This is a genomic window from Allobosea sp. GW823-FHT01F03 (genome assembly GCF_058798075.1).
Window position 1 is genome coordinate 57,672 of record NZ_CM179505.1, and the last position, 112,334, is coordinate 170,005.

The window sequence follows — 112,334 nt, forward strand, 5'->3', positions numbered from 1 at the left end:
AGCGCGCAGGCCCGCTCGGCGCCGGCGCGCTCCTTGCCCTCATTCTCGACGACGATCACCGCGAACGGCCCGGCGCCGCGCTGCGCCGCCAGCGAGCGCAAGGTGCGCTCCAGCATGTCGGGCCGCCGGAAGGTCGGGACGCAGACCACGGTCTCGACATGGGCCAGGATCTCGGGCGCCGACTGCGCCACGATCTCGAAGCTTTCGGAGGCGCCGAAACCTGGCCTCTCCGCCAGTGCCTGCTGTGTCATGCGATCGTCCTCGCCCCGGCAGGAAACCGGTGAACAACTCCCGGGACTTCCATTGTCGTCACAGCATCGCAGCCGATTCGCTTAAGGTTCCGTATGCATGGCACCGCCGTGCCCGGCCTCCGCGATCACATGCCGTTGAGGTTACCGCCCGAGCAGGCTTGACCCGGCGGCCGGCCTGCGCCCTGTTCTCGGCCACGATCCCAGGATGCGGAACACCGTGCGCCTTGCCTTCCTCACCACGCTGATCCCCGTCGCCCGGCCCGATACCGGCTTCGAGATCGCCAATGCCGCCATCCTCGATGCGCTGCGCGCCGCCGGCCATGAGGTCACCGCCTTCGGCTTCTTGCGGCCCGGCGAGGTGCCGGCGGACCCCGAAGGGGCGGTGGTGATCGACGCGGTCGATGTCGAGAACGCCGTCGTCTCGAAAGCGCGCAAGCTGCAATGGCTGGGCAGCGCGCTCGGCGCCGCGCTGCCGGTCGCCTGCGCCAAGCTCAGGCTGGCGGGGCGCGGACGCTTCGTCGAGGCGGTCAGGGCGCGCGGCCCGTTCGACGCCATCGTGCTGAACTCCGTAATGCTGCCCGGCGCCTTTCCCGAGCTGACCGGGCTCGGCCCCTGCGTGCTGGTCGAGCACAATATCGAGCATGTCTCGGCGCAGCAGAACGCCGATCACGCCCGCAGCCCGCTGATGCGGGCGCTGTTCGCGCGCGAGGCGCATCTGCTCGAAAAGATCGAGCGCCGGCTCTGGCAGGAGGCGCGCTTCGTCTGGACCTTGGCCGAGGAGGACCGCGCCACGCTCGGTCCGGAGATGGCCGGGAAATCGGCGGTGCTGCCGCTGGTCTCGGGAGCCGAGGTCGAGCCCTTGAGCATCCAGCCGGTCGCGGCGGCCCATGATATCGGCCTGGTCGGCACCTGGACCTGGGTACCGAACTTCACCGGGCTCGACTGGTTCCTGCGCGAGGTCTGCCCGCTGCTGCCGCGCGATTTCGAGATCGCGGTCGCCGGACGCCTGCCAGCCGACATGCCGCCCGTGCCGGAGCAGGTGAAGCTGGTCGGACGCGTGCCGGATGCGCGCGAATTCCTGCTCTCCTGCCGGACCCTGGCCCTGGCGAGCCGGGCCGGCACCGGCGTGCAGCTCAAGACGATCGAGGCGATGCAGCTCGGCGCCCCAGCCGCAGCGACGCCGCTCTCCTGCCGCGGCTTCACCGAGATCCCCGCGAATTTCCGGATCGCTGACGAGCCGCGGGCCTTCGCCGCAGCGCTGATCGATCTGGTCGGCGCGGCGCGGGCCGGAACCAGCTTGCGTCTCGACGGCGCCGCCTTCATGGCGCGCCAGCGCGCGGCGCTGTCCTCGGCCTTGGAGCGCGGGCTCGCGGCTGCGGCCAACTAAAGATCGTTCAGCCTTGCCGGCCTAGCCTTCATCGCGCTCCCGATAGAGCGCCTCGTAGTCACGGCCGCCATGAAAGATGTTGACGATCTCGACCCTGTCGCCAGCGAGGCGATAGGCGACCACGGTCCGCTTCTCGAACGGGAAGGTCCTCAAGCCTGGCCAGAGGTCGTCGCGCGAGCGCCCTGCATGCGCCATCGAACCGATCTTCTCGCAGAATGCGACGATCCGCGCCACGAAGGCTGCTGCGGTGGCGGACGCCCCACCGGCATCGACGATCCACGCGTGGATCTCGGCAAGGTCGGCCACGGCATGTGGCCGAAAGACGACTTCAACCGGCTCCATTTCACGGCGCGTCCCGCTGGCCTAGCTGAGCTTCGCCAACTGGCTCCGCACCTCCTCGACGCTCAGGCTCGGCCGAGGATCCTCGATGGAGTTTCGCACGCGCGCCTTGATCGCCGCGATCCGCTCAGCCTGTTCTTCGCGGCTGCGTTGCCAGAGCCGGACGGCATCGCGCAGGGCTTCGCTGGTGGAAGCGTACTCGCCCGCGGCCACGCTGGCCCGGATCTCGCGCAGCATCTCCGGCGTCATGGTGACGCTGATCTTCTCGGCAGCTTCCATGTCGACCTCCGTCGTCGCGCCGAAGGTAGCATAAAATCCGATCGCAGGCAGCGTCTCAGGCTTTCGGCTTCCTGCCCCCGAGCATGCCGAAAAGGGGCCCGGCGCCGATCATCACCAGGAAGACCCGGATGATGTGGTGGGCGGCGACGAAGGCGACCTCCGTGTGCAAAGCGAGTGCGATCAGGCTCATCTCGGCGAGCCCGCCCGGCGAATAGGCCAGGATCAGCGGAACCGGCTGGTAGCGCGAGATATGGGCGACCGCGAAGGCGAAGGCCAGCGTCAGCGCAAGCAGGATCAGCGTCGAGCCGGCCGAGATCACGAGGATACGCAGGATCGCCTGCGGCGGCGTCCCGACGAAGCGGCAGCCGATGGTGACGCCGAGGACGAGCTGCGCGAGGTTGACGATCTCGAAGGGCGGCACCGAGTCGCTGAGGCCCGCGACATGCACCGCCGCCGAGACCAGCATCGGCCCGAGCAGCTGCTTCGCCGGCAGGCGCAGGGCATGGGCGAGCATGACGCCGAGAACGCCGCAGGCGATCAGCCAGAACCAGCCGAGCGCCGAGGTCTGCATCATCGAGGGGCCGGAGGTGCGGTTGATGCCGAGCGAGACGCCCTCGAGCCATTGCACGATGAAGGGCAGCGTCATCACCACGAGCAGGATGCGGGCGGAGTGGATCAGCGCGATGGTGCGCGCATCGCCGCCCTTCTCCTCGCCGGTGATCACCATCTCGACGAGGCCGCCGGGCATGCCGGCGAAGAAGGCGGTGACCGGGTCGTAGCCGGCGACGCGGCGGAAATAGCCGACGCAGAAGAAGGCGCAGGCCGCCATGAAGAGCACGAGCCCGGCGAGCGTCGGCAGCCAGTTCGGTAATTGCGCGATCAGATCGGGCCGGAAGCCGGAGCCGAGCATGACGCCGATCACCGCCGACATCGGCGGGCGGATCACCGGCGGAGCCGCGACCGGCGCGCGCGAGATCGCGGCGGCGGTGCAGAACACCATCGAGCCGAGCATCCAGGGCAGGGGCAGGCGCAGATAGGAAAACAGCCAGCCGCCGAGAATACCGAGCGAAAGAGCGAGCAGGAAGCGCCGCCAGGGAAAGCGCCGCGGCGACAATTCGCGCACGCCGTTCGCCATGTCGGCCAGCAGTTCCCGCATCGTCCCGAGTCACCTTGTCCGATCGCCGCCCGAATGCGCGATCCGCGCTGCTATACGCCACAATGGCGGCGCAGGCAGCCGCCCAGCCGAATGACGCCCCTGCCCTGAAGGCGGAGCGGCCGGACGCCAGAACAACCCTGCCATGTGCGCAAGCCCCCTCCTCCGAAACCAGCAAATCGGCGAGAGTTCCCGAACTGGACCAATCATAGGCCGCTGGCGCTGAGCCCGGCTCCGGGCTGCGATGAGCGACGACCGTCTTTCGGATCAGGAGGCCCGCGGCAGCGAGAGCGCCGGGATCGGCGAGCCTGCGCCGCCAGCATCCGAGGAAGACGGCTGTCCGGGCGGCAGCGCCGCTTTCCCCGACATTACGCTGTCACCAGACCCCGCCGGCATCACCCCAGCCGACCCCGGCTGGCTGGCGGCACGCCGCTCACGCATCGGCCTGTGGTGGCGCGGCGCCAGCCCGAACCTGCGCGGCTCGGTCTATATGATCTCGGCGCTGCTGGTCTATGCGGTGATGGTCGGGCTGTTCAAGCATCTCGGTAGCGCGATCCCGCTGGTCGAGACGCTGATGATCCGCCAGCTGATCATGAGCCTCGTGATCCTCGCCGTCGTCGGCCGGGCGCTGCCTTCGATGCTGCGCACCCGTCATCCCGGCCTGCAGATCTTCCGCGGGGTGGTGACGCTGGCCTCGATGCTCTGCGGCTTCAGCGCGCTGATCCACATCCCGCTGGCGCAGGCGACCTCGATCAGTTTCAGCCAGGTGCTGTTCGTCACCATCGCGGCGGTGCTGGTACTCAAGGAGAAGGTCGACAGCCGGCGCTGGGCCGCGACGATCATCGGCTTCGTCGGCATCCTGATCATGCTGAATCCCTCGACCGAAGGGCTGAACTTCTGGGCGCTGATGGCGGTCGGCGGGGCAGTGTTCGGCGCCTGCATCACGGTCAGCGTGCGCCTGCTCGGCACGTCGGAGCGCACCGAGACCATCCTGATCTATCAGGGGCTGGTATTGATCGTCGCCCTGGCCTGGCCGGCCTGGGCCTATTGGGTCTGGCCGAGCGCCGAGCAATGGCTCGCGCTCGTGCTGCTCAGCCTGTTCGGCACCGCCGGGCAATGGCTGATCACCAAGGCCTACCAGGTCGGCGAGGCGGCGGCGCTCGCCCCGCTCGATTTCAGCCGGCTGCTGCTGGCGAGCTTCACCGGCTTCGTCTTCTTCGCCGAGATCCCCTCGCTCTCGACCTTCATCGGCTCGGCCATCGTCATCGGCGCGACGCTGTACACGATCCGCCGCAATGCCCGCAGCCGGGCCGAAGCCGGGCTCGCGCCCCCCGCCTGACAATCGCCCCGCCGCCGAACGAGGCCATGCCATGACCCATCACCAGCTCGATTCCAGCCTCGCCACCTGCCATTGGGGCTATTTCGACGCGAAGCTGAAGCCGGTCCTGGAGATCGAGAGCGGCGACAGCGTCACCATCCGCACCTTGACCGGTGGGCCCGCCCATTTGCCGGAAGGCAATGCGACGATCCCGCCGGAGATTCACGAGATCCATGAAAAGGCCGAGCGCATGGTGCCCGGCCACATCCTCACCGGGCCGATCGCGGTGAAGGGCGCGCGGCCCGGCCAGGTGCTGGAGGTGCAGATCCGGAGCGTGAAGCCGCGCACCGATTTCGGCTACACCATGTTCCGCCCGCTCGGCGGCACGCTGCCGGACGAGTTCGATTACCACGCCTTCCGCTACATCCATCTCGATCGCGAGCGGAACGTCGCGAACCTGCCCTGGGGCATGGAATTGCCACTTGCGCCGTTCTTCGGCGTGATGGGCACCGCGCCGCCGGCGCATTGGGGGCGGGTGACCTCGCTGATCCCGCGCGCCTTCGGCGGCAATATAGACAACAAGGAACTCGTCGCCGGCGCGACGCTCTACCTGCCCGTCTTCGTCGAGGGCGCGCTGTTCTCCTGCGGTGACGGCCATGGCGCGCAGGGCGACGGCGAAGTCTGCATCACCGCGATCGAGACGGCGCTGGAAGGCACTTTCGAATTCCACTTACGCGAGGACCTGTCCTTCGCCATGCCCCGGGCGGAAACCCGGACCCACCACATCACCATGGGCATCGATCCCGATCTCGACATCTGCGCGAAAGACGCGCTGCGCGAGATGATCGGCCTGATCACCGAGCGAACGAAGCTCTCGCGCGAAGAGGCCTATATGCTGTGCAGCCTCGCCGCCGATCTGCGCGTCACCCAGACCGTCAACGGCAACAAGGGCATCCACTGCATGCTGCCGAAGACGCTGGTCGCGTAGCCCCGATCGCGCCCTCCGGTCATCCCGGACGGTCGCCGGGGACGACGTCGCGATTGCTGAAAGAGCGCTACAGCATCGGCAGCGAGCGCCGCCTGCCACGCGGAAAGGCTGCATCGATCCCGGCGATATCGGCCTCGTCCAGCCGCAGCGACAGCGCCCCGGCATTGTCCTCGGCATGAGCGGCCCTCGCCGCCTTCGGGATCGCGAACACCTGAGGGCGCCGGGTCAGGAAGGCGAGCGCCACCTGGCGCGGGCTCGCGCCATGCTTCGCTGCGATCTGCGCCAGCACCCGCCCCTGCGTCGAGCCGGGCTCCGGGAAATCATCCTGTCCGAACGGACTGTAGGCGGTGACCGCGACGCCGTGCTTCTCGCACCAGGGGATGACGGCGTGCTCGATCGCCCGCTCGCGCAGATGGTAGAGCACCTGATTGCAGGTGACGCGGCCTGGCCCGACCAGGTTCAGCGTCTCGTCGAGGTCGTCGGTGTCGAAATTGCTGACGCCCCAGGAGCGAATCTTTCCCTCCTCGCGCAGCGCCTCGAAGGCGGCGAAGGTCTCTTCCAGCGGGTATGAGCCGCGCCAGTGCAGCAGGTAGCAATCGAGCCGGTCGGTGCCGAGCCGCTGCAGCGAGCGCTCGCAGGCGGCGCGCGTGCCGGCCCGCGAAGCATTGTGCGGCAGCACCTTGGAGACCAGGAAGACCTCGTCGCGCCGGCCCGAGATCGCCTCGCCGACGATCTCCTCGGAACGCCCATCGCCATACATCTCGGCGGTGTCGATATGCGTCAGCCCGAGATCGAGACCGCGCCGCAGCGCCGCGACCGCCGCCTTGCGCTCGGAGAGCTCGATGTTCCAACTGCCCTGGCCGATCACGGAAACCAGCTGGCCGCCCTGTCCGAAAGCTCTCTCCATAGGCCCGGCTCCCTTCGATCGCCGGGCATCCTATCGGACACACTCTGGCGATCTCATTCCTTGTTGAAGCATCGGATTCGCCCGAAAAATGGGTTCCACTTTTCGGCCCGATGCTCTGGGCTCAGCGAACCTCGATCGCGAAGCGGCCATGGCGGACCTCGCCATCGGCATAACGCACCTTGACCTCGAAGCCGTCGCGCCCGCGGTAATCCGGCCGCGAGGTGTATTCGAAGGCGAGCGAGTTGCCGACCCGCCCGTCGCAATGAGCATAGGGGCCGGGGCCGTAGACCGCCTCGGCCTTGCGCGTCGCCATCCTGACCTTGCCATGCTCGGGGTCACGGGTCAGCACGGCGGTCGGCCGCTTCACCTGCCGGCACCTTTTGTCCATGGTCATGTAGGTCTGCTGCAGGAAGGTCGGCTCGCCGGCACGGACCCGGTCGACGCTTTCGGCGGCCTGGCCCGCCTCGCCGCCGGAGGTCACGCAGCCACCGAGCATGCTGCACAGAAGGACGATGCCGAGGGTGGTCAATCCGGCAACTGGCATGGTTCTCCTCGGCGCAGCTGGCAGGCGGAACAGGACGATAGAGCCGTTCGCCCCGGCCTCAAACCGGCGGCGTACCATTGGCCTGGAGCACCTCGCCGGCGAGATAGAGCGAACCGCAGATCAGGATGCGTGGCGGCACCGGCCAGTGGCGCGCGGCGATCTCGCGCAGCGCCTGCTCGACCGAGCCGGAGGCCTCCGCCTTGAGCCCGGCGGCGCGGGCGAGCTCCGCCACCTCTTCGGCCGGGCGGGCGGCGAGCTGGTTCTGCATCGGCACGGCGAAGAGCGCGTGCGCCAGCCCCTTGAAATGGCCGAGCGTGGCGCGGCCATCCTTGGTCGAGAGCAGGCCGGTGATCATCACCAGCGGCGCCGGGTTCTTCTCCTCGAGATCGGCCATGGCCTGGGCGAGCACGCGGCCGCCATCGGGATTATGGCCGCCATCGAGCCAGAGCTCGGCACCGGCGGGCACGAGTTCGGCGAGGCGCCCCCGCGACAGCCTTTGCAACCGTGCCGGCCATTCGGCCTCGGTCATGCCGCGCTCGAAAGCGGCGACCGGCAGACCGCCATAGCCGGCGGCGCGCAGCGCCGCGATCGCCGTGCCGGCATTGATGTGCTGGTGGCGCCCGGTAAGGCGCGGCAGGGGCAGATCGAGCAGGCCGTCGCCATCCTCATAGACCAGCCGCCCGCCATCCTCGTGGACGTTGAAATCCTGTGCGCCGATCAGGATCTTCGCAGCGCCGGCGCGCTCGGCGGCGGCCTCCAGCACGGCGGTCGGCTCCGGGCCCTGCGGCGCGATCACGGCCGGGGCGCCGCGCTTGAAGATGCCGGCCTTCTCGCCGGCGATCTTGGCGACGGTATCGCCGAGATATTCGGAATGGTCGAGCGAGACCGGGGTGACCACGGTGCAGGCCGGATGGTCGATGACGTTTGTGGTGTCGTAGCGCCCGCCGAGCCCGACCTCGAGCAGCACGACATCGGCCTTGTGCTCGGAAAACAGCAGCAATGCCGCCGAGGTGGTGATCTCGAAGAAGGTGATGGAATCGCCGGCATTGGCGCGCTCGCAGCGTTCCAGCGCCTCGACCAGCACGCCCTCATCGACGAAGCGGCCGCCACCCGGCCGGCCGAGCCTTATGCGCTCATGGAAACGCACCAGATGCGGCGAGGTGTAGACGTGGACGCTGAGGCCGGCGGCCTCGAGGATCGCCCGCATGAAGGCGATGGTCGAGCCCTTGCCATTGGTACCGGCGACATGGATCACCGGCGGCAGCTTCTTCTGGGGATCGCCGAGGCGCTCGAGCAGGCGCAGGATGCGGCCGAGCGAAAGATCGATCAGCTTGGGGTGGAGCGCCAGGAAGCGCGCCAGCAGCAGGTCGGATGTGCTCATGCGGGTCCGGCCCCCCGGCCGGCGAAAGCATCGCGCCGGTGCGGAGCGGCGGCCGGCGATCCCCGATGCGTCGTGCGAGAGTTCAGTTGGCCTCGAGCGGAAGCGGCTCGGCCTCCGCCTCGGCGTTCGCGTCCGGGGCAGGCTGCCGGGTCAGCAGCCGGCCCAGCCGTGCCAGCGTCGCCGGCAGCTCGTGGCGGTGCACGACCATGTCGACCATGCCGTGATCCTTGAGATATTCCGAGCGCTGGAAGCCCTCGGGCAGCTTCTCGCGGATGGTCTGCTCGATCACGCGCGGACCGGCGAAGCCGATCAGCGCACCCGGCTCGGCGATATGGACGTCGCCGAGCATGGCATAGGAGGCGGTGACACCACCGGTGGTCGGGTTGGTCAGGACGACGAAATAGGGCAGGCCGGCCTTGCGCAGGCGCCGGACCGCGACCGTGCTGCGCGGCAGCTGCATCAGCGAGAGGATGCCTTCCTGCATGCGCGCCCCGCCCGAAGCCGCGAACACGACATAGGGCGTCTTCTTTTCGAGCGCTGTCTCGGCGCCCTTGATGAAGGCTTCACCCGCCGCCATGCCGAGCGAGCCGCCCATGAAGTGGAAGTCCTGCACCGCGATGGTCATCGGCAGCCCCTGGACGCGGCCATAGCCGACCTTGAAGGCGTCGCTCGCACCGGTCTTGGCCCGGGCATCCTTGAGCCGGTCGACATAGCGCTTCTCGTCGCGGAACTTGAGCGGGTCGACGGCGGCCTCGGGCAGCGCCACATCGAGCCATTTGCCCTCGTCGAAGGTCAGGCGCAGCCGATCGGGCGCCTTGACGCGCAGATGATGTTCCGAGCCGGGAATGACGAAGCCATTGGCCTCGACATCCTTGTGGAAGACCATCTGCCCGGAATCCGGGCACTTGATCCAGAGGTTCTCCGGGCTCTCGCGCTTGAACAGCGTCTTGATGCGCGGGCGAACGACTTCGGAAATCCAGTTCATCGGACCATCCTCGAATTCAGCGGGAGCAGCCGGCTCAGGCTCAGGCTGCGGCCCGGCATGATGCCGAAAAATGCGAAGCGATTTTCGGCATCATGCTCTCGATAAGAGTTAGAGAGACGGATTCACGTCTCAGGCCGAAACAGCCTGAGACGATCCGGCTCTCGCGACCGAACGGACGCCGTCGGCAAGCTCGGCGACCAGCGAGGTGACAGCCGAAACCGTCTTTTCCGTGGCCTTGCCCTCGCCATCGAGCGAAAGCCTGACGCGCTCGACCAGGGCCGAGCCGACGACGACGCCATCGGCGCCGCGCGCGATCGCAGCCGCATCGGCGGCGGTCTTGACGCCGAAGCCGACGGCGACCGGCAGCCTGGTGTGCTGCTTGATCCGACCGACCGCATCGCCGACCGCGTCGTAATTGGCGATGGTGCCGCCGGTGACGCCGGTCATCGAGACATAATAGACGAAGCCCGAAGTGTTCTGCAGCACGCGCGGCAGGCGCTTGTCGTCGGTGGTCGGCGTCGCCAGGCGGATGAAGCTCAGCCCGGCGGCGAGCGCCGGCAGGCAGAGCTCGGCATCCTCTTCCGGCGGCAGGTCGACGACGATCAGCCCGTCGACGCCGGCAGCGCGCGCATCGGCCAGGAAGCGCTCGACGCCATAAGCCCAGATCGGGTTGTAATAGCCCATCAGCACGATCGGCGTGTCGTTTCCGGCCTTGCGGAAGCCCTCGACCATCGCCAGCGTCTTCTTCAGCGTCTGGCCGCCCTTGAGCGCGCGCTGCCCGGCGAGTTGGACCGGGATGCCGTCCGCCATCGGATCGGTGAAGGGCACGCCGAGCTCGATGATGTCGGCGCCTGCCGCGGGCAGGGCGTGCAGGATCGCGTTCGCCGTGTCGAAATCCGGGTCGCCGGCCGTGACGAAAGTCACGAGCGCGGCCCGGCCTTCCTTGGCGCAGGCGGAAAAGCGGTTCTCGATACGGGTCTGGCCAGTCTGTGTCATGCGGCTGCGGTTAGCATGGCCGGGCCCGGCTGGCGAGAGGGCGCAGGCTCAGCCCTGCTCTGCAAGGGCGGTGCGCCAGCTGCCGAAATACTTCAGGCCGGTGTCGCACATCAGGCTGACGATCGTCGCGCCTTCGCCGAGCCGCTCGGCGAGCCGCAACGAGGCGAGCACGTTCGCGCCGGTCGAGAGCCCGGCGAACAGCCCCTCCTCGCGGGCGAGCCGCAGCGCCATCGCCCGCGCTTCCTGCGTCGAGACACGCTCGACCGCATCGGACATGCCCGCCTGCCAGAGCGGCACGACGAAGCCGGCACCGATGCCGTCGATCTTGTGCGCTCCGGGGGCGCCGCCCGAAAGCACCGGCGATTCCGCCGGCTCGACCGCGACCACCCTGATCCCCATGTCATGGCGTCGCAGCCCTGCCCCGAGGCCGCGCAGCGAGGCGGCGGTGCCGACGCTCTGAACGAAACCGTCGATCCTGCCCTCGGCCTGGTTCCAGATTTCGTCCGCCATCGCATCATAGGCGGAAAGCTGATCGCGGTTCTTCATCTGGTCGGTCCAGAAGGCGCCGGTCTCCTCCGCGATCACACCGGCGGCGGCGATCATGTCGCGGGTGAGCTTTTCGGTCATGCCCCCGCCCTCGCTGGCGATGACCGTCAGCTTCGCCCCGAGGATCGCCATGTGGTCGAGCTTTTCACGGGCGAAGGCGTCGGAGGTGACGATGTGGAGGGGGTGACGCTTCACCGCGCAGACCAGAGCGAGCGAAACCCCGGTGCTCCCGCCGGTATATTCGACCACCGCACCGCCCGGCTTCAGCCGCCCGTCGGATTCGGCCGCCTCGATCATGGCGAGCGCCATCCGGTCCTTCATGCTGCCGGTCGGGTTCTCGCTTTCGAGCTTCAGCAGGATGCGCGCGCCATTGGCGGCCGCGATCCGGCGCAGCGGGATGAGCGCCGTCTTGCCGATGCGGTCGAGAATGATCGGCTGGGTCACGTGACGCTCCTTGCATGAGGCATGTTGCATGAGGCATGCCCTTGTCGCCCGAAAGCGCCGCCCCGTCAGGTCCGGAATCCGGACCTCGCAAAGGCGAGCTTCGCGACGCGCGGCGCCTCCGGGTGAGGGCTGAGGGCAAGAGGGCCGTCGATACTGCCTTCAGCCGAGCCTCGCCCCGCGCTCCTCGAGCAGCGCACGCAGCACCGAGCGATGGCAATGCGCCTCGACCTCGCAATAGCAACCGACCGAGAAATCGCTGCCATGCGACAAGGTCGCCAGCAGGTCGAGCGCGTGGCGCGGCGCCGGTTCGGCCATTTCGGCCCTGAAGGCGCGGGTGAAGCCGGCCCAGTCCTTCTCGGTTTCGGCCGACTTGGCCTGCGCCATCAGCTCGGGCGTCGGCGACAGGACCGGGAACCAGACGTCGAACCAGTTCTCGCTGGCATAGCGCTCCTTCGGCACGCCGCGCGGCACGCGCCGGACCGTACCGATGCGCGTGCCTTCTCCGGCAGCGCGCGGCGTTCCCAGCCGAACGATACGGACAGTCATGGGCTCGTCCTTTCGGTGTCCCGCGCCGGGCGGATCCCGGCGAAGGCATAGAGCTGAAACCAATCGGGAAAGGCTGCCGCCAGCGGGCGCGGGCCTGCGATCGACAGGCCGAGCCGCCGGCTCTCCGCGAAGCCGACATCGCCGCGCCACCAGGCGACCAGCGCCGAGAGCGGTCCACGGACGCAGAGTACTTCGGGGAAGCCGGGATTCTGGCTGCAGAGCGAGGCCTCGCCCGGCCGCAGCAGCAGGAAGCGCGGCCCATGGCCGGCGATCTCGAAGCGGACGACCAGCGGCTCAGGCGGCAGGGTCTCGAAGCGGACCCGCCTTTGCATGTCGACCAGAACGGGCCCCAGGTCGAGATCCTCGCCTTCTGCGTGACGCGGCAGCCAGCGCTGGCCCCAGGCCCCCATCGCCCTGACGAGTTCGGCGAGCTCCAGGCCAGCCTGCGTCAGCACGTATTCTGGGCCCTGCCCGTCATCCCGGCGCGAAAGCGCGCCGGACAGCACGAGCGCCTGCAGACGTTCTGCGAGCATGGTCTTCGAAATGCGTGGAATGCCGCGCCGGATCTCGCCGAAGCGGCTGCTGCCGCACAGGATCTCGCGCACCACGAGCAAGGTCCAGCGCCCGCCCAGAGCCTCATGCGCGCGCGCCATCGAACAGAACTGGCCATAGCTCGTCATGCGCCGAGCCTAGCATGAAGGCGGAACCGAGGCGGTACGGAATGCGGACCGCCTCGGCCAGCTCGCCCGCCACGGGCGGGAAGGCAAAAAGCGTCGAGAATTACTGCTTTTCGATGCGCCAGACCGTGCGCAGCGTCGCGCTCACGGTGATCTCGCCGGGCTCGACCGCCATCGGCGCGCCACCCGCGGCGGCCATGCGATAGGCCCGCATCTCGCCCATCGGACGGGACGGCGACTCGGCCTCGGCTTCGACGATCGAGACGAGTTCGCCGACCTTGACGCCGAGCTTTTCGGCATAGAGCGAGGCGCGGGCCCGCGCCGCCTCGGCGGCCTTCTGACGCGCCGCGTCCTTGGCGGTGTCCTCGTTGGCGAGGCCGAACATGATCCCCGACATCTCGTTGGCGCCGGCGGCGGCAAGCGCATCGATCAGCGGACCGGCCTTGGTGATGTCACGCACGATGACGGTGAGCCCGGTGCGGGCCTCGTAGCCGTCGATCTTCGGCGCGCGCGGCTGCGGCGAGGAGGAAGCGGAAGGCTGGGTCATGCGGGGAATCAGCATGACCTGCGAGGTCCTGACGTCGCCGCCGGCGATGCCGGCCGCCTTCACCGCTTCGACCAGCTTCGCCAGCGCCGGGGTGTTCTTCGCCAGCGCCTCGGCGGCGGTCTTGCCTTCGCTGACGATGCCGGCCTGGATCGTGGCGAGATCCGGCTTCACCCTGACCTCCCCCTCGGTGCGGATGACGATGCCTTCCGCCGGTGCAAGCGGGCCGGGGCTCTGAGCCTGAACGGGAGCGGCGAGCGCCGCGAGCGCGGCGATGAGCAGGGCCTTCTTGGTCTTAGACATGATCGTCCTTCACTGGCTTGGTCCGCAGAAGCGGTGCCGCTTCTGCGCCCCGACCATGCGCAAGCCAATGGGGCAGCATCAGGACGACCCAGGGCATTTTCGCGCTTCTCCGAATCGCGGAATGCTCTAGCTCTTTGTTTTATCGCATTTTCTTCATGCGAACCGGTGTCCACTTCGCTCGAAAATACTCAGGTCACCGCGCCGCCAGAATCTCCGCCACCTGCGGGATATCCTTGTCCCCACGGCCGGAGAGATTGACCACCATCAGATGATCTTTCGGCTTTTGCGGCGCGAGCTCGGCGACCTTGGCGAGGGCATGGGCCGATTCCAGCGCCGGGATGATGCCCTCGAGCTTGGAGATCAGCTGGAAGGCTGCGAGCGCCTCCTCGTCCGTCGCCGAGAGATAGGTGGCGCGGCCGACATCATGCAGCCAGGAATGCTCCGGGCCGATGCCGGGATAGTCGAGCCCGGCCGAGATCGAATGGGCGTCGTTGATCTGCCCGTCCTCGTTCATCAGCAGATAGGTGCGGTTGCCGTGCAGCACGCCGGGGCGCCCGCCGGTAAGCGAAGCCGCATGCAGCCCGGAAGCGATGCCGTGGCCGGCCGCCTCGACGCCATAGATCTCGACGCTCTTATCGTCGAGGAACGGATGGAACAGGCCCATCGCATTCGAGCCGCCGCCGATGCAGGCGACGAGCGAATCCGGCAGGCGGCCTTCCAGCTCCTGCATCTGCTCGCGCGTCTCCTTGCCGATGATCGACTGGAAGTCGCGCACCATCGCGGGATAGGGATGCGGGCCGGCGACGGTGCCGATGCAGTAGAAGGTCGTCGCGACATTGGTGACCCAGTCGCGCAGGGCCTCGTTCATCGCGTCCTTGAGCGTCTTGGTGCCGGATTCGACCGGCACCACGGTGGCGCCCAGCATCTGCATGCGGAAGACGTTCGGCGCCTGCCGGGCAACGTCGACCGCACCCATATAGACGATGCATTCGAGGCCGTAGCGGGCGCAGAGCGTCGCGGTGGCGACGCCGTGCTGGCCGGCGCCGGTCTCGGCGATGATGCGCTTCTTGCCCATGCGGCGGGCCAGCAGGATCTGGCCGAGCACATTGTTCACCTTGTGCGAGCCGGTGTGGTTCAGCTCCTCGCGCTTCAGATAGATCTTGGCGCCACCCGACAGGCCGGAGGCCGTCGCCAAACTACGAAAGTGCTCCGTCAGGCGCTCGGCGAAATAGAGCGGCGAGGGGCGACCGACATAGTGCTTCAGCCCGTCGGCGGTCTCGGCATGATAGGCCGGATCGGCCTTGGCGGCGATGTAGGCCGCCTCCAGCTCGAGGATCAGCGGCATCAGCGTCTCGGCGACGAAGCGGCCGCCGAACTGGCCGAAGCGGCCGTTCTCGTCCGGGCCGTTCCGGAAGCTGTTGCGTGCGTGCGGCGCGTTCATGCCTGGCCTGCCTTCTTCAAGATATCGTCGCTCAGTGTCTTGGCCGCCATGCGGGCGGCCCTGACGAATTCCGCGATCCGGTCGACGTCCTTGACGCCCGGCGCGCTTTCGACCCCGGAGGAGACGTCGACGCCGGACGGCTTCGCGATGCGGATCGCCTCCGCGACATTCGCCGGATCGAGCCCGCCCGATAGCATGAAGCGGAAAGCCGGGTCGAGGCCGGCGAGCAGCGTCCAGTCGAAGGGCCGGCCATGGCCGCCGGGATAGGTCGCGTCCTTGGGCGGCTTGGCGTCGAGCAGGATCATGTCGGCGCTGTCGGCATAGGCCGCGATTCGGTCGAGATCCGCCGCGCCGGCGATGCCGAGCGCCTTCAACGCGGGCAGCCCGGTCGCGGCCTTGATCGCCCTCACGGCTTCCGGCGTCTCGCTGCCGTGGAGCTGCAGCCAGTCGGGCCGCACGAGCTGCGCGAGCTCGATCGCCCTGGCGGGCTCGAGATCGACCGTCAGCGCCACGATCTCGGCCTTGCCGCGGGCCTGCCCCGCGAGCCGCGAGGCCTGGTCCGGCATCACGAAGCGCGGGCTTCGCGGATGGAAGACGAGGCCGATCATATCGGCGCCCGCGGCGAGCGCCGCCTCGAGCGTCTCAGGCGTGGAGAGCCCGCAGATCTTGATCGGGAAGCTGGGTTCGGGGCGCGTCATCGGGGCGCTGTAGCACGATTGCGCATAATCCCGCATCCTTGCCGTTGCTGTCGCCGGCCGAGACTTGCGAACTCTTCTTGCAGACTCTTGTCGCAGGCGCTTGCCGTCACGCTCCCGCCGCCGCACTTGTGACATGATGCCGGTCGAGAGCGATCGGCACGAAGCGGGGCGAAAGCGGGCGAGGCATGGGGCGGCGCGGATTTGCGGTTCTGGCGGGGCTGCTGCTGACGGCCGGGCTCGTGGCGCTCGGGGTCTATCTCTGGAGCCAGCCGAAGACGCTGAAGCTCGCCGTCGGGCCGCTCGGCTCCGACGATGCGCGCATGGCCGCGGCCTTCGTCCAGGGCCTCAGCCGCGAGAAGAAGCCGGTCCGCCTGCGCCTCGTCCTGACCGAAGGCTCGGCCGAGAGCGCCCGGAAGATCGATGCCGGCGAGGTCGACCTCGCCATCGTCCGGCCCGACATCGCCCTGCCGGCCAAGGCCGACACCGCCCTGATCACGCGCCGCTCCTTCCCCTTCTTCATCACCGCCAGGGAACTCGCCATCGACCGCGTCGCCGGCCTGCGCGGCAAGCGCATCGGCGTGATCCGCAATCCCGCCGAGAATATCGACCTCCTGAAGCTGGTGCTGTCGCAATATGGCGTCCAGCCCGAAGAGGTCGAGATTGTCGGGTTGGCCCGCGACATGGTGATCGGCGCCGCCCGCGAGGGGCGGATCGACGCCTTCTTCGCCGTCGGCGCGATCAGCGCCCGCACGGCCAACGAAGCCGCCCAGCGCCTGCGCGCCGCCTTCGGCGATGAACCCGGCATCATCCCGATCCGCGAAGCCGACGCGCTCGCGGCCCGCAACCGGGCGGTCGAGGCCGGCGAGATCGTCCGCGGCGCGCTCGGCGGCGATCCGCCGCTGCCGGCGGAAAACCTGCCGACGATCTCGATCACTTCGCGCCTGATGGCGGCGCAGTCGCTCGACGACAGCCGCGTCGCCGATCTGGTCAGCGCGATCCTGTCGCTGCGGGTCGCGCTCGCCGGAGAGTTGCCGGCGATCCAGGGGCTCGAAACCCCGGCGACCGACAAGGACGCGCCGCTCGCGGTCCATAGTGGCGCCGCCGCCTTCATCGATGGCGAGCAGGAGACCTTCTTCGAGCTCTATGGCGACTGGTTCTATCTCGGCGTCATGGCGCTCTCGTTGCTCGGCTCCGGCGCCGCCGGCCTGCTCGGCGTCGAGAGCGCGGCACGCCGCAAGCGAGCCATGGCCGGGCTCGGCGAGATGGTCGAGCTGCTCGGCGCGATCCGCGTCGCCCCCAATGAGGCGGCCCTCGCCCGGCTCGAGCGTCAGGCCGATGCGGTGCTCGCCGAAGTGCTGGCGAGCTATTCGCGGGGCGACATCGACGCCGGCGGCGTCAGCGCCTACCGGCTCGCCATGGACCAGCTCGGCCGGGCCGTCGCCGAGCGCAGGCTGGCCCATGGCGAGCCGCCATCGGCCAGTTGAGTCCTCCCCCGACAGGAAAGCGCCACCATGCCCCCAATTCTCTCCCGGCGCGCCGGGCTCGCCCTGGCGCTTTCGCTGCCGCTCGCCCTGCCCGTCGCCGGCGGGCCGTGGCCCGGCATCGCGGCCGCGCAGGCCCAGATGCGCGGCGGCGAGAACTGGCCGGCGGTGAAATGCGAACGCTATCGCAAGGCCTATGACGAGGCGATCCGCCGCTTCGGCAGCAAGGGGCTCGGCCCGGACTTCCTCGTCCGCCACGATGCCTTCATGGAATCCGGCTGCCAGACGCCGCCCGATGTCTGCCCGCGCAGCGCCGAGGAGCTCAACCTCGCCAACATCATGGTGATGGCCGGGATGAATGCCGGCCTGTCCAGCACCTTCATGCCCTTCGCCTGCCGGAAATGAGTCGGCAACCCGCAGGGTGCGTGGCGGGACTTCGCGGCTTGCCGGTTGCCCAAACGGCGCCAAGCGTCTATGTGCAGCGCAACTAACCCCATTGTCCATTCACGCTCAGGCTGCGCCGGCCGGGAAATCCCAGTCGGCTCGCGGTCGTCAACCGAGGCCGCTTTCCGCATGTCCATGCGCAACATCGCCATCATCGCCCACGTCGACCACGGCAAGACCACGCTGGTCGACAAGCTGCTGCAGCAGTCCGGCGCCTTCCGCGAGAACCAGCGCGTCGCCGAGCGGGTGATGGATTCCAACGACATCGAGAAGGAGCGCGGGATCACCATCCTGGCCAAGGCCACCTCGGTGGTCTGGAAGGACACCCGCATCAACATCGTCGACACCCCCGGCCACGCCGATTTCGGCGGCGAGGTCGAGCGCATCCTCAACATGGTCGATTCCGCGATCGTGCTGGTCGACGCCGCCGAAGGCCCGATGCCGCAGACCAAGTTCGTGGTCTCCAAGGCGCTGAAGCTCGGCCTCCGCCCGATCGTCGCGATCAACAAGGTCGACAAGCCCGACGCCCGCGTCCAGGAAGTGATCAACGAGGTCTTCGACCTGTTCGCCGCGCTCGACGCCAATGACGAGCAGCTCGATTTCCCGATCCTCTACGGGTCGGGCAAGCAGGGCTGGATGGCGCATTCGCCGGAAGGCCCGCAGGATCAGGGCCTCGCCCCGATGTACGACCTGATCCTGAAGCACGTGCCGGCGCCGAAGGTCGAGGAAGGCCCGTTCCGGATGCTCGGCACGCTGCTCGAGGCCAACCCCTATCTCGGCCGCATCATCACCGGCCGCGTCACCTCGGGCACGGCCAAGCCGAACCAGACGATCAAGGTGCTTTCGGGCGACGGCACGACCGTCGAGACCGGGCGCATCTCGAAGATCCTCGCCTTCCGCGGCCTCGAGCGCCAGCCGATCGAGGAAGCCGTCGCCGGCGACATCGTCTCGATCGCGGGCCTGGTGAAGGGCACCGTCGCCGACACCTTCTGCGATCCCAGCGTCGAGACGCCGATCGCCGCCCAGCCGATCGACCCGCCGACCGTCTCGATGACCTTCGCCGTCAACGATTCCCCGCTCGCCGGCACGGAGGGCGACAAGGTCACCAGCCGCATGATCCGCGACCGGCTGTTCAAGGAGGCCGAGGGCAATGTCGCGCTCAAGGTCGAGGAATCCGGCGACAAGGACTCGTTCATCGTCTCGGGCCGCGGCGAATTGCTGCTCGCCATCCTGATCGAGACCATGCGCCGCGAGGGCTTCGAACTCGGCGTCTCGCGTCCGCGCGTCGTGCTGGAGCGTGACGAGAACGGACAATTGCTCGAGCCGGTCGAGGAAGTCGTCATCGACGTCGACGAGGAGCATTCGGGCGTCGTCGTGCAGAAGATGAGCGAGCGCAAGGCCGACATGCTGGAGATGCGGCCCTCGGGCGGCAACCGGCTGCGCCTCGTCTTCCACGCCCCGACCCGCGGCCTGATCGGCTATCAGGGCGAGCTGCTCACCGATACGCGCGGCACGGCGATCATGAACCGGCTGTTCCATGCCTATCTGCCCTATAAGGGCGAGATCCCCGGCCGCCGCAACGGCGTGCTGATCGCCATGGAGACCGGCGAGGCCGTGGCCTATGCGCTGTGGAACCTCGAGGATCGCGGCCCGATGATGATCGAGCCGGGCTGGAAAGTCTATCAGGGCATGATCGTCGGCGAACACACCCGCGAGAACGATCTCGAGGTCAACGTGCTCAAGGGCAAGAAGCTGACCAATATCCGCACCACCTCGAAGGACGAAGCGGTGCGCCTGACCCCGCCGATCCGGATGACGCTGGAGCGTTCGCTGGCCTGGATCGACGAGGACGAGCTCGTCGAGGTGACGCCGAAGTCGATCCGCCTGCGCAAGGCGATCCTCGACCCGAACGAGCGCAAGCGTTCGCAGAAGCAGAAGGCCGAAGTGGCCTGACGGGCTCGCGCCCATATGACAGCATCGGCGGCCCGGGCACTCGTCCGGGCCGCTTTTTTTTGGCCCGGGCTCCGGCTTGTGCGTAAACGGTTCTACAACAGCGTTCTCGCGCCGCCGGAACCGGGCCGGCGCGCGGTTTCGGGAGGCCTGCTTGTCGAGCGTCTGGAAGTATATCCTGCGGCACCGCATCAGCATCCAGGATCTGGGCATGGTCCTGGCCGTCGTGCTCGTGCTCACCTACGTCGCCTATGCGGTCGACATCTTCGTGACGCAGGGCGGCGCAGCGACGGAGCAGAGGGCGATCGAGCTCGACGAGGCGCTGCTGATCGGCGCCGTTCTGGCGGTGGGTCTGCTGATCTTCGCGATGCGCCGCTATCGCGAGCAGAAGCGCGAGATGGCCCGGCGCATCGCGGCCGAGGGCCGGGCGCGCGCGCTCGCCTATCAGGATCCGCTCACCGGGCTGGCGAACCGCCGGCAGTTCGAGGAGGCGCTGGCGAGGGCGGCCGCCTCGCCGCCGGCACAGGGGCAGGTGCACGCGGTCTATCTGCTCGACCTCAACGGCTTCAAGCAGATCAACGACACCTATGGCCACGGCACCGGAGACGAGCTGTTGCTGATCGTGGCGGAACGCCTGCTGCGCTCGGTCCGCGAGGGCGACCTGGTGGCGCGTCTCGGCGGCGACGAGTTCGTGCTGCTGGCGCAGCACCTGATGGGACTGGAATCCAGCGCCAATATCGCGCTGCGCGTCATCGACAACCTGGCCGAGCCGATCGTGATCGGCAGGGTCGAGCACCGCGTCGCGACCGGCATCGGCATCGCCTTCCTGCCGGACGACGCGCAGACGGCGCCCGAGGTGCTGCGCAAGGCCGACCTCGCCCTCTATCGCGCCAAGGGCGAACGCCGCTCCGCCTTCCGCTTCTTCGAGGAAGACATGGACCGGCTGGTGCGCCAGCGGCAGCAGATCGAACGGGAACTGCGCGAGGCGCTGCAGCAGGACCAGATCCGGCCACGCTTCCGCCCGTCGATCGATCTCGCCAGCGGCAGGGTGACCGGGTTCGAAGCGGTGCCGAGCTGGGTGGTTGCGGGCAGCGAGCGTTTCGCACCCGAGCGCTTCCTGCCGGTCGCCGAGGAAACCGGGCTGATCCACCAGCTTGCCGGGCGCGTCCTCGCCATCGCCTGCCAGGCTGCGCGCGAATGGCCCGACGACATCGTCCTTTCGGTCGACATCCTGCCGGCCCAGCTCAAGAACCGCACATTGAGCGACAATGTCCTTGCGGCGATCCGGACCGCGGGGCTGCCGCCATCGCGACTGGAGGTCGACATCTCGGAAAGCGCGATCGTGCATGACCTGCATGCCGCGAAAGCGGCCCTGGGCGCGCTGCGGCAGGCAGGCGTGCGGGTCGCGCTCGACAATTTCGGCACGGGCTACTCGAACCTCTACCACATCCGGGAATTCGGCTTCGACAAGGTGAAGATCGACCGTCGCCTGATCTCCAACATGCAGGACAAGGAGGCGGCGAGCATGGTGCGGGCGCTCGCCGGCTTGGGGCAAGGCCTCGGCGTGGTGGTGAGCGCTGGTGGGATCTCGGGTGCGGCGGGCGATGCTGCGCTGCTTGCGTCCGGCATCCGGGAAGGGCAGAGCGCCTCGCCATTGCTGTCGGCCGACGCCGCGCGCGTGCTGGCGCAGCAGGAGCCGTCTCCGGCCAGCGCGCTGTGACCGGTGCCGTCATCCTCGCTTTCCGGCCGAGGTCCGGCCGATCGCCAGATCCGCCGTCGCGCTGGATGGCCGCGCGCCACATTGGCGGCGCGCGGGATTATCGACATGGCTCGACCGGGCGAGACCCGGCTGACCGGGCCGCCGTCGTGCAGGCTCAGTGGCTCATCAGCAGCGGCCGCGAGCTGGACTTCAGCAGCGACTGGGTGACGCCGCCGAGAATCCATTCGCGCAGCCGCGAATGCTTGTAGGCGCCGCAGACGATCAGATCGGCGTCGAACTCCGCGGCGGCCATGCGGATCGCCTCGGCGACGTCCTGGCCGGCCGACAGGGCGACATTGCGGACACTGACGGCGGCGCCGTGCCGCGACAGATGCGGCGCCAATTCCGCCCCGGCGACGTATTTCGACAGGTCCTTCTCGCCGGTGACCGAGAGGATCTCGACCTCCGCCCCGGCCAGGAAGGGGCGAACCTCCGCCACCGTCCGGGCAGCGGTCGCGCTGCCGTCCCAGGCGATGAGGATACGGCCGCAGGCGAAGCGCTCGACCTCGGGCGGCACGATGATCACCGGCCGGCCCGAGTCGAACAGGGCGGCTTCGATCAGGCCGCGATCGCGCTCGGCGGCATCCTTCTCGAGGTCGAGCACGCTGAGATCATGGACACGGGCCTGACCGGCCAGGCGCCCGCCGAGCTCGGCATAGACCAGTTCCGGCGTCTCGACCGTGCTGGTCACGCCGGCGAGGCCGGCGCTGGTGCGGGCGAGTTCCGCGAAACGCTTCGCCAGCGAGGTGATACGGCGGTTCTCGGCGGCAACGAACGCCGTCCCGAAATCCCCGATCAGCGTGCCGGGGACATTGTAGCGCATCGCCGCCGCCTGGACGGTCAGATGCGCGCCGGCCTGCTGCGCGAGCGAAAGAGCATAGCCGAGCGCCGCCTCGCGCTCGCCCTCGCCTTCTTCCGTATAGGCGGTGAAGACGCTCTTGATCATCGGGGCCATGGGATCTCCGGCTGTATCAGGGTTTGGTAGGCCTATTCTAGCCGCGCATTTTGCCGCTGCTTTGCGTTCGGTCAATCGCGACCGCATCGACGGATCGCCGCGGCCTGCGCCGACGCCACGCCCGGCCCGCATTGATCGCTCTTGCCGCCCGGCCCCGGCTCTGGTCCTCTGTGCCCGACTTTCGGAGGAGAGGAACCGCCATGCTTACCCGCAATCTCGGCCGCTCGGGCCTGCGTGTCTCGCTCGTCGGGCTCGGCTGCAACAATTTCGGCGGGCGGATCGACCTTGAAGCGACGCGCAAGGTCGTCGATGCCGCCATCGAACACGGCATCACCCTGTTCGACACCGCCGACATCTACGGCAATCGCGGCGGCTCCGAGGCCGCTCTCGGCGAGGTGCTCGGCGCCCGCCGCAAGCAGATCGTGCTCGCGACCAAGTTCGGTATGAACATGGATGAGGAGGGCCTCAAGAAGGGCGGCTCACGCGCCTACATCATGAATGCCGTCGAGGATTCACTGCGCCGGCTCAGGACCGACTGGATCGACCTCTACCAGATTCACCGTCCCGATCCGCTGACGCCGATCGACGAGACCCTGCGCACGCTCGAAGACCTGATCCGCCAGGGCAAGGTGCGCTATATCGGCTGCTCGAACCTGCCGAGCTGGCAGGTCGCCGACGCCCATTGGACCGCGAAGACCCATGGTATCGAGGGCTTCGCCTCCTGCCAGGACGAGTACAGCCTGCTGGTGCGCGGCGCCGAGAAGGAGCTGATCCCGGCCGCCCGTCATTTCGGCATGGGCCTCCTGCCCTATTTCCCGCTCGCCAACGGCCTGCTCACCGGCAAGTACAGGCGCAACCAGCCGATGCCGGAAGGTGCCCGCATGACCCGTGAGGCCCAGCGCGCCGGCGAGGTGCTGACCGAGGAGAACTGGCGCAAGACCGAGAAACTCGCCGCCTTCTGCGAGAAGCACGGCAAGACCCTGGTCGAGCTCGCCTTCTCCTGGCTCGCCGCGCAGCCGGTGGTCTCCAGCGTGATCGCCGGCGCGACCCGGCCCGAGCAGATCGCCGCCAATGTGAAGGCGGCCGAATGGAAGCTCTCGGCCGAAGAGCTGGCGGAGATCGACCAGATCACCGCCTGACGGCGGAGGAGCTCGCAGACGCGCGAGACCGCCTCAAAGCCGCCCAACCGGACGGCTAGCCGTCAATCCGGCCCATGGCTCGGCTCCCGGCCGCGCGGGGAAGCGGTTGTCAAATCGGTGCGCCTGGGCTTCCCTTGCGCGGCCTCTTCATGGAGTCCCCTGCTCTCGTGTCCCGCATCGCCTCCTGCCTGGCGCTCGCCCTCTTGCTGCTCGCCTTGCCGGCAGCGGCGCAGGACAAGCCTGCGCCGGCCCCGGAGCCGATGCGGATCGTCCCGGTACGCAGCGCCGAACCGGGCTGCGAGCCGCATTGCCGCGAATGGCTCGCCGCCCAGGGCGCGATCACCAATGGCACGCTGGAAGAGCTGCGCCGCGCCCTCGCCGGGCTCGGCGGCCGCAAGCTGCCGATCCTGATCTATTCGACCGGCGGCACGGTCGAGGTCGCGATCGCCATGGGCGAGCTGATCCGCCAGCAAGGGCTCGACATCGCGGTGGCGCGGACCGTGCTGAGCCAGCGCGGTCCGGCACTGGGCACCATCGACGAGCGCAGCCCGCTCTGCTCCTCGGCCTGCACCTTCGTCCTCGCCGGCGGCGTCAGACGGATCATCCCGCCGCAATCGCGCATCGGCGTGCATCAGCAGACCATCGTCGAGACCGAGACGACGACGGTGCGCGACTACCAGATCGTGCGCCGTCGCGAGGGCGACCGCATCATCGAGACACGCGAGCTGGTCAAGGAGACCAAGGAACAGCGCACGGTCAAGCAGGAGCAGGCGACCGGCGAGATCGACGCCAAGATCGCCCGCCATCTCGATGCGATGGGGCTCGACCGCTCCTTCCTGAAACTGACCGTGTCGACCCCGGCCGACACGATGCGCTATCTGCGCCCCGAAGAGATGCGCTCGACCACGATCGCGACGCAGATCGCACCGGCGACCGCGGTCTTCGCCGAGCAGCGTTCGGATGCCGCGCCCGGCCCGGCCGATCGCCGGATCGCCTCGGCGATCCTCGGCAATATCGGCTTCGGCCAGCATCGCGGCCGGGAGATCAGGCTGGAGCTCGCGGTCCGCGAGGGCAGCCGGCCCGGCGATGTCGGCCTGCGGATGCGGTTGCTCTCCGGCAATGCCCCGATCGCGACGCGGCTGCGCACCGTCACGATCGGCCTGCCCGACAGCGCGCCGATCGTCGCCAGCAACGAGGACAGCGCGCAGCCGGAAGGGCCGATGACCACCGAGATTTCGCGCGAGCGCCTCTGCCGCCTCGGCGATCTCGAGCAGATCGTGCTGCGGATCGACCCGCGCGAGGAGGACGCCTCGGCCAAGAGCTGGATTCAGACCGGCTCCGCCGCGGAGCTGTTGCTGGCGCCGGCGCTGCGCAACGCGATCTGCTGAGCTGGACGTCAAGCCAGCAAGCTCGGACCAATAAGCCGCGATCATTGGCCCTGCGTCCAACTTGCACGCGCAAAAGACGCCGCCGATAGTCAGCTGGTCGCTGGCAGCATGACGGGGCTTCATCGTGTCGTTCATCGCGCAACCGGTCGTCGCCCTGTTCGTTTCGCTGGCGCTCGGCCATCTCATCGGCAAGATCAGGATCGGCTCGGTGGAGATCGGCGGCGTCTGCGGCACGCTGTTCGTCGCGCTGGCGATCGGGCAGCTCGGCGTCACCATCAGCCCCGACCTGAAGAACGTCGCCTTCGCGCTGTTCATCTTCGCGCTCGGCTTCACGGCCGGGCCGCAATTCTTCAACAATATCCGCGGAGGCTGGCGCTACGGCATCCTGTCCTTCGTCGAGGTCGTCACGGTGCTGCTGCTGCTGGCAGCGGCAATCCTGGCGTTCGGCCTCGATGCCGGCACGGCCTCCGGGCTCTTCGCCGGCTCGGCCACAGAATCCGCCGTGCTCGGCACCGCCTCGGAGGCGATGACGCGCCTTGCCCTGCCTGCCGCCGAAATCGAGCGCCTGCAGGGCAATATGGCGACCGCCTACAGCATCACCTATCTGTTCGGCCTCGTCGCCATCGTCGTCTTCACCACGCAGATCGGCCCGCTCCTGCTCGGGATCAATGTGCGCGAGGCCTCGGCTGCGCTTGCCCGCGAGCTCGGCGCCGATGACGATACCGCGAAGGAGAACGGCGTGCCGGAGATCGTCTCGCGCGGTTTCCGCGCCGGCGCGATCGGCGGAAGCAGCGTCGGCGCCTTCGAGAACAGCGTCAATGGGGTCGTCACCATCACGCAGGTCGGGCGCGGCGGCAGCTTCGACAAGGCGACCACCGATACGATGCTGGAAGCAGACGACATCGTGCTGGTGGTCGGCCGGCGGCGCGCCGTGATCGCGATCAGCGAGCGGCTCGGAGCCGAGGTGCCAATGCCGCCCGGCGCCAATGCTCCGCTGGTCGAGCGCGAGGTGGTTCTGACCCGGCAAGAAGTCCGCGGCCGCAGGATCCGCGACCTGCGCCGGCTTGCCAGTGCCGAATTGCGGCGCGGCGTCTTCATCTCGCGGATCCGCCGGCTCGGCCAGAACATCCCCGCCTTGCCGGGCACCATCCTGGAACAGGGCGACATCCTGACCCTGTACGGTACGGAGGATGCGATCGCCCGCGCCGGCCCGGAACTCGGCCATCTGCTCTCGCCCAGCGCGGCGACCGATTTCGTCATGCTCGGGCTCGGCATCGTCGCCGGGCTCCTGCTCGGCGAGCTCAGCCTGAAGATCGGGGCGCTCGACCTCACCCTCGGCACGGGCGGCGGGGCGCTGGTCTCCGGCCTGGTCTTCGGCTGGCTGCACATGCACCGGCCGCAGAGCGGCGCGATCCCGTCCGAGGCCGCCGCCTTCATGAAGGATTTCGGGCTGGCGACCTTCATCGCCGCGGTCGGGCTTTCGGTCGGGCCGGACGCCTTCGCCCTGCTCAAGCAATACGGGCTCGTCCTGCCGGTGCTCTCCGTCCTGGTCTCGGCCCTGCCGGCGGTGGCCTCGCTCTATATCGGCCATTATCTGCTCAGGATCGAGGGGCCGATCCTGCTCGGCGCCATTGCCGGCCAGCATTGCAGCACGCCCTCGATCAGCGCCCTGGTCTCGCTCGCCGGCAACTCGATCCCGGTGATCGGCTACACCGTGACCTATGCGATCTCGAACGTGCTGCTACCGCTGATGGGGCCTGTCGTGGTCGCCATGGCCGGGCTGATCGGCTGAGCAGCCCGGCGACGGCTTTGCGGCGCGCTCAGCGCCTCGTTTGGCGCCTCACTTGGCGGCGAGCAGTTCCTTGACCTCGATCAGCACCAGCTCGTTGTCGTCGGCCTTCTTCGGGTCGCGCGACGAGGAGAAGGGCAGGTTGTTGTCGTTGCCGACGACGATGATGCCCTTGGCGAGATCGACCACGTCGACATTCTCGATGGTGAAGAAGGGGAAGGGCAGCACGCCGTCGATGGCGCCCAGCTTCGCCTTCTTGTCGGGATCGGCAATCTTCATCAGGTCGACATGGCCGATCTTGCGCACGGCCTTGCCGACATTGGCGTCGTTCATCTCGATCTTGACGATGCGCTTGAACTTGGCGAGGTCGTGGAAGCAGTCCGGGCCCTTCTGGCCGGCAGCGCAGGCCTTGTCGGCGGTGCCTTCGCCGTTATCCCTTTCGATGATCAGCGCTGTAGTGCTGTCGATCATGTTGAAGTCGCCGATGGCGAGGCCCTTCTGCTCGAGCGGGAAGAACCAGGACCGGCCGGTCCACTTCTCGTTCTGCACGTCGAATTCGAGGATGCGCAGCACTTCCTTGCCGTCGAGCTCCTCATTGCCCTTGGTCTCGGCGTTCCAGAGCGGGCCTTCGAGCAGCGGATAGAGGAAACGACCATCCGGCGACTGCGCCATGCCCTCATAGCCCTTGGAGCGGCGGACATTGAACGCGACCGGCAGGTTCGGGGCAGCCGGCGTGGTGACGGCGAAATGGTCGGGCGAGCGGGCCGGCTTGCCGTCGATGAGCGTCTCGAACACCGCCTCGACCTTGCCGCTCTGGTCGACGCGGATGAGATAGGGGCCGAACTCCTCGGCGATCCAGATCTTGTCGCCGATCGGCTGGATCGATTCCGGATCGAAATCGGCGCCGGTCAGGTAGCGCTTCTCGGTGCCCTCATTGGCGATGCGGAACGGCACCTTCTTGTCGGAGTCGTGCAGGAAGGTGGTGGCGCTGCGCTCGATCTTGCCGCCCTCGAAATCGGCCTTGAGGCGGTGGAAGAACAGCATCGCGTCCGGTGAGTTCGCCTTGGCGCCGAAGCCGTTATCGGTCAGCACCAGGAACTCGCCATTGCCCAGCGAGCGGATGCCGGAGAAGCCCTGCACCGGCTGGCCGGCGAAGGGGGTGGAGAGGCCGGTCGGGCGTCCGCCCGAGGTGCCCATCACCGAGCCGACCTGCTCGACGCGCTTGCCGGGCGTGACGAACTTGCCGGAGACCTTGAGATCGGCCGGCGCATCGGCCGGGGCCGGGATGATGGTGTTGGCCGGCAGCAGGGCATGGCCGACCAGCTTGGCCGGGAACTCCTTCGAGCCTCCCTGGGACGCATCCTGAGCGCCGGCGAGCATGGTGGACGAGAGAAGCAGGACGGCAGCGAGGCGCAGACGCATGGAGGACTCCGGGTTGGGAAGAGCGGAAGGCCCCCGCTTCGCGCCCGGAGTTTGCAGCCGCGCGACAGCGGCGTGACGCTGGCGCGACAGTTTTTGAGCATTTCCCTGAAACACGGAAATGCTCGATCTCTTTTCAGATCGCATTTTCTTCACGCGAACCGGTGTCCACTTCGCTCGAAAATGCTCTAGCCCTGCGCCGCGAAACGGCGGCCGAAGCGCCTGCCGCCATCGGCCGTCGAGACTTCGCCGACCCGCGCCAGCGAAACGAGGACGGCGCGAATGGCCGGGCGGACCTTGAGCCCCTGCCGGAACTGCATGGCGATCGCCTCGGCATCGAGCGGCGCACCGCCCCTGGCCAGGACGGCGAGCACGGCAGCGACCCGCTCGACCGGCTGGGTTGGAAAGGCAGGCAGGCCGGCCGCGGCGGTAGGCAGCGACAAGAGTTCGGCCGCCTCGACCTGCTCGCCCATGCCGCCGCCTTCCCCGAAGCGCGGACGCTGATAGTCGGGCCGTAGCCAGCGCACCGTGCCGCGCGCCTCCTCGCTCCAGCGCTCACGGTTGAGGGCGACCAGGCGGGAAAGCACGTCCTCCGCACCGGCATCGACCGGCCAGCCATAGGCCGCGGCGACAGCGGCATCGATGGCGTCGTGATGCTCCCCGAGGATCAGGACGAGACCGCGGTCGCGGAGATTCTCCTCGCCGGGCGTCAGCGGCAAACCCGCCCGGATCTTGTCATGGACATTGTAGAGCCCGGTCAGCGTCAGCCCGGGATGCGCCGCCAGCACCTGCTTGCGCAAGGCGTCGAGCGCCTCGGTCGGCTCGCGGATCACCTGCTTCTGGCTCTCCGTGGCGTCGGGGAAGGGAAAAGGGTCGAAGCAGCGCGATTTGGAATAGCGCGGCCGGTCCTCCAAGGTCCCGCCTTGCTGCAGGCTCCAGATCGCGTGGAAGTGCGAGGACAGCACGCCGAGATGGAAGGCGTCGGAGAGCGCGACCGCGATGACCATGTTGTCCGGCAGGATCGCCTGGTCGAGGAACTGGAAGACGCGATGCTTGGCGGTTTCGACCGTTGCGATGTAGCGCTGCAGGCTGGAAAGCGCCGGGCGCAGTTCCTGACGCGGCTTTCCGAATTGCCACCACTTGGCCAGATAGCTCTTTGCATCGGCAGTCGGCGAGCGCGCGAACTGCGCTTGCCGGTCCCGTTCGACGGTCAGGCGAAGGTGCTGGTAGACCTCCGGGAAGCGCTCGCGGACCTCGCCGGCATCGAGCCCGAGCAGGTCGACGACCAGGGCGCCCCGCGGGCGGGCGGTGAGATCGCGCCCGTTCCGATAGGGCCGGATATGGGCTTCGAGCCCGGGCCGCCGGCCGAGGCCGAGCGCCTGCGCCGCGTCCGGCGAGACGATGAAGCCCGCCCCGTGCAGCTTGACGCCAGGCGAGCACAGGGCCTCGTTTGCAAGCAATGGCCGGGCCTGCGAGGCGTCGGCACCGATGGTGAGGTCGGCATTGATCCGGCCCGCCCGCTCGGCAAAGCCGATCTGCGGCTGATCGCTGTCGAGGCCCGTCTCGGAGGTGACTTCGAGCAGGCGCCCCTCATGCCTGCCGGCCACGGCCACCGTCATGGCGATGCGCACCGCCGCGGCGTCCTTGCCGGCCTTGGTCCAGGGATGGTCGGCGACCGCCAGCAGCAGCGAGACCGGGCTCCGCGCATCGAGATGCCGCTCGACCGTGCGGCGCTGGAAGAGCTGGGTGATCGAATTGGTGGTGACGAAACCGAAGCGCCGCAGCGCCGTGCCCGGTGCGGTGAGCAGCGCGGCGGCCCGATCCCACCAGTACATGACGAGGTCGGCGCTCTCGTTCATCTGCGGCCAGGCCAGCCGCAGCGCCGCGACATAGCCGTCGCCGAGGCGCCGGCGCAGGTCCTTGCCGCCGATGAAGGGCGGGTTGCCGACGATGAACTCCGCCTCCGGCCAGGGCGGCGGACGCGGATTGGCCGGCGCGACCTCGCGGCCGGCCTCCACGGAAGGCACCGGCCAGTCGTCCCAGGTCAGCAGGGCATCGCCCGGCACGATCTGCGCGAGCTTCCGCAGGATCGGCTCGCGCGGCGCGTAGGCCCGCGTCCGCAGATGCCATTGCAGATAGCCGATCCAGAGCATCAGATCGGCGATCGCCACCGCCCGGCGATTGGCGTCGATACCGAAGAACTGCCCCGGCCCGACGCCGCGTTCGGCAAAACCGCCGAAATGCTCGACCGCGCCGAGCTCCGCGGCGGTCTCCAGCACCTCGCCCTCGAGCCGCTTCATCAGGTCCTGGGCGACATGCAGGAAATTGCCGGTGCCGCAGGCAGGGTCGAGCACCCGCGTCTTGCAGAGTTTCATGTGGAAGGCCTCGACCAGCGCCAGCGCGGTGCGCGCACTGCCGCCATCGCGCGCCTGCTGGGCGGCGCCGAGCACCGCCCGCCAATCGTCGCGCAGCGGCGCGATCACGGTCTCGACGACCAGGCGCTCGACATAGGCGCGCGGCGTGTAATGCGCGCCGAGCCTTGCCCGCTCGGCCGGCTCCAGCGCCTGTTCGAGCAGGGCGCCGAAGATCGCCGGTTCGACCAGGCTCCAATCATGCTCGGCCGCCGCCAGCAATTCGGCGATGCCGTCGCGACCGAGCGCGAAGACCTGCGGCTCGGCGAACATCCGGCCGTTGAACTGCTTGATCTGGGCCCGCACCGCCGAGGAATAGTCGCCGCGATCCATCGCCCGCCAGAGATCCTCGACCAGCGGCTTGAAGCTCCTCGGGGACTCCTGGCATTCGCGCAGCAAGCGCTTGAAACTGTCGCGCGGGATCAGGCCGACATCCTCGGCGAACATGGTGAAGAGGCAGCGCATCAGGAAGAGCGCGACATCCTCGGCATCGTAGCGACGCTCCAGCGCCTTCGAGACGGCGGCGAGCCGCGTTGCGATCTGGCGCGTCGCCAGCGCCGCATGGCGGGCCGGGTCGAGCGCGGCGGGATCGGACCAAATCCGGGCGATCCGGGCCCGGATCGCCGGGTCGCGGAGATCGTCGAGATAGACGCGGAAGCGGTGCCGGTCGGGGAACTGGGCGTAGTTCTTCCCCTGGCCGGAAAAGTCGGCATAGAACTCGAAGCAGTGCCCGACATCACAGAGGATGATGAAGGGCGGCCAGCCATGCGAAGCCGGCAAAGCGCGGGCATAATGCTCGGCCTGGCGCTTGGCGTGCAGCATCTTGACGTCGAGGGCGCGGTCGGCGCCGCGGCGACCGCGCGGTGCGGCCGAGGGTTCTTCCGCACCCGCCTCGGCCAGCAGGATCTCCTTGCGCTGGCCCTTGAGGCGGCTCTGCTTGGCTTCGAGCACGAAGCAGGACTTCTTGTAGAGGTCGATGCGGCCGGTGCCGCTCGTACCGGCGGCATCGTGGAACGCCACCGGATATTCGAAGCGATAGGTCACCGCCTCGGCATCGCTGGTCGGGGGCAGCGGCGTCCCGGCGCCGATCAGCCGGCAGAACTCGGTCAGGAACTGCGCGTAGGCAGCCCGTTCCGCGCCCTCCGAGACACGCCATTTCGCGATGAAGGCGTCGACAGCCGCCGCATCGGTCCCAGCCCCGCCCCCCGGCATGGCCGCTCCCATTGATTGCATCATGTAGATATGCAACTAATGCGAGCATATCATCTCCTGTCAACTCCTGTCATCAATCGAGCGGGAGCGCGTCCCTGCCCTCTCGCATCGGCGGCGATCTGCGCCCATATTGCGACCATGCCAAAGCGCCCCGATGCCAGCTCCGACACCGCCTCGCCCGAGGCGGAACGCCCCGCCGCCGAGGCCGCAAAGGCCGCGACCAAGAAGCCCGCGAAGAAGCCGGCGAGCGCCCGCACGCCCAATTCCAAGGCGACCAAGCCTGATCTGAAGCCTTTGGAAGGCTATCTCGCCGACCTGCTCAACCCGGCGATCAACCGCGGCACGGCGGTGCCGGGCGGCGCCTCCGGCTTCAAGGACACGCCGCAGGCCGGCTACGAGGCGCGGCCGGGCGCGCCGGGCGAGAGCAAGCCACGAAAACTCTCGAAAAAAGCCGATGCCGCCTTCGCCGGCTCGGATGGCGAGACCGCGGCCTCGCTGACGGCGCAGTCGCTGCAGGCGCTGCTGGAGACCGGCAGCCCGTTCATCGAGCCTGGCAAGGCCTGGGTGCCGCACCGCCCCGCCCGCCCCGAGAAATCGGAAGGCGGCGTGCGCTTCCAGATGAAGTCCGACTTCTCCCCCTCGGGCGACCAGCCGACCGCGATCGCCGATCTCGTCGACGGCATCAGCCGGCAGGAGCGCGACCAGGTGCTGCTCGGCGTCACCGGCTCCGGAAAGACCTTCACCATGGCCAAGGTGATCGAGGAGACGCAGCGCCCGGCGCTGATCCTCGCGCCGAATAAGACATTGGCGGCCCAGCTCTACGGCGAGTTCAAGAGCTTCTTTCCCGACAATGCGGTCGAGTACTTCGTCTCCTATTACGACTACTACCAGCCCGAGGCCTATGTGCCGCGCTCGGACACCTATATCGAGAAGGAATCCTCGATCAACGAGCAGATCGACCGGATGCGCCATTCGGCGACGCGCTCGCTGCTCGAACGCGACGACGTGATCATCGTCGCCTCGGTCTCCTGCATTTACGGCATCGGCTCGGTCGAGACCTATACGGCGATGACCTTCTCGCTGAAGCTCGGCGAGCGCATCGAGCAGCGCCAATTGATCGCCGACCTCGTGGCGCTGCAATACAAGCGCGTCCAGCATGATTTCGCGCGCGGCACCTTCCGGGTCCGGGGCGACACGGTCGAGCTCTACCCGGCCCACTATGAGGACCGCGCCTGGCGCATCGGCCTGTTCGGCGACGAGATCGAGAGCATCTCCGAATTCGATCCGCTGACCGGCCAGAAGACCGGCGAGCTCGAATTCATCAAGGTCTACGGCAATTCGCACTACACCACGCCGCGGCCGACGCTGAACCAGGCGGTGAAGTCGATCAAGGAGGAGCTGAAAGGCCGGCTCGACGAGCTCAACCGCATGGGCCGCTATCTCGAGGCGCAGCGGCTCGACCAGCGCTGCACCTTCGACATCGAGATGATCGAGGCCACCGGCTCCTGCAACGGCATCGAGAACTATTCGCGCTATCTCACCGGCCGCAAGCCGGGCGAGCCGCCGCCGACCCTGTTCGAATACCTGCCCGACAACGCCCTCGTCTTCACCGACGAAAGCCATGTCACGGTCCCGCAGATCGGCGCGATGTACAAGGGCGACTTCCGCCGCAAGGCGACGCTGGCCGAATACGGCTTCCGCCTGCCCTCCTGCATGGACAACCGGCCGCTGCGCTTCGAGGAATGGGACGCGATGCGCCCCGCCTCGGTGCATGTCTCGGCGACGCCCGGCTCATGGGAGATGGAGCAGACCGGCGGCGTCTTCACCGAGCAGGTCATCCGCCCGACCGGGCTGATCGATCCGCCGGTCGAGATCAGGCCGGCCAAGCACCAGGTCGCCGACCTGCTCGACGAGGTCAAGGAAGTCACCGAGAAGGGCTACCGCACCCTCGTCACCGTGCTGACCAAGCGCATGGCCGAGGATTTGACCGAATACCTGCACGAGAACGGCGTGCGGGTGCGCTACATGCACTCCGACATCGACACGATCGAGCGCATCGAGATCCTGCGTGATCTGCGCCTCGGCACCTTCGACGTCCTCGTCGGCATCAACCTGCTGCGCGAGGGCCTCGACATTCCCGAATGCGGCTTCGTCGCCATTCTCGACGCCGACAAGGAAGGTTTCCTGCGCTCGGAGACCTCTCTGATCCAGACCATCGGCCGCGCCGCCCGCAATGTCGACGGCAAGGTCGTGCTCTATGCCGACCACATCACCGGCTCGATGGAGCGGGCGATGGCAGAGACCAATCGCCGCCGCGAGAAGCAGCTCGCCTATAATGAAGAGCACGGCATCACGCCGCAGACGGTGAAGAAGAACATCGGCGACATTCTCGGCTCGGTCTATGAGCGCGACCATGTCACCGTCGATCGCGGGCTGGTCGAGGCGCCGGTCGCCGGCCACAACCTGAAAGCCGCGATCGCCGATCTCGAAAAGCGCATGCGCGAGGCCGCCGCCGACCTCGAATTCGAGACCGCCGCGCGCCTGCGCGACGAGATCAAGCGCCTGCAGGCGACGGAGCTCGCCATCGCCGACGACCCGCTCGCCCGCCAGAGCGATGTCGAGGGCAGCGCCGGCAAATACCAGGGCGAACGGTCCTACGGCGCCAGCGCCAACCTGCCGACCCGCGCCCGCAAGCCGACCGACGCCGATATGGGCCCGCATAACTGGGGCGGGGGTGAAGGTCGCCCGAAGGCGAGCGTGGCGCGACCGCGCAAGCCCGGGCTCGACGAGATGGGCCCGGTGCCGGAGTCGCGGCCCAAGGGGGCGGGAGAGAGACGGGGGCGGAGGTGAGAGGGCTACCTACTCTCTTCAGATTGTGTATGGGCAGAGTAATTTTCTATTACGCCGCCTTATAGGTTTGTAGTACTACACGGTTCTCAAGTAGATCACCAAAATTGCGGATCAAAGATATCGTATCATCTACAATAGAATCAAGTTCATTAACTGACACGAGTGTGTCTTCACCATGCGCGATGGCATTCCTCCTTTTAAGGAGAATTATGTCGATGAACGCTGCCTTGCTACTAAAATAACTGCCATCTACTCCGCATATTAGGCATATTTCCAAAATAGTGTCCAAATTCAGGTTCGATTTAGTGTTTATGAGGTCATCGTTGGCTCGACTAAAGCGCCTATCGTTCGAGTTTAGAATTTCATCAATTAGGATGCAGCGGTCATGCACGCTGTATTTGCTGGATGAAAGTGCTCCGAGTCTCGGCAGAAAATAATTCTTCAGAAATTGGATAGAAAGATCTTTATACTGAAATTTTCTGAGCGCAATGTGCTCAAGATATTTCTTTGCGCTAAAGCGCGCGTAACCTTCCCAATGGGCATATGATACTGTTATCAAAGCTCGCAAAAGAACCTTTTGCAAGCCCGCGTCGCTTCGACGAATTGCGGCTTTGAGGTCAGATATTTCTCTAATACGCCAATTGCGATCCATGGTTATCTGTTCAGAAAATTCGGCTTCGGTGTATGGCTTGCTCATGGACGAAACCATTGTGCGCCGAACGGAACAGTGCGTTGGATTCTGATCGTGCCGCGCAACCCTGGTGATGTAAAATTCGCGGCAGCAGGTTGACTCCAAAATCCCTGAATTTTGCTCTCAACAAAAGCTTTCGCAGCATCGGTTCCGAGGGCAGAAATCGCCTCGATATTCTTTGCGATGCCTACAGCTATGCCTTCAAGGCCGACTAGGCCAACTTTTCCTAGGTGCCGTCCATTGTCAAAACGGCGAAGAGCGTCATCCCCGGCGACTGAATCCAAAAGGTCAAAAGTCTTCTTCAGCAGATTAACGGCTTTTTGTGAGTCTCCCGCGCGAGCAAGCGTAATAATTCCTTCGTCAATGTACTCCTCAACGTCCAATTTTCCATCATAATCGACCAAAGTGTGAACTAAAAAGCGTACAGCCATCTCAACATGGCGCTGACGCTCAATCTGATCGTCGCTCACAGATATAACTGACTTAAATTGATCTTCTTCCGCAACCGAACGGACAGCTCAAAAATATGTCGCATTGACCATGAGTATGATACAGTTTCTCAATTCCTGCGCGTTGGCTTGAGTTCCACTGGCATTTAATCTTTGAAAGAGGTCATATTTTGTTTGATCGTCACTTGGACGTTTAAGAATCTCAACGCCCAAGCGACTGCGCCGAATCGCAAGCTGCTGACTCTTTTCAAGTACATTTTGCTCCACTGCGCTGACATCAGGGATTTGGTCAGAGGTTTCCCAAACAGCGTTATGCAAAGAAGGCAGATATTTTGTTGCCTCAAGAATGGATGGCGGCCGAATTCCACCCTCTGAATTTCCAAGTTTACCCATAAATTCAAGTATTGTTGATATTCTTTGCAATCCGTCTATCAATTCCCATTTTCCATCTTCCTTCTCGAAAACAAATATTGAAGGAATTGGAATCCCTAATAGGATCGATTCAATAAGTCGAGATTTCTGAACTGGCTGCCATCTAAACAATCTCTGGAATTCAGGGTCGATAATTATCTCCGAATTCTCATACATGCTCACAATTTCGCCTATCGACATTTGATAAGCGTCGGTCCTGACCAGCCTCTGGGCAGATTCAATTTCTAATGCAAGCGTCATTGGCATTGTCCAAAGCGATTTTAATAGTTTGCAATTCTAGCGAGCATCTGACTGCTAGATCAATGCGGAGATGGGGTCGTTCCTCAACGCGCTGTCTTTCGCCGAGGCCTTCTGCTGCTAAGGCAGGATCTCATCGGATGCTCCGCGCCACCTTCTCCCATCCGGGAGAAGGCTGGGTCGAGGTTCCGGCGCCTCACTGCATTCGATGCCATTCGCACCGGACGAGCCATTCGGCGAAGCGCGCAGGGAACCCCTCTCCCGGCTGGGAGAGGGGCAGGGGTGAGGGACTGCCGCTGATCGTCAGGGTGCGATGGAGCCGTTGCGCCTTCTGCGGCAAGGGCAGGCCCTCATCCGGCGCTCCGCGCCACCTTCTCCCATCCGGGAGAAGGGAGGTTCGAGGTTCTGGCGCCTCCACCCCGTCATGGTCGCCCTTGTGGCGACCATCCACGTCTTGCGGCGCCGAGGACCGGCTCGTCGTTGTGGATACTGAGGCTGGTCGCCACCGCCCACAGGCGTGGATGGTCGGGACAAGCCCGACCATGACGGTGAGGGCGCGTAACCCTTCTCCCCTCGGGGGAGAAGGTGGCAGCGCGTAGCGCTGACGGATGAGGGAAGGATGGCTCGCCCGGTCGAGGCGCCCTCATCCCCTGCCGGACCTTCTCCCCCAAGGGGAGAAGGAAGCTGTTTATCCCCGCCCTCCCGACCTCCCGTATAATCCCCCGCATCCCATCCCCGAGGGGCAGCCGACCGGAGGCATGTCGTTTGGCGGGGTGGGTGCGGCGCCTGCGGCCGGGCTTGCAACCCGGTCCCGGGAGGCTTCGGGAACCGACCTGGGGGTACTACGGCCCCTGCGCGAGGAGCTCGCTAGCTGGACCTGCCGCCGATCCTAAGCCGTCCGAGCGCCGACGCGACGACCCGATGAGGGGAACTGGCGAAGGCAGCGGGCGGGATCGGGGCAAGGTCCGAATGAAGCGCGGCCCGGAGTTTTCAAATCGCCGCTGAGCGGAGCGCCACGGGGCGGGCGGGTGGTGGCTCAATCCATCCGCACCGCTTCCTGGCTCAATGGAAGCGGATACCAAACCGCGCCTCGCGGCGCTCCGCTGCCCCTCAGATGCGACAACGCCCGCAGGTGAGCCTGCGGGCGGGGAAAAGTGTGGGCGCGGGAGGTGCAACCCGCCCCCTCTCCCCTTGCGGGAGAGGGTCGGGGTGAGGGGTCGCGGGACCTTGAGAGATTAGCGCTTGCAGCGGCCGAAACCGGATAGCGCAGCGCGACCCCTCATCCGGCGCTCCGCGCCACCTTCTCCCGCAAGGGGAGAAGGCAGAGTGTCGAAATTCCCGCGCCCTTCGCTTGTGGGGAACAGGGGCACGAAGGGCGCGGGGCCGCCTTACCAGCGGTCGTAGGCGTCACGGTGGCGGCGGCCATGGGCCGGGGCCCAGGGCGGCGGGCCGCCATGGCGGCGGCCATAGCCATAGCCGTAGCCGTCGCGATAGCGATGGCGGCGCTCATAGCGGTGCTGGCGCTCCATGTTGCGCTGGATCTCCCACATCCGGTGCTCGCGGTTGTGGCGGACATAGGTCGCCTCGAGCTTGTCGAGGCCGGCCGCGCCGCCAAAGGCCTCGCCGGCAGCGGCCGGCGTGACGGCGGCGCCCAGTGCGATGGCCGCGGCGATGAGAATGTGACGCATGACTGGTCTCCTTCGTCTGCTGATGGGCATTTGACCAGCGGGCTGCGGAACTCCGCCTGAACGGCTCGGTCGGCTGCCGTTCATCTTGGAGCCGGCGCGTTTCCCGCCGGCTCGGGGTGAAAACGGGGAATCAGGCGTCGGGACCGCCCTCGATCTCGCTCGCCCAGGCGAGCGCCGCGTCGAAGGCGCCCGGCTTGAAGCTCCTGACCTCGACGAAGGGCACGAGCGGGCTCGCGATCGCGACCAGGGTCTCGATCCAGCCCTTGTCGGTGACGACAGCCTCACGCGGGAAACGGTGCCATTGCAGGATCTTGCCGAAGCCGTAGCGGGCATCCTTGAGGCCGGCGCGGAAGGTCATGTCCTCGAAGCCGGTGAGATCGGCGAGGATGCCGAGCTTCTCATGCCGTTCGAGCTTGGCCTCGATCTCGGCGATCAGCCGGTCGAAATCCGGCTCGGTCAGCGTGCCGCTGATGCGGAAGGCGGCGACATGGTCGGCTGCGGGGAGAATGTCGAGCATGGCCCTCTGTCCCTGGCTTGTCCCGAAGCAACGCCGGCAGGGCAGGAAGGTTCGGCGCTATTTCAGCGCAATGATCAACATCAGGAAGGCGAGCACGATCAGGACCTGCTTCAGGCTCCAATTGATCCGCCTGAGCTGCTCGGACACCGGATCCTCCGGCTCCTCCTCGGGATCGGCCTCGGCGGCCGCATCGGCTTGGGCCTGCTGGGCTGGGCTGGCGGTGGCGGCCCTGCCCCATTCGATCGACTCGACCCGGCCATGGCCGCTGGCGCTGCGGCCGCTGGCGGCCTCGAGCCCGAGATGGAAGGCGAGCGGGCGGCCGGGCAATGCCTCGGGCTCGGCCTCGCGCAGCCATAGATCGGTCGCGGCGCTGAGCGACAAATGCAGGGGCGCCTTCTCGGCGAGATCGCGGCCGAGCTCGGCGAAGAGCGGCTGCGGCAGGAAGAGGTCGGCGCGGTAGTTCTGGTCGAGCCCGGCCTCCTGCGCATCGCCGGCAAGGCCGAGGCGCAGCAATGGCGCCTGCGCGCCTTCGGTCGGGAAGGGCCGGATCGTCAGGGCGATGTCATGGGCCTCGCCAGGATGACCGGCCCGGTGCAGGCTCGCCTCGCGCGGCCGGGCCCGCCCCTCGATGCGGTCGGCCTCGTGCCGCACACCCTCGCGCCAGACATGGCCGCGCACCAGAGCGAGCCCGTCCGCCTCCAGAGCGAGCGGGCGGCCGACGGCCTGGATGAAGGCGCCGGCGACGCCGTCGATCGTCATCCGCCCGTCGGCGATGCTGACGCCGCGCACCGCCTGGTTCATGCGAGGTCCGAATCGCGAATAGCCATGGCGGGACGATAGCAGGTCGGAGCGGCGGCGCGCCAGAACAGGCGCTGCGATGCGCCATTCACGGCCCCGCACGCAGTTTCGACCGCCTCGACGCCCGGAGAAAATTCTTCTCCGAGAACATGTCTCTTTAAAAGAACGATTGGATTGACACGAAGAACGACACTGCCTAGATTGGGCCTGTCACCGGCTCAGCCCCGTGGCCGCGGAGATTTGAGCGAGCAGCTTGCGCCGCGTCACCAAACGCTAAAGCGGAGAGCAACATGACCGAGCATTTCCTTCCTCCGATCGAACCGACCCTTCGTTCGATGATGTTCTGTTGTCGGCGCTGAGCCAGCGCTGAGACCGCCCGTGCGGCGGATTTTCTTCCGAACAGATTCATCCTTCGAGACGCCGCATCGCGGCGGAGGTCACGTCATGTCGCAGTTCACTTCCCTTGCATCCGATCAGACCGTCGTCGCCCAGCCGACGCTCGCCCAGTCCACACTCGCCTATGTCATCGAGGTCGGCGAGACCCAGGCCGGGCTGGTGGCGCGCCGCGCCGGCGAGCGCTTCTTCACCTTCATCTCGGCGGCTTCGGCCTTCGACCGGCTCGAGGGCGAGCGCTTCGCGACGCCAGGCGCGGCCGAACGCGCCGCCCGTTTGCTCGTCGCGCCGCGCCGTCAGGGCCAGACGCGGCTGGCGGCCTGAGGCGAGTGATGTCCGGGCTCGAAACCCTGCGCCGGCGCCTCGCGCTCTGGCTCGGCGAGGCTCTGCCCGCCGCGCCACGCCGGCTCGACCAACCCTCCTTTTCGGTCGACGACGAGGCGCAGCGCCGATCGGTCCGGCAGGTGACGCTCGAGCAGATCAGCATCACCCACTGGTCCTGCCACACGCTATACTGAGGTCATGATGAACGCCCCCCTGAAACCCGACGCCTTCCGCGTCGCGGCCGAGATCGCGCCATTGGCCGAGCCGGTCATCCGCTTCGAGCGGGTCGGCAAGGTCTTCGCCGGCCGGCGCGGCCAGAAGCCGGTCACGGCGCTGGAAGGCATCGACCTCGATGTGCCGCGCGGCGCCATCGTCGGCGTGATCGGCCGCTCCGGCGCCGGCAAGTCGACTCTGATCCGCCTGGTCAACGGGCTGGAGCGCGCCAGCTCCGGCCGCATCCTGATCGAGGGCGACGATGTCACCGACCTGACCGAGGCCGGCTGGCGGACGCGCCGCCGCTCGACCGGCATGATCTTCCAGCATTTCAACCTGCTCTCCTCGCGCACGGTGTTCGACAATGTCGCGCTGCCGCTCGAGATCGACGGCACGCCGAAGAGCGAGATCGCTGCGCGGGTCGAGAAACTGCTCGACCTCGTCGGTCTCGCCGACAAGCGCGAGCGCTATCCGGCCGAGCTCTCGGGCGGGCAGAAGCAGCGTGTCGGTATCGCAAGGGCGCTGGCGACCGACCCGAAGGTGCTGCTCTGCGACGAGGCGACCTCGGCACTCGACCCCGAGACGACGCAGTCGATCCTGGCGCTGCTCAAGCAGGTCAACCGCGAGCTCGGCGTCACCATCCTTCTGATCACCCACGAGATCCCGGTGATCAAGGAGATCTGCGACCGCGTCGCGGTGATCGAGGGCGGGCGCATCGTCGAGGAAGGCGAGACCTTCGAGGTCTTCACCCGGCCGCAGCACCCGACGACGGCCCGCTTCGTCGAAACGGTGACCGGCGTCGAATTGCCGGCCCATCTTGCCGGGCGGCTGCGCGAGACGCCGCTGGCCGGCGGCAGCGCCGTGCTGCGCGTCACCTTCTCCGGCGCCAACGCCACCGCGCCGGTGATCAGCCGGCTCGGCTCCACGATCGGCATCGACGTCAACATCCTGGCGGGGCGAATCGACGCCATCGCCGGCAAACCCTTCGGCAGCCTGCTCGTCTCGGTTCCCTCCGAAGAACCCGGCCTCGGTGCCGTGCTCGGCGCGCTGAAGGGCCTCGAACTCAAGGCAGAGGTCATCGGTCATGTCGCCTGAACTCATCCGCCTGATCATCCAGGCCACCGGCGACACGCTGCTGATGGTCGCGATCGCTGCCGGGCTCGGCACCCTGCTCGGCCTGCCGCTCGGCGTCTTCCTGGCGACGAGCAAGCGCGGCGAGCTCTTTGCCGCCCCGGCCGTCAACGCGATCCTCGGCACGCTGGTCAACGCCACGCGTTCGACGCCCTTCATCATCCTGGTCGTCGCGATCATCCCGTTCACCCGGCTGATCGCCGGTACATCGATCGGCACCACGGCGGCGACCGTGCCGCTGACGGTGGCGGCGACGCCGTTCATCGCCCGCCTCATCGAGGGCGCGATCCGCGAGGTCGACCAGGGGCTGGTCGAGGCGGCGCGCTCGATGGGCGCGACGCCGGTGCAGATCGTGCGCAAGGTCCTCGTCCCCGAGGCCCTGCCGGCGATCACCCTCGGCCTGACGCTCGCTCTCGTCAGCCTGATCGGCTTCTCGGCCATGGTCGGTGCGGTCGGCGGTGGCGGCCTCGGCGATCTCGGCATCCGCTATGGCTATCAGCGCTTCATGCCCGAAGTGATGGCTGCGGTCGTCGCGGTGCTGATCGTCCTCGTCCAGGCCGTGCAGAGCCTCGGCGACCGCCTCGCCCGCCATCTCAACAAACGCCTGCGCCACGCCTGAGCGCCACGCGAACCTTCTTCTTCAGCCGGAGCCTACCATGTCGACCTTGCTTTCCCGGCGCAGCCTGCTGGCTGCCGCCGCCGCCCTCTCCTTGCCCGCTTCGGGCGCCCTCGCCCAGCAGAACCAGGTGATCCGCATCGGCGTCACCCCCGGCCCGCATGCCGAGATCGTCGAGCAGATCAAGCCGATCATCGCCAAGAAGGGCTATGAGCTCAAAATCTTCGAGTTCTCGGATTTCGTCATCCCGAACCAGGCGCTCGACACCGGCGACCTCGAAGCCAATGCCTTCCAGCACCAGCCCTATCTCGACAACCAGGTGAAGGATCGCGGCTTCAAGATCGCGAGCGTCGCGACCACCGTCAATTTCCCGATGGGAATCTACTCGGCGAAGTACAAGAGCTGGGCCGAGGTGCCGGACGGCGCCACCGTCTCGATCCAGAACGACCCGACCAATGGCGGCCGCGCCTTGCTGCTGCTGCAGGACAAGGGCGTGATCAAGCTGAAGGACGGCACCGGCTTCAAGCCGACCGTGCTCGACATCACCGAGAACCCGAAGAAGCTGAAGATCGTCGAAATCGAAGCCGGGCAGACGGTGCGCTCGCTCGCCGACGTCGCTGCCGCGGCGATCAATACGAGCTATGCTGTCGACGCCAAGCTCGACCCGAACTCGGCGATCCTGCGCGAGGCGCCCAAGGGCCCCTACACCAACCTGATCGCGGTGCGCAGCGTCGACAAGGACAAGCCCTGGGTGCAGGCGCTGGTCGACAGCTACCGCTCGCCCGAGATCAAGGCCTTCGTCGCCGAGCGCTTCAAGGGCTCGATCCTGCCAACCTGGTGAAGCCGTCGCCTCCCGCAATCTACAAGAACGGAGTCCGTTCCATGACCACCCGCAGGACCATTCTCGCCGCCGCTTTCGCAGTCGCCGTCGCCGGCCCGGCGCTCGCCCAGCAGAACCAGGTGCTCCGCATCGGCGTCTCGCCCGGCCCGCATGCCGAGATCCTCGAGAAGGTGAAGCCGCTCGCCGCCCAGAAGGGGCTCGACATCAAGATCATCGAGTTTTCCGACTATGTCGTGCCGAACCAGGCGCTCGACGCCGGCGAGCTCGAGGCCAACTCCTTCCAGCACCAGCCCTATCTCGACAACCAGGTGAAGGACCGGAATTTCAAGCTGACCAGCGTCGGCCTGACCGTGAACTTCCCGCTCGGCATCTACTCGTCGAAGTACAAGAGCTGGGCCGAAATTCCGGACGGGGCCACGGTCGCGATCCAGAACGACCCGACCAATGGCGGGCGCGCCCTGCTGCTGCTGCAGGACAAGGGCGTGATCAAGCTCAAGGACGGCACCGGCTTCAAGCCGACGGTCGCCGACATCACCTCGAACCCGAAGAAGCTGAAGATCATCGAGATCGAGGCCGCCCAGACGCCGCGCTCGCTGGCCGACGTCGCCGCCGCCGCGATCAACACCAACTATGCCGTCGACGCCAAGATCGATCCGACCTCCGCGATCCTGCGCGAGGACGCCAAGGGTCCCTATGTCAACGTCATCGCGGTGCGCACCGCCGACAAGGACAAGCCCTGGGTCAAGACGCTGCTTGAGACCTATCACACGCCCGAGGTGAAGGCCTTCGTCGCCGAGCGCTTCAAGGGCCAGGTCTTGGCCGGCTGGTAAGCTTCCTCCCACCTGGCATCGTCACTGCCGGGCACCTGCCCCGGAAGCGCAAGCTTCCGGGGTTTTTCGTTTGCGGGCCAGATCGGATGCAACGCTGCCATTTCGTCATGCTCGCCCTTGTGGCGAGCATCCACATCTTGAACTCAGGTCTCGACCAGCAAAGACGTGGATGGTCGGGTCAAGCCCGACCATGACGGGAAGCGTGGTGTGCATGTTTCCAAGGCGCTGCCGCTCAGCGCCTCGCAATGACGGGAAGCGTCTCACACCGAAAGATACTGCGAGCGCACGGCTTCGTTGGCCTTGAGCTCGGCCATGGTGCCGGTAAAGCGGATCAGGCCCTTCTCGATGATCGTGGCCCGGTCGGCGACCGAGCCGGCGAAATGCAGGTTCTGCTCGGAGATCAGCACCGAGAGCCCCTCGCTCTTCAGCGCCAGGATGGTCTTGGCCATCTCCTCGACGATGACCGGGGCGAGCCCTTCCGAGGGCTCGTCGAGCAGGACGAGGCTGGGATTGCCCATCAGGGTGCGGGCGATGGTCAGCATCTGCTGCTCGCCGCCCGACATCGCCCCGCCCGGCCGGTCACGCATGCGGCCGAGATTGGGGAAGAGCTCGAACAGGCGCTCCGGCGTCCAGTAGGGCACGTTATCGCGGCGCGGCCGGCGCCCGACGGCGAGGTTCTCCATGACGCTGAGCTCGGAGAAGACCCGCCGGTCCTCGGGGACATAGCCGAGGCCGAGCCTTGCGATCTCGAAGGGCTCGCGCCCGGCGATCGGCTGCCCGTCGAAGACGACGCGGCCCGATTGCGGCGCAACGAGCCCCATCACCGCCTTCATCGTCGTCGACTTGCCGGCGCCATTGCGGCCCATCAGCGCCAGTACCTCGCCCCGCTCCATCGAGAAGCCGACGCCCTGCAGGATATGGGCGCGGCCGTAATAGGCGTTCAGCCCTTCGATCTCGAGCATGGTGGCGCTCATCAATGGCCTCCCGAAGTCGCGCCGGAGCCGAGATAGACGGCGCGCACCGCCGGGTCGTTACGGACCTCCTCGGCCTTGCCCTGCGCGATCAGCCGGCCGCGGTCGAGCACCAGCACGGCATCGGAATGGGCGAAGACGACATCCATGTCGTGCTCGGTGAAGAGCACGGCGATGCCGCGCTGCCGGGCGATTTCGGCGGTCAGCGCCATCAGGGCGATGCGCTCGCGTGGCGCCATCCCGGCCGTCGGCTCGTCCATCAGGAGAAGTTTTGGCTGGTTGGCGATGGCGACGGCGAGCTCGACGCGCTTCAGATCGCCATAGGCGAGTACGCCGCAGGCGCGCTCGGCCTGATCGAGCATGCCGACTTGGCTGAGCAGCGCGTCGGCTTCGGTGACATGGCGATCCTTGGCCCGGCCGAACAGTTTCCAGATCTCGCCGGCATGCGAGATCAGCGCCATCTGGACGTTCTCGCGCACGCTCATCGAAGCGAAGGTGGCGGTGATCTGGAAGGTGCGGCCGACGCCGAGCCGCCAGACCTCGCGCGGCTTCAGCCCGCTGATGCGGCGGCCGGCGAGGATGACCTCGCCGCGGTCGGAAGGCAGCTGGCCGTTCAGCATGTTGAAGCAGGTGGTCTTGCCGGCGCCGTTCGGGCCGATCAGAGCGAGCAGCTTGCCGGCCTCGACCTCAAAGCTGACATCGTCGACGGCGCGGACGCCGCCGAAGGACTTGCCGAGATTGCGGACTTCGAGGACCGGGGTCATCGGGCTGGCTCCGGCGTGGCGGCAGGCGCGGCGCCGCCATCCTCGCGGCGGCGCTCGGCGAGGGCGAGCGTGGTGCCGACCAGCCCGCGCGGGAACAGGATGACGAGCAGCACGATCGAGGCGCCGAGCACGAAGCGCCAGTACATCGTCGCCTTGGCGAGCTGCTCCTGCAGGCCCATGAAGGCGAAGGCGCCGACGATCGGGCCCGAAACCGTCTGGACACCGCCGAGCAGCACCATCAAGAGCGCATCGACCGAGCGCGGGATCGCCATATAGGTCGGGAAGACCGACCCCTTGAAGAAGGCGAAGAGCGAGCCGGCGATGCCCGCCGCGAAGGCGGCGATGATGAAGGCGAGCCACTGGATGCGCATCACCGGCAGGCCGATCGCCTCGGCCCTGAGCGGGCTGTCGCGCCCGGCCCGCAGAGCATAGCCGAAGGGCGCGAAGACGAAGACCCGCAGCAGCAGCACGAAGGCGACGCAGATCACCAGCGTGAGATAATAGAAGACCAGCTTCGAGCTCGCCCAGGCAGCCGGCCAGACGCCGAGGATGCCGTTGTCGCCGCCGGTGAGATCGACCCATTGGAAGGCGGTCGCCCAGGCGATCTGGGCGAAGGCGAGCGTCAGCATGGCCAGATAGACGCCCGAGAGCCGCACGCAGAACCAGCCGAAGACGAAGCCGGCGATGCCCGCGAGGAAGGGCGCGAAGGCGAGCGCCGGCAGCATCGGCAGAGCGAGCCATTTCACGGCGAGCGCCGCACCATAGGCGCCGAGGCCGAAATAGGCGGCGTGGCCGAAGGAGGCCATGCCGCCGGGGCCCATCATCAGATGCAGCGAGGCGGCGAAGAGCGCGAAGATCGAGAGTTCGGTCAGGGTCAGCAGCCAGTGATCGGCGACGATGAAGGGCGCGACCATGAGGAGCGCCAGCGCCAGCAGGCCGAGGCCCTTGGCAGCGGAGCTCGCCGGCAGCAGCAAGGGCTCGACCGGGCCATGGGCATGGGCGCTGCCGACCGGCCGCCTGCCCATCAGCCCATAGGGCTTGACCATCAGCACCACCGCCATGACCAGGAAGACCAGAACGAGCGTGATCTTCGGGAAGATCAGGATGCCGAAGGCGTGGATCACGCCGATCAGCACGGCTGCGAGATAGGCACCGGTGACGCTGCCGAGCCCGCCGACGACGACCACGACGAAGGCCTCGGCGATCATCGACAGGTCCATGTGCAGGTTGACCGCCTCGCGCGGCAGCTGAAGCGCTCCCCCGAGACCTGCCAGCCCCGCGCCGAAGGCGAAGACCGAGGTGAAGAGCAGGCGCTGGTTGACGCCGAGCGCGCCGACCATCTCGCGATCCTGCGTCGCGGCGCGCACCAAAGTGCCCCAGCGCGTCTTCTGGAACAGGAACCAGAGCAGGGCGAGCATGATCGGCCCGACCACGATCAGGAAGAGCTCATAGGTCGGGAAGCGGCTGCCCATCAGCACGACGAAGCTCTTGAAGCCCGGCGCGCGCGGGCCGAGCTTGTCCTCCGCTCCCCAGATCGCGAGTGCGATGTCCTGCACCATCAGCACCAGGCCGAAGGTGGCGAGCAGCTGGAAGAGTTCCGGCGCCTGATAGATCCGGCGCAATACGGTGATCTCGACCAGGGCACCGATCGCCGCAACGATCAACGCGGCGAGCACGACCCCGCCCCAGAAGCCGAGCGCTTCGGAGCCGCCGAAATAGGAGACCAGCGTGAAGGCGAGATAGGCGCCCAGCATGTAGAAGGAGCCATGCGCGAAGTTCACGATCCGCGTCACGCCGAAGATGATCGAGAGCCCGCAGGCGACGAGGAACAGCGACGAGGCCGAGGCCAGACCGTTCAGCGTCTGTGCGAAAATCAGGTCGATCATACCGACATCCATCGAACCGGGCGAAAAGGGCGCACTCTTCCAGCGGCCGCAACGCAATGTCGCGGCCGGGATCTAGTCAATATCAGATTGAAGCGGTTTTCAGCCCGCCGGGCGCAGCGCCTTCACCTCGGCATCCGAGGGCAGGTATTTGGCACCGTCGGCATAGCGCCAGTCGACCATCACGCCCTTGCCGTTCTTGACCGCGGTCTTGCCGACATAGGCGCCGAGCGTCGCCTGATGGTCGGAAGCGCGGAACTCGACCGGGCCGAAGGCCGAGGTGAACTTCAGCCCCTTCAGCGCGTCGACGAGCTTCTCATTGTCGGTCGTACCCGCCTTGGCGAGGCCGGCGGCGATGGCGTTCATCGTGTCGTAGCCGACGACCGAGCCGAGCCGCGGATAGTCGTTGTACTTGGCGCGATAGGCTTCGCGGAACTTGACGTGGTCCGGCGTCTGGATGTCGGCCTGGGGATAGCCGGTGACGATCCAGCCGACCGGGGCCTCGGCGCCGAGCGGGTCGAGATATTCCGGCTCGCCGGTCAGCATCGAGGCGACGGCGCGGCCCTCGAACAGCCCGCGCGTATTGCCCTGGCGGACGAAATTGGCGAGATCGGCGGCGAAGGTGACGTTGAAGATCGCGTCGGGCTTGGCCGCCTCGAGCGCCTGCACGGTGGCGCCCGCATCGATGCGGCCGAGCGCCGGGAACTGCTCGGCGACGAACTCGACATCGGGCCGCGCCTTCTTGAGCAGCTCCTTGAACCACTTCACCGCCGACTGGCCGTACTCATAGTTCGGCGCGACGGTCGCCCATTTCTTGGCCGGAAGCTTGGCGGCCTCTTCGACCAGCATCGCCGCCTGCATGTAGGTCGAGGGGCGCAGGCGGAAGGTGTAGCGGTTGCCCTTGGCCCAGACGATCGCGTCGGAAAGCGGCTCGGAGGCGACGTAGAGCCGCTTGTTCTGGAGGGCGTAATCGGCGATGGCGAGGCCGACATTGGAGAGGAAGCCGCCGGAGAGCAGATCGACCTTCTCGGCATTGATCAGCTCGCCAGCGAGGCGCACCGAATCCTCGGGCTTGCCGGCATCGTCGCGGAACAGCGTCTCGATCTTGCGGCCGAGCACGCCGCCGGCGGCGTTGACCTGCTCCTGCGCGAGTTCCCAGCCCTGGCGATAGGGCTTCAGGAAGGCCGGCTGGGAGGTGTAGCTGTTGATCTCGCCGATCCTGATCGGCGCGCCCTGAGCGCGCAGCAGCGAGGGCGTTGCCAGCGTGGCCGCTCCGATCACGGCTCCGCTGACGAATTGGCGACGGTCAATCTTCATGGCTGTCCCCCACTGGCTGATCGATCTTCTTGCTTGCGGCCCCTCGCCGCGGCTCCCCACCCTAAGCCGGGCGCATCAATGGCGCCAAGCCGGCAAGGAAATTCGTTTGTATACCTACGAACTCTCAGCGCTGCCGTTTTGTTTGTCAATCGTTCTAAATTGGGCATGCATGCCGCATTCGCGGGCAAAGCAGGGCGAGCACCGGCGAGGGGCGGTCGCCGGTCCGTTCGTACTCCTGTTTTCGCTGTTCCGGGCTCAGGCCGGCTGTTTCGCCGCGGCGCGCGCCAGCAGGGTCGAATCAATCGCCTCAACCACGCCGACGAGCTCGGCGATGCTGTCGACCACATAGTCGGCGCCGGCGGCCCGCAGCCGCGCCGCCGCCTTGCCGCGCAGGACCTGCTGCTCGAGCAGGGGCAACTCGTTCCACTCCGCCAGCGAGAGGCCGACGCAATTGCCGGAGACGGCGAGGCCGACCGTCCAGCAGCCGGCGGCCGCACCTTCGGCGATGCCCGGCTCGGTGTCGTCGACCTTGACGACGCTGGAGGGCGGATAGACGCCGAGATCGGCGAAGCAGCGATACATCATCAACGGACTCGGCCGCCCTTCCGCGAGATCGCCGGCGCAGACGAGATTGTCGGGACGATAGCCCTGCGCCGCCGCCGCCGGCAGCAGGCGTTCCATGATCTCGCGGGTATAGCCCGTGGTCGAGCCGATCCTGAGCCCACGCCGGCGCAGATTGGCGACCGTCTCGGCGGCGCCGGGGATCAGCTCGGCATAGTCGGTGACGACAGCGGCATTCAGCGGCACGAACTCGGCATAGACGGCGTCGATCGCCTGCTCGTCCGGCAGCGCGCCATGAGCGGCGCGCCAGGCCTCGGCGATCGCCGGCTCGGCCAGCAGCGCGGCGATATGGGCGCGCTTCGGCAGCCCCATCGGGCCGCGAGCCTGGGCGATGCTGATGGCGACGCCGAAACGGGCGAAAACCTCGACGAAGGCGCCCATCGGCGCACGCGAGCCGAAATCGACGACCGTTCCGGCCCAGTCCAGCACCACCGCCTTGACGGCCTTGAACGAAAGCATGGCGACGGCGCTCATCCGAACATCTCCGCAATGGTCTCTTCGCCGATCGCGAAGGAGGTGGAAGCCCCGGTTCCCGAGGTGACGATCACCAGCCGGACGCGCTCGGCGATCGTCTCGCGCAGCATCGGCCGGTCGGGCAGGCTGGCATAGGTGCCGAGCCAGCGCGTCTCGACAGGTGGGCGCACGCCGAAGACCGCCTCGTATTCGTCGAGGATCAGCGCGTCGACGCCATGCTGCGCGAACGGATCGGGCGTTGCCGCATAATGGTGGGAATCGCCGACGATGCGGCTGCCATCGGCCGAGGCGACGGTGATCAGATGGATGCCGTTGGCGAGATGTTCCGGCTGCTCGCGCTCCAGCCGGGCACGCAGGGCGGCGGCCTCAGGCAGCTCGGCATAGCCGAGATAGCGCACCAGCGAGAGATCCGACATGACCGCGCAGGGCAGGTCGGGCCCGGAGGTGGCGGTGCGGACCCGCAGCATCTGCAGCTTGCAGCGGGTCAGCGCGGGATAGGCGCGCCTGAGCTCGTCGGCATAGAGGCCGGTGAAATCGTCGCCGGGGCAGATGATGGCGGCATCGGCACGCAGGGCGCCTTCCGAGGTCTCGATCACCGGCAGGGCGACGCCGCGCACCGTCGCCTGGCGCAGAAAGGAGACGCCCCAGTCGCGCGCGAGATGAGCGGCGAGCAGCGGGATCGCCTCGCGCGATTCGACACGCAGATCATGCGGGCTCCAGAGCGCCGCCTCCTGGCCCGGCGCGAGGAAGGGGAAGCGCTGCGCCAGGGCCTCGCCGCGCAGCACCGCGCAGCCCTCGCCCATTTCGGTGGCGAGGAAGGCCTCGAGCACAGCGGTCGCCTCCGGCCGGCGCGAGGCGAGGCAGAGCCCGGCATGGACCAGCGAAATCCCCGCCTTTGGGGCGATTTCGGCCCAGACATCGCGCGAGCGCCGCGCCCGCTGCCAGGTTTCGCCCGCCTGCTGGCCGGTGACGGTGACGAAGCCGAAATTGCGGACGGACGCGCCATTGGCCTGCGCATCGCGGTCGATCACGACGACCTTCAGCCCGCGCCGTGCGGCGGCCAAAGCATGTGCGAGGCCGACGATACCGGCGCCAACGATGGCGAGGTCGAAACTGCGATCCACTGGGCTCTCCCTCCCCGGCGCTCTGGCGCGCCATGGCAAGCCCTCCCGCTTAGAGCAGGCGTAATGCAGATCGATGACAGCGATGCGATTGCAAGCGACCGGCGCCGCGGAGGAGCCTGACCTGGCCTTGCGCTCCTGGCCGTCGCCGATCGGCGACGGAAATGCCTGGAATCATCAGTTCTTGACGAGTTCTATATGGCGGGGAAGCAGACGCCGCTTGTCCGCGACCCTCGATAGGCCGGTGTCTTCAGGCAGTCTTGAGGTTGACGGCCGCCGACTTGCCGGTCTTGCGGTCTGCTTCCAGATCGTAGCTGATCTTCTGGCCTTCGTTCAGGCCGCGCAGGCCAGAGCGCTCGACTGCGCTGATATGCACGAAGACATCGCTGCCGCCGGCATCCGGCGTGATGAATCCGTACCCTTTGGTCTCGTTGAACCACTTCACGGTGCCCGTTGCCACGTGCTCTCCCTTCACTTTCGGCAGGCGGCGAGTGCCGCCCGGCGCGCACTCTAGGGCGATCCTTGCGCATGTGGCAATCCGGCTCAGCAATGAGCCGGATCATCCCTTTCGGGGAGAAACTCAGGAACGTCCGCCATCGACCGACAGAATCTGGCCGGTTGTCCAGCCCGCCTGCTCCGAGAGAAAGAACAGGCTGGCATGGGCGATGTCGGCCGGCGTGCCGAGCCGGCGGGTATGGATGCCCTCGACCAGCCGCTTCTGGCCTTCCGCGCCATAGGACTGCCATTGCCGCTCGGTCGCCGGGTTGGAGCGGACGAAGCCGGGCGCCACCGAATTGACGGTGATGCCATGCGGGCCGAGTTCCCAGGCGAGCTGCCGGGTCAGCCCGACCAGAGCGTGCTTGGCGCTGGCATAGGCCTGGATGCCGGTCAGGCTCGGCCGCAGGCCGGCGCCGGAGGAGATGTTGACGATGCGGCCGTAAGCAGCCTGCTTCATCGGGGCCGCGGCGGCCTGCGACAGGAAGAAGGCGGCGTCGACATTGGCGGCGAAGATGGCGCGCCAGTCGGACTCGGAGATCTCCTCGATCGGCCGTCCGACCTGGCCGCGCACGCCGCCGGCGGCGTTGACCAGAAGGTCGAGCCGGCCCTCGGCCGCAAGCACGGCGGCGACCGTCTCCTGCGCCGCTGCGGGCCCGCCGAGATCGGCGACATGAGCGGCCGCGCCCAGTTCCCTGGCCACGCCAGCGATGCCCTCGCCATCAAGATCGACGAGATGGATACGGGCGCCGGCCTGGGCCAGCGCCTCGGCGATGGCGCGGCCGATGCCCTGCGCGGCGCCGGTGACGAGGGCTACACGGTCATCGAAACGGATCTGCATTGCTCGATCAGCACCTTCAGGGTTTCGAACGCCATCGGCCGGCGGCCTTCCTCGATGTCTTCGATGAGCGTGACCAGCGTCGTGAGCGCTGGCGTCGCGACGCCGACCTCGCGGCCGAGCGCCGAGATGATGCCGATCTGCGGCCGGGCTTCGGTCCTGCGCTTGCGAACGGCAAGGTCGCGCCAGATGCCGGAATGGGTCTTGGCCGTCTTCGCGGTATAGTCGGCGAGCCAGGCAATGGTCTTTACCTGGGGGCCCTCGGGCGCGCCGGGCGCGAAGGCCCTGGGGTCGAAACCGCCGAAGCCGAGCGATGTCACACCGCGCGCCGCCGCGACCGCGCCGACCTCGCGCCCGAGCGCCAGCCAGACCGGCAGGCGGGCGGGATCGGCGAAGTTCGCCGACATCGAATCGTTGGTGAGGGCGGTGCCGAACAGCATCGCGCCATAGGCGAGCTTGCCCCAGAGATAGCCGTAGATGTTGTCGGTCAGGACCGCATCCGGCTCGAACAACCTGAGCAAACGGTGCATCTCGCGGGCCCGGTCGGTCATCGCCCCATCGAGCTCGCCGACGACGACGGCGCCGCGATTGCCGTAGAGGATCTCGCCGGGACCATGCCAGTCGGCCCCGAAATTGACGAAGCAGCCCATGGTGCGCGCCTCGCCGACCGCCCTTGCGATGGTGATCTCGTTGAGCCCGTTCTGGGCCGAGAGCACGAAGCCGTCTTCCGCGAGATGCGGCGTCAGTGCCGCGAGCGCGGCCTCCGTCGCCCCGGCCTTCACCGCCAGCACGATGCGGGAATAGGTTCCGGTCAGCTCCTGCGGCGTCGCTGCCGGCACCACCTGCCGAAATTCCTCGACCGGGCCGGTTATCGATAGGCCCGATGTCCGGCAGGCCTCGACATGCTCGGGCACGATGTCGACCAGCAGCACGGGCACGCCGGCCCGCGCCCAATAGGCGCCGAGCGTGCCGCCAATCGCGCCTGCGCCCCAGATCAGGATCGGTTCGGTCGTCATGAGCCCGCCTTCTCCCACCCGAAGCCTTCATCCTGAGGAGCGATCGCAGATCGCGTCTCGAAGGATGCTCCAGAAGACTCCCTGACCAGCTGGAGCATCCCTCGAGACGGCCGCTTACGCGGCCTCCTCAGGATGAGGGCTGAGAGGAGATAATCGCCGCTCACGCCTGCCCCATCACTTCGACATCGGCATGGGTCGCGACATGGACGAGGCCGTCAGGCGTGACCCAGCCGCGATACATGCCGCCGGTGTTATAGGGCGCGACGATCTCGCCCTCGGCGCCGATGGCGACGAGGCCTGCCCCGATCTTGTGCGCCGTCAGCTCGGCCATGGCGCGCTCGGCTGCTTCCTGCAGCGAGAGCCCGGCATAGCCGATCAGCGACGCGATTTCGTGGCCGACGCAATAGCGGATGAAATACTCGCCCTTGCCGGTCCCGGAGACGGCGCAGCGCCCGTCGCGCGCATAGGTTCCGGCGCCGATGATCGGGGAATCGCCGACACGGCCCGGCGGCTTGTTGGTATAGCCGCCGGTCGAAGTCGCGGCGGCGAGATGACCGGCCTGGTCGCGCGCGACGGCGCCGACCGTACCGTGCTTCTCGGCCTCGCTCGCTCCGGCCATGGTGCCGACGAGCTCGCGGATCTTCATCGAGGCGAGGTTCTTGCGCCGGCGCTCGGTCGAGAAATGCTCATTGGCGACGATGTCGAGCCCCTCGGCCTGGGCGAAGGCGTCGCCGGCCGGGCCGGTCAGCAGCAGCGGGTCGCCGCGGCGCATCAGCGCCTTGGCGGCGGTGACGGGATTGCGGATGCGCTTGACGGCGCAGAGCGCCCCGGCCGCCAAGGTCGCGCCGTCCATGATCGAGGCGTCGAGCTCATGCTCGCCATCGGCGTTGAGGGCGGCGCCATGGCCGGCATTGAAATGAGCGGAATCCTCCATCACCACGACCGCCGCTTCGACCGCGTCGACGGCACTGCCGCCCTTGGCCAGGATCGCCCAGCCGGCACGCAGCGACTTGGCGAGATGGGCCTTGGCCTCGGCCCATTCGGCGTCGGTCATTTCGGATTTGGGCAAGGTGCCGCAGCCGCCATGGATGGCGAGAGCGATGGTCATTTTTGCTTATCCTGACTTCAGTCACATCGTGGTGAGGGTGCGCCGCGACGTCATGGTCGGGCTTGTCCCGACCATCCATGTCTTTATCTGCGCAGTCCGATGTTCAAGACATGGATGCTCGCCACAAGGGCGAGCATGACGGTCCTGGTTCCCCTTACTTCGCCGGCTTGATGTCCATGGCCAGCGTGTCCTCGTCGACGCGCGGGCGGATGGTCACCTTGGCCTTCTGCATCGCCCAGGCCGAGCCGACGGCGACGATCGGCAGCCGCGGCCGGTCCTTGGCGACGATGGCGTTGGCCTGCGCCAGGAGGTCGTTACGCTTGGCCTCGTCCATCTCGATCGCGGCATCCTCGATCAGCTTGTCGAGCTCCGCGTTCTTGTAGCCGAGCACATTGAAGGCGCCGAGCTTCTTGGCGGGGTCGTTGGAGTGCACCACCGAGGAGAGCGTGTAGTTCGCCTCGCCGGTCAGCGTGCCCCAGCCGGACATGGAGAGCGAGAACTCGCCGCGCAGCCGGGCCGGGAAGAAGACGGCGCCGGGCTGAGCGTTGGCGTTCACCTCGATCCCGATCCGCGCCAGCATCTGGGCGATGGAGGTGCCGACCTGCCGGTCGCCGGGCAGGCGATCGCTGGTGAAGGAGAAGCCGACCTTGAAGCCGTTCGGGTAGCCGGCCTCCTCCATCAGCTTCTTGGCCTTGGCGAGATCGGGCTTCAGCGGCGGCAGGCTCTTATTGTAGCCGGCGATATCCGGCGTCACCAGCTGGTTGACCGGTGCGCCCAGCCCTTCCATCGCGATCTCGGCGAGGGCCGGCCGGTCGATGGTGAGGTCGATGGCCTCGCGGACCCTGGCGTCCTGAAGCGGGTTCTTCGGCAGCGGCGAGCCGTCCTTGGCGCTGACCTGCGGGGACTTGTCCCGCATGTCGAGCTCCATGTTGAAGACATAGACGGTGTCGATGGTCGCTACCGAAAGCTTGGCATCGCGCTTCAGCGTCGGCACGTCGGAGGCCGGCGCGCGCACGATGATGTCGACCTGGCCGGCCTTGAGCTGGGCGACGCGGGCGGCGTCGTTCGGCAGTTCCTTGCGCAGCACCCGGGCCCAAGGCTGCTTCTCGCCCCAATAACCGTCGAAACGGTCGAGCACGAGCTGGTCCTTCGGCGTCCAGGAGACGAATTTATAGGGACCGGTGCCAATCGCCGCCTTGCCGCCGTTGAAGGCTTCGTTGGCATTGTCCTTGGTCAGGCCGGCGGCCGCCTTGTGCGAGACGATGAAGAGTCGGATGAAATCGTTCGGCAGATTCGGCGCCGGTCCGTCGGTGACGATGTGGACGGTGAGCGGGTCGACGATCTTCACTTCCTTGACACGGCGGACATAGATCGTCGTCGGGTTCGGTCCGGCCACGACCGGGATGCGCTCGATCGAGAACTTGACGTCCTCGGCGGTGAAGTCGGACCCATCATGGAACTTCACGCCGGGGCGGAGCTTGAACTCCCAGACGGCGGGCTCGATCGCCTTCCAGCTCGTCGCCAGCCTCGGCTCGATCTGCAGCTTGTCGCCTGACCACGTCAGCGTGTCGAAGACATGCTTCAGCGCCTCGGCATGGGTACCGGTCGCGGTGAAATGCGGGTCGATCGATTCCGGGCCCGCGCGCACGCCGATGGTCAGGTTCTGGGCGAGAGCGGGGCCGGCGAGCCCGATGCCGCACAGGGCAGCGAAGGTGGCCCGCCGCCAGAGCGGGAAGATGCGCAAGGTCTCGGTCATGACGGGTTACCTTCGGGTTCGAGGTCGACAGGCCAGGTCGGAGAGGCGATCACCATCTTGTCCAGGAGCTCGCAGAGCTGCTTCTGCTCGGCCTCGCTCAACGCGCCCAGCATCGCAGCCTGCTGCTGCACCATCCGCGGCATGGTCTCGTCGAAGATCGCCCTGCCGGCAGGGGTGAGGGCCAGCACATAGCTGCGCAGGTCGTCGGGATCGCTCTCGCGCTTGAGCAGACGGCGCTCGAGCAGCTTCTGGATGGCGCGCGACAGCGTGTTCTTCGGCAGGCCGGCAGAGGCGACGATGTTCTTGGCGGCGACGCCGCCCTTCAGGCCGACCGCGTAGAGCGCGACGAATTCCGGCCGGACCAGCCCGTAGCGCGTCTCGATCCAGCGATAGACCGGATCATTGAAGCGGAAGGCGATGAAATTCAGCCGGAAGGAGAGCCAGCAGGGATTGCCCCAGAGCTTGGTGACGATCAACGGGTCGAGATTACGCAGAGCGGCCTCGCGCTCGCTGTCCAGCTTCGACAAGGCGGTCGGCGCGAGGCGCATTGCGACACTCCCTGACTTGGTTCCATATGGAACTTGACGACCCCGGATGCGGCTGTCAAGGATGACGTGCTTTCGTCGAAACGCAAGGATCGGTCATGCTGGTTTCCCGGATGAACTGGATGCAGATCGAGGAACAGGCGAAGCGCGACGACCGTTGCGTGCTGCCGCTCGGCTGCGTCGAGCAGCATGCCTATTTGAGCCTCGCCACCGATGCGATCCTCGCCGAGCGCGTCGCGAACGAGGCCGCCGAACCACTCGGGATTCCGGTCTTTCCGGTGCTGGCCTACGGCATGACGCCGGGCTTCACCGCCTATCCCGGCACGGTCTCGCTGCGGATGAGCACCTATCTCGCTGTGATCGAGGACCTGCTCGAAGGCGTCTACCGCTCCGGCTTCCGCCGTATCGTGCTGGTCAACGGCCATGGCGGCAATTCGCCGGCGATGACGCTCGCCACGGAATGGATGGGCAGACGCCCCGACGCCAGCGTCAAGATGCACAATTGGTGGGCCGGCCCGCTGTTCCAGGCCGCCGTCCGGCAGATCGACCCGGCCGCGTCGCATGCCTCCTGGATGGAGAATTTTCCCTGGACCCGCCTCGAGGGCGTGGCCATGCCGGACATCGTCAAGCCGCCGTTCGATGCCGCCCTCTACCAGGCAGCCAATCCCCAGCGAAAGCGCGAGATCCTCGGCGACGGCAATTTCCACGGCCGCTACCAGCGCCCCGACGCGGAGATGCTCAGGGTCTGGACGGTCGGAGTCGAGGAGACGCGGGCGGCGATGGCGGAGAGCTGGCCGTGACGAGCGGTCCCTCCTCGGACCTTATCCTGAGGAGCGATCGCAGATCGCGTCTCGAAGGATGCTCCGGTGCACCCTGGACCATCCTTCGGGACGCCGCTTTGCGGCTCCGCAGGACAAGGTCCGAGGGCATTTTCCGAAGAACGCCGCGCCGATGCTGACGCACGTCCTCGAGCGGATCCTGCAGGCGCTCGCCGTCATGCTCGTCATGTCGGCGCTGGTCTTCATCGGCGTCTATGCGATCGGCAATCCGATCGACGTGCTGATCGGCCCCGATGTCAGCCAGGATATCCGCCTCGAGACGATCGCCCGCTACGGGCTCGATAAGCCGCTCTGGGAACAGTATTTCACCTTTCTCGGCCGCGTGCTGCACGGCGATTTCGGCCGCTCCTTCGTCTTCGGCATGCCGGTGCTGGAGCTGATCCTGTCGCGCCTGCCGGCGACGCTGGAGCTGACGGTCGCCGCCGTGGTCGGCGCGGCACTGATCGGCGTCCCGGCCGGCATCTATGCCGGCTACCGGCCGGACAGCGCGCTCGCCAAGACGATCATGGCGATCTCGATCCTCGGCTTCTCGGTGCCGACCTTCTGGATCGGCCTCGTGCTGATCATGACCTTCGCCGTCGAATTGCAGATCCTTCCGGCCGGCGGGCGCGGCAACACCGCCGCGCTGTTCGGTGTCGAGTGGAGCTTTCTGACCGCCAACGGGCTCAGCCACATGCTGCTGCCGGCCGCCAATCTCGCCTTCTTCAAGCTCGCCCTGATGACGCGCCTCGCGCGCGCCGGAACCCGCGAGGTCATGCTGAGCGACACGGTGAAGTTCGCCCGCGCCGCCGGCCTGTCGGAATGGACCGTGCTGCGCCGGCATGTGCTGCGGCTGATCTCGATCCCGCTCGTCACGGTGTTCGGGCTCGAATTCGCCTCGACGCTCGCCTTCGCCGTGGTCACCGAGACGATCTTCTCCTGGCCGGGCATCGGCAAGCTGATCATCGACTCCATCCAGTCGCTCGACCGGCCGGTGATGGTCGCCTATCTGATGCTGGTCGCCTTCGTCTTCATCATGATCAACTTCCTGGTCGACCTGACCTATTTCGCGCTCGATCCGCGGCTGCGGAAGGGGCGCGGCTGATGCGCAAGGATTCGCCCGCCAGACGCTTCTGGGCCGAATTCCGCGAGAGCAGGATCGCGGTCGCGGCGCTCGCCCTCGTCGTGGCGCTGGTCGGCGTCGCCCTGCTCGCCCCGCTGATCGCGCCGCAGGACCCTTACGACCTCGCCAAGCTCTCGCTGATGGATGCCCGCCGGCCGCCCGGCTTTGTCGGCTCCGGCGGCTACACGCACTGGCTCGGCACCGATGCACAGGGGCGCGACCTGTTCTCCGCCATCCTCTACGGCCTGCGCATCTCGCTGCAGATGGGCCTGGTCGCCGGCGCCATCGCCTTCGTCGTCGGCGTCGGGCTCGGCATCAGCGCAGCCTATCTCGGGGGACGGCGCGAAGCCTTCATCATGCGGGTGATCGACCTGCAGCTCGCCTTCCCGGCGATCCTGCTCGCGCTGGTGATCTCGGCCCTGCTCGGCCAGGGCAAGGCGCAATTGATCGCCGCGCTCGCCGCCGCACAATACGCCTATTTCGCCCGCACCGCCCATGGCGCGGCCTCGGCCGAGCGCGGCAAGGACTATGTCGAGGCAGCGCTCTCGACGCCGTTGCCGGCGCGGCAGGTGGTCTGGCGCCACATCCTGCCGAACTGCCTGCCGCCGCTGATCGTGGTCGCGACCGTGCAGGTCGCCAACGCGATCGCGCTCGAGGCGACCCTGTCCTTCCTCGGCGTCGGCCTGCCGGTGACCGAGCCCTCACTCGGCGCGCTGATCGCCAATGGCTTCCAGTACATGCTGTCGGGCCGCTACTGGATCTCGATCTATCCCGGCCTTGCCCTGATCCTGCTGATCGTCGCGATCAATCTCGTCGGCGACCAGGTCCGCGACCAGGTCAATCCGAGGCTGAAGCGATGAGGGTGCTCTCGCCGGGACTGGCCGCCACCGTGCCCCCTCTCCCCTTGCGGGAGAGGGCTGGGGTGAGGGGTCGCGCGACGCCGGCAGGTTGGCGCCAAGAGCGAAGGACGACATTCAGCAATGTCGCGCGACCCCTCATCCGCCTGCCGGCACCTTCTCCCGCAGGGGGAGAAGGGAGCAAACCATGACCGACGCAGCTCTCCTCGAGGTCCGCGACCTCAGCACGCATTTCTTCACCCGCGCCGGGGTGGTGAAGGCGGTCGATGGCGTCTCCTTCTCGCTGCGGCGTGGCGAGGTGACGGGGCTCGTCGGTGAATCCGGCTCGGGCAAGAGCGTCACCGGCTTCTCGATCATCGGCCTGATCGACCCGCCCGGCCGCGTCGCCGGCGGCTCGGTGAAGCTCGAAGGGCGCGAGCTCACCGGCCTGCCGCAGGACGAGCTCCGGGCGCTGCGCGGCAAGACCGTCTCGATGGTCTTCCAGGACCCGCTGATGACGCTGAACCCGGTCCTAACCATCGGCGAGCAGATCCGGCTGGCGCTGGAGGCGCATCGGAAGATCACTGCAACCGAGGCGCGCCGGCGCGCGATCGAGGGCCTCGCGCAGGTGCGCATCCCCGATCCGGAAGCGACGGTCGATTTCTACCCGCACCAGCTCTCGGGCGGCATGCGCCAGCGCGTCGCCATCGCGATCGCGCTGCTGCATGGGCCAAAACTGATCATCTGCGACGAGCCGACCACCGCTCTCGACGTCTCGATCCAGGCCGAGATCCTGGCCGAGATGAAGGAGCTCGTCGCCGAGCTCGGCACCGCGCTGATCTGGATCAGCCACGACCTCGCCACCGTCGCCTCGATCGCCCAGCATGTCGCGGTGATGCGGCTCGGCAAGATCGTCGAGGAAGGCCCGATGCTCGACGTGCTGACGCGACCACAACATCCCTATACCCGCGCCCTGCTCGATGCCCTGCCCTCGCGTGCCAAGCCGGGCACCTACCTGCTGCGCGGCGAAGTACCCGACGCCGCACCGCCGCCACGCCTGCCGGCCGCGAAGGCGGAGCCGGCCGGTGACGAAGCAGCGCCCTATTTCGTGCTCGACGACGTCAGCAAGCGCTTCGAGACCCGCACCGGTAGCCTGCGGGCGCTGGCCGAGAAGTTGGGGCTGGCAAAGCCGGCGGTCTCGGTGCTGGCGGTCGATTCCGTCAGCCTGACCGTGGCGCGCGGCGAAGCGCTCGGTCTCGTCGGCGAATCCGGCTCCGGCAAGTCGACGCTGGGGCGGATGGCGGCGGGCATCTACGCACCGAGCGCCGGCACGGTGCGCCTCTCCGGCCAGCCGGTGATGAGCACCGGCGAGACGCCGCGCAAGCTGACCACCCGCGTCCAGACGATCTTCCAGGACCCGTTCGCCTCACTCGACCCGCGCATGCGCATCGGCGACAGCATCAGCGAAGGGCCGCTCGCCCATGGTCTGATCGATAGGGCGCAGACCGACGCATATGTCCGCGACTGGCTCAGCGCCGTCGGGCTCGATCCTGCCGTCGCCGGCCGCTATCCGCACCAGTTCTCCGGCGGCCAGCGCCAGCGCGTCGCGATCGCCCGCGCGCTCGCCATGCAGCCGGACCTCGTGATCTGCGACGAGCCGGTCGCCTCGCTCGACGTCTCGATCCAGGCGCAGATCCTCAACCTCTTGATGCGGCTGCGCAGCGAGCTCGGCCTGACGCTGATCTTCATCTCCCATGACCTCTCGGTGGTGCGCCATCTCTGCGAGCGGGTGGCGGTGATGTATCGCGGCCGGATCGTCGAGGAAGGCCCGGCGGCAGAGGTCTATGACCGGCCGCGACACGACTACACCAAGCGCCTGCTCGCCGCCGTGCCGGTGCTGCCGGCAGCGGCCTCGTGACTGGAGGATGACGATGGACGATCTCGAACCCTGGCAGTGGCCCGAAGAGACCTGGCGCGGCAAGGTCGAGCGCGTGCGCGCCGGCCGTAATCTGAAACCTAAGAGCTGGCCGGGCGGGGCGCGCTGCGCGGTCGCGCTCTCCTTCGACGTCGACCATGAGACCAATGAATTGCGCGATGGCGGCAAATCGGTCGGACGGCTGTCCTGGGGGCAATACGGCAACCGCGCCGGCATGCCGCGCATCCTGTCCATGCTGGCGAGGGAAGAGATCAAGGCGAGCTTCTTCGTGCCGGCGGTGACCGCCCTGCTCTATCCCGACGAGCAGCGCCGCGTCGTCGCCGAGGGGCACGAGATCGGCCTGCATGGCTGGATCCACGAGGTCAACACCGCGGTGCCGCCCGACAAGGAACGCGAGCTGCATCTGCGCTCGGCCGATACGCTGGAGAGAATCACCGGGGTGAGGCCGGTCGGCATGCGCACCCCGTCCTGGGATTTTTCCGAAGTGACGCTCGCGGTCGAGCGCGAGCTCGGCCTGCTCTACGATTCCTCGCTCTTCGCCGATGACGATCCCTATGAGCTGATCGAGAAGGGCGAGCCGACCGGCATGGTCGAGCTGCCGGTCGAGTGGATCCGCGACGATGCGGTCTATTTCAACATGAACCGCTTCCAGGCGCTGCGGCCCTATACGCCGCCCGAAGCGGTGTTCGACATCTTCCGCCGCGAATTCGACGGCGCCTATGAGGATGGCGGGCTCTTCCTTTTGACCATGCACCCGCATGTCATCACCTATCGCTCGCGCTTCTGGATCCTCGAGGAGCTGGTGCGGCACGCCAAGGGCAAGGGCGATGTCTGGTTCGCGACCCATGCCGAGATCGCGGCCTATGTGAAGGCGCAGGCGGGCCTCTGAAACCCGCAAAAACGGGCGTAGCCTGACCTTTGGGCAGCGGAACCGTGCCCGATTTCAGCCGTTTTCGGTTCATCCGGAATTCAGGGCGCGGCAGCGCTGATGTCCGGAAGAACAACTGGAAACGGACGTCACCATGCGCCTCAAGAACCTGCTCCTGCTCGGCACCCTGATCCCCGCCATCGCTCTATCGCAGGGCAGTTTCGCCGCGCCATCGCTCCAGCTCGCCCAGGCCCAGCCGGGCGATGACGACCGTCCCGATCCGCGGCGCCAGCGGCCGGGCGGGCAGGAACGTCCTCCACAAGGCGGGCAGGAACGCCCCGGTACCCGCCCGGCGCCGGGTCAGCCGCCGGCGGCCCGTCCCGCCCAGCCCGAGCGCCCGGCCGGGGTGAACCCGAACGTGCCGCGCCCGCCTTCCGCCCCGCAGGCGGTGCCTCCGGCCGGCCGGGCCATGCCGAGCGAACCCGAGCAGCCGCGTCGCCCCGTGCCGCCTGCCGGCGCAGCCCCAGGCCAGATCGCGCCGCAGCCTTCGCCGGGGCGGCCAGGCGCACCGGCTGCCCAGCCCGGCAGTCCGGTTGCACCATCGGGCGAGGGCGGCCAGCGCCGGCCCGCTCCGGCGCAAACCGCGCCAGGCCAGCCTCCCGTGGCGCCGGCTGCACCCAATCGCCCCGCACCGGGTCAGGTGGCTCCGGGCGGCGGCCAGCCGACCGCCGTGCCGCCGACCGGACGGGCGCCCGCGGCCTCGCCGCAACCGGGCGCGGCTCCGTCACAGCAAGCGCCGGGCCTGAACCGCCAGCCCGGCTCCGGACAGGCGGCTCCCGCACCGGGCACGCCGCCTGCCCCGACGGCGCCGGCCCAGCCGCCCTCCGGGCTCAACCGCCAGCCTGCGCCCATCCCGGCGCCCGTTGCCCCCGTGCAGGCCGGAACCGGGCAGGGCGCAGCCGGCGGCACCGCCCAGCCCAGCCCGGCTCAGCCCGCGCCCGCTCCGAACGCCGGCCGCGCGCCAGGTGCCCCGCCGCAGCCGGTAACCGCGCCTTCGCAAGCTGCGCCTGCCCCCGGTCAGCTGCCACCGCCCGAACGTCAGGGCCGGCGCGGCGGCATCGGCCTCGGCGGGGCGGCCGCGATCGGGCTCGGCGCGGCCGCGATCGGCGGCATCATGGCGACGCAGGGTGCCGATCGGATCGACGATGTCCGCAGCCGGCGGCAGGAGACGCGCGAGGGCGACGTCACCATCATCCGCGAACCCGGCCGGACGCTCATCCGCGGCGATGACGATCGCGTCATCATCCGGCGAGACGAGAACCAGCGCTTCCGCGATCTCGGCCTCGACACCCGCAGCGAGCGCCGTGGCGAAGAGACGGTCACGGTCTATGAGCGCCGGGACGGCACGCAGATCGTGACGGTGACGGATGGCGACGGCCGGCTGCTGCGGCGCTCGCGGCGCGAGCGTGACGGCACCGAGATCATCATCATCGACAATATGCGCCGCGACGGGCCGCGCCCGCGCTTCGCCGAGGAGATCGTCGAATTGCCGCCGCCGCCGCTGCGCATCCCGCGCGAGCGCTATGTCGTCGATGCCGGCCACGCCGATGAACGGCTGATCTACGAAACGATCACCGCCCCGCCGGTCGCCCCAGTGCCGCGCCGCTACACACTGGACGAGGTACGCTACTCGCCGGATCTGCGCGCCCATATGCGCAGCGTCGACGTCGACACGATCAACTTCGATTCCGGTTCCTGGACGGTCGGCACCGATCAGGCCCAGCGCCTGCGGGGGCTGGCGCAGGCGGTGATGCAGGCGGTCGAGCGCATGCCGAACGAGGTCTTCCTGGTCGAGGGCCATACCGATGCGGTCGGCTCCGATATCGACAACCTGTCGCTCTCGGACCGCAGGGCCCAGTCGGTCGCCGAGATCCTGACCCGCGATTTCGGCGTGCCGGCCGAGAACCTGACGACCCAGGGCTATGGCGAGCAATATCTCAAGGTCCAGACGCAAGGCGACTCGCGCGAGAACCGGCGCGTGACGCTGCGCCGGATCACGCCGCTGCTCACCGGCCAGAACGGGCGGTGAGGGCACGGCCCGGGCGCTTCCCTCGCGGACGCCTGGGCCTTCGCCTGAAATTGGTATGGAACCTTCGCCGCCGCTGCGCGTTCGATCGTTGGGCCGGATTCCGCAGACGACCGGCCGAGCGCGCAGGAGGGCTCCATGCGCAGATCATTCTGGTTCCTGACGGGTCTCGTACTCATCGGGCTGATCGCCGCCGAAGCGGCAGCCGGACAAGAACAATCGAGCTCCCGGACGCCGACGGCACAGCGCGAGCGTGCGCCCGGCGTGCCGATGGCGCCCAATGCCGAGGAAGTCCAGCAGCGCGAGCCCGCGCCGGAACGCGCCGAGGTCCAGCGGGAGCGCGAGCAGATGTCACGCGACCGCCAAGGCGCGCCTGCGCCAAACCGCAATCTGCCGATGCCCCGGGGCGTACCGTCGATCATCGCACCCTGATCGCTCGCGAGCGCCGCCGAGGATTCAGATTTGCGTAAGGGCTCGCCGCCTATGGTCGCGGCGAGGAGTTTTCCCATGAGCGAAATGTCGGCCGCGATCGCCCAGAGTCTGGTCAGCATGCGCTCGGCCGCGACGCAGCAGACCATGCAGCTCGAAATGCTCAAGCAGAACGCAAAGGCCGATCAGGCTGTGGTCGCGATGCTGCAGCAGGCGGCCGAGCAGCAGCAGGCCACGCTGCCGACCGGGCAGGGCGGCAATCTCGACGTGACCGCCTGATCGGTGCCGTCCGCCGCAACGCGCGGTTTCTGATTCAGATTCGGGTAAGACGCGCTCCCTATCCTCAAGGCGAGGGAGAAGAGCATGAGCGACTCGTCTTTTCTGATCGCCGAAAGCTTCGTCGCCCGGCCCAATGAGCGGCCCCAGCCGGCGCAGCAGACCGAAATGCAGAAAGAGCTGGACGATGCCCAGCGCGGCCTCGTCGAGATGCTGGAGCGCAGCATCTCCGAGCAGAAGGCCGCCCTCCCCTTCGGCCAGGGCGAGCATCTCGACGTCACCGTCTGAGCCGAGCCGATCGCAAGCGGCAGTACCGGTCTTCGCCCATGCCGCCATCACATGGCCGCCGGCCCAAGGCCGGCTTGCTTCCTCTCTCGAGCGCCTCTAACCTCCGTCTCGTTCCGAGGGGTGCTCGCAAGAGCTGAGATGGCGTCCGACGCCGAACCCGTCGAACCTGATCCGGGTCATACCGGCGGAGGGACTGGAACGCGGCCTACGCCCTATTTCCGTAGCCGCTTAACAGCGACTGGACCGTCCAGACACCCGGATCTCCTGAACCTTGGACCAAGGGGGAGATCCCATGAACGCCCACACCAAGCCCCAGAAGAATTCAGTCAAGGCCGCGCCGCAAAGCGTGACGACCGGGCCGATCATCGGCTCGCGCAAGATCTATGTCGCGGCGCCCGAGCATCCCGAAATGCGCGTGCCCTTCCGCGAGGTGGTGCTGACCACCGATGCCGAGCCGCCGGTGCGCATCTACGATCCGTCCGGCCCCTATACCGAGAGCGATGTGCAGATCGACCTCAATGCCGGCCTGACGCAGCCGCGCCGCGCCTGGCTCGATGCGCGCGGCTTTGCGACCGTGCCCGGCCGCGCCGTCACCGCCGCCGATAACGGCAACATCTCGGAGGAGCATCTGGTCCCGGCCTGCCCGGCGCAGCGCCCGATCCTCGAGGCCAAGCCCGGCCAGATGGCGACCCAGTACGAATTCGCCAGAGCCGGCATCATCACCCCCGAGATGATCTATGTCGCCCATCGCGAGAATCTCGGCCGCGCCGCCATGCTGGAAGGCGCGAAGGAGCGCCATGCCGATGGCGAGAGCTTCGGCGCCTCGGTGCCCGAGTTCGTCACCCCGGAATTCGTCCGCGAGGAGATCGCCCGCGGGCGCGCCATCATCCCGGCCAATATCAACCATCCGGAACTGGAGCCGATGGCGATCGGCCGGAATTTCCTGGTCAAGATCAACGCCAATATCGGCAATTCGGCCGTGACCTCCGGCGCCGCCGAGGAGGTCGAGAAGCTGGTCTGGGCGATCCGCTGGGGCGCCGACACGGTGATGGACCTCTCCACCGGCCGCAACATCCACAACATCCGCTCCTGGATACTCAGAAACTCGCCGGTTCCGATCGGCACGGTGCCGATCTACCAGGCGCTGGAGAAGGTCGGCGGCGATCCGATCAAGCTCGACTGGGAGGTGTTCAAGGACACGCTGATCGAGCAGGCCGAGCAGGGCGTCGATTATTTCACCATCCATGCCGGCGTACGCCTGCCTTATGTTCCGCTGACCGCCAGCCGCGTGACCGGCATCGTCTCGCGCGGCGGCTCGATCATGGCGCGCTGGTGCCTGGCGCATCACAAGGAGAGCTTCCTCTACGAGCGCTTCGACGAAATTTGCGAGATCATGCGCAAATACGACGTCTCGTTCTCGCTCGGCGACGGCCTGCGTCCGGGCTCGATCGCCGACGCCAATGACCGCGCCCAGTTCGCCGAGCTGGAGACGCTGGGGGAGCTCACCAAGGTCGCCTGGGACAAGGGCTGCCAGGTGATGATCGAGGGCCCCGGCCATGTGCCGATGCACAAGATCAAGGAGAACATGGACAAGCAGCTGCGCGAATGCGGCGAAGCCCCGTTCTACACTTTGGGACCGCTGACCACCGACATCGCGCCCGGCTATGACCACATCACCTCCGGCATCGGCGCGGCGATGATCGGCTGGTTCGGCTGCGCCATGCTCTGCTATGTCACGCCGAAGGAGCATCTCGGCCTGCCCGATCGCGACGACGTCAAGACCGGCGTGATCACCTACCGGATCGCCGCCCATGCCGCCGACCTCGCCAAGGGTCACCCCGCGGCGAAGCTGCGCGACGATGCCTTGTCGCGTGCCCGCTTCGACTTCCGCTGGGAGGACCAGTTCAACCTGGCGCTCGACCCGGACACGGCGCGGTCGTTCCATGACGAGACGCTGCCGAAGGACGCCCACAAGGTCGCGCATTTCTGCTCGATGTGCGGGCCGAAGTTCTGCTCGATGAAGATCACCCAGGACCTGCGTGCCGAGGTGCTGGCGATGGGCGAGAACGAGCGGGCTGCGCTCGAGGCGATGGCGAGCGAGGGCATGGCGGCGAAGTCGGAGGAGTTCCTGAAGAAGGGGGCTCAGCTCTATTTGCCGGCGGCCGAATGAGCGCGGTCATGGCGATGGACCGGCTCGACGCTGCGCGCGTCGCCTCGGTCCTCGCTCGCGTGGCGGAAACCCGCCCGCGGGTGCAGTGCCTGACCAACACGGTGGCGCAGAACATCACGGCGAACATGCTGCTCGCCTTCGGCGCGATCCCGTCCATGGCGATCCATGTCGACGAGGTCGCGGCGATGGCCGAGGGCGCCGGCGCGATCCTGATCAATATCGGCACGATCAACGCCGAGAGCGAGCTCGCGATCCCGAAGCTGCTGGAGGTGGCGCGCGATTGCGGCAAGCCCCTGGTCTTCGACCCGGTCTTCGTCGAGCTCTCGCCGCTGCGCCTGCACATCGCCCGCGAGGTGCTGCGCCTGCCGAACCTCGTCGTGCGCGGCAACGCCACCGAGATGACGGCGCTCGCCTTCGACCTTGCCGCTGCCGAAGGGGTGACCCGCGTCACCACCGGCAAGGTCGACCGGATCGAGAGCGGCGCGGCGCGTTTCTCGGTCGCCCATGGCCATAAGCTGATGACCAAGGTCACCGGCGTCGGCTGCGCGGCGGGGGCGCTGATCGCGGCCTGCTGCGCCGTCGAAGCGGACCCGGCCGTCGCCGCCGCGGCGGCCTTGACGGCCTATGGCATAGCCGGCGAAATCGCCGCGGAACGCGCGCGCGGACCCGGTAGCTTCGCGGTCGAGCTCGTCGACGCCCTCGCCGGCATCGACGAGGCGACGCTGGCGCAACATCTGGCGGAGTGATACCCGCCGCGGGCGCCGGACGCGCAGGGAGGCAAGCTTGCTTCCCTGCGCCGCACGGCGCCCGGCATCACCAGGACAGGAAGACCGCCATGACCGTCGACATCAGCCTCTACGGCATCGTCGACCCGCAGATCGCCCGCGGCCGCTCGCTGGCCGACATGGCGCGCGAGGCCGTCGAGGGCGGCGCGACGCTGATCCAGCTGCGCGCCAAAAACGAGACGACGCGCGAGATGGTGCGCGAGGCCCGCGCCATCCGCTCGGCCCTGCACGGCACGCTGGTGCCGCTGCTGATCAACGACCGGGTCGATGTCGCGCTCGCCGCCGGCGCCGACGGCGTCCATCTCGGCGCCGACGACATGAAGCTCGGCGACGCCCGCCGCCTGCTCGGCCCGCGCGCCATCATCGGGGCGACGCTGAACAAGGTCGAGGACCTGCCGGAACTGGCGGCGGCGAAGATCGACTATGCCTGCGCCGGAGCGGTGTTCTCCACGCAGCACAAGGACGATGCCAAGGCGCCGCTCGGCATCGAGGGCTATTCTGCGCTGCGGCGCGCTGCGGCGCAGGCACTCGGCGATCTCCCGGTCGGCGCCATCGCCGGGATCGATGCCGGCAATGCCGGCTCGGTCATCGCTGCCGGCGCCGATGGCGTCGCGGTGATCGGCGCGCTGTTCGCAGCCGAGGACATCACGGCGGCGGCCCGCGCCCTCCGGGCCGCGATCGACGCGGCGCTGACGCGGCGGCTGGCGACGCCGGTCTGACGGGCAGGGACTGCCCCCTCAGTCCCTCAGATACATGTCCCAGCAGGGCGAGAGCGCGATCCTGGCCCGCCCTTCCAACGCCCTCGCGAAATGCGCGAGGATCATGCCGCGCGCCGTGGTCTGCGGGCATTTCGGCGCCATGATCGCATCGATTTCGCGCAGATCCTCCAGCGCCTGGGCCGCGACCTTCGGATTGCTGCGGAACGGATCGATGCCGATCGGGACATGGCGCGGCGGCCTGCGGTCCAGCCCGCGATTGAACAGATCGACGAAATCGAGCGTGAAGAAGCCGTTGAGCTGACGTCTGTTGGCGCTCTCCCAGGCACGGATCGCCTCGACGCCCTGCTCGGCCTCAAGCAGCCAGGTCGCCTGATAGTCGATGGCGGAATAGAGGATGAAGGAGGGGAGCTGGCCCTTGGCAGCGAGGTCGGCATAGGCCGGCTGGTTCCGCGCGTAGTGCTCCAGTATCAGCGGCGCGCGCTCGGCGATCTCGCGCTTGACGCTGACCCGGCCGATCCGGCCGAGATCGTCGACGCGCAGCGCCTGATAGCTCGGTGCGCCGAGCATGGCGCGGGCGCCGCGCTCGATGAAGATCAGCGCCGAGGGCAGGGACGCGGCCAGGAGCAGCACCAGCACCAGCGGGCGAAGCCGGTCCGCCCGCCCCCGCCACTCCAGCAGGATCGCCAGCAGCAATGGCCAGAGCGCGATGAATTCGAGACTGCCGGTGTTCTGCGTCTCGAAGAAGACGAGCGCGAACAGGGTGACCGCGAGCCAGCCGGTGGTCGAAACCGCAAGGCTGCGCAGGAACGAGCCCAACGCCGCCGGCCGGTCGCGCCAGGCCGCCCAGACCAGCACGCCGAGCAGGACGAGCACCGAGCCGACGACGTTGAACTTGACCGAGGCCACGGTCAGGAAGCGCGGCAGCAGCGCCCCGGTGTTGAGCGAAAGCAGGATCAGGATGTCCTCGACATAGGCCCTGACCAGGCCGGTACCGAGGTCGACCAGGGCGAGGATGGCGATGACGGCGGCGGCGGCGAGCGCCGCATCCCTGAAGCGCATACGGCCGGTCAGCACGGCATAGCCGACCAGGATGGCGCCGCTGACGGCACCGGTGACCTTGACCAGGAACAACGCCAGCATCAGCACCGCGACCAGCACGGTCAGCAGCAGCGGGCCGCGCACGAAGAACAGCGCCGCCACCAGCAGATAGAGCAGCAGGCAGATATGGCGGTTGTAATGACCGAAGCCGTCGAGGCCCGGCAGCGGATAGAGTTCGTGCAGATTGATCGGCAGCGAGGCGAAGAGCAGGAAGGGCAGCAGCAGGGCGAGCGCCTGTCCGCGCGAGCGCTGCCCGACATGGAAGACAATGACGGTGAGCAGCGGCAGCGCCACCGGCAGCACGCCCCAATTGGCGAGCAGGATCGGGTGGGCCCTGGGGAAGGCGAGGTCGAGGCCTGCAACGAGATAATAGCCGAGCGGGCCGACCGGCGCGAAGAAGTCGATGCTCGGGATCTGGCCTTCATGGATGCGCTGGGCGGCGTCGAAATAGACGGCGGTGTCCCAGTAGTTGGAGCCGAGCGGCAAGCGCAGCGGCAGGAGCAGCCCGGCGAGGACGAAGGCGAGGAAGAGTGCGAGCCAGAAGAGAGGGCTGAGGGCGAGGCGGCGCAGGCTCCAGCCTTCGGTACCGCCGGCGCGTCCTTGCTGCGCGTTGGCCGTTCCCATCACCATGCCACCCTCCTGATCGCGCGGAGACTGGCAGAAAAACCTTACCGGGAGCCTGCGGGAACCGGCGAATGACGGCGAAAGCCGTCCTAGCCCCGCGCCGGAGCGCCTGGAATCTCGGCGAAGCGCCGCGGCAGGGCAAAGCCATGACGCAGCGGATCGTCGGCCTCGATGACGAAGCTGCCTTCGCCAGCCAGATGGCTCGTGCCGGCGACCGCGACGGTGACGGCACCGGTCGCTGGACATTCGACCGGGCCGACCACCGTGCCGGTGAAGGCTCCGCCGGTGATGCTGCGGAAGCTGCGGCTCCCTCCGGCCGGGATCAGGCCCTTGGCATGGTCGAGCGCCATGCGCGCGGTCACGCCGGAACCGGTCGGCGAGCGGTCGATCTGGCGTTCGGCGAAGACGCAGAGATTGAAGCTCTCGGCCTCCGGCCCGGCCTCGTCCGTGACGATGGTGCCATAGAGGAAGCCGAGATCGGGCTCGGTCGGATGGGTGATCGCCCGTGCCGTCCGCATGGTGTCGGTCAGCATCGCCGCCGCCGCGACGATTTCCGCGACGGGACTCGCGAACAGGTCGAGCCCGAAACGCGAGGCCGGCAAAATGCAGTAATAGGCGCCGCCATAGGCGATGTCGGTGACGACCGTTCCGAAGCCGGGCAGCGCGACCGGAAGAGCGCGCGCTTCCACGAAGGCGGGAACGCTCTCGAAGCTCACCTTGCCGACTTTCCCGCCCTCGACCTCGCAGGCGAGGCGTAAAAGGCCGCAGGGTGCCTCGATCGAAAAGCGCGTCACCGGCTCGACCGCCGGCACCAGCCCATGCTCGATCGCATAGCGGCCGAGCGCGATGGTGGCGTGGCCGCACATCGTCGAATAGCCCTCATTATGGGTGAAGAGCACGCCGAAGGCCGCCTCGGGATGGCTCGCCGCCACAGGGATGACGCCGTACATGCCGTCATGGCCACGCGGCTCCAGCATCATCGCCCGCCGCAAATGGTCGTGGCGCTCGCGGGCCTGCCGGCGCTTCTCCAGAAGGGTCGCGCCGGTCAGCTCGGGATAGCCCGAGGTGACGATCCGGACCGGCTCGCCGCAGGTATGGTAGTCGACATAGGCGAGGCGCATGGCTGGTCTCCAGATGGCGGCCCAGCGCCATCGCTGCCCAGCCTAGCCGGATCGCGCGCCGCCGCCAGAGGCGCAGCGGCGCTTCCACGCCTCAGAGATTGAAGACCCTGTGCGGCACGAACTCTCCCTGCTCGATCGCGCCGGTGGCGATCAGCACGCCGCCACAGGTGGTGTAGACCGCCTGCGCCTCGATCGGGGCGTCGCGCCCGCGCAGCAGGATGCTCTGACCGCGCTTCAGCCTGAGCGCCGCATCGCGATGGATGACGATCTCCGGGATCAGCGACAGGGCGGTCGCGACCGGCCGCAGGGCGCTCGCCGCCGCTTCCGGCCCCTCGCGCAGGGTTTCGACGGAGACCGCATCCTCGACCGCGAACGGCCCGACGCGGGTGCGCCTGAGATGGGCGACATGGCCGAGGCAGCCGAGCGCCAGCCCGAGATCCCTGGCAATGGCGCGGACATAGGTGCCCTTGCCGCATTCGGCCTCGAAGGTCGTCGTCTCCGGCGAATGCGTGACGATGCGCAGCGCGGTGATCTCGACCGGCCGCGCCTCCAGCGTCACCTCCTCGCCGTCGCGAGCGAGGTCATAGGCACGCTCGCCGGCAATCTTGATCGCCGAGAATTTCGGCGGCACCTGCTGGATCGTGCCGGTGAAACGCGGCAGCAGCGCCGCGATCGCCGCCTCTTCGGGCCGCGCCTCGGAGGTCGCGACGACCTTGCCCTCGGTGTCGTCGGTATCGGTCTGCGAGCCCCAGGCGACGGTGAACTGATAGGCCTTGCGGCCGTCCATCACGAAGGGGACGGTCTTGGTCGCCTCGCCGAGCGCGATCGGCAAAAGGCCGGAGGCGAGCGGGTCGAGCGTGCCGGCATGGCCGGCCTTCTTGGCCGAGAAGGCGCGCTTGACCACGCTGACCGCATGGGTCGAGGTCATGCCGACCGGCTTGTCGAGCACGACCCAGCCATGGACGTCGCGGCGCTTCGGACGCGGCGCGAATTCCCTGCCGCCGCTTTCCTTGCCACCCGTTTCCTTGCCGGCCTCGGGGGCAGCGCCGTTCTCGTCACTCATCATCATGGGGCTTGTCTTGATCGGTCTCGTCGCGGCCGATCCGGAGCGGCTTGCGATCGGTGTCGCGGCGGACGGCATCGGAATCGAGCAGCGCATCGATCCGTGCCGCCTCGTCGAAGCTCTCATCCTGGCGGAAGCGGATATCGGGCGCGTATTTCAGGTTCACGCGATGGGCGACCTCGCCGCGGATATAGCGCTTATGGGCGTCGAGCGCCTTCAGCACGGGAGCGATGTCATCGCCACCGAGTGGCATGATGTAACAGGTCGCCAGCCGCAGATCGGGCGAGAGCCGAACCTCGGGCACGGTGATGACATGCTTGGCCAGCACATCGTCATGGATGTCGCCGCGCGCCAGCATCTCGGCGAGCGCGTGGCGGATCAGCTCGCCGACACGGAGTTGGCGCTGCGAGGGACCGGAGGTTTTTACAGGTTTTGCCATGGTTTCTCGTTCTCCGGGATCGGACCGGATCAAAAGTCATGGCCGGGCTTGACCCGGCCATCTCTTGAAAGACGGGCGCCAGGCGGCGCGCTTTCGTCACGAGATGGCCGGGTCGAGCCCGGCCATGACGCGGCGGCAAACGAACGCTCAGAGCGTCCGCTTGATCTCCTCGACGCGATAGCACTCGATCACGTCGCCCTGGCGCATGTCCTGATAGTTCTCGAAGGACATGCCGCATTCCTGGCCGGCCACCACTTCCTTGGCGTCGTCCTTGAAGCGCTTGAGCTGCGAGAGCTTGCCCTCGTGGACCACGACGCCGTCGCGGATCAGGCGGACATTGGCGCCACGCTCGATCGTGCCGTCGGTGACGCGGCAGCCGGCGATCTTGCCGACCTTCGAGACGTTGAAGATCTCGAGGATCTGGGCGTTGCCGAGCATGGTCTCGCGCAGGGTCGGCGCCAGCAGGCCCGACATCGCATCCTTAACGTCATCCATCAGGTTGTAGATGATGTTGTAGTAGCGGATCTCGACGCCGGCCCGCTCGGCCGCCTCGCGCGCTTCCTTGTGGGCGCGCACGTTGAAGCCGACCACGACCGCACCCGAGGCCTGCGCCAGGGTGACGTCGGATTCGGTGATCGCGCCGACGCCGGAGGACAGCACGCGGGCGCGCACCTCGTCATTGCCGACCTTTTCGAGCGAACCGACGATGGCCTCCACCGAGCCCTGCACGTCGCCCTTGACGACGAGCGGGAACTCCTTGCGGCCGGCGCCTTCCTTGAGCTCGCGCATCATCTCGGCGAGCGAGCGGCCGGCACCCGAGCCGGCGCCGCGGACGGCGAGGCGATCACGCTTCTGGCGCTCGCGGTAATCGGTGATCTCGCGGGCGCGCGCCTCGGACTCGACCACCGCGACGCGGTCGCCGGCCTCGGGCGTGCCGTTGAAGCCGAGCACCTCGACCGGCAACGAAGGCGGAGCCTCCTTGATCTGGGCGCCGGTGTCGCCGATCAGCGCCCTGACACGGCCCCATTCGGAGCCGGCGACGATGATGTCACCGGTGCGCAGCGTGCCGCGCTGGACCAGCACGGTCGCGACCGGGCCGCGGCCGCGGTCGAGCTTGGCTTCGATCACCGTGCCTTCGGCGGCACGATCCGGATTGGCCTTGAGGTCGAGCACCTCGGCCTGCAGCGCGATCGCGTCGAGCAGCGAGTCGAGCCCCTGGCCGGTCTTGGCCGACAGCTCGATCTCCAGCGTCTCGCCGCCGAGCGACTCGACCTGGATCTCGTATTGCAGCAGCTCGGAACGCACCCGATCCGGGTTGGCGTCGGGCTTGTCGATCTTGTTGATCGCCACGATCAGCGGCACCTTCGCCGCCTTGGCGTGATGGATGGCCTCGACCGTCTGCGGCATGACGCCGTCATCGGCGGCGACCACGAGCACGACCAGATCCGTCACCTTGGCGCCGCGGGCGCGCATCGCCGTGAAGGCGGCGTGACCGGGGGTGTCGATGAAGGTCACCTTGGCGCCCGAAGGCGTCGTCACCTGATAGGCGCCGATATGCTGGGTGATGCCGCCGGCCTCGCCGGTGACGACATGGGTCTTGCGGATCGCGTCGAGCAGCGAGGTCTTGCCGTGGTCGACATGGCCCATGATGGTGACCACCGGCGGGCGCGAAACCAGCGCCTCATCGGTGTCCGGGGTGTCGAACAGGCCTTCCTCGACGTCGGATTCAGCGACGCGCTTGACGGTGTGGCCCATTTCCTCGGCGACGAGCTGGGCGGTGTCAGCGTCGATCACATCGGTGATCTTGTGCATCGCGCCCTGCTTCATCAGCAGGCGGATGACGTCGACGCCCCGCTCGGTCATGCGGTTGGCGAGTTCCTGGATGGTGATCGTCTCGGGGATGATCACCTCGCGCATCACGCGCTCCTTGGCGACGTCCGAGGCGCGGTGGCCGGTCATGCGCTGCACGCGGCGACGGAAAGCCGCGACCGAACGCGTGCGCTCGTCATCCCCGCCAGTGGCGGTGGACAGCGTCAGGCGGCCACGCGGCTTCTCGCCGGCCTTCGGGGTCTTGGGAGCCGGAGCCGGAGCGCCACGCGGCGCGCCACCGGGGCTACCGCCCGGGCGACGGAAGGCGGGACGCGCCTCGCCCTCTTCGGGGCGGCTGCGCGGCGCACCGGCGGAGGCGGGCGCCTGGCGCGCGGGCCGGGCGACGAGCGGCTCTGCCGTCGCATTGGCGTCGGGCCGCGGCGGACGCGGCGTATCGGGGCGGGGCGGGCGATAGTCGAGGCGCGGCGGGCGGGCACCGACATCGCGCATCGGGGTACGCGGCGTTCCGTAATCACGCTGGCCGGACGGCGCCGGGCGCGGCGCGGCGGCCTGCGGAGCGGCAGGTGCGGGCGCGGCCGGCGGCGAAACCGGGGCGGCGGCCTGCGGGGCCGGAGCGGCCGGGGCGGCCGGACGCGGCGCGGCCACTTCCTCGCGCTGGCGCATGGCGCTGTCGGCGCGGCGCTTGCGCTCCTCCTCCTGGCGGCGACGCTCCTCCTCCTCGCGCTGGCGCGCCTGGGCGGCCTCGCGTTCGGCGCGCTCGCGCTCCTCGCGGGCGGCACGCTGGCGGGCCTCCTCCTCGGCGCGGGCACGCGCCTGGGCCTCGCTGGCGCGGGCATCGGAAAGGGCGCGCAGACGCGCATCCTTCTCGTCATCGGACAAGGTACGCAGGAGCATGCCCCCTGCCGGACGGGCCGGAGCAGGCTGCGGGCGCGGCGCGACAGGCGCGGCCGGCGGCTGCGGGGCGCGGGCGACCGGCGCCGGAGCGGCGGGCTCATGGCCGCCGACGCGGCGCTTCACTTCGACAACGACCTGCTTCGAACGCCCATGCGAGAAGCTCTGCCGAACCGTGCTCTGTTCGACAGGCCGCTTCAGCGACAACGTCTTGGGAGGCGTCACGCTCAAGGTCTTGTCGCCCGGGTTCTTCGTGTCAGTCATTCCGCTTTCGGTCCTGCCGGTTCGGTCTTCGTTTGATCTGCAGCGTCGGATTCCGCCGGGTCGATAATCGGCGTCCCGCCAGCATCGTCCGTCCGAAAGCGGACGAGCCGACGCCAGCGCGAGAGGAAGCCCTCGGTCGCCGGTCCCGGAACAAGGGCTGCATGTATCACATGCTCACGCCCTAACGCCAGTTCCAGTTCTGCCGCCGCGAAAATCGCGACGACCGGGATGTTGCGCGGCTTCAGCCCGGCCTCGGCGCGGATCGCGGCAGCCCGCCGCAGCGCCTGGCCGATCTTGCGCTTGCCGTCCTCGGCGCCATCGCTCGCGGCGATGATCGCCGCTGCCTGGCCCGAACCGGCGAGCGCCTCGACCTTGCCGAAGCCGCTCGAAACCAGGCCGGCCTTGTTGGCCATGGCCAGCGCCTGGATCGCGTCGCGCACCATCAGCGCGTCGACCTCGTCGGCCAGCGTCGCCGAAACCGCGACCTTCTGCTTCAACGAGCGCTCGAAGGCCTTGCGCTTCACCGCCTGGCCGACCGCAGCGGCGCTCAGCCCGACCCAGACGCCACGCCCCGGCAACTTACGCCGGAGATCGGGCACCAATATGTCGCCGGGGCCGACGACGAAACGGATCAAGTCCTCGGGAGCGCGCGCCTGGCGCGTCACCACGCAGGTCCGTTCCTGGGCCTTGTCCGCTCGGGCTTCGCGCTCGACCCGCGGCGCCATGGCGCGGTCTCCGGCTTTCGTCCTCAGGCTCTTGTCCTCAGGCCTGCGCCTCTTCCTCGGCGTCGGTTTCGGCAGCCGGCTCCGGCGCCTCGACCCAGCCCGCCTTGATGCGGGCGGCCATCACCATCGCCTCGGCGTCCTGACGCGACAGATCGAAACCGTCGAGATAGCCGGAATGGCGGGTGGTCTCGCCATCCTTGCGCTCGGTCCAGCCGACGAGGTCGTCAGTGGCGCAGCCGGCAAGGTCCTCGACGCTCTTCACGTCGTTCTCGCCGAGCGCGACCATCATCGCGGTGGTGACGCCCTCGACCTCGCGCAGCTCGTCCTCGACGCCGAGCGCCCGACGCTTCTCGTCGAACTCGGCCTCGATGGCGGCGAGATAGTCCTGGGCGCGCGTCTGGATCTCGGCGGCGGTATCCTCGTCGAAGCCCTCGATCGAGGAGAGCTCGGAGGGCTCGACATAGGCGACCTCCTCGACCGAGCGGAAGCCTTCCGAGGCAAGCAGCTGGCCGACGGTCTCGTCGACATTGAGCGCGTTCATGAAGATCTCCGTGCGCTGCACGAACTCCTTCTGGCGACGCTCGGATTCCTCGGCCTCGGTCAGGATGTCGATATCCCAGCCGGTGAGCTGCGAGGCGAGGCGGACGTTCTGGCCACGGCGGCCGATGGCGAGCGAGAGCTGCTCGTCCGGCACCACGACCTCGATCTTGTCGGCCTCCTCGTCGAGCACGACCTTGGCGACTTCCGCCGGCTGCAGCGCGTTGACGACGAAGGTCGCGACATCGGGCGACCACGGGATGATGTCGATCTTCTCGCCCTGCAGCTCGCCGACCACGGCCTGCACGCGCGAGCCGCGCATGCCGACGCAGGCACCGACCGGGTCGATCGAGGAATCGCGCGAGATCACGGCGATCTTGGCGCGCGAACCTGGGTCGCGGGCGACGGCTTTGACTTCGACAATCCCGTCATAGATCTCCGGCACTTCCTGGCCGAAGAGCTTGGCCATGAACTGCGGATGGGTGCGCGACAGGAAGATCTGCGGGCCGCGCGGCTCGCGGCGCACATCGTAGACATAGGCGCGGGCGCGGTCGCCGACCTTGAAGGTCTCGCGCGGGATCATCTCGTCGCGGCGGATGATCGCCTCGCCGCGGCCGAGATCGACGAAGACATTGCCGTATTCGACGCGCTTGACGGCGCCGTTGACGATCTCGCCGATGCGATCCTTGTATTCGTCATACTGACGATCGCGCTCGGCCTCGCGTACCTTCTGCACGATGACCTGCTTGGCCGACTGGGCGGCGATGCGGCCGAAATCGAAGGGCGGCAGCGGATCGGCGATGACGTCGCCGACCTGGGCGGCCGGATTGTGGCGCTTGGCCTCGTCGACGGTGATCTCGGTGGCGCCGTTCTCGACGAGGTCGACGACCTGGAGATGACGGGCCAGGCGCAGCTCGCCGGACTTGGTGTTGATCTCGGCATGGACATCGGTCTCGGCGCCGTAGCGCGAGCGCGCCGCCTTGGCGATGGCGTCCTGCATCGCGTCGATCACGATCTGACGGTCGATCGACTTCTCGCGGGCGACGGCGTCTGCGATCTGCAGCAGTTCGAGCCTGTTGGCGCTGACAGCCATTGCACTCACTCCTCTTCTTCTCGGTTCTGCTCGGAAGACGGCTTCTTGCCCTTGGCCGGCTTGCGGGCCTTGGGGTCGCGCGGCCCCAGCGACTTGCCGCGCCCGGGCACGGGCATCGCGATCTCGTCGGCCGGAGGCATTTCCGGCGGCAGGCCGGATTTGCCGCGCCGGAGCGATTCGGTGACCAGCGCATCGGTCAGCACCAGCCGCGCCTCGTCGATCATCCGCATGGGGATCGCGACGTCGCGCTCCTCCTCGGATTTCGCATCGTCGCGGCTGAGCAGGACCTCGGCACCGGCGACACCGCGCAGGATGCCGCGGAAGCGCTTGCGTCCGGCGACGGGCTCGACGGTCTCGATCTTGGCGAGATGGCCGGCCCAACGCTCGAAATCAGCCGGGCGGACCAGCGGCCTGTCGATGCCGGGCGACGAAACCTCGAGATGATACGCCGCCTGGATGGGGTCGTCGACATCGAGGGCCGGCGAAACCGCCTGGCTGACAGCTTCGCAGCCCTCGACGGTCATGGTGCCGTCCGGCTTTTCGGCCATGATCTGCAAGGTGCAGCCATTCTGGGCGGTGATGCGGACACGCACCAGCCGATAGCCGATATCGGCGATCGCCGGCTCCACGATCGCGGCGACACGCGCCGCGACGCCGGTCTCGACGACGATCCGCTGTTCCTGATCCTGCATGTCCTGCTCGCCCATTGCCCGGCTCGCCATCACCTCGCCTGCGGCGCCGATGGCGGCCGCTGCGCCCGGACGGCTTCGGCCAACAAAAAAGAGCGGGCCGGTGGGCCCGCTCTTGATCGCCGGCTTACACCGAAACCAGAGCTGTTGGCGCCCTATCTAGTCCTGTTCGGCGCATCTTGCAAGTTGCATGGCGGCGCGGCGCGGTTTCGATCGTTCCGCTAACCGGCTGGTCATTCTTGCCTGCTAGCCTTTCGCCCGTCCTGGTGAAGAGGTTGCGTTGATGAGTCCCGTCGGAGCGCTGCTGCGCGACCTCGAAACAACGATGGCGCGCGGGTCCAGCGAGGAGCGCGCCGCCATCCTGGCAAAGCTGACCGAGCTGTTCCTGAGCACGGCCGCCGGCATGGCCGAGGACCAGATCAGCGTCTTCGACGTCGTCATCGGCCGTCTCGCGCGCGCAATCGAGCTGCGCGCGCGCATCGAATTGTCGGAGCGCCTTTCGGAGGTGCCGCACGCGCCGAGCGGCGTCGTGCGCCAGCTCGCCCTCGACGAGATCGCGGTCGCCCGGCCGGTGCTGGTCGCCTCGCCGCGCCTCAGCGACAACGACCTCGTCGCGATCTCGGCCGCCAAGGGCCGCGACCACATGCTCGCCATTACCGAGCGGCCGGACCTCGGCGAACCGGTGACCGATTTCCTGATCCTGCGCGGCGGCCGCGTCGTCACCCATGCGGTCGCGGCGAACCAGAGCGCGCGCTTCTCACGCCATGGCATGGGCGTGCTGGTGATGCGCGCCGCCCAGGACGACGCCCTGCAGGCGACGCTGGGCACCCGCGCCGACGTGCCGGCCGACCTCACCGATCAGCTCCTGACCGCGGCCAAGAACTCCGCCCGGCGGCGGCTCGAAGCCTCGCTGGAACCCGCCATGGCCGGCGTCGTCGCCGGCGCCGTCGAGCGCAGCGCCGAAACCGTGTCCTCGGAAAGCGAGATCGGCGACGATCTCGGCAAGTTCGGCGCGGCGCTCGCCGACATCAAGGCCCTCAACGAGACCGGCAAGCTCGACGAAGCCATGATCGCGCACTATGCCGCGTCCGGCGCCGCGGAGCATGCGATCTGCGGCGTCGCGGTGCTCGCCGGTCTCTCCCTGCCCGCGACCGAGCAGATCGTCTTCGGGCCGGATCGCGACGCCGTGCTGCTGGTGGCGCGCGGCATGGGCTGGTCCTGGGAGACCACCAAGACGCTGATCCAACTGCGCAAGGGCGACGGCAAGTCGGCGCCGGTCCTCGAGCGGGCGCAGATCAGCTTCCGCAACCTGACCCCGACGACGGCCCAGCGCGTGCTCGGCTTCCTCAGGATGCGCGACGGAACGCCGTGAGATAGCTGGGCACCCGCCCCTCCCTCACCGCCTTGGCCTCGTAACGGGTGCGGATCCAGCCCGGATAGGGTCGGCGCCAGTCGTCGGCGCTCTCGTCGGCCCAGTCGAAATCGGGCGAGGCGAGCAGCCGGGCCAGCGTCCAGCCGACATAGTCGTCGATATCGCTGGCGAAGCGGAAGCGGCCGCCCGGCCGCAAGGCGCGCGCCAGCAGGCCAAGCGTGCGCTCCGAGACGAAGCGACGCTTGCGCTGGCGCCGCTTCGGCCATGGATCGGGATAGAGCAGGTCGACCGCGTCCAGGCTGCCGGCCGGCAGGCGCGGCAGCATCAGGGCGGCATCGCCATCCCAAAGCCTGACATTGCGCAGCCCCTCGCGCTCGATCACCGCCAGGAACTTCGCCATGCCGTTGATGAAGGGCTCGCAGCCGATGAAGCCGATCTGCGGGTTCTCGCGCATGCGGTGCAGCAGATGCTCGCCGCCGCCGAAGCCGATCTCGAGGCGAACGGCCTCGACGGGAACCGGAAACAGGCTGGCGAGGTCAACGATCTCGCCCTCCGGCAGGCGCAGGCGCGGCAGCACGTCGGCGATCCGGCCGGCCTGGCCCTCGCGCAGGCCCTTGCCCTTGCGCCGGCCGAAAAAGGCCCGGTCTGGATCGTGCTGATCTGTCATCGCCGCCGTCCTGACGAAAGAAAATGGCCGGGGCACCCTGCCCCGGCCATGGTGATCGAGAATGCCGAAGCGCAGATCAGGCCAGCGCCTTCTTCAGCGCGTCGACGAGATCGGTCTTCTCCCAGGAGAAGCTGCCGTCGCGGCCCGGCTTGCGGCCGAAATGGCCGTAGGCGGCCGATTTGGCGTAGATCGGCTTGTTGAGGCCGAGATGGGTGCGGATACCGCGCGGGGTCAGGTCCATGACCTCGCCGAGGACGGCTTCGAGCTTGGCCTCGTCGACCTTGCCGGTGCCGTGCAGGTCGACATAGATCGAGAGCGGCTTGGCGACGCCGATGGCATAGGAGAGCTGGATCGTGCAGCGCTCGGCGAGCTTGGCGGCGACGACGTTCTTGGCGAGATAGCGCGCGGCGTAAGCGGCCGAACGGTCGACCTTGGTCGGGTCCTTGCCCGAGAAGGCGCCGCCGCCATGCGGCGCAGCGCCGCCATAGGTGTCGACGATGATCTTGCGGCCGGTCAGGCCGGCATCGCCGTCAGGGCCACCGATGACGAACTTGCCGGTCGGGTTGACGTGCCAGACGGTGTCCTTCGAGATCCAGCCATCGGGCAGGGTCTGACGGATATAGGGCTCGACGATCTTGCGGACATCGGCCGAGGAGAGCTTCTCGTCGAGATGCTGGGTCGAGAGCACGATCTGGGTGACGCCGACCGGCTTGCCGTTCTCGTACTTGACGGTGACCTGGCTCTTGGCGTCGGGGCCGAGCTTGCCGGCGGCGCCTTCGCCCGAATGGCGGGCCTTGGCGAGAACCTCGAGGATCTTGTGGGCGTAGTAAATCGGAGCCGGCATCAGCTCCGGGGTCTCGCGGCAGGCATAGCCGAACATGATGCCCTGGTCGCCCGCGCCTTCGTCCTTGTTACCGGCGGCGTCGACGCCCTGGGCGATGTCGGCCGACTGGGCATGCAGCAGCACGTCGATCTTGCACTTCTTCCAGTGGAAGCCGTCCTGCTCGTAGCCGATCGCGCGGATCGCCTTGCGGGCCGCCGACTTGACCTTGCTCTTCATCGCCTTCTCGTCGAGCGAGGTGCGGACCTCGCCGGCGATCACGACGCGATTGGTGGTGGCGAGCGTCTCGCAGGCGACGCGGACCTGGGCCGCGTCCATGCCGGCCTTGGCCGCTTCCTTGAAGAACAGATCGACGACCTCGTCGGAGATCCGGTCACAGACCTTGTCCGGATGGCCTTCGCCGACCGACTCGCTGGTGAAGAGATAGTTCTGGCGTGACACAGGCGGTATCCTCGTTGGCGGAATCGTCCAGGCAGCCGCAGGCACGCCTGCAGGATTGCAAAAACGCGCAGCGTCTTTGCAGCGGAAACGTTCGCCGTCAAGGCCGGATAGTGCTTTGAGAAATGATTCGTTCGACAAGGCGAACGAAGCGGGCCCGATTCAGGCGTTTTCCTCGGCTTCTTCGGCCAGGGCCTCGACGAGATCGACGATGCGCCGGCGAACCCGGCTGCTCTTGATCTTGATGAAGGCCTTGGTCAGCTGGACGCCCTCGCTGGTGGCGAGGAAGTCCGAGACATAGGTCGTCGCGGACATGTCCGCGAAGCCGCCTTCGGGCATGTCGCCGCTCGGCGCCCCCTCGAAGAAGAAGGAAACCGGCACATCGAGCATCTTGGCGATCTGCTGCAGGCGGCTGGCGCTGATCCGGTTGGCGCCCTTCTCATATTTCTGCACCTGCTGGAAAGTCAGTCCGAGGGCCTCGCCGAGCTTCTCCTGGCTGACGCCGGCAAGCATGCGGCGCATGCGCACGCGGCTACCGACATGGCGATCGATCGGGTTGGGGACTTTCTTCAACATCGGTGCTGCCGGCCTCGCGTTCCGTCATTCCTCGTACCGCCCGGTGTGAGCGGCACGTAGCGACCACGACCGTACCTCATAGCAGGTGTCGATCGACGGGAAGGTTCCAAACGGGATCACTTGCGCCGTGGCCATAGCCCAAACAGCAGGGAGGTTACAATCAGGCATGCAAAAAAAACATCCCCGAAGCGCGAATAGGGTGTCGGCGGCCCGGCCCGCGGCAGACTCGCATCGAGCACGCCGGACTCGCCCAGCGCCAAGGCGGCGCGAACCCGGCCATGGCCGTCGAGCACGGCCGATATCCCGGTATTGGCGACGCGGACCAGCGGCAGCCCTTCCTCGATCGCCCGCAGCCGCGCCTGCGCCAGGTGCTGATAGGGACCACTGGTCCGGCCGAACCAACCGTCATTGGTCAGATTGAGGATATAGCCCGGCCTCGGCCCGCTCGGCATCGCGGCGCCCGGAAAGACGACCTCGTAGCAGATCAGGGCGGCAGCCGGCGGCAGCCCGCGCACCTGGAGTGGCGTGCGCCGCGTGCCGGCGGCGAAGCCGCCGGGCACCGAGACGAACTCGGACAGGCCGACGGCCCGGATCAGGCGCTCGAGAAAGGGCGGCAGATATTCGCCGAAGGGCACGAGGTGCACCTTGTCGTAGCTGCCGGCGATCACACCTTCGTCATCGACGATCTGGATCGAATTGTAGATCGGCGGCCGGCTCTCGCCGGGCAGCACCTCGCCGGCGCGCGCCGCGCCGGTGATCAGGGTCGCACCGGGCGGCAGCAGGGCCGCTATCCGCGCCAGCGCCTGCGGCGTCCGCCCGAGCAGAAAGGGAAAAGCCGATTCCGGCCAGATCAGATGGGTGACGTCCTGCACGCCCAGCGTCTTCGGTCCGGTCGCCCGATCGCTCAGCGCGAGATAGCGCGCCAGGATCATCTCGCTGTTGCTCGGGCTGAACTTGGCGTCCTGCGGCAGGTTCGGCTGCATCAGGCGCAGCTTCACACCCGCAACCGCGGCCGTCGGCCCGGCAGGCACGCGCCAGGCGCCGAAAGCGGCCATGGCGGCGAGCGCGACGACCGCGAGCCCGGTCGGCTGCCAGCGCGCCCTTGCGGTCTCGCCCGTTCCGAGCGCCGCCGGTGCGGCCCCGATCGCCACCGCGAGCAGCGTCAGCCCGTAGAGCCCGACCAGCGAGGCACTCTGCGCCAGCCATTCCGGCCCCGCCAGCATCATGCCGTAGACGTTCCAGGGAAAGCCGGTGAGCACATGGCCGCGCAGCCACTCGCTCAGCGCCAGCATCGCCGCGAGCACGAGGATGCGCCCTGCTCCCGACGGCCAGAGCAGCCGGGCGAAGCCGAAGCCGAGCGCCGGGAAAAGCGCCAGGAAGGCCGGCAGCGCCACGACGCCGAGCGGCATCGCCCAGGCGAATTTGTCGGCTTCGACCAGAAAGGCGGCGCCGAGCCACCAGAGCCCGGCGAGATGGTAGCCGAAGCCCCACCACCAGCCGGCGAGCGCGGCGGCGCGGAAACGGCCGGCCCGGCTGTCGGCGACCGCGCCATCGATCAGCCAGACCACCACGGTCATCGGCACGACGATAAGCGGCCAGAGATCGAGCGGCGCCAGGGCCAGCGCACCGCTCGCGCCTGCCGCCAGCGCGATCAGGCGCTTCGGCCAGCCCCAGGCGAGGATGACGCGATCGGCCAGAGCCGCCAGCGCCGTCATGGCGCGTCCGGTGCGGCGGCCTCGCCGGCCGCGACCTCGCTACGGCGATGGATGCGCAGGCGCTTGACGCGGCGGGGATCGGCGTCGAGCACCTCGAATTCGAGGCCTTCCGGCCCCTTGATCAGTTCGCCGCGTGCCGGCACGCGGCCGGCCAGGGTCACGATCAGCCCGCCGAGCGTATCGACCTCCTCGGCGACCTCTGCCCGCGAGAGATCGATGCCGGTGGCTTCGTTCAACTCCTCCAGCGTCGCGCGCGCATCGGCGATGAAGCGGTTCTCGCCGGCCGGCGCGATGGTCGGCGCCTCGTCATGGTCGTGCTCGTCCTCGATGTCGCCGACGACGATCTCGATCAGGTCCTCGATCGAGACCAGCCCGTCGGTGCCGCCGTACTCGTCGATCACCAGCGCGATATGGGTCCGCGTCGCCTGCATCCGGACGAGGAGGTCGACTGCCGGCATCGAGGGTGGGACGTAGAGCACCGGGCGCAGGATGCTCGCCTGCGCCAGCGTCGCCGAGAGATCGACGGCACCGAGATCGGGAACCGCCTCGCCCTCGCCACCCCGGCCGGGCTTCGCGCACGCCGCGAGAAAGTCGAGGAAATCGCGGATATGGATCATGCCGCGCGGATCGTCGAGCGTCTCGCCATAGACCGGAAGGCGGGAATGACCGGCGCTGCGGAACAGGGCGAGCAGCCCCGCCAGCGTGGCATCGAGGGAAACCGCGATGATGTCGGCGCGCGGCACCATGACATCGTCGACCCGGCGCTCGCGCAAGCTGAGCACATTGGAGAGCATCGCCCGCTCCTGCGGGCTGATGTCGGCGATCCCGCCGCTTCCCTGCGCCAGGGCCTCGGTGATCTCCTCGCGGACGGAGCCGCCATGGCGCAGGCCGAGCCGATCGAGGAACTGGCCGAGCCAATGGGTCAGGCCGCGGCCGGCGGGCTCGGAGGTGGTGCTAGGTCGAGGGTCGTCGCTCATGGCGCGGGTGAAGACTGCTTCTTGGAGGCGGCCGCTCCGGGAGGCGGCCTGGTGGGTTCCGGATCGCTTCCGGCATAGGGATCGGCGATGCCGAGCCGGGCGAGCGCCGCGGTCTCCATCGCCTCCATCCGCTGCGCCTCGGCCTCGGTCTCGTGGTCCTCGCCGAGCAGATGCAACAGGCCATGGATGACGAGATGGCTGAGATGATCGCCGAGACTCTTGCCCTCGGCCTGCGCCTCGCGCGTCAGCGTCTCGAGGGCGAGCACGATATCGCCGAGCACCGGGCTCGCGGCGACACGCTCCGGCGGCACGGCCGGGAAGGAGAGGACATTGGTCGGCTTGTCGAAGCCGCGCCATTCGCGATTGACGGCGCGGATGCGCTTGTCGTCGGTCAGGAGCAGGCTGAGCTCGGCGCCTGCGAGCGGCGTCAGGCGCGCTTCCGCGAGACCGGCGGCGATCGCCGCCTCGATGCGCGGCCTGAGATCGCCGAACTCACGCCAGCGCCGCGATTGCAGGCGCAGTTCGAGCGTCAACCCACCGGCCGGCAACTCGGATCGCGGCGCGGCGCGCCGCGATCGAGGTCGATCGTTCATCGCGGTCTCTCCCGCGACAGCATGCGCTTCAACCCGTCGGCATCGCCCTCCACCGGGCCGGCATCGGCCGGCTGGAGATTGGCGAGCCGGGCCTCACGCTCGTCGCGTTCCTTCCTGGCGGCATCCTCATAGGCCATGACGATGCGGCGCACGAGTTCGTGGCGGACGACGTCGCCCTCCTCGAAGCGGGCATGACCGACGCCCTCGACGCCCGAGAGCAGCCTGACCGCCTCGACCAGACCGGAGCGCTGGCCCGGCGGCAGGTCGATCTGCGAGGGGTCGCCGGTGATGATCATGCGCGAGCCCTCGCCGAGGCGGGTCAGGAACATCTTCATCTGCACGGAGGTGGCGTTCTGGGCCTCGTCGAGCAGCACGACCGCATTGGTCAGGGTGCGGCCGCGCATGAAGGCAAGCGGCGCGATCTCGATCATGCCGGTCTGCAAAGCGCGTTCGACATGGCGCGCCTCCATGAAATCGTTGAGCGCGTCGTAGATCGGCCTGAGGTACGGGTCGACCTTCTCGCGCATGTCGCCCGGCAGGAAGCCGAGGCGCTCGCCGGCCTCGACCGCCGGCCGCGACAGCACCATGCGCTCGACCACGCCCTGCTCGATCAGCGAGACCGCATGGCCGACCGCGAGCCAGGTCTTGCCGGTGCCGGCCGGCCCCTCGGCGAGGACGAGCTCATGGCGCTTGAGCTGGCGCAGATAGGCGTCCTGCGCCGCATTGCGGGCGCGCACCGGGCCGCGCTTGCGGGTGACGATGGCGTCGAAGGCCGATTTTCCGGCATTGTCGGCTGGGAAGAGCGAGCGCTGCACATTGCTCTCCTCGATCGCGCCGTCGACCTCGCCGAGATTGACCGCGGCGCCGATCTTGGCGCGGGCATAGAGGGTGCGCAGCACGCGGCTGGCCTGCTCGGCGGTGTCCGGCGGCCCCTTGATGGTGATGTGGTTGCCATTGGGGCTGACGACGACGCCGAGCCGGCGCTCGAGATGTGCCAGGTTCTGGTCGTATTGCCCGAAGACCAGGCTGGCGAGCTGGTTGTCGTCGAAGGACAGCACCACTTCCGTGCCGGACAGGCCGGCGCGCGCCGGCACCTCCTCGCGGAGCGCCAGCGGGTCGCGGCGAAGGCCGCGTTCGGGTCTCGGATTCATCGGATCGGCCTGGGCCAAAGGTGTCTTCTCCTGGAGCGGGGGTCGTGGGCAGGCAGAGGCACGCGACGAGACCCGACTCGACTTCTAGGCATACGCACTCAGGCAGCGAGCTCCCGTGAGACGGCCCGGCCGAACAGCGAGTTCGAGCCGGCCCGCTCGATCGTCACCATGACGCGCTCGCCGATGCGATGCGTCGCGGTTTCGATCTGGACCGCCTGGAGATAGGGGGTCTTGCCGGCAAGCTGGCCGGGATGGCGCCCGGCCCGCTCGAGCAGCACCTCGACGGTGCGCCCGACCATGGCGTGGTTGAACTCCTGGCGATGGCGCTCGACCAGGGCCTGCAGGCGCTGCAGGCGCTCGTCCATCACCGCCGGCTCGACCTGTGTCTCCAGTTCCGCGGCCGGGGTACCGGGGCGCGGCGAATACTTGAAGGTATAGGCCGAGGCGAAGCGGATATCCTCGACGAGCTTCAGCGTCGCCTCGAAATCGGCATCGCTCTCGCCGGGGAAGCCGACGATGAAGTCCGAGGACAGGGCGATGTCGGGCCGGGCCGCGCGCACCTTGTCGATCAGCCGGCGATATTCGTCGGCGGTGTGCTTGCGGTTCATCGCGGCGAGGATGCGGTCGGAGCCGGCCTGCACCGGCAGATGCAGGAAGGGCATCACCTGCGGCAGGTCGCGATGGGCGGCGATCAGCTCATCGTCCATGTCGCGCGGATGGCTCGTGGTGTAGCGGATGCGGGCGATGCCGGGCACCTCGGCGAGGCGGCGCATCAGCCGCGCCAGCCCCCAGATTTGCCCGTCCTGCGCTTCGCCATGATAGGCGTTGACGTTCTGGCCGAGCAGGGTGACGTCCTGCACCCCGGCACCAGCCAGCCGCTCGACCTCGGCGACCACCTGCGCGACCGGGCGCGAGAACTCGGCGCCGCGCGTATAGGGCACGACGCAGAAGGCGCAGAACTTGTCGCAGCCTTCCTGCACGGTGACGAAGGCCGAGATGCCGCGCGCCAGGATCGCCGCGGGCTTGGGCGCCGGCAGATGGCCGAACTTGTCGTCCGGCGGCAGGTCGGTGTCGACGACGCGGCCGGCGCGCGCCTGGCGCAGCAATTCGGGCAGGCGATGATAGGCCTGCGGGCCGACGACGAGGTCGACCGCCGGCTGCCGGCGCTGGATCTCGGCCCCCTCGGCCTGGGCGACGCAGCCGGCGACGACCAGCGTGGTCTCGCGGCCATCGGCCTTGCGGTCCTGCTTCAGCTCGCGCAGCTTGCCGAGCTCAGTATAGACCTTGTGCGCCGCGCGCTCGCGGATATGGCAGGTGTTGAGCAGGATCAGATCGGCGTCGTCGGGCGTCGCGGTCTCCTCGTAGCCCTCGCCGCCCAGGACATCCGCCATGCGCTGCCCGTCATAGACGTTCATCTGGCAGCCATAGGACTTGATGTGGACTTTCTTCATCAATGCCGATCCGACCTCAATCCCGTCTCCTTAACCCAGCCGGCCGCGATTTGGGAATCATACTGCCGCGGGTGGCGGGCACGCAATATCCGGGCCGCTCCCGACGAATCGCCTGGAGGCTTGCTCAAGCGCGTGACCGGCCGGTGACGGCCTCCTGCCGGGCCCGGCGGATGGCGATCTCGGCGAGCCGCGTCGCCTCCTTACGCGAGAGCTTGCGGCCCATCCGGATCGGCTCGCCCCAGGCGAGCTCGACATCGACCGCCCCGGCCGCCAGGATCGACTTCAGATGCGGCGCGAGCTCGGTGTCGCCATGCCAGGCCAGGGCTGAGCGTATCGCCCGCCCGCCGGGCAGGCCGTGATAGCCGAGATAGGTGATGCAGAGCGGGTAGATCGTCACCTCGCCCTCCGCCTCGCTCTCGCCGCGCACCGCCTCATGGGCAGCGCCGAGCAGCGAGGAACGCAAGGGCAGGACGCGGGTGCCGTCGCCGGTCGTGCCCTCGGCGAAGAGCACCACAGCCTGCCCGTCCGAGAGCCTCTGCCCCATCTCCACGGCGACGCCGGCGGTAGCACCGCGGCGCTTGCGGTCGATGAAGACGGTGCGCTGCAAGGTCGAGAGCCAGCCGATCACCGGCCAGGTCGCGACCTCGGCCTTGGCGACGAAGGAGAGCGGACGCGCGGCGCCGAGCACGGGGATGTCGAGCCAGGAGACATGGTTGGCGACGATCAGCCCGCCCTCGCGGGGACCAGGAGGCGTGCCGCGAATCACCGCGCGGACGCCGAGCCCCCGACAGACCAGCCGATGGAACAGGCGCGTGAACAGGAAGCCATGGCCGGCCCCCAGCCGCATCGAGACCAGTTGCGGCGGGATCAGGACGAGCGTTCCGAGGCTGATCAGCGCCATGCGCAGCATCGCTCCGGGACCCAGGCCGTTCATTCTCTGCACCAAGCTCCGCTCACAGGGTTCCGGCTATAATCGCCGCCCACCCGCCCGTCCATGGCGTACAATCGCGCAGGACAGCTCGGCCCAGGGCAGCTCAGCCAAGATCGAGCCGCATCACCAGCGCGGCCGCGCGGCTGCCGTCGGGCTTCGGGTAATAGCCCTCGCGCCGGCCAACCTCGGCGAAGCCGAACTGGCGGTATAGGCCGACCGCGGCCGCATTGGTCTCCTCGACTTCGAGGAAGAGCCGGGCGACGCCCCGCGCCGCGAGCCTTGCGAGATGCCCCGCCAGCAGCGCCTGGGCGAGACCGCCACGCCGGCTTCCCTTGGCGACGACGATGCTGAGGATCTCGGCCTCGTCGGCGGCGATCCGCGACATCACGAAGCCCGAGGGATCGACGGCGCTGCCGGAGAAGACGCCATCGGCGAGAACCGAGGGATCGGCCAGAAGCGCCGCGCATTCGCCGGGACCCCAGAGCCGGGCGAAGCCGCCCTGATGATGCAAGGCGGCGACCTGGCGCGCCTGGGTCGTATCGAGCCGGCCCGTCCGGGCCGGGGCCGCACGGCGGTGGCGGAGGCGGTCGAGCCAGTCCATGCTCAGCGCCGCGGCAGGCGGGCACGATCCTGCGGCGTCGTCTCCGGCTCCTTGAGGTAGAGCGGGCGCGGCGGGGCGCTCTGCGGATCGGCGATCATGCCGAGCCGCGCGACCCAGATCACGTCGGGCGCCCTGGCGTCGTCGACGACGACGGCATCGAGCCCGATCGCCCAGGCCTCGTTGGCGACGGCGAGCGCCGCCGAGCCGACGAGCGAGACCGGGCCTGCGCCGATGGCGCGGGCTGCATCGCGATGGTTGACCTGGCGGATCGAGACCAGCTGCTTGCCCTGCGCGTTCAGCGCCTGGAACCAGACCTGGCCGTGCCTGGCATCGAGCGCGGCGGCGATCACCCGGCCGCCCTCGCGCCCGATCAGCGGAGCGGCGGTCGCCGCCAGGGTCGAGACACCGACTGCCGGAATGCCGGCGGCGAAGGCGATGGCGCGGGCCGCGCTGATGCCGACCCGCAAGCCGGTATAGCTGCCGGGGCCGATGGTCACGGCGACGCGATCGAGCGAGGAAAAGCCTCCCTCGACCTTGCCCATCACGCGCTCGATCATCGGCATGAGCGCTTCGGCATGGCCGCGCTCCATCGCCACCTGCTCGATGGCGACGGGCTGGGTGGCACCGGCCTCGAGCACGCAGGCGGAGCAGGCGCCGAGCGCGGTGTCGATGGCGAGGATGCGCATTAGTTGCCTACCCGGCATGAAAGATGGCCGGTCGTCCCGGGCGACCGAAGGAAGACCCGGGACCCATGCCGGAACATCACCGATGAAGGCTCAGGCATGGATCCCGGCTCTGCGCTGCGCTCCGGCCGGGATGACCGCCGGAGAATGTTGAATGAACCGAGGCGGGGCGGCGCTCAGACCGCCTCGACCTCGCGAACCTGCGGCAGGAAGTGCCGCAGCAGGTTCTGGATGCCGTGCTTCAGCGTCGCGGTCGAGGAGGGACAGCCCGAGCAGGAGCCCTTCATCGCCAGATAGACCGTGCCGTCCTTGAAGCCGCGGAAGGTGATGTCGCCGCCATCGCCGGCCACGGCCGGACGGATGCGGGTCTCGAGCAGCTCCTTGATCGTCTCGACGGTCTGCGCGTCCTCGTCGGCGAAGAACTCCTCCTCGCTCTCCTCCGGACCGGCATCCGCAGCGCCGTCCGCCATCAGCGGGGCGCCCGACATGTAGTGCTCCATGATCGCGCCGAGGATGGCGGGCTTGAGATGCGGCCATTCGCCCTCCGCCTTGGTCACGGTGATGAAGTCGGAGCCGAAGAACACCGCCGAGACGCCCTTGACGCCGAACAGGCGCGCGGCGAGCGGCGAGCGATCGGCCTGTGCCGGGTCGCGCAATTCGACCGGCCCTCCGGGCGAGACGCTGCGGCCGGGCAGGAATTTCAGGGTCGCGGGATTGGGCGTGGCTTCGGTCTGGATAAACATGGATCTTACCTCCGGCACCGACGGGTCAAGGCCGCCGTTCCTGTTCCCGATATAGGCCCATTGCTGGAATCATTCCAGCCGCACCGGCCTGCCGGATCAGGCGAGTGCGTCGATTTCCTCGTCGGCGAGATGGCCGGGAACGATGGCCACCGGAATCGGGAAGGTCCCGGCGCTCTTGCCGGCGAGCGCGCTGACCAGCGGCCCCGGCCCGTTGCTGCCTGTGCCTGCAGCCAGCACCAGCAGCGAGATGTCCTCGTCGGCCTCGATCAGCTTGACCACCTCGTCGGCCTTGATGCCGGTACGCACCACCTTCTCGGGCTCGAGCCCGGCGAGCGAGCGCACCGTGGCGGCCGCAGCGGCGATCAGCGCCTCGGCTTCCGCCTCGGCCTCGGCCCGCATCACCTCGCCGACGCCGAGCCAGTTCTCCTCGGCCGGAGGCGTGACCACGCCGAGCAGCACGATGGTCGCACCGACGCGGGCGCAGCGCCTGGCCGCGAAGCGCACCGCCTTGGCGCATTCCGGGCTGTCGTCCACCACCGCCAGGAATTTCGGGCGATGGCCCGTCTCATAGGACCGCCGTCTCTTGACCATTGCCGCCGCCTGTCGCCGCTTCCCGAGCCTGATATCGTGGCAGGCGCCGCAAGGTCAGCGCAAGCCCCGGCCCGCGCCGACCGCCCGGACCGCACTTTGCCCGGCCGCCTATGGCCGGGCAGGATAATCGCCTGATCTCAAAGACTAAGACGCCTGGCGCCGGCGCACGAAGCCAACGATGTCCTTGACGTCGCGCATGATCGGCGCGGCGATTGCATCGGCACGGTCGGCGCCGTCACTGAGGATGGCGTCGACATGGCCGGGATCGGCGAGCAGCCGGCGCATCTCGGCGGCGATCGGGCCGAGCTTGGCCACGGAAAGATCGACCAGGGCGCCCTTGAAGCCCGAGAATTGGCCACCGCCGAACTGGCTGAGGACCTGCGCGCGGGTGGCGCCGGAGAGGCCGGCATAGATGCCGACGAGGTTCTCGGCCTCGGGCCGGCCCTCGAGTCCCTTCTCCTCGGAAGGCAGGGCCTCGGGATCGGTCTTCGCCTTGCGGATCTTCTGGGCGATGGTGTCGGCATCGTCGGTCAGGTTGATGCGCGAGAAATCCGAGGCGTCGGATTTCGACATCTTCTTGGTGCCGTCGCGCAGGCTCATCACCCGGGTCGCCGGACCCTGGATCATCGGCTCGGGCAGCGGGAAAAAGCCGAGATCGCCGGTCCCGGTGCCGAGCTTCTCGATCTGCTCGGCGAAGTCGTTGTTGAACTTCTGGGCGATGTCGCGGGTCAGCTCGAGATGCTGCTTCTGGTCCTCGCCGACCGGGACATGGGTCGCCTTGTAGAGCAGGATGTCGGCGGCCATCAGCACGGGATAATCGTAGAGCCCGACCGAGACGTTCTCGCGGTCCTTGCCGGCCTTCTCCTTGAACTGGGTCATGCGGTTGAGCCAGCCGAGGCGGGCGACCGTGTTGAAGACCCAGGCGAGCTCGGCATGGCCGGTGACCTGGCTCTGGTTGAAGATGATGCTGCGCTTGGGGTCGACGCCGGCGGCGATATAGGCGGCGGCGACCTCGCGGGTGGCGCGGGTCAGCTCGACCGGGCCGCCCCAGACCTCCATGGACGGCGTGATCGCGTGCATGTCGACGACGCAATAGATGCAGTCATGCGTTTCCTGCATCGCCACCCAGTTCACGAGGGCGCCGAGATAATTGCCGAGATGGAGCGTCGAGGTCGGCTGCATGCCGGAGAAGACGCGGGGAAGGAAAGCAGCCATCGGGCGCTCCGTCGTCATTGGCGTTATCGGGCCCGGGCCGAAGGTTTTCGGCTCAGGAACGCGGCGTTCTGACGGAAGCGCCGCGAAGGCGCAAGAGCAGCGGCCCGAAAGCCCCGAGCATCCAGCCCGCGAGGCCATAGACCAGGGCCCCGCCGAGACAAAGCGCCGCCAGCGCCGCGGCGCGCGACAAGGCCGGCTGGCCATGGGCGAGCCAGCGCTGCAGAGGCGGCAACAGGACCGCGAGCGCCGCCGCCATCAGCGCCGCCGCGAGCAGAATGGCGAGGATGGCGCGAATCGTCGCAGCGTCGGGCCGCCACAGCCGCTCCCGCAGCAGGCAGCCCGTTAGCAGCAGCGCCTGGACGAGGAAGGCGAGGCTCGCGGCCAGCGCGCCGATCATCGCGGCGTCGCGCCAGCCGAGCAGGGCATAGCCGGCGCCGGCCGCGACGAGTACGGCGGCGAACCCCGTGAGCAGGGGCAGGCGCGGCCGGCGCCGGACGAAATAGGCCTGGCCGAAGACCTTGGCGACGAGCGCGAAGGGCAGGCCTAAGGCGAAGGCTGAAAGCGCGGCGGCGGTGCGCGCCCGGTCGGCGGCGCCGAAGCGGCCCTGCTCGAACAGCACCGAGACGATCGGCTCCGCCAGCAGGAACAGGGCGGTCGCGGCAGGGATGGCGAGGGCGAGGCCGAGCGCCAAAGCGCGGCCGAGCAGCGCATCATGCGCCGCCTGCGCCTGCTCGCCCGCCATGGCCGAGAGCACGACCGTGCCCATCGCCACGCCGAAGAAGGAGAGCGGCAGCTGGAAGATGCGGTCGGCATAATAGAGCGCGGCGACCGAGCCGGCTTCCGTGGAGGCGATCTGGGTCGAGACCAGCAGGATGAGCTGCGCCGCCGATGCCGCAAGCAGGGTCGCGCCGCCGGTCCTGACCAGCCGCGTCATGTCGCGCGACCAACGCAGGCTCGGGCGCGGCAGGCCGATTCGGCGCAGGGGAGCGAGGATCAAGGCGAGATGGGCAAGCCCGGTCAGGCTGAGGCCGGCGGCGAGCAGGGTCGCGCTCTCGGCGCTCGACCCGCCGCGGAAGAGCTCGACGAGCAGGGCGACAAGCAGGATCGCGTTCATCAGCGCCGGCGCCAGCGCCGCGACCGTGAAGCGGCCCTCGGCATTGAGCAGCGCCGCGAGCAGAGCCGCGAGCGTCGTCAGCAGCACGAAGGGCAGCATCAGGCGGGTATAGAAGGCGGCGAGCGCCAGCGTGTCGGGCTCCCCGGCAAAGCCGCCGGCGAGGCCGAGGACCACCCAGGGCGCGAACAGCTCGGCCAGGGCGACGAAGAGCAGCAGCAGCAGGCAAAGATGGCTCGCCGCCTCGCCGGCGAAGCGCCGCGCCGCCGCCTCGCCGTGCTCGGCCTTGATCGCAAGATAGAGCGGCACGAAGGGCGCGTTCAGCCCGCCCTCGCCGAGCACGCGGCGGACCAGATTGGGCAGGCGCAGCGCCGCGAGAAAGGCATCCGCCACCGGCCCGGTGCCGAGCACGCGGGCGATCAGCACGTCGCGGGCGAAACCGAGCAGGCGCGACAGGATCGTCGCCGCGCCGACGACGAGGGAATCGCGGGCGAGACGGGGGGAGCTTGGCTCGGGCGGCGCGGAAGCGGACGTCACAACTTAGCCGTTGCCCTTTTGTTCAGTTGCTGATTCACTTCAACTAGACCGGTGGGTGCCATGAAGCCAGAATTCGATCGGGAGAAATTCAAGGCTGTCGTCCACTACCTCTGCCGGCATGCAGGCGATGATTTCGGCAAGATAAAGCTCCACAAGGCGCTATACTTCGCGGATATGCTGCACTTTATCGACAAGGGGCAGCCGTTGACCGGCGTCGACTATATCAAGCAAAAATTCGGACCGACCGCCCGGCACCTGACCCGGGAGCTCGACGAGCTCGCCAGCGATGGAGCGATCCGCGTGTCGCAGGAAAACTACTTCGGCTTGCCCAAATACGCGTTTCACACGCTACGCGAACCATCGACGAACCGTTTGTCGGACGAAGACCGCGCCCTGCTGGATGAAGTCCTGAGGTTCGTCGGCGACTACAGCGCCACGGCAATTTCTGAGCTGAGCCACAATGAGGCATGGCACGCCTTCGAGATCGGTGCCGTCATCCCCTATGAGACAGCCTATTGGCTCGTGCCGACCGAGATTACCGATGATGATATGGTCTGGGCCGCAGCGCAGATGCGAGAGCACGCGCACGCTGGCTGAGCGATATGCGGCAAGTCATCTGGTCCGACCTAGCCGAGCAGGGGCTGGCGCGCTGCATACCGGCAGATAGGCTCGATGGCGTTCGCACCGCTATTGAATTACGGCTTGCGCACGACGGTGCAATGCCACTCAGGCGCCATCCTGCCTTCCCTACGCGCCAAATCTACGTCTTCGCCTTGTTCATCGGCGTCGGTGATCTGCGTGGCGTCGTCGAATTCAACGGCGACGCCACGATCTGACATATCGGCATCAGGCCACCAAACTCTCGCGCTACAGAATGAACCGGCTGAGATCGGCATTCCTGGCGAGGTCGCCGATCCTCGCCTCGACATAGGCGGCGTCGATCTCGACCTTCTCGCCGCCGCGATCGGTGGCGGTGAAGGAAATCTCGTCGAGGATGCGCTCGATCACGGTCTGGAGCCGGCGCGCGCCGATGTTCTCGACCGTGGCGTTCACCGCGACCGCGATCCTGGCGATCGCGTCGATCGCATCGGGCGAGAAGGAAATCTCGACCTGCTCGGTCGCCAGCATCGCCACCGACTGCTTGATCAGGCTGGCCTCGGTCTCGGTCAGGATGCGCTTGAAGTCCTCGACGTCGAGCGGCGAGAGTTCGACGCGGATCGGCAGGCGGCCCTGCAGCTCCGGCAGCAGGTCTGAGGGCTTCGAGACGTGGAAGGCGCCCGAGGCGATGAACAGGATGTGGTCGCTCTTCACCGGCCCGTGCTTGGTCGCGACGGTGGTGCCCTCGATCAGCGGCAGCAGGTCGCGCTGCACGCCCTCGCGCGAGACATCGGCGCCGGAGCGGCCCTCGCGGGCACAGATCTTGTCGATCTCGTCGAGGAAGACGATGCCATTGTTCTCGACCTCGCGGATCGCCTGCTGGACGATCGCATCCTGATCGATCAGCTTGTCGCTCTCCTCGGCGAGCAGCGGTCCATAGGCGTCCTTGACCTGGACGCGCCGCGGCTTGCCCTTCTGGCCGAAGGCCTTGCCGAACATGTCGGAGAGGTTGATCGCACCGATCGAGGCGCCGGGCATGCCGGGGACCTCGAACATGGGCTGGCCGGAACCGCCCGAGGCGACCTCGATCTCGATCTCCTTGTCGTCGAGCTCGTTGGCGCGCAGCTTGCGGCGGAAGGCGTCGCGCGTCGTCGTGCTCGCCGTCGCCCCGACGAGCGCATCGAGCACGCGCTCCTCGGCGGCGACATGCGCCTTGGCCTGGACGTCCTTGCGCCTGAGGTCGCGGACCAGCCCGATCGCGACCTCGACGAGGTCGCGCACGATCGATTCGACGTCGCGGCCGACATAGCCGACCTCGGTGAACTTGGTCGCCTCGACCTTGAGGAAGGGCGCGTTCGCCAGCTTGGCGAGGCGCCTTGCGATCTCGGTCTTGCCGCAGCCGGTCGGCCCGATCATCAGGATGTTCTTGGGCGCGACCTCCTCACGCAGCGGGCCTTCGAGCTGCTGCCGGCGCCAGCGATTGCGCAGCGCGATGGCGACGGCGCGCTTGGCGTCGTTCTGGCCGACGATGTAGCGATCGAGCTCGGAGACGATCTCGCGGGGGGAAAACGACGTCATCAAACAGGTTCCTGGACCATGATCAGCGCGCGACCGTCGCCGGTATCGCGTTCTTGGAGAGCGGTGAAGCCGGCCTTCTCATAGGCGCGGATCGCGGCGAGATTATCCGACCCGCTCATGGCGAGCCCTGCAGGAAGACCGGCGGCAAGCGATCCGCCAGCACGCCCAGCGGAAGCCGCGGGACGATCAGCGTTCTCAGCGAGCGCCAGCCGGCGGAAAGCCCGAGCACCACGACCGCCAGACCGAGCAGGGTCAGCGGCAGGCCGAGCCCACCCTCGACGCGCTGGGCCAGCAGATAGGCGATGGCGATGCCGGCATAGCTCAGCCCGGAGACGATCAGGGCGCGGCGGTCGATCACCAGCGCGACCAGCCCGAGCAGGACGAACAGCACGAGCACGACCAGTGCCTTGCCGGTGCCGATATCGCCGATGCCGCCGGTCGCGAGCTGGATCGTCGGGTGGACGATCAGCGGCGCGGCGAGCAGATGCAGCCAGAAGGCGCCATCGGAGCGGCGCGTCAGCCGGCGCGGGTCGCTCATATCGGCGCGCATGGCGAAGAGGAAGATGCCGACGCCGACCAGGAAGGCCAAGGCGGTCAAATGGTTCTCGATCAGCCGGGGATCGGCGAGAGTCAGCAATCCCGCGAGCACGGCGACGCAGCCGGCCGCGGTGATCGCAGCATCGATCGGCACGCGAAACCGCCAATGGTGCAGGCCCGCCGCGAGCGCACCGGCGAGCCCACCGCCGATCAGCAGCCAGCCTTGCCGTGCCTCGCCGCGAATCGCCGCCTGCTGGACCAGCAGCTCGACGGCGAGCAAGGCCAGGAAGCCGGCGGCAGCCGCGAACATCAGGGCAAGCGCAATCGACGGCAAAGCGAGCCGCATGCGGCGCGAGAACCATTCCGCCAGCCCCCAGGCGACGACGAGGCCGGTCAGGGCGAAAGCCTCGCCGAGGCCGAGCAGTTGCGTCAGCCCGAGCAGCGCCGAGGCGAGGAGCCCGACCCCGATGGTGACGAAGACGTCGTTGAAGCCGCCGATCAGCCGAAAGCGCTCGTCATCGGGATCGACCGCGCGGCTATCCTCTGCGGCGACATCGCCGGCGAGCGGGGAAACGGCCTCGCGGCGCAGCCGCGCCAGATGGCTGAGGCGCACCGCCTGGGCCTGGTCGATGATGCCCTCTGCGACCGCGGCCTGCAGATCCTCCTCGCGGATCATGCCAATTCCAGGCTCTCGATGACGAGGGAATGGTTGGTGTAGACGCAGATATCGCCAGCGATCTTCATCGCCTTGCGGACGATCGTCTCGGCATCGGGTTCGACATCGACCAGCGCGCGGGCGGCGGCGAGCGCGTAATTACCGCCGGAGCCGATCGCCATCACCGAGCCGTGCTCGCTCGCCTCGGGTTCCAGCACGTCGCCGGTGCCGGAGATCAGCAGCGAGACCTCCTTGTCGGCGACGAGCAGCATCGCCTCCAGCCGGCGCAGATAACGGTCGGTGCGCCAGTCCTTTGCGAGCTCGACGCAGGCGCGCAGCAGCTGCGTCGGATATTGCTCGAGCTTGGCCTCGAGCCGTTCGAACAGGGTGAAGGCGTCGGCGGTGGCGCCGGCGAAACCGGCGATCACCGCACCCTTGGCGAGGCGGCGCACCTTCCTGGCATTGCCCTTCATGATCGTCGGGCCGAGTGAGACCTGGCCGTCGCCGCCGATCACGACGCGGCCGCCCTTGCGCACCATCAGGATGGTGGTCGCGTGCATCAGCGGGGCATTGCTAGTCTCAGACATTGCGATTCGATCTCGGGCAAACGGTCAACAGGAACCGCCAACATGTTCAGGCTGAAGCCCGGTATCAAGAGCGACCCGGTCAAACGCTGGAATCTGTCTGAACGGGCCTTCTTCGCCTGCGGCGCCTGTCACATCCTCGCTTACGCCTTTCTGGACGCCTATCCGTGGCACGGTTTCCGCGCTGTCTGGATCAGGCCGGCCGGGGGTTTCACCGGGAACCATGTCTTCGTCACCAACGGAAAGACGGCCTTCGATTTTCACGGCTATCGCTGCGAGGAGGCTCTGATTGCTCATCACTGGACCAAGGGCCGGCTCTGGTGGCCGGGCTGGGACGGCACGCTGGTACCCTTGCCGCAGGACGTGCTGATCAGCGAAGCGAAATCGAAGACCTATGACAGCCTCTGGCTGCGCGAGCCCGGCCAGTTCCTGCACGATGCCCTGCCGCGGGCACGGGCCTTCCTTCGCCGCTTCGGCCCGCCGCCGGGATAGCGATCTGCGCCCACGCCTGCTAAAGCGGGCACGGTTTTCTTAAGGGTGACAGAGGTCAGCATGCGTTCGGGCGAGGTCAAGCGCCGTACCAACGAAACCGACATCGCGGTGAAGCTCGTGCTCGACGGCACCGGCAAGGCCGAGATTTCGAGCGGCGTCGGCTTCTTCGACCATATGCTCGACCTGTTCGCCCGGCATTCGCTGATCGACACCACGGTCGCGGTAAAGGGCGACACCCATATCGACGACCACCACTCGGTCGAGGATGCCGGCATCGCGCTCGGCGAGGCCCTGAAACAGGCGCTCGGCGACAAGAAGGGCATCCGCCGCTATGCCGACGTGCATCTGCCGATGGACGAGACGCTGACCCGCGTCGCGGTCGACGTCTCGGGCCGGCCCTTCCTGGTCTTCCGCACCGAGTTCAAGGCGCAGAAGATCGGCAGCTTCGACACCGAGCTGGTGCGCGAGTTCTTCCAGGCCTTCGCCATGAATGCCGGCATCACCCTGCATGTCGAGACGCTCTATGGCGACAACGCCCACCATATCGCCGAGAGCTGCTTCAAGGGGCTGGCGCGGGCGCTGCGCCAGGCGCTGGAAGTCGACCCGCGCGAGGGCGGCCGCGTGCCCTCGACCAAGGGTGCGCTGTAAGGGGCCGATGCCATGGCGTTCTATCAGGTCCTGATTCCGCCGCCCGGTGCCGGCGGGTTGCGCGAGGAAATCGAGCAGGCACGCGTCCTGCCCGAGAGCTTCACCTGGTCTGCCTTCCTGTTCGGCGGGTTCTGGCTCTTGCTGAAGCGGCTCTGGCTCGCTTTCCTGCTCTACGGCTTGGCCTGGGGCGGCATCATCTATCTCCAGCGCCAGTTTGGCTTCTCCTTCGCCGCGGTCTCGCTGTCGCATCTGGCGCTCGGCATCTTCCTCGGCCTCGAAGGCCAGAATCTGATCGCGCGCAAGCTGACGCGCAAAGGCTGGCGGCTCGTCGACATCGTTGAGGCGCCGGACCTTTCCAGCGCCGAGCGCCGCTATTTCGAGCGTGCCCTGCCGGAAGGCGCAGCCCCGCGCCCCGTGACCCCAACGAACGCGCCGGCCCGCTTCGCAGGCGGACCGACGCCGGTGATCGGCCTCTTCCCGGAAGCGAGCGGACGATGAGCCAGACCGTCACCATCGTCGATTACGGCTCTGGCAATCTGCACTCGGCCGCAAAAGCCTTCGAGCGCGCGGCCGATGAAGCGGGCATCGCCGCCAGCATCCACGTCACCAGCGATCCCGACGCGGTCCGCGCCGCCGACCGTATCGTGCTGCCGGGCGTCGGCGCCTTCGCCGATTGCCGGGCCGGGCTCGATGCGGTCGCCGGCATGGTCGAAGCGCTCGAGGACACGGTGCGCGGCAAGGGCCGGCCCTTCCTCGGCATCTGCGTCGGCATGCAATTGATGGCGAGCTGCGGGCTGGAATACGTCACCACGCAAGGGCTCGGCTGGATTCCCGGCGATGTCAGCCTGATCCGCCCGCAGGATGAGAGCCTGAAGATCCCGCATATGGGCTGGAACACCCTGCACAAGCAGGACGAGCACGCCCTGCTCGACGGAATCGAGACCGGCCCCGCCGGCTGGCACGCCTATTTCGTGCACTCCTACGCGCTCGTCGCCGAACGGGCGCAGGACGTGCTCGCTTTGACCGACTATGGCGGCCCGGTCACCGCCATGGTCGCGCAGGGCAACATGGCCGGCACGCAGTTCCATCCCGAGAAGAGCCAGAGGCTCGGCCTCGCGCTGATCGCTAATTTCCTGAGGTGGAAGCCTTGATCCTTTTCCCCGCCATCGACCTCAAGGAAGGCCGCTGCGTTCGCCTGAAACAGGGCGATATGGAGCAGGCGACGATCTTCAACGACGATCCCGCCGCCCAGGCCGCGACCTTCGAGGCCCAGGGCTTCCAATGGCTGCATGTCGTCGATCTCGACGGCGCCTTCGCCGGCAAGCCGATGAATGCCGGCGCCGTCGAGGCGATCCTGAAGCGCGTCGCCTTTCCGGTCCAACTCGGCGGCGGCATCCGCGACATGAAGACGGTCGAGGGCTGGCTCGAGAAGGGCATCGCCCGCGTCATCATCGGCACGGCGGCGGTGCGCGATCCCGCCTTCGTGCGCGATGCGGCAAAGGCCTTCCCGGGCAAGGTCGCGGTCGGCATCGATGCGCGTGACGGCTATGTCGCCGTGGAAGGTTGGGCGGAGACCTCGGCGCTCGCCGCCGACGATCTCGGCCGGCGCTTCGAGGATGCCGGCGTCGCGGCGATCATCTACACCGACATCGCCCGCGACGGGATGCTGGAGGGTATCAACTGGGACGGCACGATCGGCCTCGCCCATGCGCTCTCGATCCCGGTGATCGCCTCGGGCGGCCTCGCCTCGATGGCCGATATCGAGCGGCTCTGCGCGCCCGATGCCGCGATCCTCGAAGGCGCCATCACCGGCCGCGCCCTCTATGACGGGCGGATCGACCCCGCCGCCGCGCTGGCGAGGCTCGCGGAAGCTCGCCGCTGACCAATCGCACGACGCCGTGCTATGCTGCCGCCATGGCGAGCCAGAACATCCTGAGCAAGCGTCCGGCGCGTGCCATTCGGTACGAGCAGGATTTCTATGGCTGGGCGCTTGAACAAGCCGCGCTGCTCCGCCAAGGCAGGCTCTCCGAATTGGACGCCGCGAATCTTGCCGAGGAGCTCGGAGATTTGGGCCGCGCGGAATTCAACTCGCTTGTCAGCGCCTTGCGCGTCCTGACCATGCACCTGCTGAAATGGGACCATCAGCCCGAAAAGCGCAGCCGGAGCTGGGAGCTGACCATCGCCAGCCAGCGACTTGAACTGGCTGACATCCTCAAGGACAGCCCGGGTCTCAAACCGCGTTTCGACGAGGCACTGGCGCGGGCCTATCGGCGTGCACGCCTGGAGGCATCCAGCGAGACGGGGCTGGATGCGTCCGTCTTTCCCGAGGCCTGTCCCTACGACCTCTGGGCGATCGCCACGCGCGAGATCGCGCTGCGATGACGCCCGCCGTCGCCGCTCAGACCAGGTTCACCTTGCCGGTGGCGAGATCGTAGACGCCGCCAACCACGACCAGCTTCTTCTCGGCGAAGCGCTTCGAGAGGATCGGCGTCGCCTTCTTCAGTCTCTCGACGTTGAGCCTGACATTGGCGATGGTCGCGGCGTCCAGCATGTCCTGCGGCTTCTCCTTCTGGGCGGCGAGGACGGCCGGGCGGATCGCCTCGACCAGCGCCGGCAAGTGGCCGGGAAGCTTGGTCTTGTTCTTGACCACGTCGATCGTCGCCGAGATCGCGCCGCAGCTGGTATGGCCGAGCACGAGGATGAACTGCGAGCCCAGAACCTGCGCCCCGAATTCGAGGCTGGCCAGCGTGTCCTTGTTGACGAAATTGCCGGCGACGCGGGTGACGAAGAGCTGGCCCGGCCCCTGGTCGAAGGCGAGCTCGGGTGCGACGCGGGAATCGGCGCAGCTGACGATCGAGGCGAACGGCGACTGCGAGGCGGCGCGCGCGGCACGGCCGGCCGAGAAGTCACGCTCGCTGAGCTGGCCTGCGACATAGCGGGCATTGCCCTCGACCAGCCGCTTCAGGGCCTCGTCGCCATTGACGGCCGGGCTCTGGGCATGCGCGGCCGAGCTTAGGCCCGCGACGCCCGGCAAGCAGGCGCCGAGCGCCAGGAGCCCGCCCGCCCTGAGAAAGCCACGACGCGAGCCCGAGACGGACAGCCCATCAGCGCATTGGTCACACATGATCTTCCCCCCGAAGCGGCCCGGCGGAGCGCCGGGCCCGATCTCTGCGCTGCCCTTACGGCAGGCAGCGCAGAATGCACAAGCGAGCGTTGGGCTCCGGTTAAGGCGCTCCGGCAAATCCGAGCGGAATTGCCGATACCTTCCTCAGCGGAAATGCTTGTCGAAGATGCGCTGGTATTCGCCGGTCGACTTCGCGATGTGCAGCCACTGGTCGACGAAGGCCTTGAAGACGACGTCGCCGCGCGGCAGCAGATAACCGATCTCCGAGAAAGTCAGCGGCTTGTCGGTGTTGACCGCGCAGAGGCCGGGCTTGAGCCTCTCCTGGATCGTCGCCTCGCGCGCCTCGGTGATCATCACGTCGGCACGGCCGGCGAGGATCTCGTCGAAGATCGAGACATTGTCGGTGTGGAGTTGCAGCTTGGCCTGCTTGAAGCTGGTGCGGGCGAAGCGCTCATTGGTGCCGCCGGGATTGAAGATCACGGTGGTGCCGGGCTTGTCGATGTCGGCGACGGTCTGGAGCTTGTCCTTGTCGGCGCAGCGCACCAGCGGGACCTTGCCGGTGGCGAGCGTCGGCGCCGAATAGAAGGCGCGCTTTTGGCGCTCGAGCGTGACGCCGATGCCGCCCATGGCGATATCGCATTTGCCGGCGAGGAAATCCGGCATCAGATCGGCCCATTTTGTGCGCACGAACCGCGGCTCGACGCCGAGCGCCTTGGCGAGCGACTGCGCCATCTCGATGTCGACGCCCTCATAGCCCTCGCCGACCGCGACGGTGAACGGCTTGTAGTCGCCCGCCGTGCAGATGCGCAGCGTGCCGGCGCCCAGGATGGTGTCGAGCTGGCTGGCCGGCGCCTGGGCGCGAGCCCCGGAGAATGCGAGGCCCATGGCGGCCAGGAACGCGGCGCCCCTGACGGCGCCGGCGACGAGTGTGGTGATCTTCACGAACGGCTTCCCCTTTGCGGGCTCGGACGGCCCTTGCGTCAGGAAAGCAGGAGCCCGCGGCCGCTTCAATCGCGGGCGGCCCTGCGGCCGGGAGCATTCCAACCGGGCGGCGCTTGCTCTAGGGTCGCGCGCCATTACCTTTCGCCTTTTCGCCGGCAAACAGACATGACCCTGAAAACCCGCATTATCCCCTGCCTCGACGTCAAGGACGGCCGCGTCGTCAAGGGCGTGCAGTTCCTCGACCTCGTCGATGCCGGCGATCCGGTCGAGGCGGCCAAGGCCTATGATGCGGCCGGCGCAGACGAACTCTGCTTCCTCGACATAACGGCGAGCAGCGAAGATCGCGGCATCCTGTTCGACGTGGTGACGCGCACGGCCGAGGCCTGCTTCATGCCGCTGACGGTCGGCGGCGGCGTGCGCTCGCTCGAGGATATCAGGCAGTTGCTGCTGGCCGGGGCCGACAAGGTCTCGATCATGACGGAAGCGGTGAAGCGGCGCGAATTCGTGCGCGAGGCCGCGCAGAAATACGGCGCGCAATGCATCGTCGTCGCGATCGACGCCAAGCAGGTCTCACCGGAACGCTGGGAGATCTTCACCCATGGCGGGCGCAACCCGACCGGGCTCGACGCCGTCGCCTATGCCCGAGAGGTCGCCTCATTGGGTGCCGGCGAGATCCTTTTGACCTCGATGGATCGCGACGGCGCCAAGACCGGCTTCGACATCGAATTGACGCGGCGGGTCGCCGATGCGGTCGCCGTGCCGGTGATCGCGTCCGGCGGCGTCGGCACGCTCGACCATCTCGTCGAGGGCGTGCGCGACGGCCATGCCTCGGCCGTGCTCGCCGCCTCGATCTTCCATTTCGGGACCTTCACCATCCCGCAGGCGAAGGCACACATGGCGGCGGCCGGCCTCGCCATGCGGCTGGACTGATCGCGATGACCACCTTCACCCTCGCCGATCTCGAACGCATCGTCGCCGAACGCGGCGCCGCCTCTCCGGAGGAATCCTGGACGGCCAAGCTCTTGGCCGCCGGCCCGGAGCGGGCCGCCAAGAAGCTCGGCGAAGAGGCGGTCGAGGCGGTGATCGCCGCCGTGAAGGGCGATCGCGAGGAGCTGATCGCCGAAAGCGCCGACCTGCTCTATCATCTTTTGGTTGTGCTCAGGGCTCGGAATGTTGCATTGCGGGACGTGTTGAGCCAGCTTGAGGCTCGAACGGGGCGTTCCGGCCTGGCAGAAAAGGCCGCTCGCCCGCGTTGAACACGAGGCGAGTCACGCGTTGAACCTCGAAGCCTGGAATGCGGGTCGCTTCACCATGGACCAGCGTCTCGCCCTCTCGTCCAAGGACCCCGAGCTGGTCTCGCCCTACCGTGCCTTCACGCGCGACGAATGGGCCCATCTGCGCGCCGACACGCCGCTGACCCTCTCGGTCGACGACCTGACCAGGCTGCAATCGATCAACGACCCGATCTCGCTCGACGAGATCGTCGCGATCTATCTGCCGCTGTCGCGCCTGCTCTCGCTCTACGTCGCGGCGACGCAAGGGCTGTTCAAGGCGACCCAGCGCTTCCTGATGGCCGAGGCCGAGGTCAAGGTCCCCTATATCATCGGCGTCGCCGGCTCGGTCGCGGTCGGAAAATCGACCACGGCGCGCGTGCTCCAGGCCCTGCTCTCGCGCTGGCCGAACACGCCGAAGGTCGAGCTCGTCACCACCGACGGCTTCCTCCTGCCCAATGCCGAGCTGGAACGGCGCGGGCTGATGCAGCGCAAGGGCTTCCCGGAGAGCTATGACGGGGCGGCGCTGCTGCGCTTCGTCTCGGATGTGAAAGCCGGCAAGCGCGCCGTCGCCGCGCCGGTCTATTCGCATCTCGTCTACGACGTCGTGCCCGGCGAGCAGGTCACGGTCGAGCGGCCGGACATCCTGATCCTCGAAGGGCTCAACGTGCTGCAGGCGAGCCGCCTGCCGAAGGACGGCTCGGTGATCCCCTTCGTCTCGGACTTCTTCGACTTCTCGGTCTATCTCGACGCCGACGAGAACGATCTGCACCGCTGGTACGTCAACCGCTTCATGACCCTGCGCCAGACCGCCTTCCGCGACCCGCGCTCCTTCTTCCGCAAATATGCCGAGATCGGCGAGGAGGAGGCGCTCGCGATCGCCGAGAATCTCTGGACCGGCATCAACCTGCCGAATCTGCGCGAGAACATCCTGCCGACGCGGCAGCGCGCCAGCCTGATCCTGACCAAAGGCGCCAGCCATCGCATCCAGCAGGTCGCGCTGCGACGGCTTTGAGTCCGGAACTACCCGAGTTTCCGATCCCTCATCCTGAGGAGCAAGGCGCGAGCCTTGCGTCTCGAAGGATGCTCCAGTGCGCTCTTGAACATCCTTCGAGATGCTGCTGCGCAGCGCCTCAGGATGAGGGCTCAGCTTCCGGCCTGCCTTCGGACCGTTGAATGGAAACCCTCTCCTCGCTCGGTCTGATGGCGGGCGCCGCCCTGGTCGCCGCGACACTGCTGCCGGCCCAGTCCGAAGCGGTCTTCCTTGGATTGCTCGCGGCGAAGACCGTCGATCCGCTGCTGCTCTTCCTCGTGGCGAGCGTCGCCAATACCGCCGGCTCGGTGATCAACTGGTGGCTCGGCCGGCTAATCGCCAAAGGCGGGATCGAGCGCCTGCCGGCGCGGCTGCGGCCGGACCCGGTGCGCTTCGCCAAGGCCCAGAGCTGGTTCGCCCGCTTCGGCTGGCCGTCCCTGCTCTTCGCCTGGCTGCCGATCGGCGGCGATCCGCTGACCTTCGTCGCGGGATCGCTGAACTATCCGCTCGGCCGCTTCGTCCTGCTGGTGTTCATCGGCAAGGCGGCGCGCTATGCCCTGCTCTGGGCCGGCTGGGTCGCCGCCTCCTAGATCGAGGACGTCACCTGGCGCGAGACGGCAGCCTATCTCTTTGCGAAAGCGTCGTAATAGCCGGAAAAACAGCGTCCGCTTGCCGGCCCGGCGCTCGCAGCGATTGCGCAGCCGGAGGTCTCGGGCTACCAGCAAACCCCATCCTAGTGGAGAGATAGGTCATGAGCATCAAGCGCATCGCCCCCGGCCCCCGCATGTCCAAGGCCGTCGTGCACGGCGACACCGTCTATCTGGCCGGCCAGGTCGCCGACAAGGCGGCGGGCAAGAGCGTCGCCGAGCAGACCAAGGAAATCCTCGGGATCATCGACGGTCTCCTGGCCGAGGCCGGTTCGGACAAGAGCAAGCTGCTGATGGTCAACATCTGGCTTTCCGACATGTCGACCTTCGCCGAGATGAACGCCGTCTGGGACGCCTGGGTCTCGCAGGGCAACGCGCCCGGACGCGCCACGGTCGAGGCCAAGCTCGCCGGCCCGCAGTTCACGGTCGAGATCGCGGTCATCGCCGCGCGCTGAGATCAGCACATATAGGGCCCGCGACGCATGAACCAGGAAATCAGCAACATCCTGGCGCGGGTCTCGCAGCGCGAGGGCGTGCCCCCCGCGCTGCTACTGGCCGTGCTCGCGGCGATGGGACAAGCCTCCGGCAAGCCGGATTTCAGCCGCATCGAGCATGACCTGCGGCGCAAGGCCGGCGAATTCCGGAGCCTGCGCGAGCGCCTGCTGAAATCCTCCGTCGCCGACACCGAACTCGACCGGCTGCGCGCCGAGGCCGCACGCTCGCTGACGGAAGGCCGTTTCGCCGAGGCCGACCGGGCGCTCGCCCAGGCCGAACTGCGCAATCTCGACGGCACCGTCGCGCTCGACAAGATGTCGAAGGAGAAGCTGCTCGCCGCCGCCTCCGGCCGGGCCGATCGCGGTGCGGTCGCGATGCTGCGCTTGAATGCGCAGGCCTATCACGATGCCGCCCAACGCTTCGCGGAGGCCGCGCTGATCGCCGCTTCCGCCGATCAGGAACGGTCCCGTGTCTATGCCTGGCTCCAGGGCGACGCGCTCGCCCGGCTCGGCGCCGATTTCCGCGACAAGGATGGCTTCAACGCCTCGATCGCGCATTTCCGGGCGATGCTGGCCAAGCTCGACAATTTCGACCAGACCGTGGCCTGGGCGGCGACGCAGCAGCGCCTGGCGCGCGCGATCAACGGACTGGCGCGCCTGCAGGGCGACCGAAGGCTGACCCGCCAGGCGATCGATATCTATCGCACCGTCCTCGACGATCTCACCCAGAAGCAGGCACCCGCACTCTGGGCCGCGATCCAGAGCCGTTTCGGCGAAGCGCTGACCTCGCTCGGCGACGCCGAGGATGATGCCTCCATGCTCGAGGAAGGCATCGCCGCCTTGCGCGCCTCGCTGGCTGCGCTCGACCGCGGCACGATGCCGGCGGAGTGGACGCGGCTGAATTTCGAGCTCGGCAAGGCCTATGTCGCGCTCGGCCTGCGCGCCAGCGGCGCGGCGGCGCTGGAAGCGGCGATCAACGCCTTCAAGCGCGTCCTGGACGACTGGCAGCAGAGCACCCGCCCGCTCGAATGGGCCGAGGTGCAGGACCGGATCGGCGCCGCGCTTTGCGGGCTTTCCGCCTATTACCGCGAGCCCGTGGTGCTGGAGGAGGCGATCGCCGCCTTCGACGCGGCCCTGCTGGAGCGGCGCCGCGAGATCGTCCCCGCGCTCTGGGCCGAGAGCGCCGGCAACCGCGCCGATGCGCGGCTGCGGCTCGCGGAGCAACTCGGCGAGCGCCCGATGGCCGAAACCGCCGCCGCCGAACTGATGGGCGCGATCGAAACCCTGCGTGGCCTCGGCCTCGCGACCGAAGCCAAGCGCTTCGAGCCGGCACTGATCCGCGCCGGCACATTGGTCAGCAAGCTGCGCCAGCCTTGACCGGTCAGCCCTTGCGGGCAGCTTCCAGCCGCTCCAGCGCCGAATCGAGCGTGGCGTCGTGCTTGGCGAAGCAGAAACGCACGACATTGCGCACCGCTCCTTCCGCATAGAAGGCGCTGACCGGGATCGCCGCGACGCCGTTCTGCATCACGAGGCGCTGGCACCAGGCAACGTCGTCGCTCTCGCCGAGAGGGGCGATGTCGACATTGAGGAAATAGGTGCCCTTGCTCGGCAGCACGCTGTAGCCGAGTTCGGTCAATCCCTTGGCGAAACGGTCGCGCGAGCGCTGGAAATCGGCGCGCATGCCCTCGAAATAGCCGTCCTCCTTGCCGAGTCCGTAGGCGACGGCGGCCTGCAGGTTCGGCGGGGTGGTGAAGGTGATGTACTGGTGCGCCTTGGCGAGCACGCGCATCAGTTCCGGCGCCGCCATGACCATGCCGACCTTCCAGCCGGTCAGCGAGAAGATCTTGCCGGCCGAGGAGATCTTGACGGTGCGCTCGCGCATGCCGGGGCGACTCATCAGCGGCCTATGGCGGTGACCGTCGAAGACGACATGCTCCCAGACCTCGTCGCAGATCGCGACGGCGTCATGGCGCCGGCAGAAATCGGCGAGCAGGTCGAGATCGGCGTCGCTGAAGATCGTCGCGGTCGGGTTCAGCGGATTGTTGAACAGCACGACCCTGGTCTTCGGCGAGAAGGCCTGCGCCAGCGCCTCCTCGGAGAGGCCGAAATGCGGCGGCTTCAGCGTCACGAACTTGGGAATACCGCCGGCACGGCGCACCAGCGGCACATAGGCGTCGTACATCGGCTCGAACAGCACGACCTCGTCGCCCGGCGAAACCAGCGCCATCAGCGCGCCGGCGATCGCCTCGGTCGCGCCCGAGGTCACCATCACCTCGGTGTCGGGATCGAGATCGAGCCCCTGCCAATGCTTGAAATGCGTCGCCGTCGCCTGGCGCAGTTCGGGCAGACCCATCATCGGCGGATACTGGTTCCAGCCGTCCATCACCGCATCGGCCGCCTTGCGCCGGACATCCTGCGGGCCGGGATCGTCGGGAAAGCCCTGCCCGAGATTGACGGCCCGGTGCTCGCGCGCGAGCCGCGACATCACCTCGAAGACGCTGGTCTGGAGAGCGGAAAAGATCGGATTCATCGCGGCGTCATGCAGTCGGCTGGCGAGCCGGATGCCTCGGAACGAAAGCGCCAGGCGCTGCGATCCCGCGGCGAAATCCGTCTCTCATCGGAGAAATGGAAGCTCGATGCGGCCAGAACCACGTCTCGCCTCAGTCCGCTCCCAGCGGCAGGCCGGCCATAGCATGCGGCGCCGCGGTTCGCACGCCTCCAGACATCGCTTCGACGACTATGAAATGAAGAATGTTGACATTCATCAGCGGTCAGTGTCTTTTCGGGCTCAGCCGATTCACGACAGCGGCCTGCGGTTTCTTCGCCCCTTTGAGGCCGCAGGATGCTGACGTGGGTCGGTGAGCCTTTTTCAGGGGCCCGCCACCTGCTTGCCGGCCCGGTGGCCGCGGCCTATCAGGCGCCATGGCCCCGAAACGCTCCACTCCCGCGCTGATGGTGCTCGGCACCGGTTCGAATGTCGGCAAGTCGCTGCTGGTCGCCGGCTTGTGCCGGCTCTTCGCCGATCGCGGGCTGAAGGTGCGCCCGTTCAAGCCGCAGAACATGTCGAACAATGCCGCGGCGACACCGCAGGGCGAGATCGGCCGGGCCCAGGCGCTGCAGGCGCGCGCCGCGCGCATCGCCGCCCATGTCGACATGAACCCGGTGCTGCTCAAGCCGGAGAGCAATACCGGCAGCCAGATCGTGCTGCAGGGCCGCGTCACCGGCCGGCTCAGCTCGGGCGATTTCGCGCGCCGCGGCGACTTCCTGCCCAAGGTGCTGGAGAGCTTCGGCCGACTCTGCGACGGCGCCGATCTCGTCATCGTCGAGGGCGCGGGCTCGCCGGCCGAGACCAATCTGCGTGCCCGCGACATCGCCAATCTCGGTTTCGCCCGGGCCGCCGGGGTGCCTGCGGTGCTGGTCGGCGACATCGACCGCGGCGGCGTGATCGCGAGCCTGGTCGGCACCCATGCGGTGCTGGACGAAGCCGACCGGGCGATGATCCGCGCCTTCGCGATCAACCGCTTCCGTGGCGATGTTGCCCTGTTCCGCGCGGGCATCGCGACGATCGAGGCTGCGACCGGCTGGCCCTCGCTCGGCGTCGTGCCCTGGTTCCCGCAGGCGGCGCGCCTGCCGGCCGAGGACGGGCTCGACCTCGAGCGTGACGCCCGCCGCCCGGGCGCGATGCTCAAGGTCGTCGTGCCGGTGCTGCCGGGCATCGCCAATTTCGACGATCTCGACCCGCTGAAACAGGAGCCCGAGGTCGATCTCGTGCTGATCGGCCCCGGCCAGCCGCTACCGGGCGATGCCGGCCTCGTCATCCTGCCGGGGTCGAAGACGACGCTGCGCGACCTCGCCCGGCTGCGCAGCGAGGGCTGGGACATCGACATCCTCGCCCATCACCGGCGCGGCGGGCATGTGCTCGGCCTGTGCGGCGGCTACCAGATGCTCGGCCGCGTGGTGCGCGATCCGCTCGGCCTCGAAGGCCCGCCGGGCGAAGCGCCCGGGCTCGGCCTGCTCGACGTCGAAACCGAGCTCACGCCCGACAAGACGGTGCGCGAGGTTTCGGCTGTGCATGCGGACAGCGGCGCGACCGGGCAGGCCTATGAGATCCATCTCGGCGCCAGTTCCGGGCCGGACACGGCGCGCGCGCCCTTCCGCGTCGCGGGCGTGAATGAAGGCGCGCAGAGCCCGGATGGATGCGTCAGCGGCAGCTATCTGCACGGCGTGCTCGCCTCGGA

General features: G+C 68.0%; 109 protein-coding genes and 1 riboswitch (2 of these 110 cut by a window edge). Of the genes, 44 read left to right on the forward strand and 65 right to left on the reverse strand.

The genetic code is table 11. The features are described 5' to 3' along the window. Positions 1–251: the 5' portion of a glycosyltransferase family 2 protein gene (locus tag AC3RCC_RS00270; RefSeq protein ID WP_291635829.1), read on the reverse strand. It extends 769 nt beyond the left edge of the window; 251 of the gene's 1,020 nt are visible here — the first part of the coding sequence; the start codon lies at positions 249–251; its stop codon lies beyond the left edge, outside the window. A gap of 205 nt (positions 252–456) precedes the next feature. Between AC3RCC_RS00270 and AC3RCC_RS00275 the strand changes: the two genes are divergently transcribed. After that, the gene (locus AC3RCC_RS00275; RefSeq protein WP_492257245.1) at positions 457–1,638 is read left to right on the forward strand and encodes a glycosyltransferase; all 1,182 of its coding nucleotides are present in this window, start codon (positions 457–459) and stop codon (positions 1,636–1,638) included. Positions 1,639–1,659: 21 nt separating this feature from the next. On the opposite strand, the gene AC3RCC_RS00280 is transcribed toward AC3RCC_RS00275, so the two are convergent. The 3 genes from AC3RCC_RS00280 to AC3RCC_RS00290 are packed head-to-tail and all read right to left on the reverse strand — an operon-like array spanning position 1,660 to position 3,412. Further along, positions 1,660–1,944, reverse strand: coding sequence for a type II toxin-antitoxin system RelE/ParE family toxin (locus AC3RCC_RS00280; protein WP_492257246.1), 285 nt, complete (start codon positions 1,942–1,944; stop codon positions 1,660–1,662). 57 nt (positions 1,945–2,001) lie between these two features. Then, complete coding sequence (locus AC3RCC_RS00285) at positions 2,002–2,256, reverse strand: ribbon-helix-helix domain-containing protein (protein ID WP_291635835.1); 255 nt, start codon at positions 2,254–2,256, stop codon at positions 2,002–2,004. A gap of 55 nt (positions 2,257–2,311) precedes the next feature. Then, positions 2,312–3,412: an AbrB family transcriptional regulator gene (locus AC3RCC_RS00290; RefSeq protein WP_492257247.1), complete on the reverse strand. Its 1,101-nt coding sequence runs from the start codon at positions 3,410–3,412 to the stop codon at positions 2,312–2,314. A 241-nt stretch (positions 3,413–3,653) separates the two neighbouring features. On the opposite strand from AC3RCC_RS00290, the gene AC3RCC_RS00295 reads away from it, so the two are divergent. Together AC3RCC_RS00295 and AC3RCC_RS00300 are read left to right on the forward strand one after the other, a co-directional pair. Beyond that, positions 3,654–4,748 carry a DMT family transporter gene (locus AC3RCC_RS00295; RefSeq protein WP_492257248.1) on the forward strand — a complete coding sequence of 365 codons (1,095 nt, stop codon included), beginning with the start codon at positions 3,654–3,656 and terminating at the stop codon, positions 4,746–4,748. Positions 4,749–4,779: 31 nt separating this feature from the next. Further along, positions 4,780–5,715 (forward strand): acetamidase/formamidase family protein, encoded by a 936-nt coding sequence (locus AC3RCC_RS00300; RefSeq protein WP_291635840.1) that lies wholly within the window; start codon positions 4,780–4,782, stop codon positions 5,713–5,715. A 67-nt stretch (positions 5,716–5,782) separates the two neighbouring features. Here the strand turns inward: AC3RCC_RS00300 and AC3RCC_RS00305 are convergent, their stop codons facing one another. From AC3RCC_RS00305 to AC3RCC_RS00355, 11 genes are all read right to left on the reverse strand, one after another. Further along, on the reverse strand, positions 5,783–6,622 hold the full coding sequence (locus tag AC3RCC_RS00305; RefSeq protein ID WP_492257249.1) for an aldo/keto reductase: 840 nt from the start codon (positions 6,620–6,622) through the stop codon (positions 5,783–5,785). A 121-nt stretch (positions 6,623–6,743) separates the two neighbouring features. Beyond that, positions 6,744–7,166, reverse strand: coding sequence for a hypothetical protein (locus tag AC3RCC_RS00310; protein WP_492257250.1), 423 nt, complete (start codon positions 7,164–7,166; stop codon positions 6,744–6,746). 58 nt (positions 7,167–7,224) lie between these two features. Then, positions 7,225–8,547 (reverse strand): bifunctional folylpolyglutamate synthase/dihydrofolate synthase, encoded by a 1,323-nt coding sequence (locus AC3RCC_RS00315; RefSeq protein ID WP_492257251.1) that lies wholly within the window; start codon positions 8,545–8,547, stop codon positions 7,225–7,227. Between the two features lie 82 nt (positions 8,548–8,629). After that, positions 8,630–9,532, reverse strand: coding sequence for an acetyl-CoA carboxylase, carboxyltransferase subunit beta (accD, locus tag AC3RCC_RS00320; RefSeq protein WP_291635849.1), 903 nt, complete (start codon positions 9,530–9,532; stop codon positions 8,630–8,632). 129 nt (positions 9,533–9,661) lie between these two features. Further along, the gene (gene trpA / locus AC3RCC_RS00325) at positions 9,662–10,528 is read right to left on the reverse strand and encodes a tryptophan synthase subunit alpha (protein WP_492257252.1); all 867 of its coding nucleotides are present in this window, start codon (positions 10,526–10,528) and stop codon (positions 9,662–9,664) included. 48 nt (positions 10,529–10,576) lie between these two features. After that, positions 10,577–11,518 carry a PLP-dependent cysteine synthase family protein gene (locus AC3RCC_RS00330; RefSeq protein ID WP_492257253.1) on the reverse strand — a complete coding sequence of 314 codons (942 nt, stop codon included), beginning with the start codon at positions 11,516–11,518 and terminating at the stop codon, positions 10,577–10,579. 159 nt (positions 11,519–11,677) lie between these two features. Next, the gene (locus tag AC3RCC_RS00335) at positions 11,678–12,064 is read right to left on the reverse strand and encodes a DUF488 domain-containing protein (protein ID WP_291635855.1); all 387 of its coding nucleotides are present in this window, start codon (positions 12,062–12,064) and stop codon (positions 11,678–11,680) included. Then, positions 12,061–12,744: a winged helix-turn-helix transcriptional regulator gene (locus AC3RCC_RS00340; protein WP_291635857.1), complete on the reverse strand. Its 684-nt coding sequence runs from the start codon at positions 12,742–12,744 to the stop codon at positions 12,061–12,063. The genes AC3RCC_RS00335 and AC3RCC_RS00340 overlap by 4 nt, the downstream gene beginning before the upstream one ends. Positions 12,745–12,844: 100 nt before the next feature. Next, complete coding sequence (locus AC3RCC_RS00345) at positions 12,845–13,588, reverse strand: SIMPL domain-containing protein (RefSeq protein ID WP_291635859.1); 744 nt, start codon at positions 13,586–13,588, stop codon at positions 12,845–12,847. Between the two features lie 193 nt (positions 13,589–13,781). Next, positions 13,782–15,029 carry a tryptophan synthase subunit beta gene (gene trpB / locus AC3RCC_RS00350; RefSeq protein ID WP_492257254.1) on the reverse strand — a complete coding sequence of 416 codons (1,248 nt, stop codon included), beginning with the start codon at positions 15,027–15,029 and terminating at the stop codon, positions 13,782–13,784. Continuing rightward, on the reverse strand, positions 15,026–15,727 hold the full coding sequence (locus AC3RCC_RS00355; protein ID WP_492257255.1) for a phosphoribosylanthranilate isomerase: 702 nt from the start codon (positions 15,725–15,727) through the stop codon (positions 15,026–15,028). The genes trpB and AC3RCC_RS00355 overlap by 4 nt, the downstream gene beginning before the upstream one ends. A gap of 185 nt (positions 15,728–15,912) precedes the next feature. Here AC3RCC_RS00355 and AC3RCC_RS00360 point away from each other — a divergent pair, with 185 nt between their 5' ends. The 4 genes from AC3RCC_RS00360 to AC3RCC_RS00375 all read left to right on the forward strand — a co-directional run bounded on the left by AC3RCC_RS00360 (position 15,913) and on the right by AC3RCC_RS00375 (position 21,322). Continuing rightward, the gene (locus AC3RCC_RS00360) at positions 15,913–17,211 is read left to right on the forward strand and encodes an ABC transporter substrate-binding protein (RefSeq protein WP_492257256.1); all 1,299 of its coding nucleotides are present in this window, start codon (positions 15,913–15,915) and stop codon (positions 17,209–17,211) included. Positions 17,212–17,238: 27 nt separating this feature from the next. Then, positions 17,239–17,613: a hypothetical protein gene (locus tag AC3RCC_RS00365; RefSeq protein ID WP_492257257.1), complete on the forward strand. Its 375-nt coding sequence runs from the start codon at positions 17,239–17,241 to the stop codon at positions 17,611–17,613. A gap of 168 nt (positions 17,614–17,781) precedes the next feature. Continuing rightward, on the forward strand, positions 17,782–19,605 hold the full coding sequence (gene typA / locus AC3RCC_RS00370) for a translational GTPase TypA (RefSeq protein ID WP_291637957.1): 1,824 nt from the start codon (positions 17,782–17,784) through the stop codon (positions 19,603–19,605). A gap of 76 nt (positions 19,606–19,681) precedes the next feature. Continuing rightward, on the forward strand, positions 19,682–21,322 hold the full coding sequence (locus AC3RCC_RS00375) for a putative bifunctional diguanylate cyclase/phosphodiesterase (RefSeq protein ID WP_492257258.1): 1,641 nt from the start codon (positions 19,682–19,684) through the stop codon (positions 21,320–21,322). A 154-nt stretch (positions 21,323–21,476) separates the two neighbouring features. Here AC3RCC_RS00375 and AC3RCC_RS00380 read toward each other — a convergent pair whose 3' ends face one another. Then, positions 21,477–22,316 carry a universal stress protein gene (locus tag AC3RCC_RS00380; RefSeq protein ID WP_291637961.1) on the reverse strand — a complete coding sequence of 280 codons (840 nt, stop codon included), beginning with the start codon at positions 22,314–22,316 and terminating at the stop codon, positions 21,477–21,479. 200 nt (positions 22,317–22,516) lie between these two features. Here AC3RCC_RS00380 and AC3RCC_RS00385 point away from each other — a divergent pair, with 200 nt between their 5' ends. From AC3RCC_RS00385 to aspT, 3 genes are all read left to right on the forward strand, one after another. Further along, positions 22,517–23,455 (forward strand): aldo/keto reductase, encoded by a 939-nt coding sequence (locus AC3RCC_RS00385; protein WP_492257259.1) that lies wholly within the window; start codon positions 22,517–22,519, stop codon positions 23,453–23,455. 167 nt (positions 23,456–23,622) lie between these two features. Continuing rightward, entirely contained in the window at positions 23,623–24,843 is a 1,221-nt protein-coding gene (locus AC3RCC_RS00390) for a COG3904 family protein (protein WP_291637966.1), read from the forward strand. Positions 24,844–24,967: 124 nt separating this feature from the next. Further along, on the forward strand, positions 24,968–26,635 hold the full coding sequence (gene aspT / locus AC3RCC_RS00395; protein ID WP_452117472.1) for an aspartate-alanine antiporter: 1,668 nt from the start codon (positions 24,968–24,970) through the stop codon (positions 26,633–26,635). A gap of 48 nt (positions 26,636–26,683) precedes the next feature. On the opposite strand, the gene AC3RCC_RS00400 is transcribed toward aspT, so the two are convergent. Both AC3RCC_RS00400 and AC3RCC_RS00405 read right to left on the reverse strand, forming a co-directional pair. Continuing rightward, the gene (locus AC3RCC_RS00400) at positions 26,684–28,054 is read right to left on the reverse strand and encodes an esterase-like activity of phytase family protein (RefSeq protein WP_492257260.1); all 1,371 of its coding nucleotides are present in this window, start codon (positions 28,052–28,054) and stop codon (positions 26,684–26,686) included. A gap of 185 nt (positions 28,055–28,239) precedes the next feature. Further along, positions 28,240–31,674 carry a class I SAM-dependent DNA methyltransferase gene (locus AC3RCC_RS00405; RefSeq protein ID WP_492257261.1) on the reverse strand — a complete coding sequence of 1,145 codons (3,435 nt, stop codon included), beginning with the start codon at positions 31,672–31,674 and terminating at the stop codon, positions 28,240–28,242. Between the two features lie 138 nt (positions 31,675–31,812). Between AC3RCC_RS00405 and uvrB the strand changes: the two genes are divergently transcribed. Continuing rightward, on the forward strand, positions 31,813–34,524 hold the full coding sequence (uvrB, locus tag AC3RCC_RS00410; RefSeq protein ID WP_492257262.1) for an excinuclease ABC subunit UvrB: 2,712 nt from the start codon (positions 31,813–31,815) through the stop codon (positions 34,522–34,524). Positions 34,525–34,573: 49 nt separating this feature from the next. Here uvrB and AC3RCC_RS00415 read toward each other — a convergent pair whose 3' ends face one another. From AC3RCC_RS00415 to AC3RCC_RS00440, 6 genes are all read right to left on the reverse strand, one after another. Continuing rightward, entirely contained in the window at positions 34,574–35,221 is a 648-nt protein-coding gene (locus AC3RCC_RS00415) for an MAE_28990/MAE_18760 family HEPN-like nuclease (protein ID WP_492257263.1), read from the reverse strand. Further along, complete coding sequence (locus tag AC3RCC_RS00420; RefSeq protein ID WP_492257264.1) at positions 35,218–35,685, reverse strand: hypothetical protein; 468 nt, start codon at positions 35,683–35,685, stop codon at positions 35,218–35,220. The genes AC3RCC_RS00415 and AC3RCC_RS00420 overlap by 4 nt, the downstream gene beginning before the upstream one ends. A gap of 48 nt (positions 35,686–35,733) precedes the next feature. After that, positions 35,734–36,336 carry a GmrSD restriction endonuclease domain-containing protein gene (locus AC3RCC_RS00425; protein ID WP_492257265.1) on the reverse strand — a complete coding sequence of 201 codons (603 nt, stop codon included), beginning with the start codon at positions 36,334–36,336 and terminating at the stop codon, positions 35,734–35,736. A 1,385-nt stretch (positions 36,337–37,721) separates the two neighbouring features. Further along, positions 37,722–38,021: a hypothetical protein gene (locus AC3RCC_RS00430; protein WP_316021167.1), complete on the reverse strand. Its 300-nt coding sequence runs from the start codon at positions 38,019–38,021 to the stop codon at positions 37,722–37,724. 130 nt (positions 38,022–38,151) lie between these two features. After that, positions 38,152–38,538, reverse strand: coding sequence for a SpoIIAA family protein (locus AC3RCC_RS00435; RefSeq protein ID WP_291646144.1), 387 nt, complete (start codon positions 38,536–38,538; stop codon positions 38,152–38,154). A gap of 57 nt (positions 38,539–38,595) precedes the next feature. Then, positions 38,596–39,339, reverse strand: coding sequence for a hypothetical protein (locus tag AC3RCC_RS00440; protein WP_291637980.1), 744 nt, complete (start codon positions 39,337–39,339; stop codon positions 38,596–38,598). A gap of 441 nt (positions 39,340–39,780) precedes the next feature. On the opposite strand from AC3RCC_RS00440, the gene AC3RCC_RS00445 reads away from it, so the two are divergent. The 6 genes from AC3RCC_RS00445 to AC3RCC_RS00470 are packed head-to-tail and all read left to right on the forward strand — an operon-like array spanning position 39,781 to position 43,684. Further along, the gene (locus AC3RCC_RS00445; protein WP_365877478.1) at positions 39,781–40,053 is read left to right on the forward strand and encodes a hypothetical protein; all 273 of its coding nucleotides are present in this window, start codon (positions 39,781–39,783) and stop codon (positions 40,051–40,053) included. Between the two features lie 8 nt (positions 40,054–40,061). Beyond that, entirely contained in the window at positions 40,062–40,247 is a 186-nt protein-coding gene (locus tag AC3RCC_RS00450) for a hypothetical protein (protein WP_291646146.1), read from the forward strand. A gap of 7 nt (positions 40,248–40,254) precedes the next feature. Then, positions 40,255–41,361: a methionine ABC transporter ATP-binding protein gene (locus tag AC3RCC_RS00455; protein WP_291646147.1), complete on the forward strand. Its 1,107-nt coding sequence runs from the start codon at positions 40,255–40,257 to the stop codon at positions 41,359–41,361. Then, positions 41,351–42,016, forward strand: coding sequence for a methionine ABC transporter permease (locus AC3RCC_RS00460; protein WP_066472944.1), 666 nt, complete (start codon positions 41,351–41,353; stop codon positions 42,014–42,016). Before AC3RCC_RS00455 ends, AC3RCC_RS00460 begins: the two co-directional genes overlap by 11 nt. A 37-nt stretch (positions 42,017–42,053) precedes the next feature. Next, entirely contained in the window at positions 42,054–42,854 is an 801-nt protein-coding gene (locus AC3RCC_RS00465) for a MetQ/NlpA family ABC transporter substrate-binding protein (protein ID WP_492257266.1), read from the forward strand. 41 nt (positions 42,855–42,895) lie between these two features. After that, positions 42,896–43,684 carry a MetQ/NlpA family ABC transporter substrate-binding protein gene (locus AC3RCC_RS00470; RefSeq protein WP_291646149.1) on the forward strand — a complete coding sequence of 263 codons (789 nt, stop codon included), beginning with the start codon at positions 42,896–42,898 and terminating at the stop codon, positions 43,682–43,684. Positions 43,685–43,944: 260 nt separating this feature from the next. Here the strand turns inward: AC3RCC_RS00470 and AC3RCC_RS00475 are convergent, their stop codons facing one another. The 12 genes from AC3RCC_RS00475 to AC3RCC_RS00530 all read right to left on the reverse strand — a co-directional run bounded on the left by AC3RCC_RS00475 (position 43,945) and on the right by AC3RCC_RS00530 (position 56,596). After that, complete coding sequence (locus AC3RCC_RS00475; protein ID WP_492257267.1) at positions 43,945–44,658, reverse strand: ABC transporter ATP-binding protein; 714 nt, start codon at positions 44,656–44,658, stop codon at positions 43,945–43,947. Then, positions 44,658–45,419: an ABC transporter ATP-binding protein gene (locus AC3RCC_RS00480; RefSeq protein WP_492257268.1), complete on the reverse strand. Its 762-nt coding sequence runs from the start codon at positions 45,417–45,419 to the stop codon at positions 44,658–44,660. The genes AC3RCC_RS00475 and AC3RCC_RS00480 overlap by 1 nt, the downstream gene beginning before the upstream one ends. Beyond that, positions 45,416–47,302 carry an ABC transporter permease gene (locus tag AC3RCC_RS00485; RefSeq protein WP_492258845.1) on the reverse strand — a complete coding sequence of 629 codons (1,887 nt, stop codon included), beginning with the start codon at positions 47,300–47,302 and terminating at the stop codon, positions 45,416–45,418. The genes AC3RCC_RS00480 and AC3RCC_RS00485 overlap by 4 nt, the downstream gene beginning before the upstream one ends. A gap of 102 nt (positions 47,303–47,404) precedes the next feature. Further along, positions 47,405–48,619 (reverse strand): ABC transporter substrate-binding protein, encoded by a 1,215-nt coding sequence (locus AC3RCC_RS00490; protein ID WP_291637998.1) that lies wholly within the window; start codon positions 48,617–48,619, stop codon positions 47,405–47,407. A 255-nt stretch (positions 48,620–48,874) separates the two neighbouring features. Next, positions 48,875–49,714 carry a phosphonoacetaldehyde hydrolase gene (gene phnX, locus AC3RCC_RS00495; RefSeq protein ID WP_492257269.1) on the reverse strand — a complete coding sequence of 280 codons (840 nt, stop codon included), beginning with the start codon at positions 49,712–49,714 and terminating at the stop codon, positions 48,875–48,877. Beyond that, positions 49,711–50,838, reverse strand: a complete 1,128-nt coding sequence (locus AC3RCC_RS00500) for a TIGR03364 family FAD-dependent oxidoreductase (protein ID WP_492257270.1) — start codon at positions 50,836–50,838, stop codon at positions 49,711–49,713. The genes phnX and AC3RCC_RS00500 overlap by 4 nt, the downstream gene beginning before the upstream one ends. Positions 50,839–51,085: 247 nt before the next feature. After that, positions 51,086–51,295 (reverse strand): cold-shock protein, encoded by a 210-nt coding sequence (locus AC3RCC_RS00505; RefSeq protein ID WP_291638004.1) that lies wholly within the window; start codon positions 51,293–51,295, stop codon positions 51,086–51,088. Positions 51,296–51,415: 120 nt separating this feature from the next. Beyond that, complete coding sequence (locus AC3RCC_RS00510) at positions 51,416–52,171, reverse strand: SDR family NAD(P)-dependent oxidoreductase (protein WP_492257271.1); 756 nt, start codon at positions 52,169–52,171, stop codon at positions 51,416–51,418. Then, the gene (locus tag AC3RCC_RS00515) at positions 52,144–53,184 is read right to left on the reverse strand and encodes a ketopantoate reductase family protein (RefSeq protein WP_492257272.1); all 1,041 of its coding nucleotides are present in this window, start codon (positions 53,182–53,184) and stop codon (positions 52,144–52,146) included. The genes AC3RCC_RS00510 and AC3RCC_RS00515 overlap by 28 nt, the downstream gene beginning before the upstream one ends. 160 nt (positions 53,185–53,344) lie before the next feature. Beyond that, positions 53,345–54,292, reverse strand: coding sequence for an isoaspartyl peptidase/L-asparaginase family protein (locus tag AC3RCC_RS00520; RefSeq protein WP_492257273.1), 948 nt, complete (start codon positions 54,290–54,292; stop codon positions 53,345–53,347). A gap of 154 nt (positions 54,293–54,446) precedes the next feature. After that, complete coding sequence (locus tag AC3RCC_RS00525) at positions 54,447–56,048, reverse strand: ABC transporter substrate-binding protein (RefSeq protein WP_492257274.1); 1,602 nt, start codon at positions 56,046–56,048, stop codon at positions 54,447–54,449. Continuing rightward, positions 56,045–56,596: a MarR family winged helix-turn-helix transcriptional regulator gene (locus AC3RCC_RS00530; RefSeq protein WP_291638014.1), complete on the reverse strand. Its 552-nt coding sequence runs from the start codon at positions 56,594–56,596 to the stop codon at positions 56,045–56,047. The genes AC3RCC_RS00525 and AC3RCC_RS00530 overlap by 4 nt, the downstream gene beginning before the upstream one ends. Positions 56,597–56,691: 95 nt before the next feature. Between AC3RCC_RS00530 and AC3RCC_RS00535 the strand changes: the two genes are divergently transcribed. The 12 genes from AC3RCC_RS00535 to thiE all read left to right on the forward strand — a co-directional run bounded on the left by AC3RCC_RS00535 (position 56,692) and on the right by thiE (position 68,927). After that, positions 56,692–57,393 (forward strand): creatininase family protein, encoded by a 702-nt coding sequence (locus AC3RCC_RS00535; protein WP_452117492.1) that lies wholly within the window; start codon positions 56,692–56,694, stop codon positions 57,391–57,393. A gap of 151 nt (positions 57,394–57,544) precedes the next feature. Next, complete coding sequence (locus AC3RCC_RS00540) at positions 57,545–58,516, forward strand: ABC transporter permease (protein ID WP_492257275.1); 972 nt, start codon at positions 57,545–57,547, stop codon at positions 58,514–58,516. Beyond that, positions 58,516–59,394 carry an ABC transporter permease gene (locus tag AC3RCC_RS00545; protein WP_291638020.1) on the forward strand — a complete coding sequence of 293 codons (879 nt, stop codon included), beginning with the start codon at positions 58,516–58,518 and terminating at the stop codon, positions 59,392–59,394. Before AC3RCC_RS00540 ends, AC3RCC_RS00545 begins: the two co-directional genes overlap by 1 nt. 184 nt (positions 59,395–59,578) lie before the next feature. Further along, entirely contained in the window at positions 59,579–61,288 is a 1,710-nt protein-coding gene (locus tag AC3RCC_RS00550; RefSeq protein ID WP_492257276.1) for a dipeptide ABC transporter ATP-binding protein, read from the forward strand. A gap of 13 nt (positions 61,289–61,301) precedes the next feature. Then, complete coding sequence (locus AC3RCC_RS00555; protein WP_492257277.1) at positions 61,302–62,195, forward strand: polysaccharide deacetylase family protein; 894 nt, start codon at positions 61,302–61,304, stop codon at positions 62,193–62,195. A gap of 133 nt (positions 62,196–62,328) precedes the next feature. Beyond that, positions 62,329–64,263 (forward strand): OmpA family protein, encoded by a 1,935-nt coding sequence (locus tag AC3RCC_RS00560; protein ID WP_492257278.1) that lies wholly within the window; start codon positions 62,329–62,331, stop codon positions 64,261–64,263. Between the two features lie 135 nt (positions 64,264–64,398). Continuing rightward, positions 64,399–64,692, forward strand: coding sequence for a hypothetical protein (locus AC3RCC_RS00565; protein WP_492257279.1), 294 nt, complete (start codon positions 64,399–64,401; stop codon positions 64,690–64,692). Between the two features lie 75 nt (positions 64,693–64,767). Then, positions 64,768–64,968: a hypothetical protein gene (locus tag AC3RCC_RS00570; protein ID WP_291638025.1), complete on the forward strand. Its 201-nt coding sequence runs from the start codon at positions 64,768–64,770 to the stop codon at positions 64,966–64,968. Between the two features lie 84 nt (positions 64,969–65,052). Continuing rightward, positions 65,053–65,253 carry a hypothetical protein gene (locus tag AC3RCC_RS00575; protein WP_492257280.1) on the forward strand — a complete coding sequence of 67 codons (201 nt, stop codon included), beginning with the start codon at positions 65,053–65,055 and terminating at the stop codon, positions 65,251–65,253. A gap of 106 nt (positions 65,254–65,359) precedes the next feature. Next, a riboswitch (TPP riboswitch) is annotated at positions 65,360–65,464 on the forward strand. A gap of 81 nt (positions 65,465–65,545) precedes the next feature. Beyond that, a complete protein-coding gene (thiC, locus tag AC3RCC_RS00580) occupies positions 65,546–67,423 on the forward strand; it encodes a phosphomethylpyrimidine synthase ThiC (RefSeq protein WP_492257281.1) in 1,878 nt (625 codons plus the stop codon). After that, complete coding sequence (locus tag AC3RCC_RS00585) at positions 67,420–68,169, forward strand: hydroxyethylthiazole kinase (RefSeq protein ID WP_492257282.1); 750 nt, start codon at positions 67,420–67,422, stop codon at positions 68,167–68,169. Before thiC ends, AC3RCC_RS00585 begins: the two co-directional genes overlap by 4 nt. An 89-nt stretch (positions 68,170–68,258) precedes the next feature. After that, a complete protein-coding gene (thiE, locus tag AC3RCC_RS00590) occupies positions 68,259–68,927 on the forward strand; it encodes a thiamine phosphate synthase (RefSeq protein WP_492257283.1) in 669 nt (222 codons plus the stop codon). A gap of 18 nt (positions 68,928–68,945) precedes the next feature. Here thiE and AC3RCC_RS00595 read toward each other — a convergent pair whose 3' ends face one another. The 8 genes from AC3RCC_RS00595 to rimP all read right to left on the reverse strand — a co-directional run bounded on the left by AC3RCC_RS00595 (position 68,946) and on the right by rimP (position 79,334). Next, positions 68,946–70,655, reverse strand: a complete 1,710-nt coding sequence (locus AC3RCC_RS00595) for a hypothetical protein (RefSeq protein ID WP_492257284.1) — start codon at positions 70,653–70,655, stop codon at positions 68,946–68,948. Positions 70,656–70,738: 83 nt separating this feature from the next. Beyond that, on the reverse strand, positions 70,739–71,770 hold the full coding sequence (locus tag AC3RCC_RS00600; RefSeq protein ID WP_492257285.1) for a proline racemase family protein: 1,032 nt from the start codon (positions 71,768–71,770) through the stop codon (positions 70,739–70,741). Positions 71,771–71,861: 91 nt separating this feature from the next. Then, positions 71,862–72,839, reverse strand: a complete 978-nt coding sequence (truB, locus tag AC3RCC_RS00605; protein ID WP_291638032.1) for a tRNA pseudouridine(55) synthase TruB — start codon at positions 72,837–72,839, stop codon at positions 71,862–71,864. Continuing rightward, positions 72,826–73,272: a 30S ribosome-binding factor RbfA gene (rbfA, locus tag AC3RCC_RS00610; protein ID WP_291638033.1), complete on the reverse strand. Its 447-nt coding sequence runs from the start codon at positions 73,270–73,272 to the stop codon at positions 72,826–72,828. The genes truB and rbfA overlap by 14 nt, the downstream gene beginning before the upstream one ends. 147 nt (positions 73,273–73,419) lie before the next feature. Next, entirely contained in the window at positions 73,420–76,257 is a 2,838-nt protein-coding gene (gene infB, locus AC3RCC_RS00615) for a translation initiation factor IF-2 (RefSeq protein ID WP_291642243.1), read from the reverse strand. Beyond that, complete coding sequence (locus AC3RCC_RS00620; RefSeq protein ID WP_291642241.1) at positions 76,254–76,982, reverse strand: RNA-binding protein; 729 nt, start codon at positions 76,980–76,982, stop codon at positions 76,254–76,256. The genes infB and AC3RCC_RS00620 overlap by 4 nt, the downstream gene beginning before the upstream one ends. A 37-nt stretch (positions 76,983–77,019) precedes the next feature. Beyond that, on the reverse strand, positions 77,020–78,612 hold the full coding sequence (gene nusA / locus AC3RCC_RS00625; protein WP_291642239.1) for a transcription termination factor NusA: 1,593 nt from the start codon (positions 78,610–78,612) through the stop codon (positions 77,020–77,022). A gap of 5 nt (positions 78,613–78,617) precedes the next feature. Beyond that, the gene (gene rimP / locus AC3RCC_RS00630) at positions 78,618–79,334 is read right to left on the reverse strand and encodes a ribosome maturation factor RimP (RefSeq protein WP_291642237.1); all 717 of its coding nucleotides are present in this window, start codon (positions 79,332–79,334) and stop codon (positions 78,618–78,620) included. 250 nt (positions 79,335–79,584) lie between these two features. Here rimP and AC3RCC_RS00635 point away from each other — a divergent pair, with 250 nt between their 5' ends. Beyond that, positions 79,585–80,673, forward strand: coding sequence for a DUF2336 domain-containing protein (locus tag AC3RCC_RS00635; protein WP_492257286.1), 1,089 nt, complete (start codon positions 79,585–79,587; stop codon positions 80,671–80,673). On the opposite strand, the gene trmB is transcribed toward AC3RCC_RS00635, so the two are convergent. The 15 genes from trmB to murJ form a co-directional block, all read right to left on the reverse strand. After that, positions 80,648–81,340: a tRNA (guanine(46)-N(7))-methyltransferase TrmB gene (gene trmB / locus AC3RCC_RS00640; protein WP_291646177.1), complete on the reverse strand. Its 693-nt coding sequence runs from the start codon at positions 81,338–81,340 to the stop codon at positions 80,648–80,650. The genes AC3RCC_RS00635 and trmB overlap by 26 nt on opposite strands. Before the next feature lie 76 nt (positions 81,341–81,416). Beyond that, entirely contained in the window at positions 81,417–82,622 is a 1,206-nt protein-coding gene (metK, locus tag AC3RCC_RS00645) for a methionine adenosyltransferase (RefSeq protein WP_492257287.1), read from the reverse strand. A 159-nt stretch (positions 82,623–82,781) separates the two neighbouring features. Continuing rightward, positions 82,782–83,192, reverse strand: coding sequence for a helix-turn-helix domain-containing protein (locus AC3RCC_RS00650; protein WP_492258727.1), 411 nt, complete (start codon positions 83,190–83,192; stop codon positions 82,782–82,784). A gap of 119 nt (positions 83,193–83,311) precedes the next feature. After that, complete coding sequence (gene lnt, locus AC3RCC_RS00655) at positions 83,312–84,910, reverse strand: apolipoprotein N-acyltransferase (RefSeq protein WP_492257288.1); 1,599 nt, start codon at positions 84,908–84,910, stop codon at positions 83,312–83,314. After that, positions 84,907–85,887 (reverse strand): hemolysin family protein, encoded by a 981-nt coding sequence (locus AC3RCC_RS00660; protein ID WP_492257289.1) that lies wholly within the window; start codon positions 85,885–85,887, stop codon positions 84,907–84,909. Before AC3RCC_RS00660 ends, lnt begins: the two co-directional genes overlap by 4 nt. After that, positions 85,884–86,480 carry an rRNA maturation RNase YbeY gene (ybeY, locus tag AC3RCC_RS00665; RefSeq protein WP_492257290.1) on the reverse strand — a complete coding sequence of 199 codons (597 nt, stop codon included), beginning with the start codon at positions 86,478–86,480 and terminating at the stop codon, positions 85,884–85,886. The genes AC3RCC_RS00660 and ybeY overlap by 4 nt, the downstream gene beginning before the upstream one ends. Next, a complete protein-coding gene (locus AC3RCC_RS00670; RefSeq protein WP_291642224.1) occupies positions 86,477–87,631 on the reverse strand; it encodes a PhoH family protein in 1,155 nt (384 codons plus the stop codon). The genes ybeY and AC3RCC_RS00670 overlap by 4 nt, the downstream gene beginning before the upstream one ends. A 98-nt stretch (positions 87,632–87,729) precedes the next feature. Further along, on the reverse strand, positions 87,730–89,082 hold the full coding sequence (miaB, locus tag AC3RCC_RS00675; protein WP_492257291.1) for a tRNA (N6-isopentenyl adenosine(37)-C2)-methylthiotransferase MiaB: 1,353 nt from the start codon (positions 89,080–89,082) through the stop codon (positions 87,730–87,732). Between the two features lie 124 nt (positions 89,083–89,206). Continuing rightward, positions 89,207–90,016, reverse strand: coding sequence for a lysophospholipid acyltransferase family protein (locus AC3RCC_RS00680; protein ID WP_291641088.1), 810 nt, complete (start codon positions 90,014–90,016; stop codon positions 89,207–89,209). A 100-nt stretch (positions 90,017–90,116) separates the two neighbouring features. Next, complete coding sequence (locus AC3RCC_RS00685; RefSeq protein WP_492257292.1) at positions 90,117–90,614, reverse strand: GNAT family N-acetyltransferase; 498 nt, start codon at positions 90,612–90,614, stop codon at positions 90,117–90,119. Positions 90,615–90,616: 2 nt separating this feature from the next. Then, positions 90,617–91,318: a tRNA (adenosine(37)-N6)-threonylcarbamoyltransferase complex dimerization subunit type 1 TsaB gene (gene tsaB, locus AC3RCC_RS00690; RefSeq protein WP_291641084.1), complete on the reverse strand. Its 702-nt coding sequence runs from the start codon at positions 91,316–91,318 to the stop codon at positions 90,617–90,619. A 155-nt stretch (positions 91,319–91,473) separates the two neighbouring features. Next, positions 91,474–92,040: a NifU family protein gene (locus tag AC3RCC_RS00695; RefSeq protein ID WP_291641082.1), complete on the reverse strand. Its 567-nt coding sequence runs from the start codon at positions 92,038–92,040 to the stop codon at positions 91,474–91,476. A 96-nt stretch (positions 92,041–92,136) separates the two neighbouring features. Further along, entirely contained in the window at positions 92,137–92,631 is a 495-nt protein-coding gene (locus AC3RCC_RS00700; RefSeq protein WP_291641080.1) for a universal stress protein, read from the reverse strand. 144 nt (positions 92,632–92,775) lie between these two features. Next, positions 92,776–93,846, reverse strand: a complete 1,071-nt coding sequence (gene trpS, locus AC3RCC_RS00705; RefSeq protein WP_291641078.1) for a tryptophan--tRNA ligase — start codon at positions 93,844–93,846, stop codon at positions 92,776–92,778. Positions 93,847–93,898: 52 nt separating this feature from the next. Further along, positions 93,899–95,494 (reverse strand): murein biosynthesis integral membrane protein MurJ, encoded by a 1,596-nt coding sequence (gene murJ, locus AC3RCC_RS00710; protein WP_492257293.1) that lies wholly within the window; start codon positions 95,492–95,494, stop codon positions 93,899–93,901. 60 nt (positions 95,495–95,554) lie between these two features. Between murJ and AC3RCC_RS00715 the strand changes: the two genes are divergently transcribed. Beyond that, complete coding sequence (locus tag AC3RCC_RS00715; protein WP_492257294.1) at positions 95,555–96,091, forward strand: Panacea domain-containing protein; 537 nt, start codon at positions 95,555–95,557, stop codon at positions 96,089–96,091. Between the two features lie 270 nt (positions 96,092–96,361). Here the strand turns inward: AC3RCC_RS00715 and hslU are convergent, their stop codons facing one another. From hslU to hslV, 3 genes are all read right to left on the reverse strand, one after another. Then, complete coding sequence (gene hslU / locus AC3RCC_RS00720; protein WP_291641072.1) at positions 96,362–97,669, reverse strand: ATP-dependent protease ATPase subunit HslU; 1,308 nt, start codon at positions 97,667–97,669, stop codon at positions 96,362–96,364. A 115-nt stretch (positions 97,670–97,784) separates the two neighbouring features. Continuing rightward, the gene (locus tag AC3RCC_RS00725; RefSeq protein ID WP_291641070.1) at positions 97,785–98,882 is read right to left on the reverse strand and encodes a hypothetical protein; all 1,098 of its coding nucleotides are present in this window, start codon (positions 98,880–98,882) and stop codon (positions 97,785–97,787) included. Then, positions 98,879–99,448, reverse strand: a complete 570-nt coding sequence (gene hslV, locus AC3RCC_RS00730; protein ID WP_291641068.1) for an ATP-dependent protease subunit HslV — start codon at positions 99,446–99,448, stop codon at positions 98,879–98,881. The genes AC3RCC_RS00725 and hslV overlap by 4 nt, the downstream gene beginning before the upstream one ends. A gap of 42 nt (positions 99,449–99,490) precedes the next feature. On the opposite strand from hslV, the gene AC3RCC_RS00735 reads away from it, so the two are divergent. The 6 genes from AC3RCC_RS00735 to AC3RCC_RS00760 are packed head-to-tail and all read left to right on the forward strand — an operon-like array spanning position 99,491 to position 102,967. After that, on the forward strand, positions 99,491–99,937 hold the full coding sequence (locus AC3RCC_RS00735; RefSeq protein WP_291641066.1) for a hypothetical protein: 447 nt from the start codon (positions 99,491–99,493) through the stop codon (positions 99,935–99,937). A gap of 60 nt (positions 99,938–99,997) precedes the next feature. Next, complete coding sequence (hisB, locus tag AC3RCC_RS00740) at positions 99,998–100,585, forward strand: imidazoleglycerol-phosphate dehydratase HisB (protein WP_492257295.1); 588 nt, start codon at positions 99,998–100,000, stop codon at positions 100,583–100,585. Between the two features lie 12 nt (positions 100,586–100,597). Next, the gene (locus AC3RCC_RS00745) at positions 100,598–101,083 is read left to right on the forward strand and encodes a DUF2628 domain-containing protein (protein WP_492257296.1); all 486 of its coding nucleotides are present in this window, start codon (positions 100,598–100,600) and stop codon (positions 101,081–101,083) included. Further along, complete coding sequence (gene hisH, locus AC3RCC_RS00750; RefSeq protein WP_492257297.1) at positions 101,080–101,736, forward strand: imidazole glycerol phosphate synthase subunit HisH; 657 nt, start codon at positions 101,080–101,082, stop codon at positions 101,734–101,736. Before AC3RCC_RS00745 ends, hisH begins: the two co-directional genes overlap by 4 nt. Beyond that, positions 101,724–102,467, forward strand: coding sequence for a 1-(5-phosphoribosyl)-5-[(5-phosphoribosylamino)methylideneamino]imidazole-4-carboxamide isomerase (hisA, locus tag AC3RCC_RS00755; RefSeq protein ID WP_492257298.1), 744 nt, complete (start codon positions 101,724–101,726; stop codon positions 102,465–102,467). Before hisH ends, hisA begins: the two co-directional genes overlap by 13 nt. 32 nt (positions 102,468–102,499) lie before the next feature. Beyond that, positions 102,500–102,967: a DUF29 domain-containing protein gene (locus AC3RCC_RS00760; protein ID WP_327522464.1), complete on the forward strand. Its 468-nt coding sequence runs from the start codon at positions 102,500–102,502 to the stop codon at positions 102,965–102,967. Positions 102,968–102,983: 16 nt separating this feature from the next. On the opposite strand, the gene AC3RCC_RS00765 is transcribed toward AC3RCC_RS00760, so the two are convergent. Both AC3RCC_RS00765 and AC3RCC_RS00770 read right to left on the reverse strand, forming a co-directional pair. After that, on the reverse strand, positions 102,984–103,709 hold the full coding sequence (locus AC3RCC_RS00765) for a carbonic anhydrase (protein ID WP_492257299.1): 726 nt from the start codon (positions 103,707–103,709) through the stop codon (positions 102,984–102,986). Between the two features lie 144 nt (positions 103,710–103,853). After that, complete coding sequence (locus tag AC3RCC_RS00770) at positions 103,854–104,651, reverse strand: transporter substrate-binding domain-containing protein (RefSeq protein ID WP_492257300.1); 798 nt, start codon at positions 104,649–104,651, stop codon at positions 103,854–103,856. Between the two features lie 165 nt (positions 104,652–104,816). Between AC3RCC_RS00770 and hisF the strand changes: the two genes are divergently transcribed. The 6 genes from hisF to AC3RCC_RS00800 all read left to right on the forward strand — a co-directional run bounded on the left by hisF (position 104,817) and on the right by AC3RCC_RS00800 (position 109,473). Continuing rightward, positions 104,817–105,581: an imidazole glycerol phosphate synthase subunit HisF gene (gene hisF / locus AC3RCC_RS00775; RefSeq protein ID WP_316019439.1), complete on the forward strand. Its 765-nt coding sequence runs from the start codon at positions 104,817–104,819 to the stop codon at positions 105,579–105,581. Positions 105,582–105,586: 5 nt separating this feature from the next. After that, positions 105,587–105,907, forward strand: a complete 321-nt coding sequence (locus AC3RCC_RS00780) for a phosphoribosyl-ATP diphosphatase (protein WP_492257301.1) — start codon at positions 105,587–105,589, stop codon at positions 105,905–105,907. 55 nt (positions 105,908–105,962) lie between these two features. Further along, positions 105,963–106,937, forward strand: coding sequence for a type I pantothenate kinase (coaA, locus tag AC3RCC_RS00785; RefSeq protein ID WP_492258728.1), 975 nt, complete (start codon positions 105,963–105,965; stop codon positions 106,935–106,937). A gap of 161 nt (positions 106,938–107,098) precedes the next feature. Then, entirely contained in the window at positions 107,099–107,545 is a 447-nt protein-coding gene (locus tag AC3RCC_RS00790) for a YqaA family protein (protein WP_492257302.1), read from the forward strand. A gap of 161 nt (positions 107,546–107,706) precedes the next feature. Further along, positions 107,707–108,057 carry a RidA family protein gene (locus tag AC3RCC_RS00795; RefSeq protein WP_291641043.1) on the forward strand — a complete coding sequence of 117 codons (351 nt, stop codon included), beginning with the start codon at positions 107,707–107,709 and terminating at the stop codon, positions 108,055–108,057. A 27-nt stretch (positions 108,058–108,084) separates the two neighbouring features. Beyond that, positions 108,085–109,473, forward strand: coding sequence for a hypothetical protein (locus tag AC3RCC_RS00800; RefSeq protein ID WP_291646199.1), 1,389 nt, complete (start codon positions 108,085–108,087; stop codon positions 109,471–109,473). Between the two features lie 4 nt (positions 109,474–109,477). On the opposite strand, the gene AC3RCC_RS00805 is transcribed toward AC3RCC_RS00800, so the two are convergent. Then, the gene (locus AC3RCC_RS00805) at positions 109,478–110,626 is read right to left on the reverse strand and encodes an aminotransferase (protein WP_452117527.1); all 1,149 of its coding nucleotides are present in this window, start codon (positions 110,624–110,626) and stop codon (positions 109,478–109,480) included. 392 nt (positions 110,627–111,018) lie between these two features. Here AC3RCC_RS00805 and AC3RCC_RS00810 point away from each other — a divergent pair, with 392 nt between their 5' ends. Beyond that, positions 111,019–112,334, forward strand: the 5' portion of a protein-coding gene (locus tag AC3RCC_RS00810; RefSeq protein WP_492257303.1) for a cobyric acid synthase. The gene runs 175 nt beyond the window's last position; 1,316 of the gene's 1,491 nt are visible here — the first part of the coding sequence; it begins with the start codon at positions 111,019–111,021; its stop codon lies beyond the right edge, outside the window.

Coding starts and splice junctions, on each gene's coding strand:
- AC3RCC_RS00800 (WP_291646199.1), top strand. CDS start 108,085: ATGAACCAGGAAATCAGCAACATCCTGGCGCGGGTCTCGCAGCGCGAG.
- AC3RCC_RS00805 (WP_452117527.1), bottom strand. CDS start 110,626: ATGAATCCGATCTTTTCCGCTCTCCAGACCAGCGTCTTCGAGGTGATG.
- AC3RCC_RS00470 (WP_291646149.1), top strand. CDS start 42,896: ATGACCACCCGCAGGACCATTCTCGCCGCCGCTTTCGCAGTCGCCGTC.
- trpS (WP_291641078.1), bottom strand. CDS start 93,846: ATGGCTGCTTTCCTTCCCCGCGTCTTCTCCGGCATGCAGCCGACCTCG.
- AC3RCC_RS00555 (WP_492257277.1), top strand. CDS start 61,302: ATGGACGATCTCGAACCCTGGCAGTGGCCCGAAGAGACCTGGCGCGGC.
- infB (WP_291642243.1), bottom strand. CDS start 76,257: ATGACTGACACGAAGAACCCGGGCGACAAGACCTTGAGCGTGACGCCT.
- AC3RCC_RS00735 (WP_291641066.1), top strand. CDS start 99,491: ATGTTCAGGCTGAAGCCCGGTATCAAGAGCGACCCGGTCAAACGCTGG.
- trpB (WP_492257254.1), bottom strand. CDS start 15,029: ATGAACGCGCCGCACGCACGCAACAGCTTCCGGAACGGCCCGGACGAG.
- AC3RCC_RS00535 (WP_452117492.1), top strand. CDS start 56,692: ATGCTGGTTTCCCGGATGAACTGGATGCAGATCGAGGAACAGGCGAAG.
- AC3RCC_RS00305 (WP_492257249.1), bottom strand. CDS start 6,622: ATGGAGAGAGCTTTCGGACAGGGCGGCCAGCTGGTTTCCGTGATCGGC.
- accD (WP_291635849.1), bottom strand. CDS start 9,532: ATGAACTGGATTTCCGAAGTCGTTCGCCCGCGCATCAAGACGCTGTTC.
- AC3RCC_RS00510 (WP_492257271.1), bottom strand. CDS start 52,171: ATGCAGATCCGTTTCGATGACCGTGTAGCCCTCGTCACCGGCGCCGCG.
- hslV (WP_291641068.1), bottom strand. CDS start 99,448: ATGTCTGAGACTAGCAATGCCCCGCTGATGCACGCGACCACCATCCTG.
- truB (WP_291638032.1), bottom strand. CDS start 72,839: ATGATGATGAGTGACGAGAACGGCGCTGCCCCCGAGGCCGGCAAGGAA.
- AC3RCC_RS00450 (WP_291646146.1), top strand. CDS start 40,062: ATGTCCGGGCTCGAAACCCTGCGCCGGCGCCTCGCGCTCTGGCTCGGC.
- AC3RCC_RS00695 (WP_291641082.1), bottom strand. CDS start 92,040: ATGTTTATCCAGACCGAAGCCACGCCCAATCCCGCGACCCTGAAATTC.
- AC3RCC_RS00725 (WP_291641070.1), bottom strand. CDS start 98,882: ATGATCCGCGAGGAGGATCTGCAGGCCGCGGTCGCAGAGGGCATCATC.
- AC3RCC_RS00530 (WP_291638014.1), bottom strand. CDS start 56,596: ATGCGCCTCGCGCCGACCGCCTTGTCGAAGCTGGACAGCGAGCGCGAG.
- hslU (WP_291641072.1), bottom strand. CDS start 97,669: ATGACGTCGTTTTCCCCCCGCGAGATCGTCTCCGAGCTCGATCGCTAC.
- AC3RCC_RS00570 (WP_291638025.1), top strand. CDS start 64,768: ATGAGCGAAATGTCGGCCGCGATCGCCCAGAGTCTGGTCAGCATGCGC.
- AC3RCC_RS00490 (WP_291637998.1), bottom strand. CDS start 48,619: ATGAAGATTGACCGTCGCCAATTCGTCAGCGGAGCCGTGATCGGAGCG.
- typA (WP_291637957.1), top strand. CDS start 17,782: ATGTCCATGCGCAACATCGCCATCATCGCCCACGTCGACCACGGCAAG.
- AC3RCC_RS00515 (WP_492257272.1), bottom strand. CDS start 53,184: ATGACGACCGAACCGATCCTGATCTGGGGCGCAGGCGCGATTGGCGGC.
- AC3RCC_RS00790 (WP_492257302.1), top strand. CDS start 107,099: ATGGAAACCCTCTCCTCGCTCGGTCTGATGGCGGGCGCCGCCCTGGTC.
- AC3RCC_RS00575 (WP_492257280.1), top strand. CDS start 65,053: ATGAGCGACTCGTCTTTTCTGATCGCCGAAAGCTTCGTCGCCCGGCCC.
- AC3RCC_RS00540 (WP_492257275.1), top strand. CDS start 57,545: ATGCTGACGCACGTCCTCGAGCGGATCCTGCAGGCGCTCGCCGTCATG.
- AC3RCC_RS00300 (WP_291635840.1), top strand. CDS start 4,780: ATGACCCATCACCAGCTCGATTCCAGCCTCGCCACCTGCCATTGGGGC.
- AC3RCC_RS00360 (WP_492257256.1), top strand. CDS start 15,913: ATGGGGCGGCGCGGATTTGCGGTTCTGGCGGGGCTGCTGCTGACGGCC.
- ybeY (WP_492257290.1), bottom strand. CDS start 86,480: ATGAACGATCGACCTCGATCGCGGCGCGCCGCGCCGCGATCCGAGTTG.
- thiC (WP_492257281.1), top strand. CDS start 65,546: ATGAACGCCCACACCAAGCCCCAGAAGAATTCAGTCAAGGCCGCGCCG.
- AC3RCC_RS00600 (WP_492257285.1), bottom strand. CDS start 71,770: ATGCGCCTCGCCTATGTCGACTACCATACCTGCGGCGAGCCGGTCCGG.
- coaA (WP_492258728.1), top strand. CDS start 105,963: ATGGACCAGCGTCTCGCCCTCTCGTCCAAGGACCCCGAGCTGGTCTCG.
- hisF (WP_316019439.1), top strand. CDS start 104,817: ATGACCCTGAAAACCCGCATTATCCCCTGCCTCGACGTCAAGGACGGC.
- AC3RCC_RS00290 (WP_492257247.1), bottom strand. CDS start 3,412: ATGCGGGAACTGCTGGCCGACATGGCGAACGGCGTGCGCGAATTGTCG.
- AC3RCC_RS00480 (WP_492257268.1), bottom strand. CDS start 45,419: ATGACCCCGGTCCTCGAAGTCCGCAATCTCGGCAAGTCCTTCGGCGGC.
- AC3RCC_RS00465 (WP_492257266.1), top strand. CDS start 42,054: ATGTCGACCTTGCTTTCCCGGCGCAGCCTGCTGGCTGCCGCCGCCGCC.
- AC3RCC_RS00295 (WP_492257248.1), top strand. CDS start 3,654: ATGAGCGACGACCGTCTTTCGGATCAGGAGGCCCGCGGCAGCGAGAGC.
- AC3RCC_RS00475 (WP_492257267.1), bottom strand. CDS start 44,658: ATGAGCGCCACCATGCTCGAGATCGAAGGGCTGAACGCCTATTACGGC.
- miaB (WP_492257291.1), bottom strand. CDS start 89,082: ATGAAGAAAGTCCACATCAAGTCCTATGGCTGCCAGATGAACGTCTAT.
- AC3RCC_RS00460 (WP_066472944.1), top strand. CDS start 41,351: ATGTCGCCTGAACTCATCCGCCTGATCATCCAGGCCACCGGCGACACG.
- AC3RCC_RS00440 (WP_291637980.1), bottom strand. CDS start 39,339: ATGAACCAGGCGGTGCGCGGCGTCAGCATCGCCGACGGGCGGATGACG.
- trmB (WP_291646177.1), bottom strand. CDS start 81,340: ATGACAGATCAGCACGATCCAGACCGGGCCTTTTTCGGCCGGCGCAAG.
- AC3RCC_RS00745 (WP_492257296.1), top strand. CDS start 100,598: ATGGCGTTCTATCAGGTCCTGATTCCGCCGCCCGGTGCCGGCGGGTTG.
- AC3RCC_RS00340 (WP_291635857.1), bottom strand. CDS start 12,744: ATGACGAGCTATGGCCAGTTCTGTTCGATGGCGCGCGCGCATGAGGCT.
- AC3RCC_RS00620 (WP_291642241.1), bottom strand. CDS start 76,982: ATGGCGCCGCGGGTCGAGCGCGAAGCCCGAGCGGACAAGGCCCAGGAA.
- AC3RCC_RS00680 (WP_291641088.1), bottom strand. CDS start 90,016: ATGAACGGCCTGGGTCCCGGAGCGATGCTGCGCATGGCGCTGATCAGC.
- AC3RCC_RS00550 (WP_492257276.1), top strand. CDS start 59,579: ATGACCGACGCAGCTCTCCTCGAGGTCCGCGACCTCAGCACGCATTTC.
- AC3RCC_RS00780 (WP_492257301.1), top strand. CDS start 105,587: ATGACCACCTTCACCCTCGCCGATCTCGAACGCATCGTCGCCGAACGC.
- AC3RCC_RS00795 (WP_291641043.1), top strand. CDS start 107,707: ATGAGCATCAAGCGCATCGCCCCCGGCCCCCGCATGTCCAAGGCCGTC.
- rbfA (WP_291638033.1), bottom strand. CDS start 73,272: ATGGCAAAACCTGTAAAAACCTCCGGTCCCTCGCAGCGCCAACTCCGT.
- phnX (WP_492257269.1), bottom strand. CDS start 49,714: ATGAGCGCCGTCGCCATGCTTTCGTTCAAGGCCGTCAAGGCGGTGGTG.
- AC3RCC_RS00595 (WP_492257284.1), bottom strand. CDS start 70,655: ATGGTGATGGGAACGGCCAACGCGCAGCAAGGACGCGCCGGCGGTACC.
- thiE (WP_492257283.1), top strand. CDS start 68,259: ATGACCGTCGACATCAGCCTCTACGGCATCGTCGACCCGCAGATCGCC.
- AC3RCC_RS00310 (WP_492257250.1), bottom strand. CDS start 7,166: ATGCCAGTTGCCGGATTGACCACCCTCGGCATCGTCCTTCTGTGCAGC.
- AC3RCC_RS00585 (WP_492257282.1), top strand. CDS start 67,420: ATGAGCGCGGTCATGGCGATGGACCGGCTCGACGCTGCGCGCGTCGCC.
- AC3RCC_RS00365 (WP_492257257.1), top strand. CDS start 17,239: ATGCCCCCAATTCTCTCCCGGCGCGCCGGGCTCGCCCTGGCGCTTTCG.
- AC3RCC_RS00415 (WP_492257263.1), bottom strand. CDS start 35,221: ATGAGCAAGCCATACACCGAAGCCGAATTTTCTGAACAGATAACCATG.
- AC3RCC_RS00285 (WP_291635835.1), bottom strand. CDS start 2,256: ATGGAAGCTGCCGAGAAGATCAGCGTCACCATGACGCCGGAGATGCTG.
- AC3RCC_RS00560 (WP_492257278.1), top strand. CDS start 62,329: ATGCGCCTCAAGAACCTGCTCCTGCTCGGCACCCTGATCCCCGCCATC.
- AC3RCC_RS00425 (WP_492257265.1), bottom strand. CDS start 36,336: ATGACGCTTGCATTAGAAATTGAATCTGCCCAGAGGCTGGTCAGGACC.
- AC3RCC_RS00335 (WP_291635855.1), bottom strand. CDS start 12,064: ATGACTGTCCGTATCGTTCGGCTGGGAACGCCGCGCGCTGCCGGAGAA.
- hisB (WP_492257295.1), top strand. CDS start 99,998: ATGCGTTCGGGCGAGGTCAAGCGCCGTACCAACGAAACCGACATCGCG.
- AC3RCC_RS00345 (WP_291635859.1), bottom strand. CDS start 13,588: ATGTCTAAGACCAAGAAGGCCCTGCTCATCGCCGCGCTCGCGGCGCTC.
- AC3RCC_RS00405 (WP_492257261.1), bottom strand. CDS start 31,674: ATGCCGGGGGGCGGGGCTGGGACCGATGCGGCGGCTGTCGACGCCTTC.
- AC3RCC_RS00355 (WP_492257255.1), bottom strand. CDS start 15,727: ATGACGCGCCCCGAACCCAGCTTCCCGATCAAGATCTGCGGGCTCTCC.
- AC3RCC_RS00520 (WP_492257273.1), bottom strand. CDS start 54,292: ATGACCATCGCTCTCGCCATCCATGGCGGCTGCGGCACCTTGCCCAAA.
- AC3RCC_RS00765 (WP_492257299.1), bottom strand. CDS start 103,709: ATGTGTGACCAATGCGCTGATGGGCTGTCCGTCTCGGGCTCGCGTCGT.
- AC3RCC_RS00565 (WP_492257279.1), top strand. CDS start 64,399: ATGCGCAGATCATTCTGGTTCCTGACGGGTCTCGTACTCATCGGGCTG.
- AC3RCC_RS00660 (WP_492257289.1), bottom strand. CDS start 85,887: ATGAGCGACGACCCTCGACCTAGCACCACCTCCGAGCCCGCCGGCCGC.
- AC3RCC_RS00700 (WP_291641080.1), bottom strand. CDS start 92,631: ATGGTCAAGAGACGGCGGTCCTATGAGACGGGCCATCGCCCGAAATTC.
- AC3RCC_RS00760 (WP_327522464.1), top strand. CDS start 102,500: ATGGCGAGCCAGAACATCCTGAGCAAGCGTCCGGCGCGTGCCATTCGG.
- trpA (WP_492257252.1), bottom strand. CDS start 10,528: ATGACACAGACTGGCCAGACCCGTATCGAGAACCGCTTTTCCGCCTGC.
- AC3RCC_RS00430 (WP_316021167.1), bottom strand. CDS start 38,021: ATGCGTCACATTCTCATCGCCGCGGCCATCGCACTGGGCGCCGCCGTC.
- rimP (WP_291642237.1), bottom strand. CDS start 79,334: ATGGCGAGCCGGGCAATGGGCGAGCAGGACATGCAGGATCAGGAACAG.
- AC3RCC_RS00275 (WP_492257245.1), top strand. CDS start 457: ATGCGGAACACCGTGCGCCTTGCCTTCCTCACCACGCTGATCCCCGTC.
- AC3RCC_RS00400 (WP_492257260.1), bottom strand. CDS start 28,054: ATGCGTCTGCGCCTCGCTGCCGTCCTGCTTCTCTCGTCCACCATGCTC.
- AC3RCC_RS00455 (WP_291646147.1), top strand. CDS start 40,255: ATGAACGCCCCCCTGAAACCCGACGCCTTCCGCGTCGCGGCCGAGATC.
- AC3RCC_RS00380 (WP_291637961.1), bottom strand. CDS start 22,316: ATGGCCCCGATGATCAAGAGCGTCTTCACCGCCTATACGGAAGAAGGC.
- uvrB (WP_492257262.1), top strand. CDS start 31,813: ATGCCAAAGCGCCCCGATGCCAGCTCCGACACCGCCTCGCCCGAGGCG.
- AC3RCC_RS00445 (WP_365877478.1), top strand. CDS start 39,781: ATGTCGCAGTTCACTTCCCTTGCATCCGATCAGACCGTCGTCGCCCAG.
- AC3RCC_RS00635 (WP_492257286.1), top strand. CDS start 79,585: ATGAGTCCCGTCGGAGCGCTGCTGCGCGACCTCGAAACAACGATGGCG.
- AC3RCC_RS00685 (WP_492257292.1), bottom strand. CDS start 90,614: ATGGACTGGCTCGACCGCCTCCGCCACCGCCGTGCGGCCCCGGCCCGG.
- AC3RCC_RS00670 (WP_291642224.1), bottom strand. CDS start 87,631: ATGAATCCGAGACCCGAACGCGGCCTTCGCCGCGACCCGCTGGCGCTC.
- AC3RCC_RS00545 (WP_291638020.1), top strand. CDS start 58,516: ATGCGCAAGGATTCGCCCGCCAGACGCTTCTGGGCCGAATTCCGCGAG.
- hisH (WP_492257297.1), top strand. CDS start 101,080: ATGAGCCAGACCGTCACCATCGTCGATTACGGCTCTGGCAATCTGCAC.
- AC3RCC_RS00715 (WP_492257294.1), top strand. CDS start 95,555: ATGAAGCCAGAATTCGATCGGGAGAAATTCAAGGCTGTCGTCCACTAC.
- lnt (WP_492257288.1), bottom strand. CDS start 84,910: ATGACGGCGCTGGCGGCTCTGGCCGATCGCGTCATCCTCGCCTGGGGC.
- AC3RCC_RS00385 (WP_492257259.1), top strand. CDS start 22,517: ATGCTTACCCGCAATCTCGGCCGCTCGGGCCTGCGTGTCTCGCTCGTC.
- nusA (WP_291642239.1), bottom strand. CDS start 78,612: ATGGCTGTCAGCGCCAACAGGCTCGAACTGCTGCAGATCGCAGACGCC.
- AC3RCC_RS00435 (WP_291646144.1), bottom strand. CDS start 38,538: ATGCTCGACATTCTCCCCGCAGCCGACCATGTCGCCGCCTTCCGCATC.
- tsaB (WP_291641084.1), bottom strand. CDS start 91,318: ATGCCGGGTAGGCAACTAATGCGCATCCTCGCCATCGACACCGCGCTC.
- AC3RCC_RS00315 (WP_492257251.1), bottom strand. CDS start 8,547: ATGAGCACATCCGACCTGCTGCTGGCGCGCTTCCTGGCGCTCCACCCC.
- AC3RCC_RS00525 (WP_492257274.1), bottom strand. CDS start 56,048: ATGACCGAGACCTTGCGCATCTTCCCGCTCTGGCGGCGGGCCACCTTC.